This window comes from Algoriphagus iocasae (genome assembly GCF_014206875.1).
Classification (GTDB): domain Bacteria; phylum Bacteroidota; class Bacteroidia; order Cytophagales; family Cyclobacteriaceae; genus Algoriphagus; species Algoriphagus iocasae.
In genome coordinates this window covers 820,331-935,673 of the sequence record NZ_JACIJO010000003.1, presented here as the reverse complement: position 1 = coordinate 935,673, position 115,343 = coordinate 820,331, and the positions used below count along the sequence as shown (strand labels likewise).

The following is a 115,343-nucleotide window of genomic DNA, read 5'->3' as shown; positions in this document are numbered from 1 at the left end:
TCATTATTTGATTTTCTCCTGTGTTGTCTCTTTTGCAGTTTGCAATGCAGTTTTAGTTGCATTCAAGCCCTCTTGACCTGCTGATAGAAGTCTGGATTTCAAATCTCCGGCTATTCCTTGCAAATCACTCAAAAGGCTATTTAACTTTTCTTTTTGAGGCTCATATTGATCTTTATTTTTGTAAAGATAAACACCTACTGCGGCTCCGGTGATTAATCCACCTAACCATAAACTTGTATTTAATGCTTGCTTACTCATAATGCGTTTTAATAATCAATTGTTTAAAATCTATTTATTGTTTAAGAAAAAATCTATCTCTTAAATTCAATTGCATGAAATCTGAGAAAGATTCTTATATAGCGAGCCTAGACTCCTCGCCCACTGATCAATCTAAACAGAACAGCGATTACAGCCAATACTAATAGCACGTGAATCAATCCTGTAGCACTGTAGGCAAATACTCCGATTAGCCATCCGATCAGAAGAATTACTGCGATAAAATATAATAGAGAACTCATGGTGTTTGTGGTTTTGGTTTAAGTTTTATTTGTCAACTTAATTTCAATGTGCATGCCCTTATGCCAAAAAATTCAAAAAACCGTCTTAATTTGACAAAAAAGCATGTTTTGAGCATCCCCAACTACATTAAACAACCGGAAATCCATCGAATATGAGAAATAAATTCCCCAATTCTGGGAATTCCCAGTTATTTGAAAACAGCAACTCCTCAATGAATCGAATTAAGCTTTACGCCGTTATCTCATTAATCTTAATTATTGTAGGTAGCGGAATCTCCTATTGGACTTCGGAGAGGATTGGGTTTTATACCACTGCTTTGATGGAAACCCAGGATATTTTACAAAGAACCAGCGAGCTTTATGCAAGTATCCTTGAAAGAGAAACCAATATAAGAGGGTATGCATTAACAGCCGATTCAAAATTCCTTACAAATTATCAACAGTCACTTTTAGATGCTGAGTCGCTTTTAAATAAGCTGAAGGACCTCACAAAGAATAATCCTGAGCAACAGAAAAATCTCGATGAACTAGAAGAGCTTATTAATTATCGAGTGGAAACTTTTAAGATCACCATTGAATACGTGGAAGAACATGGAGATTTGGTAGGATTCGTCAATCCTTCCAGAGTTAGAAATGCCCTTAGCGGATACAGGACTATTAAAGAAGTGGTCAAAAATATCGAGTCGGAAGAAAACAGACTCTTTGTAGAAAAAAACAGATCCTTATTAAATAATATCAATGCACTGCCATTTATTGTGGGATTGATTTCCTTATTCTCTATTTCAGTAGGCTTTGTCACTTTATTGTCCATCTTTCATTACAACAAAGTCCAGAAAATTGCCTCTAATAGGATCAAAAACTATCAAGATCAACTCCGCGAGCAATTATATCAATTAGACGATTCTAATAAAGAACTGGAGCAGTTTGCTTATGTGGCGTCTCACGATTTACAAGAACCACTAAGAAAAATCACTGCTTTTTCAGATTTACTTAAAGAGCAATATTCAGAAATACTGGAAGGTGAAGGTGCATTATACCTCGATAGGATTACTGTAGCTTCTAATAGGATGAGAAGGTTGATCACAGACTTATTGGAATACAGCAGAGCAGGAAGAATTACATCGGAAGAGGAGAAAGAAGTGGATTTAAATCAGATTGCAGAGAATGTGTTAGATGATCTGGAAATTGCCGTTCATGAAAAAAAGGCAATTATTGAAATTAAGGAGCTACCAACTGTGTTAGGTAAGGAAACAGAGTACAGACAGGTATTTCAAAACCTTATTTCTAATGCCCTGAAATTTTCAAAACCAAATGAAATTCCTCAAGTTAAAGTCACTTGTAGGGAGGCTACTAAAAATGAAGTGGATAATCTTAAACAATTAGATCCAGATTTAGATTACCACAAAATTGAAGTTGAAGACAATGGAATTGGTTTTGATTCAAATTACGCCGATAAAATATTTGCTATCTTCCAAAGACTTCATGGTAAGGAAGCTTACGAAGGAACAGGAATTGGATTATCGATCACGAAAAAGATAATTGAAAAAAATGACGGAACAATCTATGCCATCAGTGAGCCAGGTCAAGGCTCTAAATTCATTATCCTATTACCAGTCATCAAAACATTAGAATAAGTTATATCTGGTAAGGAATTTGAAAGTATCTTGATTCATTATTTTCATCAATTTCTGATATTTCATAAAAGAATGACTTTTACGCCCTTAAATAATATTTATGCTTGTGAAAAAACCCATTAACATTCTTATCGCAGAAGACGATGAAGATGACAAGCTACTGATCATCAAGGCCTTTCAGAGAACTCTTCCTAAAGAAAACGTGATCTGTGTGGCTGATGGAGAAGCATTGCTCCAATACCTGAACAGGATTGCTCCTTTTGACCAAGTGGAAAGTTATCCTTTACCTGATATCATTTTATTGGATTTAAATATGCCAAGAAAAGATGGACGAACTGCCCTGGCGGAAATCAAAAGTCATGATAATTTTAAAAAGATTCCTGTCATCATCTTTACTACTTCAAATCATAAAGATGACATAGAAGTCACCTATAAAATGGGATCAAACAGTTACATCACCAAGCCAGGTTCTTTTGAGGGTCTTGTGAAAGTAGCCAAGGAAATTGAAAATTATTGGTCAAAAACGGTCATGCTACCGGTTTAATTTTTAGCAAATATGAGTTCAGAGATAATTCGAATTTTATATGTCGATGATGATCCGGATGATTTAATATTATTCTCCTCAATTCTTAAAAAGATAAAGGAGCCTATTTATAAGGTCGAACATGCTGCTTCTTACGAAGAAGCACTAGAAAAAGCACACGATCACTTTGATGTTTTTTTGGTGGATTACAAGCTTGGAAAAGAAACCGGGCTAGAGCTGATCCAAGAAATCAAAAAGAAGCAAAAACATGCTCCTGTGATTATGCTGACTGGCATGAATACAGGAACTATAGATAGAGAAGCACTTCAGATTGGAGCCTCTGATTATTTGATCAAGGGTGAATTTGATTCTAGAACACTAGACAGAACTCTCCGATATGCTATCCGGGATTCCCAGCTGATGGAATCTCTCGATAAAGCGGCAGTTAAGTTCAGATCTATTTTTGAAAGAGCGGCAGATCCATTCTTATTAATGGATGGAAGCAGTAAAATCCTTGAAGCAAATCCGATTTTTACCAAGAAATTTAAGATTGAGCCTCATTCAGAAAATTCCGGTTTAGGATACTTTTTCAGCGACTTAATAGTCGACGATATTTCCAGAATGATCTTAATGGAGGTCTTGTCCAAGAAATCTGAACTCTATGATTTTGAAGCAGAACTTAAAATCGGAGAAGAGACCTACATCAATGCCCTAATCAGCATCGTCAAGCAGGATGCAAACCTTTTTCAAGTTTTGATCAAGGATTTAACGGCGATGAAAGCGAAGGAAGAAGAGGAATTGAATTTGAAAAAATTCTCTTCGACAGGCAGAATTGCAAGGCTTTTGGCCCATGAAGTAAAAAACCCTTTGACCACCATAGTACTTTCGGCTGACCAACTTCAAATGGAATTGCCTGAGAATATTCTTCAGGAAAGCGGGGATCTGATTGAGGTTATTCAAAGAAACTGTAATAGAATCAACCAATTAGTTACTCAGCTTCTCGAAAGCACTCGATTTACCGAGTTGGATATTGCCAATCATTCTATCAATGAATTATTGGATGAAGCACTTGAACATGTAAAAGACAGAATCGAAATCAAGGGTTTTGACATCATCAAAGATTACCAGACAGAAATCTGCAATATTGATGTAGATGCTGAAAAAGTAAAAATTGCCTTAATCAATTTAATTGTTAATGCCGTGGAAGCAATGCCAGAAAACGGCGGAAAGCTTTATCTCAAAACCTATATCAAAAGCAAGCAATGCCGAATTGAAATCAAAGACAACGGTGTTGGGATTCCTAAAGAAAATCTAGAAAGGCTTTTCGAACCATTTTTCACAAGCAAGTCAAGTGGTTCTGGATTAGGTCTCACTAATACTCAAAATATTATTTTGAGTCACGGAGGCTCCATCCGGGTCAAAAGTGAAGAGAATAATGGCACTACATTTTTGATCAGCTTTAACCTTAGCTCATAAGTAATTATGCATCAGTTTCAGGGGCGGTTAGAAAATTTTGATTTTAATCATTGGAGTTTTCATGTAGCTGTCCCTGAAAGCATTTCTTCAAAGTACATTCAGGAAAACACCAGAAGGGTTCTCGTGACTATTAATTCCCATGGACCTTGGCATATGGCCTTGTTTAAAGGCAAAAATTACTGGTACATCTTGGTAAATCAGGAAATCCGAACAAAACTAAATCTCCAAAGTGACGATATTCTAAACATCACTTTGGAAAAAGATGAGAGTGAGTTTGGGCATGAGTTGCCGGAAGAATTTCAGGTATTAATGGATCAGGATGAAGAAGGAAATGCCTATTTCAGAGCATTGACTCCAGGCAAGCAAAGAAGTCTGGTTTATCTGGTCACAAAAGTCAAAAACTCTGAAAGTCGAATGAAAAAATCCCTGGCAATCATGCATCATTTAAGACTTTCGAAAGGTAAGCTTGACTTTAAACAGTTGAATGAAATGATTAAATATTATAACAACTTGTAAGAGGCTGTTAACAGAAGTAAGAAAACTTTCGTCATGGCAAAAACTATAAAATATGTCCATGAAAACTTCTTACATCTATCTTTTATTCTTTTCAATAATACTTTCATTTTCTTCCTGTCAGGACAAGGACGATCAAGAAGCCGATTTTAGTAAAATCCGAGAAATTGCCTACAATTATTTAGACGATATTTCAAAGGAGACAATCATTGGAGATTGGCGAAAAGCAACCGTAAGAAAAATGGGGAATGGAAATTACGAAGTCCTTTTCAACACCTCACAAGACGCTCTATTAGGTCCAATTTTACTCGAAATTGATGGTGAAACAAGGGAAGTAATTAAAGTCTATCCTAGAAATTAACAATTAAAAAAGAGAGCTGAAAAGCTCTCTTTTTTAATTAATTCTCCTTCACCTCAAATTTCTTCTTCCTCGCTAATTAATTCGATTCTTTTTTGGGTCTACTTGCACCAAATGTACCTCGATTGGTCTTTCCTTTTTTAGTTTTAATATCTCCTTTTCCCATATTGATTTTGGTTTAATTTGATTTATTCGAAATTAAAAAACTGCCTAAAAAATGTCAAGAGGGGCGGTAAATTAGAGAAAGCATAAATTTATCTTGTCTCTTAAAGCAGTAATTTTCATCTTTCCTCTTCATGAAAAATCTACCAGAGATAAATTGTGATTTAGGAGAAGGAATCAAATCTGAGGAAGCTATTTTCCCTTGGATAGATGCTGCAAGCATTGCCTGCGGAGGACATATTGGGGATAAAAAAACAATAAAAAATACGCTCCTTTTAGCCAAGAAATTCGGGAAGAAAGCTGGCGCTCACCCCTCCTATCCTGATCCAGAAAATTTCGGAAGAAAATCGATGAACATCTCCATTAAAAACCTGATCGAATCGATTCAAAATCAAATCGAGAATTTTAGATTGGTTGCCGATGATCTAAATATCCATATGGATCATATCAAGTTTCATGGGGCCTTGTACAATGATTCAGCAGGTAATGAAACACTGGCTGATCAGTTGACAGATTACTTAAAAGAGTCTTTTCCAAAATCCATCATTTTCTGCCCTCCCAATTCCTTTATGGAAAGTTTTTCAAATGAAAAGGATTTGAAAATCAAACTGGAAGTTTTCGCTGATAGAGCCTATAATCCAGACTTTTCTCTGGTGTCCAGGTCAATTCCAGGTTCGTTGATGAGTGATTTTGACAGCATCTCAAAGCATTTGGAAATTTTATTTTCAGAAGGTAAAATCCTGACAAGAACAGGCGAGAAACTATCAGTTAAAGCAGATACGCTTTGCTTTCATGGAGATAATCCCGGATTAAATCTCTTTCTTCCAAAAATCCGCAATAAATGGTGGGCTTAATTCCAACACATACAATCATCAGTCCGAGCATTTCTGAGCTAAAATGGGATGTGGAAATTTCTGATCGCTTACTCCAGATTCAACTTGCCGTAAAGAAGCTTTTGGAGAATCAGTTTGCTGATGAAATCATAGAAATAAGAATTGGGTTTAGAACTTTGGGGATTTTATGGCATCGAATACCCGATCCTCAGCAACTCTTGCATTTTTTGAATGAAATCAAAGATCCTCTGACAGATCCTCTTTCCCGAAAAACATGGGAAATACCGGTTTGTTACGAAAATGAATTTGCAAAAGATTTGCCTGCTTTGGCAGAGGCAAAAAAACTCAGTCCCGAAGAATTAATCAGACTCCATTCTGAGAACTCCTATCGAATTCATTTCTTCGGTTTTTTACCTGGATTCATGTATTTACATGGGCTTCCAGAGCTATTGTTTTCTCCCAGAAAAACTGTTCCTGACAGGAATATAGAAGCAGGCTCAGTAGCTATCGGTGGCTCTCAAACAGGAATCTATCCTACCAATAGTCCAGGAGGATGGCATATCATTGGACGAAGTCCACTTTCCTTTTTTGATGCTAAAAAACTCCCTCCTGTATGGGCATCTCCAGGAGATTTAATAAGTTTTTGCCCCATTTCAAAAGAGGAATTCGACAGCTTAAAGAATTCATCTTTTCAACCAACTTGGAAATGATCAAAGATCCTGCAAACCTGACTATTCTTAAAACCGGTCCAGGAACTAGCGTTCAGGACTTTGGGAGAATTGGTTTCGGTCAATTCGGCATTCCAATCTCTGGCGCTATGGATATTCGATCGATGAAATGGGTAAACCACCTTCTCAAAAACAAAGAAAATGAAGCTGTTTTGGAGATATCCCAACCAGGGTTAAAAATTCAATTCGACGCACCAACTCAGATTTGTTTAGCGGGAGCAAAATCCAATGTTTTCTTAAATGGACAATTCATTAAATCAGAAGGCTTAATCGGGATTGATTTTGGAGATATTTTAGAATTCGGCGCCATCAATTTAGGATCCAAAATTTACCTTGGAATAAAGCATGGTTTTAGAATCTTACCTGTAATGGAGAGTAAGAGCTTTTACCCGGGAATTTTAGAAAATGGAAATCTAAAAAAAGGGGATCAAATCGGGTATTTTACGAATCAAGAAAAACCAAAACCTTCGCCTGTAAAAGTGATATTTAACAGAGATTGGATGCTTTCTGATACAATTGTGGCATATGAAGGCCCTGAATGGCAATTTCTTCCAGATTCAACCAAAGCACAACTTGAAGAAACAAAGTTTACTATTTCAAATCTTCAAAATAGGATGGCAATCCAGTTGGAGGAATTGATTCCAAATTCTTTAGAAGAGATGTCAACAGCGGCAGTTTACCCTGGTTCTGTTCAGCTCACTTCAGGGGGCAAATTAATTGTGCTCATGAAAGATGCTCAAGTGACAGGAGGATATCCCCGAATTTTACAATTGCCAGAAGATTCAATTGCACACATAGCCCAAAAAAGGCCTGGCGAAACTATACTTTTTGAAATAAAAAGAGGCTTTGATTTCTCAAAGCCTCATTAAAAAATATTCCCTTTTCTTTATCTACCAGTGGTAGGATCATTCCATGATGCCTGTCTCAAGGGATGAGTTTATGAAAAGAATGGGGATTTAAAATTTAGGGTGATTTCGAAAAAAATAGCTTTCAAATTTGAGCAAAGCGAAATAGCCTGCTATCTTAACATATCACTATTTTATCCCAAAACCCATGGATACCGGCTTAGAATCAAAGATTTTGTCGCAGGGCATGAACCCTGACCTTGTTAATCAGCAAATTGGCCATTTCAAAAATGGCTTTCCTTTTTTGAAAATTGTCGCTCCCGCCACCCCAGGAAATGGGATTAATGTATTGAGTGAAAAGGAACTAAACCATTTCAAAAATACCTATCCGGAAAAAGCAGCACAGATCGAAGTTGTCAAATTTGTCCCTGCCAGTGGAGCTGCTTCCAGAATGTTTAAAGACTTATTTGCCTTTCTCGAAGGCGATGGAGATCTCAGTAAATCTCCTTTTGTTCAGAAGTTCATGAACAACATCGAAAAATTCGCTTTTTATGATGATTTGGATAATCTTCTAAAAGAACAAGGAAGTAGCATCAACCAAAAGCTTGACACCAAAGATTTTAAAGGAATATTGGCTGCTTTGCTCGATGAAAATGGCCTTGGCTACGGAAGCCTTCCTAAAGGACTTTTGAAGTTTCACTCCTATCCTGAGGAGCGAAGAACTCCAGCATACGAACATTTGATTGAAGGACTTCAATACGCTGTCGGAACAGGAAATACAGTTAAAATTCATTTCACTGTTTCTCCAGAACACGAAGAAAAATTCAAAGCCGAAATTTCCTCCATCTTGCCAAAGCTGGAAAAAGAATACGGAATCAATTTCGATATTTCTTATTCCCAACAAAAGAAGTCCACAGATACCATCGCGGTGAATATGGACAACAGTCCATTTATAGAAGAAGATGGAAGCATCTTATTCAGACCAGCCGGCCATGGTGCGTTGTTGGAAAACCTTAATGATATCTCTGCAGACTTGATCTTCATTAAAAACATTGACAATGTGGTTCCAGATCGCCTAAAAGGAGAAACCAAGGACTACAAAATGGCTATCGGAGGATTACTTCTGGAGATTCAGGATCGAGTTTTTGAAGCCTTGCTTGGTCTAAGCAAATCCATGGATGAAGAAACCGTAAAACATGCCGAACATGTATTCACTTACCATTTGGGAGCGAAACTCCCTTCAGATTTTTCAACCAAATCTACTTCCGAAAGAGGTGCTTTTTTACAAGCTAAATTAAACAGACCTATCAGAGTATGTGGGATGGTGAAAAACACCGGCGAACCAGGCGGTGGACCATTCTGGGTGGAAGAATCTGATGGCTCCCTTTCTTTACAAATTGCAGAAACAGCACAGATTGATTTGAATGATCCTGAAGCTAAAAAGCATTTTCAGAGTTCTACCCACTTTAATCCTGTGGATTTGGTTTGCGGTACCAAAGATTTTGAAGGGAATGATTTTGACCTGTTGAAATACCGGGATATGATGACCGGATTTATCACAGAAAAATCAAAAAGTGGAAAGGATTTGAAAGCACTGGAGTTGCCGGGACTTTGGAATGGTGCAATGGCAGGTTGGAACACGCTTTTTGTCGAAGTTCCATTGATTACATTCAATCCCGTAAAAACTGTGAATGATCTTTTACGAGACGAACATCAATAAAACATATTATGAAGTCAGAAGGGTGAATATTCACCCTTCTGACTTCTGATTTTAATTCTCTACTTTTTTACCAGCATATAGATCGTATTTCAGAAGTCTACAATCTATTTTCCCATTCCAAAATTCAATTCTCCGACTGGCTTTCAATCCAACTTTTTTGGCAAGCTCCATATTTCCAGTAAAAATATAACCTCTATAACCGGCACATTTCTGCTTCATATAATCACCCATTCTTTTATAGGTTTCTTCCAGTTCCAAAGACTCCCCTAATCGCTGCCCATATTCTGGATTGAAGATTACAACTCCTCTAGGCTTTTCGGGAATTTCTGTCTCAGCAAAATCACAAACCTGAAAGTCTATCATATGGTCCACTCCTGCGACGATCGCATTTTCCTTAGCGTATGCAATAGCCTGAAGGGAAATATCTGAAGCAATGATTTTCACTTCCGGAACTTCCATGATCTTATTTTCAAGCTTTCTCTTTTTTGCAAGGAAAGCTTCCTCTTGGTATCCTAAAATATATTGAAATGAATAATTATCCCGGTAAAGACCTGGATATCTTTTCGTTGCCAACATAGCTGCTTCAATCGCTAAAGTCCCTGAACCACACATCGGGTTGACAAAAGGAACCCGGGTATTCCATTCAGTTGCGAAAATTGATGCAGCTGCCAAAGCTTCTAACATTGGTGCTTTACCAGGGATTTTTCTATAACCGTGCTTCGCGATTGTTTCACCTGAAGTGTTGATATACATGGATGCCTGAGTGCCTTTCCAATAAAGCTGCAAAACCAATCCCTGGTAATCGGAACCTGAATCAGGCCTTCTCCCCGACTTCTCCCGGAAGCGATCTACGATAGCATCTTTCACCCTTACATTCACAAACATGGGATTATTGATGCTTTCATTATCTACCACTGAACTAACAGAAAAATATCCGTCCACATCCAGGAATTCTTCCCAAGCGATGGCTTTGATTTTTCTATAGATGTCATCTGAATTTTGGAGATAAAAGGATTTGATTTCAAAAAGAACCTGTGAAGCCGTTCTGAGATGCAGGTTTAAATCCATACATTCTTCCAGGCTGGCTTTTAATTCTATCCCTGTTCTGCTGACAGATTCAGGTACAAATCCTAGTTCTCGGACTTCCTTTTCCAGGTATGTGGCAAAGCGATCTTTGCAGGTAATAAATACTTTTCCTCGTTGGTCAAAATCAAGCATGTGCAAAAGTAAGAAAGTTCATCCGATTCTTCTTCCATTCAAAAAAAGAGGAATTCATTCATCTCATTTTCCCAAAAAACTCGCAATCGTTTGCGTAAATTGAAAGGAATCTAAGTTGTTCGGAAGGTTCAGAATCTAGAATTTTAAGCTATTCCAAAAAATTGAATACTATGAAAAAAATCCAAAATCTATTCTTACTGCTTGCATCAGGTGTTGTCTTATTCGGTTGTGGTGGAGAACCCAAAGTAGAAGATGATTGGAAAGATCTATTTAATGGAAAAGATCTCAGCGGCTGGAAACCAGTTGCAGGAACTGCCACATTTGAAGTGGTAGATGGAGTAATTGAAGGATCTGCAGTAGCCGGCTCACCAAATACCTTTTTAATAACAGAGGAACAATACGGTGATTTTATTTTGGAACTTGATCTGAAAGTGGAGCATGAAACCAGTAATTCAGGTGTCATGGCTAGAGGACAATTTGATCCAACAGCAAGAGACGGAAAGGGTTTGGTTTATGGCTATCAAGTAGAAGCTGATCCAAGTGATAGAGCTTGGTCTGGCGGAGTTTATGATGAAGCAAGAAGAGGATGGCTTTATCCTTTGGATTTAAACCCTGCGGCTAAGACCGCTTTCAAAATGGGAGAATTCAATCATTATAGAATCGAAGTGATCGGTGATGAAATCAAGACTTGGCTAAATGGTCAAGAAGTAGCCTACGTTGTAGATGACATGGATAAGACTGGTTTTATTGGTCTTCAGGTACATAGCATCAGAAATCCAGAAGATGAAGGAAATAAGACATACTTTAAAAATGTCAAAATCAAAACCACCAATTTAGACCCTCAACCTTTCAACAGCTCTATTTATGTGGTTAACAATAGATTGAATACATTAACTGATTACGAGAAAAACACTGGTTGGAATTTATTATTCAATGGACAGAATTCTGATGGCTGGAAAGGTGCTTACAAAGATTCATTCCCAGATTTCGGTTGGCCAGTGAATGAAGGCATTTTAACCATTGCAGCTTCTGACGGTAAGGAATCTGCAAATGCGGGTGACATAGTAACTATAGATGAGTTTTCTGCTTTTGACTTAGGATTTGAATTCAAATTGACTGAAGGTGCAAATAGTGGATTGAAATATTTTGTAACGCTTTCAGAAGGTAATAAAGGATCAGCAATCGGATTAGAATATCAGATTTTGGATGATGAAAAGCATCCGGATGCCAAAATGGGAAGAGATGGAAACAGAACCTTATCCAGTCTTTACGATTTGATTACGGCGGATAAACAACCAAGATTTATGAAACCAATTGGAGAATGGAACAAAGGCCGAGTGGTAGTGGAGCCAAATAACCATGTGACTCATTATTTAAATGGAGTTAAAGTTCTAGAATATGACCGAGGGTCTCAGGAATTTAGAGATTTGGTAGCGATCAGTAAATATAAAATTTGGCCTAACTTCGGTGAAGCGGAAAAAGGACATATTCTATTACAGGATCATGGAAATGAAGTAAGCTTCAAAAATATAAAGATTAAAACATTACAATAAGACCAGACCAAAAATGAAAAACAATAGAAGAGAATTCATCAAGAAATCTACTGCTGCAACGGTCGGTATTTCTGCATTGGGAAGCTTAGGTTTTTCTGCCAAAAGTTATGGGAATATTATCGGTGCCAATGACCGGATTAATGTTGCAATAGCAGGTTTGGGAAGAAGATTAGGAGCCTATTATGAGCCGATTAAGCTTCCAAAAACCAATGTAAATCTGATGTACCTCTGTGATGTCATGGACTCGCAGATGACAAAAGCCGCTAAAAACTTTGCGAAGCATATCGATTACCAGCCAAAACTGGAAGGCAATATCATGAACGTGCTGGAGGACAAAGAAGTTGACGCATTGATTAATGCTACACCAGATCACTGGCATGCACCTGGTACTTGGCTGGCTTCCGAGCGAGGAAAGCATGTTTATGTAGAAAAACCTTGTAGCCATAATCCACGCGAAGGCGAAATCTTAATTGCTATTCAGAAAAAATATGGAAATGTGATCCAAATGGGAAACCAGCAGCGATCAGCTCCAGAAAGTATAGAAATCATTAAAGCGATCCACGCCGGAGAAATTGGTAAAGTTTCTATGGCAAAAGCATTTTATAGTAATAATAGAGGAGCAGTTCCAAACCCTACTCCAGCGGCACCTCCAGAAGGATTAAACTGGGATCTATTTCAGGGTCCAGCTCCAAGAAGAGCCTATACTCATGACACTTGGGATTACAATTGGCATTGGTATGGTTGGGAATATGGAACTGCCGAGACCGGAAATAACGCTACGCATGAACTAGATGTGGCCAGATGGGCACTTCAAGTTGAATATCCAAAAAAAGTATCGACTGTAGGAGGAAAATTCCATTTCCCAGAAGATGGCTGGACTATGTACGACACTTTGGAGTCCACCTATGAATTTGACAATGGAACTTTCATTCAATGGGATGGAAAAAGCCGAAATAGTTACAAAACCTATGGTTCAGATAGAGGAACGATAATTTACGGATCAGAAGGATCGGTTTATGTGGACCGAGGAGGATACAAGCAATTTGATAGATCTGGAAAACTCGTTAAAGAAAACCAATCTGGAAACAACGAAGGTGGAACCCAGCTAGGTGGTGGAGGTGATATGAGTACCATTCATGTTGCTAATTTCTTTGAGGCAATTCGAGGAAAAGAAAAGCAAAACTCAACGATTGAAGAAGGTGCTGTCAGCACATTACTATGTCATCTGGCAAACATCAGTTATAGAACTGGAGAGTCATTAGTTTGTGACCCTACCAATGGGCATATTCTAAATTCTGAAAGTGCAAAAGCTCTTTGGACAAGAGAATATGAAAAAGGATGGGAACCTCCAAAGGTTTAAAAAAAGAGAATAATCAATTCTCAGAAACACCTGCTGTCGTAAAAATTCATTAGGTGTTTTTTTTTAGTTTGAAATACATTTATTTAAATCAACATTTTTTCTATCAAATAATTTCCAAAAAGACATCAAACTACTCTTTACATTAAAAAAGTGATAAAAAATCACTAGTTTTTTACCTTTTCACTATTTAGCGATAAGTGACTGATTTTTTGACCAATATAAACGCGCAATCGATTGCGTAAAAGGCTGAAAAACCTCATTGAATAACTTTTTTATTTGACTTAATTTAAGATTAATTAACGGCCTATTAAATGTTGGTTATTTACATCAATGGTTAATAGGTTATTCTAATCCCAATTTATCTAACATAAACCCCAAAGTTATGAGGCCTAAATTTTACACTAACCTATTGGTAGTGCTGCTTCTGTTCTTCAGTGCTTTTAGCACTTTTGCCCAGAATGCTCAAGTGACGGGGACCGTTTCTGATGAAACTGGATCTCCTCTCCCAGGTGTGACAATCCTGGTAAAAGGTACGACACGCGGTACAACTTCTGATCTAGATGGTAAGTATAGTATCGCTGCCGAATCCAATGAAACACTTGTCTTCTCCTTTATTGGATATACTCCTTTAGAGATGGCAGTAGGAAACCAAACCACAATTGATGTGAACTTAGATCCTGATCTTGCCGACTTGGAAGAAGTAGTGGTAGTAGGTTATGGAACTGCCAAGAAAAGTCAGTTGACAGGTGCTATTTCATCTGTAGGTTCCAAAGAAATCCAAGAACTCCCAATTACAGATGCAAGACAAGCTTTACAAGGTAGAGCTGCTGGTGTCGATGTGACCCAGCCGGGTTCTAAACCAGGTTCTGCACCACAAGTAAGAATTAGAGGTAGAAGATCCTTTAACGCTTCTAATGAACCTCTTTACGTAATTGATGGTATTCCAGTAGTCGGTGGATTGAATGATATCAACCCTCAGGATATTACATCCATGGAAGTATTAAAGGATGCATCTGCTACAGCCATTTATGGTTCTAGAGGATCTAATGGAGTTGTTTTGATCACTACTAAAAGAGGTACTAAAGGAAAAACTGTTGTATCGGTAGATTCATATTATGGTGTCAATAGAAAACTAGGAGTAATTGATGTAATGAACGGGTCTGAGTTTGCAGAATATAAAAGAGAATCAAGAAGAACTAGTGGAGAATATCCTGCCGGTCCAGCAACACCAGAAGCGGATGAGTCTCTTTTCGAACCTGTTGAATTAGAAGGTATTGCACTAGGAAGAAGTACCGATTATGTCGGAGGTCTATTAAGAAATGGTGCAATTCAGAGTCATCAAGTAGGTGTAAGCGGTGGGTCTGACAAAACCACTTTCTTTGTCTCTGCTAACTACTTCAATGATAAAGGTGTCATCATCAATCAGGATTATACACGATATACTTTTAGAGCTAATATTGATCACTCCATTAATAAGAAGATCAAATTTGGAACGTCTACCCTAGTTTCCTACAGTGAAAGAAATGGAGAAAACTTTAACCCACTTGGAGGAGCTTTAGCGGAAAATCCACTTGGAAAGCCATTTGACGAAGATGGAAACATCATTTTCCTTCCTACTTCAGATGGTTTGAGAACCAACCCATTTGCTGAGATTGTACCAGGAGCTCAAGAAGATTTGACTAAAAACTATAGAATCTTCAATAGTATTTTCGCCAATTATGAGATTATCCCTGGCTTAAATTATCGGTTGGTGTTTGGTCCAGACATCACTATTAGTAGAAACGGAAGATTTACAGGTTCTCAGACCAATGCAAGACGTGGTGGTGATCCTACAGGTAGCGTGAATGATGAATTCACTTTCAACTATACTTTAGAAAATATTTTGACTTATACGAAGTCATTCAATGAAGTACATAATTTGAATTTAACAGCACTTCAGTCTATCCAGAAAGATCGATATGAGCAGACTACGGTAAGTGTGCAGGGTATTCCAGCAGAATCTCAATTATTCCATAGACTTGGGGATGCTTCCTTGATCACCGGGGCAAATACCAATTTGGTTGAATGGGCTTTGATGTCATTCATGGGTAGAATAAACTACGATTACAAAAACAAATTCTTGCTTACTGCTACTTTGAGAGCAGATGGTAGCTCCAGATTCGGAGAAAACAACAAATTTGGTTATTTCCCTTCAGTTGCTTTGGGATGGAATATCCATTCTGAAAGCTTCATGCAAAACTCTTCAAGTATTGACCAATTGAAGTTTAGGGTTTCCTACGGATCTATTGGTAACCAAGCCATCAATCCTTACCAAACTCAGGCATTATTAGGAAGAACATCTTATGCATATGATAATACAGCAGCATATGGTTATAGACCAAGTACAATTGGTAACCCTGACTTGAGATGGGAATCTTCTACTACCTTCAACGTAGGTTTAGACTTCGCTCTTTGGAAAAGTAGAATTTTCGGTTCATTCGAATATTACATAACCAATACTTCTGATTTGTTGGCGCCTCAGCCACTTCCCAATTCAACTGGATTTGGAGGCTTCACCACCAACATCGGTGAAACTCAAAACCGTGGTATTGAATTGACACTTTCTACTCTCAATGTGGAAAAAGGCGATTTCACATGGTCAACAGATTTGATCTTTACCAGAAATAGAGAAGAAATTATTTCACTTCCAAATGGTGATGATATCTCAGCAGGAAGATTTATTGGACAGCCATTGACTATTTTCTATGACTGGAACAAGATTGGAATCTGGCAAACCTCAGAATCTGATTTAGCTACTTCATTCGGTGACAAACCAGGAGAAATTAAGGTAGAGGATATTAACAATGATGGTCGAATCAATGCTGATGACAGACAGTTCTTGGGATCAGTGGTACCAAAGTTTGCATTGGGTATGACTAATAGATTTTCCTATAAAGGTTTTGATCTTTCTTTCTTCTTGTATGGTAGATTCGGATTTATGATTCGATCCCAGTTCCATACTAGCAATAACACCCTTGCAGGAAGATACAATAACTTGGATGTAGACTATTGGACTCCAGACAATCCAACAAATGATTTCCCAAGACCTAATGTGAACCAAGAAAACGCAAAATATGCTAGCTCTATGCAATATTTCGATGGCACCTTTATCAAGGTGAGAAACATCAACTTCGGTTATAATTTCACTCCAGAAGCTGTTCAAAAGATAGGCTTCCAGAGCTTAAGACTTTATACAAGTATCCAGCAACCTTTCATTTTCTCTGAGTACAGAAAGAAATATAAAGGAATTGACCCTGAGGTATTTATGGACGGTGAGCAAGGTGTAGCTGCAGGTACTGTTAATGGCAATGTTTCTCCTGCTGTAACTTCTTTCACTTTTGGTATTAATGCAAAATTCTAATCAGCAATGAAAAAATTAGCAATAAAATTGAACTACTGGGCTAAATCAACAGCCCTTTTACTAGGCATCACAGCCATGTCTGCATGTAGTGGATTTTTGGATGAGGATGTAGTATCACAAATTGGAAACGATTATCTCAACACTCCAAAAGGGTTAAATGATGGTATCAATGCAGCATACAGTACGATGCGAGCATGGTATGGAACCGAAAGAGGTAATAACTTCACCATCTTTGGAACAGATTCTTACACCAACGGTGCTGATGGATCTTGGAAGTTTATGAATACGTATACAAACCAGTTTGATTCTCAAAATGGCCATGCACGTGAACTTTGGGATGAATTTTACAGAGGAATCAATACCTGTAATGCTGTGATCGAGAGATCTGTTAATGTCACAGGTATCTCCCCAGAATTAGTGATGCAAAGAGTTTCTGAAGCGAAATTTATCAGAGCTCACCATTACTTTATTTTAGTGCAATTATTTGGAGGTGTAGATCTTCAGTTAGAAGAGACTAAAGTACCTACCAAAGAAGTAACAAGAGCTTCAGTTGCATCTGTTTATGCGGCAATCATTCAGGATTTGGAGGAAGCAATTCCAAATCTGGAAGCAAAAGCTAAGTCAAATGATTTCGGTAGAGCAACACGACCTGCAGCAGAACATCTTTTAGGAAGAGTATACTTGACAAAAGCTACTTCAGAAGCTGGTGAAGCATCTGATTACGCAAAGGCAGAAACGCTTTTACAAAGTGTTATCGATAATTATGGATTAATTCTACTTCCTAATTTTGGAGATGTACATGGCTTCGGGAATGATCTTAACGATGAGGTCATCTTTTCAACTCAATATACAAGAGACCCTCTAACAAATGGTGGTGGAAATAATGCACACGTGTTTTTCCTAATGGAATATGATGTTCAGCCAGGCATGCAAAGAGACGTAGAAAATGGCCGACCATTTAAGAGATATAAACCAACAGATTATACTTTAAATGTGATTTTCGCCGACAGGGAAAATGATTCTCGCTACAAAAACACATTTGTTGATTTCTTCTTATCAAATAAGCCAGGCACTTATAATACTACATTTGATAAGTCAAAAGAGACTGTGACTTTTGCGGCAGGTGATACTACCATATGGCTTCCTGGTTACAATATGTCAGAAGCTGAAAGGGCAAAATATCCATATCAAGTTCTAACTCCTGAATTATATACTGAAAGATTATTTCCAGGTCTTAAGAAACACAAAGATCCAGGAAGAGCAGACAGAACGCAATTTGAAGGCGGTAGAGATTACATTGCTATGAGATTGGCAGACACTTACTTATTGCTTGCAGAAGCTCAGTTCCGTCAGGGTAAAATTGCTGAAGCTACTGAAAACATCAATGTTGTAAGAAGAAGAGCAGCGTTCCCAGGAAAAGAAACAGAAATGGAAATCTCCGAGTCAGACTTGACTTTTGAATTCATTACAGAAGAAAGAGAAAGAGAGTTGCTCGGTGAACAAAGCAGATGGTTAGACTTGAAGCGCTGGGGTATTTTAGTCGAAAGAGTGAAACTCTATAATCCTCAAGGAGCTCCTAACATTCAGGATTTCCATACATTGAGACCTATACCACAAAACCAAATAGATAGAGCGGAAGGAAATGCTAGTGCATTCCCACAAAATCCGGGGTATTAATTGTTGATAGGGTTGTTAATAATAAAGCTGTTCTGGAATCCAGAACAGCTTTTTTTATGACTTAGTAATCGTTTAAGAGATCCTCATTTAAGAAAAACCCTATTTCGAATAATTTTAGCTTTTCTACTTCTTATTCCGCCAAAGTTGATTCCCTAATAATCAGCTTAGATGGGATCGTAATCACCTCATTTGGGAGATCAGGCTGATTGGGTTTAGTCAGTTTTTTAATCAAAATTTTTGCACACTCCTCTCCTATGGTGCACGCAGGTTGAATAATGGTGGTTAGAGATGGATTCAATAATCCTGCTATTCCCATATTTGAAAAACTGATCACTTTTAACTCACTTGGGATTCTCAGTTTTAGCTTTTTAGCAGCATGGTAACTCGCCAAAGCCAATTTTTCTACTGAAGACAAAATCCCGTCAGGTCTATCAGGTCGATTCAAAAGTTCAGCCAAAATTTCAATATTCCTTTCTTCTCTTTGACAGCAAACCTTACTGAACTCAGGATTATGTTCTATTCCCGCTTCTTTCAAAGCAGCCAAAAATCCTCTATGCCTTTCTTTTGTTATTGAAATGTCCTCAGATAACATTAAAAATGCAGGACGCTTACATCCTTGTTGGATAAGGTGTCTAGTTGCCTCAAGCGTACTTTGAAAATCGTTTGTTATAAATTTTGTCGTAGGAATTTCACTACAGATTCTGTCAAAAAACAAAATTGGAAGACCTCTATCATAAAGTTTCCTAAGGTGCGAAATATCACTAGTCTGACTTGAGACTGACATGACAATTGCATCTGCCCTACCATTCAGAAGAAGATTGACAATTTTCTTCTCTTTCTCCAAATCTTCATGGGTACTGTAAACTAATAAATGATACCCATGCTCCTGAGTGATTGATTCAATACCATCCATCACCTGAGCAAAAAAATTATTAATTCTTTCAGGTATAATTACTGCAATAGTTTTGCTCTTATTTTCCCTCAAACTTCGGGCAAATGGATTGGGATGATAGTTTAGCTTTTCAGCCATACTCAGCACCCTCTTTTTCGTCTGTTCACTTATTTCATAGCTATCATTCAATGCTCTAGAAACCGTAGATGGGGCGAGATTGAGTTCAGCTGCTAGTTCTTTGAGACTAATACCAGAAACCATTTTTAAGATTTATTTTGGGTTGTTGCAAATTGGGATTGAAAATACGAAGGTTCCTTCTTATTATTTCTAAACCTCTTATATAATTTCGAAAACGTTTGCGTATTTCTTAATTTTTTTAGCCTCTTTTCGGGGTAAATTGAAACTTCTAATAAACTACAAGACGCGGACCCTCTGTTATGCAAACTTTGGAAATTAAACAGGCATTTTTGTCAAAGGATTTTCTGTTACAGAATAAATTTTCAAGTATCCTCTATCATACTTATGCTGAAAACCAGCCCATTTTAGATTATCATAATCACCTTCCTCCAGCAGAAATAAATAGCAATAAAAAATTTGAAAATATTTCTCAGATTTGGTTGGCTGGAGATCATTACAAATGGAGGGCAATGAGGACATTAGGAATCTCAGAAAAATACATAACAGGTGATGCCAGTGATCGGGATAAATTCCGCAAATGGGCAGAAACTGTCCCCTACACATTAAGAAATCCATTGTACCATTGGACTCACCTGGAGCTGAAAAGATATTTCGGAATTGATGAGTTGTTAACAGCTGATAACGCAGACCGGATTTATGATCAGACTTCGGAAATGCTTCAAGGCGATGATTTCTCCACCTGTTCCCTGTTGGAAAAAATGAATGTGGAAGTGGTGTGCTCTACAGATGACCCATGCGATACGCTGAATGATCATATCGACTTTAGTAAGAAAGGTAAATCTGTTGGAATGTATTCGGCATTTAGACCCGACAAATCATTCGCAATTGAAAACCCAGAAAGCTATTGCCAATATATCTCAAAACTAGGCAAATTGACTCTTGGGAAAGACATTGAAACTTTTGAAGAATTAATTCAGGCCTTAAAAAACCGCGTGGACTATTTCCATGACCGAGGATGCAGAATATCTGACCATGGTTTAGAGCAGCTCTATTATTTTAAAAACGACCTGTCTTATGACATGGATGGACTGATAAATTCCTTGAAATATGGAAATCACCTTTTAACTGATCAGATTCATTTCTTCAAATTTAGAGTTCTAAAAGAGCTATCGAAAATGTACCATGAAAAAGGATGGGTACAACAGTTCCACTTGGGAGCTTTAAGAAACACCAATGACAGGATGCTTCAAGTGTTAGGCCCTGATACAGGTTTTGATTCTATTGGGGATTTTGATCAAGCAAAAGCTTTATCACAATTTCTAAACGCTCTCGATTCCACCGATCAACTCACCAAGACTATTTTGTACAACCTGAATCCTCGGGACAATGAAGTGATGGCTACCATGATCGGTAATTTTAACGATGGATCTATCAAAGGTAAAATCCAATTTGGATCAGGATGGTGGTATATGGATCAAAAAGATGGAATGGAGAAACAAATCAATACGCTTTCCAATATGGGCATTCTAAGCTGTTTCATAGGAATGTTAACAGATTCCAGAAGCTTTCTTTCCTTCCCAAGACACGAGTATTTCAGAAGGATTCTTTGTAACCTATTTGGAAAGGATGTGGAGAACGGTGAATTGCCTTGGGACGAAGCTTGGTTGGGAAAAATTATTCAGGACATTTGCTATGGTAACGCTAAAAACTACTTTGACTTCAGTCCAAAAAACATAAAATTTTAAGCATGAGTACGAATTTATTTTCTCTTCAAGGGAAAAAAATAGCCTTTTCCGGTGCAACTGGAGTGTTGGGAAAAACCATGAGTTTACATCTGGCAGACCAAGGAGCTGATCTTTTAGTCATTGGTAGAACCAAGTCAAAAGTCGATGATCTGGTGGCCGAAGTGAAATCAAATGGAGGAAAAGCTTGGGGATATGAGGCAGATGTGACGGATGAAAATGCCTTAAAATCCATTTTAAACCAAATAGAAGAAGACCACGGATACCTGGATGTTTTAATCAACGCAGCAGGAGGAAATATGCCTGGCGCAGTGATCACACCAAACCAAAGTTTTTTAGACTTAGATACAGATTCCCTTAAAAAAGTGGTGGATCTCAATTACTTGGGAACTGTACTTCCTACAAAGATCTTACTTCCATTAATGCTAAAAAAGAACAAAGGAAATGTCCTAAATATTAGCTCAATGGCAGCAAGTAGACCAATGACCCGAGTGTTGGGATATGCCTCTGCTAAAGCTGCTATCGATAATTTCACTAAGTTCCTTTCCGTTGAACTATGTGCAAAACATGGAGCTGGATTTAGAGTAAATGCCATAGCTCCTGGTTTCTTTTTAACTGAGCAAAACCGAACCTTATTGACTGAACCAGATGGAAGTCTGACACAAAGAGGAATGCAGATAAAAACACACACTCCTATGGATCGATTTGGAAAACCAGAGGATCTATTGGGTGCTTTACAATGGCTCTGCAGTGATGCTTCCGAATTTGTTACCGGTACAATTGTACCGGTTGATGGCGGGTTTTCTGCATATTCAGGAGTTTAAAACTTTTAAAAAGGATAATTCATTATCTCGCTTAAGAATTAAACAGATCAAAAAACATCAATTCATAAACCTAAGATTATGGCCTATAAAATGGAACAAACCATGCGTTGGTATGGTCCAAACGACCCGGTAAGTTTGCAGGATATCCTTCAAGCAGGAGCAACAGGCATTGTCACAGCGTTGCATCATATTCCAAATGGAGAAATTTGGAGTCCAGAAGAAATAAAAATCAGAAAAGAAACCATTGAAAAAGCAGGCTTGACCTGGTCTGTAGTGGAGTCAATTCCTGTTCATGAAAAGATCAAAACACGAACCGGGAACTTTCAGGAACTGATAGAAAATTACAAGCAGAGCATTCGAAATCTTGCAGCAGCAGGAGTTCATACAGTTTGCTATAATTTTATGCCTATTCTTGACTGGACTAGAACTGATCTTTTTCATACACTTCCAAATGGAGCGAAAGCCCTGCTTTTCGAAAAGAAAGCTGTTCAGGCTTTTGATTTATTTATCCTAAAAAGAGCTGGAGCCGATTCAGAATATAGTCCAGAGGAAATCCAGGAAATCAAAGCTTATTACGATGCCCTTTCTCCGGAGAAACACCAATTGATAATTGACAACATTCTGAAAGGATTACCTGGCTCTGAGATTGGGTATACTTTGGAAGAATTTAAAGAAATGCTACTGACATATTCAGGAATAGATGCTCCCAAGTTAGCTGAGCATCTCAAGCTGTTTTTGGATGAAATCGTTCCTGTAGCAGAGGAAAACAAAGTTTATTTAGCAATCCATCCCGATGATCCTCCATTCCCTCTTTTTGGTTTACCAAGAGTGGTTTCAGTTGCTTCTGATGCAAGAAGATTGATCACAGATCAGCCAAGTCCTTACAATGGGTTGACTTTCTGTACTGGATCTTATGGAGTAAGACCCGATAATGATTTACCTGCTATGGTCGCAGAATTCGGGAATCACATCCACTTTATTCATTTGCGCAGCACGAGAAGAAAAGAAAATGGAGATTTCTTTGAAGACAATCATTTAGATGGTGATGTGCCAATGGAAGCAGTAATTGATGAAATTCTGAAAGTACAGGAAAAGAGAGGAAAATCTCTTCCTATGCGACCAGATCACGGACACCAAATGCTTGACGATCTCAATAAAAAGACCAATGCCGGATATTCTGCCATCGGCAGGTTGAAAGGTCTAGCGGAAATCCGAGGAGTGGAAGCAGCTTTACTATACTCCAAATCAAAATGACAGAAAAAGAGAAAATGCTTGCAGGAAAATGGTATCTGGCTGCTGACCCCGAGTTACTTTCAGAACGGATGAATGCTCGCAAACTCTTAAAACAATTGAATGATTCTGAGCCCGAGGATATTGATCTTCGGGTAGGAATCGTCAAAAATCTTTTAGGGAAATCTGGTAAAAATGTCTGGATTGAACCACCTTTTTTTTGCGATTATGGATACAATATCGAAGTAGGAGATGATTGTTTCATAAACTTCAACTGTGTCTTTTTAGACGTCACCCCAATCAAAATGGGAGACCGGGTTTTAATTGCTCCAAATGTGCAATTTTACGCGGCTACTCACCCCACATCCGCTAAGGAAAGAGGTGAAATGTGGGAATTTGGCAAACCTATCACCGTTGGTTCAGATGTCTGGATAGGTGGAAGTTCTGTCATATGCCCAGGAGTCACCATCGGAGATCGCTCCATAATTGCTGCCGGCTCTGTAGTGACCAAAGATGTTCCTCCCGGAGTAATTGTGGGCGGAAACCCTGCAAAATTCATTAAGGAAGTCCCGTCTGAGGATCAAAACTCTTAAAGCTGAAAGAGATTGATTTTTCTAAAACAGTTTTTTCTTTGATTTTCTCCTAAAAAATTTTCTGAACTGTTAAATGAAAAACATTTCCTTATTTTTGATGATCCAAGTTTTTATCTTTTGAATTAAATAAATGAAAAGAGTTTTAGTCAGTGGCGGAGGAGGATTCCTGGGAAGCCATCTTTGTGATAGATTGTTGAAAGAAGGAAATGAAGTATTATGCGTTGATAATTTTTTCACCGGAAATCGCAGAAACATTCATCACTTACTTGATAATAAGAACTTTGAGTTATTAAGACACGATGTCACTCATCCCCTATATGTCGAAGTTGATGAAATCTACAATCTTGCCTGTCCGGCATCTCCTATTCATTATCAATTTGACCCAGTTCAGACCACAAAAACTTCTGTAATTGGGGCGATGAATATGCTTGGATTGGCAAAAAGGCTAAAAATCAAAATCCTTCAAGCAAGTACTTCAGAGATATATGGTGATCCAGAAATTCATCCTCAACCTGAATCTTACCGAGGAAATGTCAATACGCTAGGTCCCAGAGCCTGTTATGACGAAGGAAAAAGATGTGCAGAAACATTGTTTTTTGACTATCATCGTCAACATAAAGTGGCTATCAAGGTAATGAGGATTTTCAATACCTACGGCCCAAGAATGCATCCAAATGATGGTCGAGTAGTGAGTAACTTTATCGTTCAAGCTTTAAAAAACCAGGACATTACCATTTATGGGGATGGGAAGCAAACTCGATCATTCTGCTATGTAGATGATAACATCGAAGGAATGTACAGCTTGATGAACAGCAGAGACGGTTTCACTGGCCCAGTAAACATTGGAAACCCAGGGGAATTCACCATGCTGGAACTTGCTCAATTGGTGATAGAGCTTACAAATAGTAAGAGTAAGTTAGTCTTCATGCCGTTGCCTCAGGATGATCCTTTGCAGAGAAAACCAGTCATTGATCTGGCTAAAAAGGAATTGAATTGGGAACCAAAAGTTGCTTTAAGAGAAGGTTTGGTTAAGACTATCGAATATTTCGAAGGAATAATATAAATCTTATTGATAAATGAAAAAGCCATCCAGAATAGGATGGCTTTTTTTATTTTTTCTCAAAAGTAAATCCAGCTCCATCGCAAGGAGTCGCAGAAAAATTACTTAGTTGATTCGAAAATCTCAAAACCAATTGTTCTTTATCAGGGTCTCCACAATTGTTTACGACAGATTCACCCCCTGTATATGTTAAATTGATGTATAGTCTGGCATCAGAAGAACTATATGCAGGAACATTTTCAATTTCATAGGTACCTGTCCCTTCTTTCAATTCATTTTCATCAAAAGTTCTTGTCTTCTTAAATGATCCGTCAGACATGAATTGATAGGTCTGAAATCGCTTCTCCACATTTTCAGTACTTGCCGTACCTGTCCAAGAATTATAAATCTCTACCAATTCCCATTTTCCAATAATATTTTTTTCTTCAGGCTTTTCGTTTTCGCAGGAAAAGAAAAGGAAAATGATGGAGCACAATAAAATTATTCTTTTCATCAAATAATAGGTTTTAAATCAATTACGATCTTGGGCATACAAATGCAACAAGCAAAAAAAGCCCATTATTAAATAATGAGCTTTTACATGAACTTTCAGAAGTTAACTTTTAAAATTATTCTTTACCAATAATTAGGCTTTGGATTTGACTTTTTCGATATGTGCTTCTTTGATTTTTCTTCTTAGAATTTTGCCCACATTTGATTTTGGAAGCTCATCAGTGAAATAAACTTCTTTTGGACATTTGTAATTGGTCAGAGACTCATGACAATGTGAAATCACCTTTTGTTCTGTAAGAGATTTGTCTTTTGGTACCACATAAGCAACGACTTTTTCTGTTGACTTAGGGTCTGGCATTCCTATCACACCTACTTCCAAAACTCCAGGGCAAGAGGCAATAACATCCTCAATTTCATTTGGATAAACGTTAAAGCCTGAGACCAAAATCATCTCTTTTTTACGATCGACGATTTTGAAAAAACCATCCTCATCCATGATTCCGATATCACCAGATTTAAACCATTCTCCCCTCATAACTTCTGCTGTCTCTTTTGGTCGCTTCCAATATCCCTTCATCACTTGAGGACCTTTGATACAGATTTCTCCCCGCTCTCCCACTTTCAGTTCATTTCCTTCATCATCCATCACTGTCATCTCAGTATTAGGAAGTGGAATTCCAATCGTTCCGTTTCGTTCAGTTCCGTCAATAGGATTACAGGATGCTACAGGCGAAGTTTCAGTAAGGCCATAACCTTCTGCAAGTGGGGTTCCTGTGATTTCTTTCCATTTTTCAGCTGTAGCTTTCTGAACAGCCATCCCTCCTCCTACTGCTATTTTTAGATGAGTAAAATCCAGATTTCTGAATGACTCTTGATTCAACAAACCATTAAATAGCGTATTGACACCTGTAAATACTGAGAATTTCTGCTTGGATAGCTCCTTGCAAAAGGCTGGCATATCTCTTGGATTGGTAATTAACACATTATGCGCACCGATTTTTAGCATTGCTAAACAATTGACTGTCAAAGCAAAAATGTGATACAAAGGCAAAGCTGTGATCACTACTTCTTCCCTTTCTTTCAACTTTGGTTTCATCCAAGCAGAAATCTGCTGCATGTTTGCAATAATATTCCCGTGAGTCAGTTCTGCCCCTTTTGAAACACCAGTTGTACCTCCGGTATATTGAAGAAAAGCTGTGTCGTTCAATGAAATTTTCGGTGGGACAAATTCATATTCAGCTCCCTGATCCAAAGCAGATTTCAAAGTATCAGCGCCCGGTAAATTGTAACTCGGCACCATCTTTTTTACATGCTTCACGACCAAATTGACAAGAGTACCTTTTAAGAAACCTAGCATATCGCCAAGTTCAGTAACGATAATCCGTTTTGTATGAACTTCAGATCTGATTTTCTCCAGATTATAGGCAAAATTGGCGATGATGATGATTACATCCGCTCCAGCATCATTGAACTGATGCTTCATTTCCGAAGAGGTGTAAAGTGGATTGGTATTTACCACAATCATTCCAGCACGCAATGCACCAAACATCACCACAGGATATTGCAGCGTATTGGGCATCTGAATCGCTATTCGGGAACCATGCTCTAATTTTAAAGTATGGATTAAGTAATTCGCAAAATGAGAAGAAAGTTTGTCAAGTTCTGTAAATGAAAGTGTCTTCCCCATGCATTCATATGCAGTAGCAGAGCCATATTTCTTTACACATTCTTCAAAAAGTTCTGGCACACTTTGATAAGCCTCGCAATCAACCTGCTTGTCTACCGATGCCGGATAACTTTTGAACCAGGGAAAATCCTTCATTATATCTGTATTTTGGGTAATCTATTTTTTCTGAATTTGATTAATTTCTACCGATTGGACAATGAATTTATCAGACTATTTTAAAATTTTTCTTGCTATCAACTCTTTCATAATTTCATTTGTCCCTGCGTAGATTCTTTGGACCCTCGCATCGGCATAGGCTCGAGCAACTCCATATTCCCACATATAACCATAACCGCCATGGAGTTGGACACATTCATCGGCAACTTTACATTGCAATTCTGTCATATTGTATTTTGCTGCCGATGCCATTGCAGAATCCAATTTCCCATCGTTATGAAGCTGAACGAGGTAATCACAATAAATTCTTCCTTGTTCTAATGCCGCCGTCATTTCAGCCAACTTAAATCTAGTATTCTGAAAATCTGAGATAGATTTATTAAAAGCTTTACGGGATTTCACGTATTCAATCGTCGCTCCTAACATATATTCTCCAAGAGCAACTGCTGCAAGCGCCACTACCAATCTTTCCTGTGCAAGTTCAATCATCAGATACTTGAATCCTTCCCCCTCTTTACCAAGTAAGTTTTCCTTTGTCACTTTCACATCTTCAAAAAACAACTCACAGGTATCCTGAGCATGCAAGCCGACTTTATCAAAAGGTTTTCCTCTGGAAAATCCTTCCATTTCACGGTCAACGATAATCAAACTGATCCCTTTTGCTCCTTTTGTTGGATCGGTTTTTACTGCTACAACCACCACATCACAAAGAAAACCATTTGTAATAAAGGTCTTAGAACCATTAACTAGATAGTGATCTCCTTTGTCCTCTGCTCGCGTCTGAATTCCCTGCAAGTCACTGCCGGCACCAGGCTCAGTCATGGCAACCGCTCCAATAAAATCACCGGAGACCATTTTGGGGATATATTTCTGTAAAGCTGTTTCTGTACCAAAATGAAGAATATATGGCATCACAATATCGCTATGAAGCGGATATCCGATTGCTGGACCGGAACAACCACTCAGGCCTAACTCTTCAATTAAGACTGCATTAAATCTAAAATCCTGAATATTCATGCCTCCCAATGATTCGGGAGCCTGAATGCCTAAAAATCCATTTTCACCGAATTTCTTCCAAGATTCCCTGGACACCATCTGATTCTTTTCCCATTCCTTATTGTAAGGGGTCACTTCCCTGGCTATAAATTCTCGCACGCTTTGCCTAAATAAATCGTGCTCTTCTGTGAATAAAGTTCTTGGTAATCCAAACATATGTGGGTTTATATTAAATTTCTTATTATCAAAAATAATGATTTTTAAACGGGAGCAAGTTCAAAATTATAATCACATCGTCCAGTGATGTAAAAACTCAAGTTTCTTCTGAAATTTCCAAAAATCTAAACCTAAGTTTGAATACGTTTATATTGACTGAAGTAAAAACAATTCTATTAACATGATAAATCTGGAAGTGTCAACCAGCCTTGAGGAAATCAGTAAAATTCCATTTTGGAATTACGAGGAAGAAATTCTGAAATCCGAAACCGCGGGAGATAGCAATATGAATGTCGTTTTAAGGATAACAACCAATCAACGGTCTGTCATTCTGAAACAATCAAAAACTTATGTCAATAAATATCCTCAAATCCCTGCCCCTCTGAGTCGGATCGAGGTGGAGCATGCATTTTATCAGCATGTTCAAAAGCATCCTGTATTAAAAAATTTCTCTCCAAAGGTTTTAGCATACCGTTCAGATGATCATCTTTTGATGACTGAAGATCTGGGAAAAGGCAAGGACTTTTCGGATCTATATCGAGGGGAAAGTACCATGGAATCAGCTACAATATCCAAGCTAGTTGATTATATGAACGCCCTTCATGAATTGGAAATAAAGGATTTCCCCGACAACAGAGAAATGAAGCTGCTGAACCATGAGCATATTTTTAACTTTCCATTTTCACTTGAAAACGGATTTGACCTTGATTCAGTACAAATTGGTTTGCAGGAATTAAGCCTGAAGTATAAATCCAATACTGCATTGAAAAGAAAGATTGATGAATTAGGAAGGAAATACTTATCGCAAGGAGAAACCCTCTTGCATGGAGACTTTTACCCTGGAAGCTGGTTAAAAAGTGATTCGGGAATTAAAATCATTGATCCAGAATTCGGTTTTCTTGGTGATCCTGAGTTTGATTTGGGTGTTTTGTTTGCACATCTCAATTTAAGTCTTCAACCTAGCAGCCTAAAAGCTGAATTTCTCCATAGTTATAATCAGCCTATTTCCCCGGAATTATTGGATCAATACCAAGGAGTTGAAATATTAAGAAGGTTGATCGGGATTGCTCAACTTCCCGTGAGAATGACTTTGGACCAGAAAGAGAAATTAATGGACCAGGCAGTAAATTTGATTTTAGGTTAAAATGAAAAATTCTCCTCTTCTAATTCTTTGTTTCCTGATTACCATAGCCTGCACAAACAGTCAAAAAAATGAAACCTTTGGCACTCAAGAAATCCCCATTTTAGATTCTGGATTAACTCCAGAGGAATTAGAGGATAAAATACTTGGTATGCTCGTTGGTTCCGCAATTGGAGATGCCATGGGTGCCCCTACCGAAATGTGGTCCAGAGAGGATATCAACTTACAATATGGTTTTGTTGAGACCTTGGATTCTATGGTGCGGGAAGCTTCTCCAGAAGGAATTTGGATTCGAAATCTACCTGCAGGAGGAACAACAGATGATACAAGATGGAAGAATTTAACATTCAACTACTTACTCACCCAAAACCCTCAATCTTTAGACTCAAAAGATTTTGCTCAATACATTCTCGATCAATATTCCGACTATGTCAAAGAGCTCAAATCAATTGATGGTATTGATCCGGCAGAAATTGAAAAGGCAACTTTGAAGTTGATCTGGCTTCAGGAATGGGCCAAAGTAAGTCAGCCATATTTGAAAGGAAATGTGGATGGTTATGCAGATTCCTTAAGTCGTTTTTACGGCGGAGAAATGGTCTGCGCAGGTTTGCTTTATACTCCAGCTATTGGTGCTATTTACCCCGCTAGTCCAGAAAAAGCTTATGCCGAAGCCTACAAATTATCCATTTATGATATTGGGTACGCGAGGGATTTATCTGCATTGGCAGCAGCAATGACCTCCGCAGGAATGAAGAAAAATGCCACAAAAGAGGATATTTTGGCTTCACTACGAATTGATCCAAGAGGCTATTACGAAAGCAGATTGGTAGGTCGGACAGCACAAAGAATTTTAGTCGAAGCTCTTTCAATCCATCAGAATTCCTTAGCTCTGGACAGTTCAGAAAATCGAATGCAACCGGATAGTGAAGCTTTAAAATTTGCATTTTCAGAATTAGACAAAAGGCAGCAGGACATGCCTTTTCATGCTGGAGAAATTTACGTTCAGGTTCTTACAGCTATGATTTATTCCGATTTTGACTTCCAAAACACAATTGTATTTCTGGTCAATTATGGGAGAGACAATGATACCACTGCAGCTGTGGCAGGTGGAATTTTGGGAGCTTATCATGGATTCGAAAAGCTTCCTGAAAGCTCAAGAGAAAAAGTCCTTGAAGTAACAAAATCTCAGTTAGGTATCGACCTCGAGGATCTTGCAAAAAAAATGGCTAACCACCTTTTAAAAAACAAAAAGCCCTGATCCATTCGGACCAGGGCGTCTTCTAACAGTTGGTTTAGTATTAGAAGAATAATGTTCTTGTTCTTCCTTTGACGTCAGTCACTTCCATGTAGATGTCTTCAGAAGTCATATCACGGAAAGAGAAATTCTTTTTGAAAGCTTCCGGCTGATCGATATGCTCTTCATAGATCACTTTTCCAGATTCTGAAGAATAGATTTTAACATCTACGCCAGGCTCAAGAAGTCCGATAACTGCAAGACTTACTGTATGATCGTCTAATGCTTTTCCATAAGCCATCAGTGGTAGGTCTTCTGCTGGAATAGGCTTCTCAGTGGTAGCAACGGTGTATGTAACTTCCTCTTCTTCCGTTACAATTCTCACTTGATATTCGCCAGCAGGCAAACTATTCAAATCATAAGGAACCATCAGGCTCTCTCCTTTTACATTTACTTTTCTTTGGCTCAAATTTTTTCCATCCTGATTCAAGATGGTGATTTTGGCGCTTCCTACTCCTTCTTTAAGAGTAACATTGATTTTTTTATACTTTGAATTTACTGCAGAAAGTTCTCTTAAGTCTTCGTTTGCGTCAGCTGCTAATGCGCTAAAAGATAAGGCTCCTGCCATTGCGATTGTGAATAAGGTTTTCATAACATGTTGGTTTAGTGTTGTGCTTTCCTTATTGCCAAGCACGTACCAATTCGCTCTGCCTTGCCAAAACCAAAATCTACTGCACTGATTTTATTTTACTTTTTTAACACTTTACCGAAATTAAATTTTGAAAAATTCACGAAAAATTAACAAAACCTGTTCAGTTCCAAGTCAATCTCCTGTTCGCTTGTATTGTTAGCGGACAGATTTTTGGGTTTTTTAGAAAACTGAAGGTTACAGGTATAGAGAGATGTTAAGGAAAATTAATTCCTGAAAATCTTTAAAAATATTTTTGTGCCAATCCTGCCAAAAATTAACTGTACGCTTTTGTACAGGTTTCGTCCGTTAGGAATCAACTTAGTGAACAATTTTCTAGTTGGAACTTCGAAAACGAGAATCGTTAGATGGATTAGGTATTTAAAAAAACATGATTATCCGCAATGCAGCCAGTAGTTAAAGAATAAGTTTAGAAAGTCGCGGATAATCTTCCACCGACGACAGTCCACTTTCCACAGAACTTTGAAGAATACATCAAACCCTTTTTCCTTTGGCAATGGTAAGAAAGTTGATTTACAATATGAAAAATCTAAAAATTCGGCATAGAATTCCTAAATAGATTTTATTTCAAATTGCTTCCAATGGACTTTCTTTTAAAGTTCAAGAGCTGTATTTCTTTAATGATGAAAATTGAATTTACTTACTCGGTAAAAATAAAAGAGCTGAGCTAATTGAATTGACTCTTTATATATAGGAATAAGAACACCCTATAAATAGGCTCCTCTCCTATGAAAAAACGAATGATTACTTATGACCTTCCTAATTAAAAACCTTCAAAAGTCATCTCGTCTTAAAAAATTAATAAAGGCTAGAAGATTTCTTTGAGCAATTTTAAACAGGAAGTCAAATCCTATATAGGTAAAAACAAAAAAAACCACAATCATCTGATCATGGCCTTTTTGTCAACTAAACTAAATATCGAAATCCTAGAAATGGATGATTCTTGTTCTACCGATGGCATCGGTCAATTCCAGGTAAATATCTTCTGGGTCAATACCATTAAATGAGAATGCTTTTTTGAAACCTTCTGGTTGGTCAATGAATTCTTCATGAACTACCCGGCCGCCTTTTTCAGTTTTTACCTTTACATCTACCCCAGGTTCCAGCAATCCGATTACAGTCAAATTAATTGTATTGTCGTCAAGCAATTTTCCATAAGCCATTAAAGGCATATCCGAAGCAGCAATTGGTTTTTCTTTGGTTTCTACCGTGTAGACAACCTCTTCATCCTCGGTGGATATCCTAATCTGATATTCCCCACAAGGCAAATCGTCCAGATTATAAGGAACCATAATGTCATCTCCTTTTACATGGACTTTTCTTTGGTGAAGTTTATGTCCATCTTCATTTAAAAGGACAATTTTGGCATCGCCAACTCCCTCTCTTAATAGGACATTGATTTTTTTGTAATTAGAATTTACGTCAGATAAAGCTCTTAAATCTTCGTCTGCTGAGGCCAAAGCGCTAAAAGATAAGGCGCCTGCCAATGCTAAAGTGAATAAAGTTTTCATAACAATGTTGGTTTAGTGTCGTGCTTACCAAGACACCAAGCTCATACCAAAACCAATTGAACATGCCAATTCAAACTTTTTTCAAGGATCTAATTCTTAATAAAAATTAATTATTACAAAATATTATTTTAATGTTTGGACATATAAACGAACATTATCGAACAAAATTTAAATATTTCTTGTCCGACTGTCATGGCAGCGGACAGAATAAGGGGTAATTTCCAAAAATGGAGGTTACAGTTTATTGTGTTTATTAATAAAATTTAATTTTATTTTTTTTCATAAAACATTGAAATCAAACTATATATAAAAATAAAACCTGTACGGTGCTGTACAGGTTTTGTCCGCTGAGACACATAAAATTGACTTATGTCAAATTTATTTTTTGAGTTCCAGGCTTAATTTCTTTACCCGATCTTTGATATCCATATCAGAAATATCTAGGTTTCCTGAGGTTGCTTTTAGGAAATCCATCACTGCTCCTGTATGGTCCGTTGACTTACCTTCAGCCAAAGTCACGTATCGCATCGTAGACCAAAGAACCGTCTTCAATTGTTTTTTGCTATCATCCGTCATGTAATATTCAACGACGATAGTATTGTGATTATGCCAAATAATCCGGCTCATAATTCTAACCCATTCCCCCACCATCGCAGGTTTGACGTAGCTGATATTATGGTTGTATACCACCCAAGCAGCTTTGTATTTCTTGATCAAATCCATCACTTCCAGTCCATACAATTTCGGAACTTGGTCTTCTCTGGCATTGAAGAAGTAGTCAAAATACTTGGCGTTATTTAAATGTCTCAATGGATCACAATCCTGAAACCGAATGACAACTCTGCTTTCCGTCTCAGATGGATAATGCTTTTGTGGATCGTATTCAAACATGATTTTCTAATTCGTGGCTGTTAATAATTCTGATTTTTGATTTCGCCAGTTCCTCGATTGCAAAATCACCATCCATAGGATCAATATTCACTGCTCTCGTAGCATCTACAATCAAGACTGTCTCAAAACCTAAACTTTGAGCATCCAAAGCAGTAAACTTCACACAATAGTCTAAAGCTAAACCACAGATATATACTTTTTTTATCCCATTGCTTTTCAGGAAATCTCCCAAACCAGTGTCTCCTCTTCTGGCGTTATCAAAAAAACCCGAATAAGAATCTACCTCTGGATTTGTACCTTTTTGAAATACAGCTTTCCATTTTTCTCGGTCCAGATCTTTATGAAATTCTGCTCCAAAAGTTCCCTGAACGCAGTGAACCGGCCATAAAATTTGATTTAGTCCTCCTAATCCAACGAATTCCCCGACTTTTTTTCCGGGATGATTCGCCGCGAAACTTCCATGATTCGAAGGATGGAAATCTTGCGTGGCAACGATAAACTCGAATTCTTTTTGAATCTTATTTATCACAGGTACAATCTGATCTCCTTCATTTACCGCCAAAGCTCCTCCAGGTATAAAATCATTCTGAACATCAACGATGATCAGTGCTTCGTTTCTATTTTTCATCTTTCTGATCCAGTTTTTGTGCTTTTAGAACCAATTCTGTTCTTAAATGGTGCAGATTTTCCTCTAATCCAACTGGATACAAATGTGGATTTACCATACGCTTGTGGGTTTTATCCAATGATTCCAATTGGGAAGCTGCTCTATTTCTAATGGTAGAAAGGTCTGGAGAGGTATAAACTTGTTTTCCTTCCCGGAAAATCGGCTTGAGCAAAATTTCTTCCTGATAGAAGTACGGCATAATTCTTTTTCTCCTTGTACTATCTATTGGATCAATAATGACAATCCCCTTTGGATTGATTTCCTGATCTTCCAAGTAAATCATATCTGCGACAGCCATTCCTTTAGAATAATAGCGTTTCACATTATGAAATCCCGGCACATTGATTTTTAGAGATTGTTGGGAAATTTTGATCTTGGGCACATATGTTCCATTCTCTATTCGGATAGCTGATAATTTATAAACAGCACCTAAGGCTGGCTGATCAAAGGCAGTGACCAACTTTGTTCCCACTCCCCAAACATTAATCGAAGCTTCCTGCCCCTTCAATGAGGTAATGATATGTTCGTCAAGATCATTGGAAGCAACAATTTTCGCATCCGGAAAACCAGCCTCATCCAGCATTTCCCGGGCTTTGTTACTGTAATAGGCCAAGTCACCAGAATCTATTCGGATTCCTACCATCTCTTTTCCTCTGCTTCGCAAAGCCTCCCCTACTTTTATCGCATTCTTGACTCCATTTAATGTATCATAGGTATCAACCAAGAAAATACATTGGTCTGGAAAAGCATCAGCATAAGCCTCAAAAGCCTCCAATTCAGTTTCAAAAGACATGATCCAGCTATGGGCATGAGTTCCGGAAACAGGAATACCAAATAGCTTTCCAGCCATAACATTACTAGTGGAAGTACAACCTCCGATATAGGAAGCTCTAGATGCCGCCAAGGCACCATCGATTCCTTGCGCCCTCCTCAACCCAAACTCTAATACAGGTTCTCCTTTGGCAGCAAGATTAATTCTTGCGGCTTTGGTGGCTATCAAGGTCTGGAAATTAAAGATGTTCAATAAAGGAGTTTCCAGTAATTGGCATTGAATCAAAGGCCCTTTTACCCGGATCATCGGAGCATTAGGAAAAACAACCGTTCCCTCCTCTACAGCATCGATGTCACAAGTGAATTTCATATTGGATAAATAATCCAAAAACCCTGGGTCGAACAGTCTTTCCCCATCCTTATCTTTCATTTCAGACAAGTAATGAATATCCTCTTTTCCAAATTTGAAATTCTTACAATAGTCAATTACATAATCCAGGCCTGCGGCCAAAGTAAATCCTCCCTGAAAAGGATGTTTCCTAAAAAACAAATTGAAAACGGCCTCTTGCTCTGCCTTACCGGATTTCCAATAGGCATAAGCCATGGTCAATTGATAGAAATCAGTTAAAAGTGCTAAGGAACCTTGGTATAAATCTTTGGTGATTTTCATAGAAAAAAAGCTAGGTTATAAAGGTAAATATTGAGCTTGGCTAGACCAAACCGATTTAGGCTGGGTTTTTTACCCGGTAGTTTAAAACTACTCCTAATAATAAAAGCGCCATTCCTACATAGGCCATTAATGTATAGGCTTCTCCAAAAAAGAAAAAACCAAATATCAGGGCATAGAAAACTCCTAAATAACTGAGACTGGAAATTTTGGAAACATTAGCATTTTGGTAAGCCACAGTCATAAAATACTGAGCGGTCTGGGTACAGATTCCAATCCATAAAAGAATTCCCCAATCCCAACCCTCCGGCTGAACCCAAGTGAAGAAACTGATCAGGATAGCAATTGGCAATGTGACCAAAGGAAAGTAAAATATGATTACCAATGGATGCTCAGTGTTTTTGAGCTTTCGGATTACATTATAAGCCAAACCTGAAAATAAAGCCGAAATAAAACCAATACTCGCGTATAGCAGATTGACACGGGTATCAAAACCCTGAACCAAAACCACTCCTAGAAAAGAAATTCCGAAGAAGAGAAACTGAATCGGTTTTACTTTTTCCCTTACCAAGAAGATTCCAAGAATGGTCGTCAAAATAGGTGAGAGATATTGTAGCGTCACAGCACTGGCAAGTGGGATTTTTTGCAGGGTATAAAAGAATGAAATCAATCCTACTGAACCAACAACCCCTCTCAATACCAATAATTTCTTATTATTCCCAAAAACCTTGACATTTTGCCTTTTCAGCACGCTATAACTGAACACCAAACTAAATAGAGATCTAAAAAGAATAATCTCTATAGCAGGGATATGAGGAACGTATTTAACAGATACATTCATCAAGGCAAAAAATATCCCAGCCAAGATCATAGACTGGACGCTGCTGATTTTCACAGGCGGATTATTTGGTGGTTTATGGAATCCAAATGTAAAAATCCAATGGATAGTTCAGACTATTTCAATGGAAATAAAAAAAATTGAAACTTTTGATTTTAGTTGCTAGTTAGGTTGGAGATATGGCGTTAAAAAAAGGAACAAAAGCACCGGATTTCACTCTGGCAGCTACCGGAGATAAAAAAATCACTCTTTCTAGGGATTTCGAAGGAAAAGCTTTGATAGTTTATTTTTATCCAAAAGATTTCACTAGAGTTTGTACTGCAGAGGCCTGCGAATTTCGAGACAAATTTGAAGATTTCAGAGACCTCTCCATTCCGATTTTAGGAATCAGTAAGGATGATATACCTTCTCACGAAAAATTCAAAAAAGAATACAAACTACCTTTTGATTTGCTCTCCGATCCTTCAGGAAAAGTATGTAAAGCCTATGATGCACTAGTGCCTTTAATCAAAATGCCAAAAAGGATCACTTATTTACTCAATGAGAAGCATGAAATAGAAGCCTCTTTTTCAGAAATGTTTGAGGCAAAATCTCATATTGAATCCATGCTTAAAAACATTAATAAGAAGGCTTAAAGAATCACACCATCTTTCATGGTCACCATTCGATCGGCCATTCCTGCCAGTTCTTCATTGTGCGTGACAATTACAAATGCCTGCCCCAGCTCTTTGCGAAGAGTAAAAAACAAGGTGTGAAGCGCTCTTGCATTTTGGGTATCTAAATTCCCGCTAGGTTCATCAGCAAAAATAATAGCAGGGTCATTGATAAGAGCACGTGCTACAGCAATTCTTTGCTGTTCACCTCCAGAAAGTGTGGAAGGTTTATGATCCAATCGATGACTGATTCCTAAAATCTCAGCAAGCTCCCCCGCCCTTTTTTCCAATTGTTTTGGATCAGTTCCTTTTATCAAACCCGGAATCTGAATATTTTCTGAAGCTGTAAATTCAGGAAGAAGATTATGAAACTGAAAAATAAATCCTATTTGCTCATTTCTGAATTTTGCCAGATTGACTCCATTTAGGTCTAAGAGGTTTTTGCCATTCATCGACAATTCCCCTTCATCAGGTTTATCCAAGGTTCCTAAGATGTGTAAAAGGGTACTTTTTCCCGCTCCAGAGGAGCCAACAATAGAAACTATTTCAGAAGATGAAATTTCAAGGTCAACCCCTTTTAATACATGTAGATTTCCATAGTGCTTATGGATACCACTGGCTTTCAGCATAGTAAGATTTTTTACGGATTTAAAATTAGAATAAATCTTTTCCAGATACGTATTTAATTCCCAATAAACGGCATTTTTTGAGAAGAAAGGATTATTCCGGGGTTGATTTATCGACTCAGAGGACTTAACTTCGGGCAAAAATTTTCATAGGATGAAATCTAGCATGACTGAAAAGTTATAGGGGTAATAACCCTAACCATGCGAGATTCCTACCGATAGCTATCGGGATGACAATTGAGAAAAAAATCTTACACACATGAATATTCACGAATATCAGGCTAAAGAAGTATTAAAAGGTTATGGAGTTCGCATTCAGGAAGGTATTGTAGCCGACAGTCCAGAAGCAGCTCAGGAAGCAGCAGAAAAGCTAAATGCTCAAACCGGAACTTCCTGGTATGTGATCAAAGCTCAAATTCATGCCGGTGGCCGAGGAAAAGGTAAAATCCAGCAAACTGGATCAAACGGTGTGGTTCTTGCCAAAAAACTAGAAGATGTAGCTGAAAAAGCTAAAAATATTCTGGGCGGGACTTTGGTGACGCATCAGACAGGACCGGAAGGCAAAGTAGTAAACAAAGTACTTGTTGCAGAAGATGTGTACTACCCAGGAGCATCCGAACCAAAAGAATATTATTTATCTATCCTTTTGGATAGAGCAAGTGGAAGCAATGTCATCATGGCTTCTACCGAAGGAGGAATGGACATCGAAGAGGTGGCAGAACATTCTCCAGAAAAAATCATCAAAGAATGGATCGATCCTAAAGTTGGACTTCAGGGATTCCAGATCAGAAAAGTTGCCTTCAAATTAGGTTTGACTGGTACAGCTTTCAAAGAGATGGTAAAATTCATTGCTGCTCTTTACAAAGCATACGAAGCAACTGATTCTTCTCAGTTTGAAATCAACCCTGTGTTGAAAACTTCAGATGATAAGATTTTGGCAGTAGATGCCAAAGTAAATTTGGATGATAACGCACTTTACAGACATGCTGACCTTGCTGAGTTGAGAGATTTGGCAGAAGAGGATCCATTGGAAGTAGAAGCTGGAAAATCAGGCTTGAACTATGTAAAACTTGACGGAAACGTAGGTTGTATGGTAAATGGTGCTGGTCTTGCAATGGCGACTATGGATATGATCAAGCTTTCTGGTGGTGAGCCTGCAAACTTCCTAGATGTTGGAGGAGGAGCAAATGCTACTACTGTTGAAGCTGGATTTAGAATTATCCTTCAGGATCCTAATGTAAAAGCAATCTTGATCAACGTTTTCGGTGGAATCGTAAGATGTGATAGAATTGCAAATGGTGTGGTAGAAGCATATAAATCAATTGGAGACATCAGAGTTCCAATTATCGTAAGACTACAAGGAACAAACGCAATAGAAGGTGCTAAAATCATCGATGAGTCAGGATTGAAAGTTCAATCTGCCATCACGTTGAAAGAAGCAGCGGACAAAGTTCAGGCTGTTTTAGAAGCATAAATAACTGAAAAATTTTCAGGCACTCGTAGTTCAACTGGATAGAATATCGGATTTCGGCTCCGAGGGTTGAGGGTTCGAATCCTTCCGAGTGTACAAAAGCTCAGACGAAAGTCTGGGCTTTTTGCGTTTAATATAAAATAGGATTGAAGAAGGACTTGAAATAACCTTTACTTCTCAGTATATCAAACAGTGAAAGAAAATGGTTTTTTGAAAAAAATAGGATTATTCGGAGATCTAACAGGAGATTTAAAAAAATGGCTTTATTAGGCTTTAGGGCAATAAAAAAGCAGGAGAAAATCTCCTGCCCTTTATTTGAAAACTAAACCAACTATTATTTAACTACCACAATGAATTCAAAAATAATACAATTATAATTAAATCAAAATGCCAAATAAAAATTTGTTAATTTTTATTTCTCCTCGGGGAAGTTTCCTCTCTTAAATGCAATTCCCAAAGCCAGACCTTGGCTAAATTGGATTTTATCGTCTTGATCGATGTCGTAGATACTCAAACTCGTTAAACTTACATTAATCAGGTTAGAAACTTTGGCTGTAAGGCCAATATCCAAACGATGATCAATTGTATCAAATGCCAATGTTTCATAGTTAGCAAACATTTGATAACGCATCATGAAAGTGAGATTTTCAGAGAGCTTTTTATTCCAATCTGCCAATAAGTTAAAAGCTAACCATTCTGTACGGACTGTCTTCCCTATTTCCACTCCATAGTTAGTCGGAACATTCATATATAAATCCGTGTCAGTCACAAAAGTCCAACGCGGAGCAAATGGAGAAATCCTCAAACTAAACTCATCATTTGGCTTATATTCTACACCTATTGAAGTAGTCAAATAAGCAGGGTTAAGAAATTTTGAAATCAGCACTTTTTCCGGCTCAACAAAATCATAACCCGGAGCAAATTGGGAAAGGAAATTGACTGCAAAAAAGTAATTCCACTTGTCATTTATTTCATATCCGACTTTAGAATCCAAATAAATTCTATCATTAGACTTTCTTCCTTCTTCATCTTTATTTTTTACCACTCCGTAAGTCAAATCCAGAGTATTATCCCAAGTCCATTTATCTTTGGCATAATTCGCTCTTCCAAAAAGATAAGTTCCGACCGCAATAGAATTAACACCACCACCTTGCCAGTTGCCACTGAATGAAGCTTGGTTTAAATTTAAGCCACCGCTGATTTCTTTCAGCCAATAACTGGTATCAGCAGGAACTATCGGCGTCTCATCTTGGGCAAATAAATTCCCTGCTAGAAAAAGAAGAAGGAAAAGTGTAGAGATTCTTTTCATAATTTATAAGATTTGGAATAAATAGATTTTAAATAATATAATACAAATATGGAAAATGACTTGGAAAGAGAACTGATTATTCGTGATTTTTTAGCACGACAACGTACAACATTGGCCAATCAACGCACTTTATTGTCTTTCATAAGGACTTCATTGTATTTTTTGGTTAGTGGTATCGCATTATTTGAAGTAGACAAATTAGACCATGTGCGTGAGTTGGGTTATCTGGCATTGGGATTGAGTTTCTCCATTTTAATCGTTGGCATAATCAATTATATCAAAGTCAAGAAAAAGCTAGCGAAAGGAAACTACCTCAATATGTGATTATGACTTTTGAAATAGCCCTGACTTTATCGATCATCTCCTTAGCAATAATTCTATTTTTTACCGAAAAACTGTCCATCGACACAGTTTCCATTGGAGTCATGGTTTTATTTCTTCTCACCGGAATCTTAGATGTAAAGGAAGGTCTAGCTGGTTTTTCCAATTCAGCCACTCTTACAGTTGCTGCCATGTTTGTGCTCTCAGCAGCTATTTTCAGCACAGGTATTTTAGAATCATTTAGCTATCGATTGAGCAAGCAGGCAGAGAAAAGTGAATTCAGGTTAATGCTGAGTTTGATGGTCTCTTCTGGTGTTCTTTCAGCATTCATCAGTGACACAGCTGTGGTTGCCTTATTGATGCCAGCAGTAATCCAACTTGCTAAAAAGAATCAAATTGCTCCTTCCAAATTACTGATGCCACTATCTTTTGGGGCTTTGATGGGTGGAGTTTGTACCCTACTTGGCACCAGCACAAATATCTTGGTGAGCGGAATAGCTGAAAGAGCTGGATTACCAGGTTTTGGAATTTTTGAAATGAGCCTCATGGGACTGGTATTTCTCGGAGCGGGAATAGTCTATATGCTCTTTGTGGGCAGGTTTCTTTTACCCAACAGAAAAAGTAAAGCTTTATTTGGAGAAAACATGGAGCTTGGAAATTACCTCTCTGAAATGATTATTGAGGATGATTTTTCGCAATTGGAAGAACCTGTTTCAAAGCAAAAACTATTCAATAAGCTTCCGGTAAATCCCTTACAAATCATCAGAGAAGATGGGAGAAAAGTAAGAGTGTACCAAAATACTCCCATTCAAATAGGTGATCTTATTCGATTTAGTACGGATAAAGAAACCTTAGAAAAACTCAAAACCTATCAAGGAATTCAATTAAAAGCAGAACTAGCCTGGAATGAAGAGCTTGTAATTGGCGAAGAAGAAAGGTTATACGAGGCAGTAGTTACACCTAGTTCTTTTCTAATCAAAAAAAGCATCAAGGAGCTCAATTTCAAGGAGCTTTTCAATCAAGTATTGGTTATTGGCATCCGCCACAGAAAAGGAATGCTTGATACGCTACTCACCAAAACCAGACTTGCATCAGGCGATATTTTATTACTTCGAGGTACGGAAGAAAGTATCCAATCAGTAAATGAAACGGAGGGTTTGCTTTTGATTTCAGAGACTAAAAGTAAAACGCTCAATAAAACGAAAATCATACTTACACTAATCATCATGCTTGCCGTATTGGCATTGGCTATTTTGGATGTGTTCCCAATAGTCGTCAGTGCCCTTACAGGAGCGGTTGCGATGGTGATTTTAGGGGTTATAACCACTGAACAAGCCTATAAAGCAATTGATTGGAAAGTAATATTTATGCTAGCTGGTATACTTTCCATGGGTGCAGCCCTGGAGAAAACAGGTGGCTCGGCTTTATTAGGTGAATCCATCGTAAACTTGCTAGGGAGTTATGGACCTAGAATTGTTTTGGGAGCAATTTTCGGCCTTACTTTTTTACTAACTAATGTGATGTCAAACAATGCAACGGCTGCTTTATTGGCTCCTATAGCAATCAGCATCGCATCAAGTTTGGGTGTTGATTCTCGCCCCATGCTCATGGCCGTCACTTTTGCTGCAAGTTTAAGTTTCATGACCCCAATGGGCTATCAAACCAATACCATGATTTATTCTCCTGGTAATTATCAGTTTAGAGATTTCTTAAAAGTAGGTACGCCATTAAATCTTTTATTTTGGATTATAGGCACTTTGGTCATCCCTATTATATTTCCTTTTTAAGATGATGTCTGGCAATATCCTTGCACTAATAGACTATAAAAATATCCAATGAAAATCTTCGGCTTTATATTAATCATCGGTGGCATTTTAATGCTTTTCACCAACAACTTCAGCTTTACCACAAAAGAAAATGTGGTAGATGCCGGACCGATTCAAATCAATGCTAACAAAAAAAGAGAAGTGACTTGGCCATCTTATGCAGGAGGAGTCGTAATTGCTGCAGGTGTAGTTTTAGTCGCTATTTCCAAGAAAAAATAAACACCTGATAACTTGAAACTTGCTGCAGTAGATATCGGGTCCAATGCCATTCGGATGCAAATCACGAAGGTGACGTTTTACGACGGTTCCTATAATTTTAAAAAGGTAGAATATTTAAGATTTCCCCTTCGACTTGGTTTGGATGTCTTTCATACTCAGAAAATCAGTGATTTAAATAGGCGAAAATTCATCAAGCTGATGAAAGCTTTTAAAATTCTGATTGATCTCTATGAGGTGGATGATTACATGGCTTGTGCTACCTCTGCAATGAGAGAAAGTATGAATGGAAAAGACATCGTTCAGGAAGTAAAAGAAGAAATCGGACTAAAAATCAACATCATCGATGGAAACAGGGAAGCCGAACTGATCAATAAATCTTTACTAAGGTTGATTGATGAAAGAGCATATTTACATATTGATGTAGGAGGTGGAAGTACAGAATTAAACATTTACCAAAACAAGGTAAAAACTGCATCAAAATCATTTCAAATAGGTTCTGTCAGGGCGCTGGAAGACAAAGTTCAAGAACCTGTCTGGCAGTCAATGAGGAAGTTTATAGAAAAGAATGTTTCTCCCAAAGCAAGAATAATTTCCATAGGAACCGGTGGAAACATTAGTAAGATCTTTGAACTTTCAGGTCCTAAAACAACCAGAAAATATCTGGACTCCGCTAAGATTGAGGAGACCTTACATAAACTAGAAAGCTTTTCTTTTGAAGAAAGAGTAAATAAACTCAACCTAAATGAAGATCGTGCCGATGTGATTATTCCCGCTGGGAAAATTTATCTGCGTGCCATGGAAATGGCTAATTCCCAAAAAATCCTAGTTCCTGACTTGGGATTAAAAGATGGTATGATGCAGGTACTTTTCGAAAGAAGAAAAACCCTTTGAAATAAAAAAGCCGAAGAGATCAGTAATTGATTCTTCGGCTTTTGGTTTTACCTCTGAAAGTGTCCAAAACTTAAGAGGTTATACGTTTTTCAGGATTCAACTAATTGGACCTGGCTTACTTGTTCCGGATCCAAGTTGAAAAACTCCTTATGAACATTGAATTCTTCCTCATCCCCAACTGGTGATTTTGCTACATAAGTACCATCTTCTTGCATCACGTAGGCATTGACATTGTCACGTAGATTGTATGCCAATATATTCATCAACTGCTTCTCGAGAAGCGGAGATTCTACTTTAAATAAAGATTCCAATCGCTTGTCAAAACTTCTTACCATCATATCAGCGCTACCTGCATAAGTTCTGGTGTCGCCATTATTATGGAAATGATAGATCCTCGAATGCTCTAAGAAATCCCCAACAATAGAAATGATTTCTATTTTGTCACTTAAGCCCATTCGCTGAGGTCTCAAACAACAAATTCCTCTTACAATCACTTTAATTGTGACGCCCGACTGGGAAGCACGATACAAAGCATAGATGATTTCGGAATCCTCAAGAGAGTTAACCTTGATAAAAATCCCGCTTGGAAGCCCATTTCTGGCATTATCAGCCTCATCCTCAATATATTGAATAAGCTGATTCCTCATGTCTCTTGGCGCTGTAATCAAATTCTTGTATTGAGTCGGCATGCTATGGCCGGTGATTACATTAAAGAATTCAGAAACATCATTTGCCAAAGTTTCATTGGTAGTAAGCAAGCCAATATCAGTATAAAGCCTGGCAGTGTCCTCGTTGTAATTTCCCGAACCTAGGTGAACGAACCTGGTAATTTCACTCGCATCCTTCTTCACAATCAGAAGAAGTTTGGTATGTGTTTTCAGATGAGTGATACCATAAATTACAAAGCAACCTGCTTTTTGAAGTCGTTTTGCTTCTCGTATGTTATTCTCTTCATCAAATCTGGCCTTCACTTCGAAAAGAACAGAAACGTGTTTTCCGTTTTCTGCTGCTTTCAGCAAAGCTTTGGTAATCTGACTATCCTTTGCCAAACGATAAATCGTCATTTTGATGGCCATCACATCTGGATCTTCAGCCGCTTTATTGATCAGATCTAATATCGAATCAATATTATTGTACGGATGATGCAGAAGAATATCCTTCTCTTTAAGCGTTTCAAAAATATCCGCTCTTCCAATTTCAGGATAAGACAAAGGACTCACCGGAGGATGAACCTGTGGTAATCGCTCACGGAATTTTTTATTCCCAACGATCTGCCACATCCCAGTGAAATCAATCATACTGGCTCTTTTGATAAGGAAAACAGAATCCATTTTCAGGTTCCATCTCTCCAAAAGAGAGTTGAGCATCCATTTGCTATATCCTTCTTCTATTTCAATTCGTACTACCCTACCCGTCTTTCTTTCCATCAATTTTCGCTTCACTTCTTCGAGGAAGTTAGCATCCATATCTTCGGATTCTTCAAGGGTAAAATCTCCGTTTCTTGTAATCCTGAATAAACTGATTCCTTCAATTTCAACATTTCTAAAAAGAGAAACGATGTGTTCACGAATCACTTCTTCAATAGGAATCAAAAGCAAGGAATTCTCTCTTTCGATTTCAAAAAACCTAGGAATGTTTGACGGAATCTGGACGAAACTCAATTTTTTCATATCCTTTCGCTCTCCAGGACTGGTCGTAACCACTCCAAAAACCAAAAGTTTATTCATCAAAATTGGGAAGGTACGATACCCATCATACACCATTGGTGTCAACATTGGGTAAATCGCTTTTTCGAAATAGTCCTGAACTTTCTGTTTTTCAACATCAGTCAATTTCGACAGATTGTAAAGGGAAACACCTTCTTTGTCAAGTCCTGGAAGGATCACCTTGGTAAAATGATCATGCTGATCTTTATGAAAGGCCTGACAATCACTCATCAGTTTATTTTTGAAAGGCTCTTCTCGCAAACCTGAATAATCCACGCGCTCCTTATCGTAATCAAGGTAATTATATAAAGAACCTACCCTGATCATAAAAAACTCATCCAGATTAGAAGCTGTAATTGCTAGAAATTTCAGCTTTTCAAAAATAGTCCGGTGCTCTTTTTTCGATTGATCCAGTACCCTTTCATTAAACTTCAGCCAGCTCAGGTCTCTGCTGACCAAATCACTTTTTTGGATAATAGATTCGTATTTATCTTTCAATGCCAGTTTCATAAAAGCTCATATTTGGGATGGCAATTTAAAATTCCTTTATCAATCGGTATTTCATCAATTTGTTAAAGAATTAAAAAAAGGGGCACATAGGCCCCTTTTAATATTTCAAAATAGCCTTAAGTATCAATTTTAGCGTATTTCGCATTCTTTTCGATGAACTCTCTTCTTGGTGCCACTTCATCTCCCATCAGCATGCTGAACAAATGATCTGCTTCTGCAGCCGAATCAATTGTCACTTGCTTGATCGTTCTGACACTTGGATCCATCGTGGTTGTCCAAAGCTGCTCTGGGTTCATTTCCCCAAGACCCTTGTATCGTTGAATTCCTACACTATCTTCTTTACCGTCTTTTGCCATTTCCTTGGTCAAGATCTTACGCTCTTCCTCAGTCCAGCAATATCTTTCATCTTTTCCTCTCTTCAATAAATAAAGAGGTGGCAATGCGATATAGACATATCCGTTCTCGATTAGCGTTCTCATGTATCTAAAGAACAATGTCAAAATCAAAGTTCGAATGTGAGAACCATCAATATCAGCATCCGTCATGATGATAATTTTATGATATCGAAGATTGGATAGATCTAGCTCTTTGTCATCATTGACAGTTCCGAATTTCACCCCTAAAGCGGTAAGGATGTTCTTGATTTCGTCGTTGTCATAAATTTTATGCTCATGAGCTTTTTCCACATTAAGGATTTTTCCTTTTAGTGGTAAAATAGCCTGGAAATCTCTATCTCTTCCCTGTTTGGCAGATCCACCTGCAGAGTCCCCTTCGACAAGGTACAATTCACAAACGGTTGGATCAGAATTGGCACAATCTGCTAGCTTTCCTGGCAAACCTCCGCCTCCCAAGACATTTTTACGCTGAACCATTTCACGTGCTTTTCTAGCAGCGTGACGTGCTTGAGCGGCCAAAATCACTTTACCAACAATGATTTTAGCTTCTTTTGGATGCTCTTCTAGCCATGATTGCAATGTTTCAGATACAGCTGAATCAACCGCTCCCACTACATCAGAGTTACCAAGTTTCGTTTTGGTCTGACCTTCAAATTGAGGTTCTGCAACTTTCACAGAAATTACAGCAGTCAAACCTTCACGGAAATCATCACCGGAAACTTCGATTTTCAACTTATCAAGCATACCGGATTTATCAGCATAAGACTTCAACGTTCTTGTCAAAGCTCTTCTAAATCCAGTTACGTGAGTTCCACCTTCATACGTATTGATGGTATTCACATATGAAACCACATTCTCAGTGTATGAGGTATTGTAATTCATTGCAACCTGAACAGGCACAGAATTAATTTCTCCCTCGATGTAAATAGGTTCCTCGATAATTTTCTCTCTGGTACTGTCCAAGTACTGAACAAATTCTACCAATCCTCCTTCAGAGAAAAACTCATCTGATCTTGGATTTCCATCTTCCTCGATCTCTCTTAGGTCCTTCAAGAAAATCCTGATCCCAGCATTTAGGAAAGACATTTCCCTTAGACGATTGGCAATCGTTTCGTACTTGAATTCAGTTTGGGTAAAAATGGAAGCATCAGGCTTGAAATGAATCATTGTACCTCTCTTATCCGTCTTGCCAACTTGCTTGGCTGGATATTGTGGAACACCGATTTTAAATTCCTGTTCTGTGATTACGCCATCTCTAAAAACTGTTGCTTTCAAATCTGTAGAAAGTGCATTCACGCAGGAAACACCCACACCGTGCAATCCGCCAGAAACCTTATAGGTATCCTTATCGAATTTACCACCTGCGTGGAGCACGGTCAATACTACTTCCAAAGCAGATTTTTGCTCTTTTTCGTGCCAATCAGTCGGAATACCACGACCATTATCTTCTACGGTAATGGAATTATCCTCGTTGACAGTCACATGAATCGTATCACAATGCCCTGCCAGCGCTTCATCAATGGAGTTATCTACAACTTCCCAAATCAGGTGGTGGAGTCCTTTGATACCGACATCGCCGATATACATGGCAGGCCTTTTACGGACTGCTTCCAAACCTTCCAATACTTGGATATTACCTGCACCGTAATTTGCGGGTTTATTAGCTTTTTCTTCACTCATATTTTCTGGAGAAAACCCTCAATAAGGGCCATAGAAAGGTGATTTTGTGTTCATTTAAAGAATACGCAAGATAGAAAAAAAATGTGACTTAACCCAGCTTTTTCCTTACACCAAAATGCCTCTTGCGAAGGTTTTATAGTTAGTTGTTTAGTCCCTGATTTTCAGTACTGTCCAGTGTTTATCATCACTAGAGTACATCCATTGATACAAGATACTCCTTGAGATTTTGCCCGCTCCGCAAAATCGGGATTCTCAGCCCCTGGATTAAAAATGATTCTTTTAGGCTTCAAGCTCAAAAAATAATCTTCCCACTCCTTCTGATGCCCCGCATTCATATACATGGTAATGGTATGTATTTCATCAAGATTTGGCTTTTCTCTAAGTGGTAAAATCTCTTTCCCCTGGACATCTCCTTTTTTGATTCCAATCGGTAAAAATGGAAGATTCTTTCGGTTTAAAAATAATGCAGCAGTATAGGCATACCTAGATGGATCAGCGCTGGCTCCTGCTATTAATGTCAATTTATTTTCTACTACCATACACACGATCTCTCTCAAAAGTATCCATATGACGATGCTTTTTGGTTTCGTAGATGTCCGAGAGAGTGATTAATATCCCCGTTTCTTCCACTTCTCCGAATTCGTCATTCAGAGCAGTCCCAAAAGTCATCATCGTAGGAGATAAATTCATATAGGTGTTGATCAAGGGAGGAATATTCTCTCCATAAGATCTGATTCTTGTATTCAGAACTTTGTAACCTTCTTTATAATCCAGATTTTCAAATGGATTTCCATGTGAAGGCAAATCGGTTTCATACCCTAATTTCAACTCAGGCTTTGGTTTGACAAGCCCTTGTTTATCAGGGAAATAATGATTCATAAACATCAAAAGCAAATCCCTGGCTTCCCTGTTGTAATGTGGGTACATGGTTACTTTCCCAAAAAGAAACTTCACATCCGGATTTAATAACACTACTGCCCCTAAACCATCCCAAAGATTATCCAAACTGAAAATTCCTTTTCTATTGTCTATGCTCGGTTGGTATTTTGGTTGAACAAAAGACCTTCCTAATTCAATCGTATAAGGAATATAATCCTGTATAAACTGTTCAGAAAAATCAAATAGATGCGTGGTAGAAAGATTGATTGTACCATCACCATTGATGGCGGTTTTACAATTTATTAATCGATAACCAGCCACTATTTCCTCGTCCTCTGGGCTCCAGGTGATCAGCTGGTCATAGCAATTTTCACAGGTATCATTTTCGTCTAAATCCAAAGCAAGACCAGTTCCTCCTCCTGCCGCTCTAAAAGTCAATTCACGCAAACGGCCTATCTCTCTCACTATATTGGGAGAATTATGATGATTGACTAAAAAAACCAAATTATCCCCATTATTCGCATACCGCAAAAATCGGTCTGCAGTGAGTTCGGCTTTGATCAATGCCGGATCTACTGGAGGAATAATTTCTGCTTCTTTACTCATGTTTGTCCTAATTTGTAAACAATTTCTTTTATATGCTCAGACCATTGAGCGTCTGTTTTGCTGGAACCCAATTCTTGATGCTTTATTGGCTCTCCAAGATGGATTGTCACTTTTTTACCTTGCTGCTGGTACATTTCATCAGCAAGATAAAACATTTCAATATTTGCTTGAATTCCTAGTTTCTTTCTCCAATGAGCCAAATTGTAAAAAAACTTCGAATTCTTCCCATCCACAAAGCAAGGAATTATATCTTTTTTGTACTTTTTTGACTTAGTCACAAAACTTTTTTTCCAAAGTAGGTCTTTAATCCCATCGGGAAACTTCCTGGAAACCAAACCAGCCGGAAAAACCATCACCACATAATCCTTGGCATAAACCTGGTCGATATTATCCAGATTCTTTTGAGAATTCTTTCCCAATTTATTCACAGGAACAAACATGGGCTGGAAATTTTCAAAAGACATCAACAAATCATTTACCAAAAACCGGATATCCTTCCTGATTTTGCCCACAGCATACATCAAAGCTATTCCGTCAATTCCACCAAGTGGATGATTCGAAGCGATAATCACTCCACCGGTCTTAGGTATATTTTCCCCACCGATAAGTTCCACCTCGATTTTAAAATCTTCAATAACTGCATTCACAAAATCAAGCCCATTGAGATGATGAATTTTATTCATCGTAGCATTCAGCCAATCTTCGTGGATTACTTTCCTGATATAAGATATAAGAAAGCCAGGCATCCATTTCAGGAGCTTCGGATTTTTGTCTTTTATGACTTTCCTAACATCAATAAATTTATCAGACATGGATGTTATTTACTATGCTTTTTGGGGATAAACCAAGAATTAGTTAATCTATTTCCTAGAAAAATAAGTTTAAAATTAAGAAAATAAAGGTTTATTGAAGGATGCATTTTAAACTTTAGTACTAGTCCTCTGAAAACCAAGTCAGTTATTTTTTAAACGAAAATCAACTTATTTATATGAATCTTGTAATCACAGGAGGAACTTCGGGTATTGGCTTTGAAACCGTAAAATCCTTGTATCCTTCTTTTTCGAAAATCATCCTACCAGTAAGAAATCTGGAAAAGGCTCAAAACTTGATTTCACAATTTAAAGAACCTGAGAAGTTTCATTGCATCAAAATGGATCTGAGTTCTATCAAAAGTGTGGATGAAGCTGGAAAACTCATTTCTGAAACCTATCCAAAAATTGATCTCTTAATAAACAATGCCGGCGGGATGTTTCCCGGAAACAAAATCACCGAAGAAGGTCTGGATTGGACTTTTGCCGTCAATCATTTGGGGCATTTCCATCTCACTAATTTGTTGCTACCAAACATCACCAAGGGGAAAATAATCTTTCTGAGCTCTGAAGTACATAGAATCGGGAAACTAAACCCCAAGGACATTGGACTTATAAACTCAAAAAACTCTTGGTCAAAATACGGCTCTTCTAAATTTTATAACATACTCAATTCCAATTATTTGGATTCTTTTCAAAATAGTAATGAAATAGGTTTTTACTCCTTACATCCAGGAGCTGTTAGAACTTCCTTCGGTTCTGAATCAGATATCCTTTCAAAAACAATCATTTCACTTAGCAAACTGTTTTTTATCAGTGCTAAAAAAGGAGCTGAAACCACAGTATTTCTCGCGAAAACTCCCTCAGATAAATTACAATCTGGAGCTTACTATAAAAACAAAAAGCCAATTCGGCCTATTAAAGATTCTGAGGACTTACAACTGCAAAAGCAACTTTATGATTTCAGTCTTATGAAGGTGAAAGAAATCCTTTCCTGATTATTTCCTTATTTTTGCAAGCTGAAACAAAAAGGCATGCAAGAAACGATTTTATCCCTTAGCCCATCCGATTGGGCAGATTACGAACTTTTGGATACAGGAGGATTTGAAAAGCTAGAGCGATTTGGCCAGTTTATCTTAAGTCGACCTGAGCCTCAGGCTATTTGGGACAAATCCCTTCCAGATCATGAGTGGAAAAAACAAGCCCATGCCCATTTTGCGAAAGAAAAAAACAATCCTGAAAAGGGCCAATGGGAACAGTTAAAAAAGATGCCTCACAACTGGAGCATCTCTTATGAAAATAAAGAAGGACTTTCTCTGAAACTGAACCTTGCCCAAACTTCCTTTAAACACATCGGCTTATTTCCTGAGCAGGCAGTAAACTGGGATTATCTCTATTCTAAAATCAAAAGTAGCCCAGTTGCTAACCCAAAAGTTCTAAACCTTTTTGCATACACTGGAGCTGCATCGGTCGCTGCAAGAGCCGCAGGTGCAGAAGTTACCCACCTTGACTCCGTGAAGCAGGTTGTGACTTGGTCCAGACACAATATGGAGTCTTCCGGTTTGGAAGGAATCCGATGGATCGTCGATGATGCGATGAAATTCATCAAAAGAGAAGCACGTAGAGGCAATAAATACCAAGGAATTATTTTGGATCCTCCTGCTTATGGACGAGGTCCAGACGGTGAAAAATGGGTTCTTGAGGAGCAAATCAATGAAATGCTTAAAGTCTGTGCCGAAATTCTGGATCCAGAGAATCATTTCCTTTTGCTGAACATGTACTCTTTGAGTTTCTCTTCCTTGATTGCCACCAACCTGATCAAGACAAATTTCAAAAATGTAAGAAACGCAGAACATGGAGAACTTTACCTCAATGATTCCTTTGACAAAAAACTTCCACTAGGGATTTTTTACCGTTTCTCGAGCTATTGATTACCCTTTAAAATGAATAACCGCCAACTATTTCTCCAGCATTTAGCACAAACGACAGATTTTCCATTGATGATTGAAGTGGAAAAAGCAGAAGGTATTTACCTTTTTGGTCCAAAAGGCGAAAAATACATCGATCTGATTTCTGGAATTGGCGTGAGCAATGTTGGACATAGACATCCGAAGGTCTTGGAAGCAATCCAGACACAATTGGATAAATACATGCATCTCATGGTCTATGGAGAATATGTTCAAAGCCCACAGACTGAATTGGCAAAAGCTATTTGCAACACACTGCCTTCCACTTTAGACAACGTGTATTTGGTAAATAGTGGATCGGAGGCAGTAGAAGGAGCATTGAAACTGGCAAAAAGACATACCGGAAAAAGAAACCTAATTTCATGTGTGAATGCCTATCATGGGAGTTCCCATGGCGCTTTGAGTGTAGGAGGAAATGAAATTTTTAAAAGAGCCTATCGACCTCTGCTCCCCGGAGTCAGCAATATTCGGTATGGAGTTCTTGAAGATCTAGCACTCATCGACAATGAAACAGCTGCTGTCATCATGGAGACCATTCAAGGTGAAGCTGGTATCAGAGTTGCCACAAAAGATTATTTCAAAGCACTTCGGGAAAAATGTGATGAAACTGGGACTTTGTTGATTTTGGATGAAATACAATGTGGTTTTGGGCGAACAGGAAAATTCTGGGCATTTGAGCATTTTGAGATTGTTCCAGACATGATCGTTTGTGCCAAAGGAATGGGTGGTGGCATGCCTATCGGTGCATTCATCGCCAATAAAGAAGTGATGGGAGCTTTCAAAAACAATCCACTTCTTGGTCATATTACCACATTTGGTGGTCATCCCGTTTCTGCTGCTGCTAGTATTGCTACTATAGAAATCCTACAGAAAGAGTCTTTGATCGATCAAGTTGAGAGCAAAGCAAATCTGATCAAATCACTATTGGTACATCCAAAAATCAAAGGAATCAGAAATAAAGGATTGATGATGGCTGTGGAGTTTGGCTCTTTCGATGAGCTGAAACCAATTATTGACCGAGCCATAGAATTAGGCGTCATTACAGATTGGTTTCTGTTTTGTGACGATTCTATGCGAATCGCCCCTCCCTTAACAATTACCGAGGACGAAATCCGTGAATCCTGTTCTATAATATTACAGGCAATTAAGGAAGTAAGTGGAGATTTGAAATAAGGGCTTATAAAATCCCTTTTTCTGGGTGTCTTCCGGTTACAGTTCTTCCGAAGACTTTCATTTCTTCAATCTGCTCATCCATGTTTCCATTAGGGTAAATGCATGGACCAATTCCGGCTTCTTTCTTTTTGTAATCAAGGTATCCTACTACTACCGGTACATCAGCTCCAAGAGCAATATGGTAAAATCCGGATTTCCACTTTTTAACCTGGGATCTAGTACCCTCTGGTGTCACCATGATCACTAACTCATCCCGCTCTTTGAGCATGGAAATCATCGCTTCGGTATAGGTCTGCTTTCTACCGCCAGGAATACGCTTTCTGTCAATAGCAATGGCACCCAATCCAGAAAGCAACCAACCCAGCGGTCCCACCATCACCTCTTTTTTTATGGTAAACCTAACAGGAATGTCCATTAAGAAAAATGCTGCTCTCGCATACAAAATATCCCAGTTGGAAGTATGAGGAATTGCAATCAATACTGCCTTCTTTAAGCCTTCAGGCCAATTGGCATTTAAGGACCAGCCAGAAATCCAGAAAACAAACCGAGACAACAACTTCATCATAATCTTACTTTTTCTTTTCGCTTGTTGAGAGTTCCAAAATTGCAGGATTTTCATCAATAAATTGCGATACTCGATCGTATCCTGCCTGAAATAATTCAGGGGCTTTCTTGATATCAAAGACTCCGTACTTTCCTAGACCAGGGGATTCAATGAAAAAATCACATTTAGATTTCCTGCTATAGACATTGGAATTCATGGCCATAATCACAGATCTTTCTATCAGACTCTTCATATTTCTGATATTACTTTCCTCTGGAAGTTGGTTACAGTTGACACCGATGACATAGTCACAAAAACCCTCCAATGGCTCCACAGGCAGATTATTTAATACGCCTCCGTCAATATATTGGGAATTATTGATCACAATAGGGTCAAACATTCCGGGAATACAGGAGGATGCCAAAATAGGATTGATCAACTCCCCTTCTGAAAAATAGACAACTTTTCCTTTTTTGATGTCAGTAGCTGCAACAGTCAAAGGGATTTTCAAATCATTAAAACTATTATGCTTTAAATACAACTTGAATAAATCTCCAACAGAATTCATTTTAAGAATCCCTGTCAAAGAAATCGCAGGTCGCATAAACTTAAAATAATTCGTTTCTACGATGATTTTTAAAACTTCCTCGGGTTTATATCCATCACAATACATTGCTCCGGCAATCGCTCCAGCTGAAGTTCCGCTGACTTTTGTGGGGAAAATCCCTGCATCATTTAAGCCTTTTAAAACACCCAAATGGGAAATTCCTCGGACACCTCCTCCAGACAAAGCTATGCCGATTTTAAGATTAGATTTCATTTAACTTAAAAGTTTGATCTAATCTAACTCCCTTTTCAGTCATTTTCACGGTACAGCATTCATTAACCGGATCATGCTCCAAAAACAGAATATATCCTTCCCTTGCAGCTTCTTCCAAAAACTTACTTTTTTCATCCATTGTCAACAATGGTCTGGTATCATAACCCATCACATACGGAATAGGAATATGTCCCACAGATGGCAACAAATCTGCAACAAATACAATAGTCTTGCCTTTATATTGAATTTTTGGAAGCATTTGTTTATCAGTATGACCGTCCACCGTGATAAAGTCAAACCCCTCGAAAAGCTGAGGTTTATTAAGATCCAAAAACCCAACTTGTCCCAACTCTTCCATCGGAAGAATATTTTCCTTTAAGAAAGAAGCTTTTTCTCTAGCGTTTGGAACAGTGGCCCAGTGCCAATGATCTTTATTTGTCCAGTAAGTGGCTCTACGAAATGTCATTTCATATTGACCATGTGAGCCATAACTCACGCCTCCACCACAATGATCAAAATGCAAGTGAGTCAAAAAGTTATCGGTGATATCTGTCGTATGAACACCCAATTTCATTAAGTTTCCTTTCAACGAATCCTCTCCATGCAGGTAATAATGGGAAAAGAACTTGGCATCTTGCTTATCCCCAATTCCATTATCAATCAGTACCACCCTATTTCCATCCACTACCAAAAGTGAGCGCATCGCCCATGTACAGAGATTGTTTTCATCTGCAGGATTGGTTCTAGACCAAAGCGTTTTCGGTACCACTCCAAACATGGCTCCCCCATCGAGTTTAAAAAAACCTGTATTGACTACGTATAAATCCATATTGCTTAGAAAGAAAAAGCCCGGTCCTTTTTAGAAGACCGGGATTTGAAGTTTTACTCTACAACTACGCCCATCGAGCAAAACTTATCGATGCGCTGTTCAATTCTTTTTTCTGGTTTGATTTTATCCAGCTCTTTCAAGGCTTTCAAAATCGTCTCCTTAAGTGTAAGAGACATTTGTTTCATGTCTTTATGAGCTCCGCCTAATGGCTCTGGAATAATATCGTCTACCAATCCATTACCTTTCATATCTTTTGCGGTAAGCTTCAGAGACTCGGCTGCCTGCTCTTTATAATCCCAACTTCTCCATAAAATAGTAGAACAGTTTTCTGGAGAGATTACAGAATACCATGAATTTTCAAGCATCATCACACGGTCTCCAATTGCAATGCCCAATGCACCACCGGATGCACCTTCACCAATAATTATACAGATGACTGGCACTTTTAGCATAAACATCTCTTTGAGGTTTCTTGCAATTGCCTCTCCTTGTCCTCTTTCTTCAGCTTCCAATCCTGGAAATGCACCTGGGGTGTCTATCAAAGTCACGATAGGCTTTCCGAATTTTTCAGCCATTTTCATCAGACGTAAAGCCTTTCTGTATCCTTCCGGATTTGCCATCCCGAAGTTTCTCATCTGACGCTGCTTGGTATTTCTACCTTTTTGCTGTCCGATAAACATCACAGATCTTCCATCTATATCTCCAAGGCCACCAACCATTGCTTTGTCATCAGCGACGGTTCTATCACCGTGAAGCTCGATAAAATCGCTTGTGATTTCGTAGATGTAATCCAAGGCATACGGTCTATCAGCATGTCTGGAAAGCTGAACACGTTGCCAGCGGGTCAAATTTTGAAACGTTTCCTTTTTCAAAGCCAGGATTTTTTCTTCTAATGATTGAATATCTGAAGTTAAATCTATGTTTCTACCCTGGGCTAAATCCTTCATTTCCTGAAGTTTCTGCTCTAAATCAGCTATAGGTTTCTCGAATTCTAATACCATTCTGGTGATTTTTTGGAAGGTTAAAGATAAGCAATATACCCCTGAGAAATAAAATTTTTACCGATTCACTTTCAAAGCCCTTGATTTTCAAGAACAATTAAATTCTGAACAAGTAAGTAAAAAACGTCTTTCATGAAAATTAATTTCAGGTGTTTTCCACAAATGGACTGAGAATACTTTAAAGATATGTGGCTAGTTTCTGTTTTATTTAATTGAAAAGTGGCTTTTCAATTTCTACAGGCAGGATTCTCTAGGATTTAATGAAAATTTATCTCCTTGAATCAGAAGTCAATACAATTTATTGAATCATTTTTTTTAATCTGTTTTTGTATTAATGATTCAAAAACCTACCTTTGCATCACTCAAAAACGAGGGGAAGTAAATAAGATACTTCAAATCCTTAATTTTGTTGAAACGGAGTGGTAGTTCAGCTGGTTAGAATGCCTGCCTGTCACGCAGGAGGTCGCGGGTTCGAGTCCCGTCCATTCCGCTTAAAATTGATGAATAAGTCATCAAATTGATTAAATAAAAATATTGGAGTGGTAGTTCAGCTGGTTAGAATGCCTGTCCCGATACATCGGGAAGGTCGCATCTTCGAAAGATTGCATGATAAGAGCTGAATGACATCGCTTAAAATTGATGAATAAGTCATCAAATTGATTAAATAAAAATATTGGAGTGGTAGTTCAGCTGGTTAGAATGCCTGCCTGTCACGCAGGAGGTCGCGGGTTCGAGTCCCGTCCATTCCGCTTAAAAGCTTCGAAGCAATTCGAGGCTTTTTTTGTTTCTGCCCATTGGAAATCCTTTCCGCAAATGGTGGAACAGAAGCAAACGCTTCCTATGAAATTGGAAGCTCCAACTTTGATGAAATCAGGATCAAGCTAAATCCAGATTATTATCCCAGTGGCAACTTTGTAATCAATGCACTAAACAATGGTGAAAATAAAGTCTATGTCAAATCAGCCATTTTCAACAAAAAAACCTTGGATGAATTTAATCTAAGACATGATCAAATCATCCAAGGTAGAGAACTGGTTTTGCAAATGAGCAACCAGTATTGATATAGATTTATGATTAATTCGCGAGAGATTTCTGCCAGTTCCAGGAATCTCTCATCGAATCTTCCAGTGAGTATTTTGGAAACCACCCCAGCACCTCATTGATTTTTTTTGTGTCAGCCCAAATCTTCACCACATCCCCTGCCCTTCGTGGACCTATTTCATAATTCAGTTTGAGATCATTTACTTTTTCAAAGGTTTCAATGATTTCCAAGACTGTATTTCCATTCCCTGTACCCACATTAAACACATCGTAAAACGGAGCATTTTTCTGGTCCAGATAGGACAATGCTTTTACATGCGCATCTGCCAAATCCATCACATGGATAAAATCTCGAACACAGCTACCATCTACTGTGTCATAGTCATTACCAAAGACAGTTATTTTCTCGCGTATCCCCGCTGCAGTTTGCGTCACAAAAGGAACCAGATTGTTTGGGGTGCCATTTGGTAATTCACCGATTTTGGAGCTAGGATGTGCTCCTACCGGATTAAAATACCTCAAGGAAACCACCCTGACATTTGCTTTACTTTTTACAAAGTCTACCAAAATATCCTCACAGATTTTCTTTGTGTTTCCATAAGGACTTTCAGCATCTTTTCTTGGAGTTTCCTCAGTCACAGGCAACTTATCCGGTTGTCCATAAACTGTACAAGAAGAAGAAAACACGATGTTTTTAATGCCCTTCTCTTGCATAAATTCCAGCAAAACAGTCAAGGATCCCACATTGTTCTGATAATATTTCAATGGCAAAACTGTACTTTCTCCCACTGCTTTAAAGGCTGCAAAATGAATAACTCCCTCTAGCGGATATTCAGCATGAATTTTCTCCAAAACTGATTTATCATTGCAATCACCCTCGAAACAAATCAGCTTTTGGCCAATAATCTCAGAAACCCGCTCGATCACACTTGGGTCAGAATTAGAGAAATCATCTAAAACTATTGGTCTATAACCAGCTTTTACCAGCTCCACCGCAGTATGCGATCCTATATATCCTGCTCCTCCGGTGATTAAAATGTTTTTCATGTACTTATAAATAAATTGTGGAGTTTCCTCTCAAATGCTAAAAATCAAAAGCTAGTAATTAAGAATTCCCCCATTTTAAATAATCATTGAATTAAATAACGAAATCACTTATTCCTGATTTCATATCATCAAAAATTTAAGGAGGTAAAACTATCCAAAACTGGGGAAATTGACCAACATTATTTAAAAATCACTGGACTAAAGTAAAAGTCCCCGTTTTAGAATCCCTACCTACATTGCCTTCCAAAGGATATTCATAATCGATTTTATAAGTATAGGTTCCTGTAGGTAAAGATCCACCTCTAAATTGTCCGTTCCATCCTTCCGAACCTGAATAAATCAATTGGCCCCAACGATCCCAAATAAACAATTGATAGGTAATTGAACAATTTGTAATTGGCTCATAATTACTTCGTACAGGATTAAAGCCAGTTGGCATTCTTACTTGGGGCTTGGATTCGCTGACTTTCCCAACTCCGGAAACTTCACAGCCATTTGCATCAGTAACAGAAACTGAAAATTCTCCCGATGACAAACCGGAAATTTTACTTCCAGTCAATCCATTTTCCCAAACAATCGAGTAAGGTCCTGTTCCTCCTTGAACCTTTACTTCTAAAACACCATCTGCTCCGCCTGGGCAACCTGGGTTTTCCTCAATAAATGAAAGTTCCAATGGATCGGGTCCTTTGATTTCACCCTCATAAATCAAACTACATCCTCGTGAATCAACTATGCTGTGCGAAAAAACTCCTTTTGCTACCCCAGAAACCTGAAGAAATTCTCCATCCCATTTAGAGTCCATTCCTTCCACTTCATACGGGGCAGTACCTCCTACTACTTTCACTCGATATGAGCCATCAGTTTGGTCGGAGCAACTCACATCCTCAGAAATTATCGTTCCTACAACTTCTATGGGATCTAAATCATCAAGTGAAATAGATAAAGTTTCTTCTCCACAACCAGATAAATCGACAACTGTCACCTCATAAGTACCTGATGATAATCCAAAGGCTGAATAAGATTCAAGATTAGGATCATGGGACCATTTTACTTCATACCATCCCGAACCTCCTGATGGCTCAATTTTTATAATGCCGTTAGTTTCACTTGGGCAAGCCGGTGACAGCTTATCCATAAGTTCCAGCTTAAACTCCGAAAAAATAGCCACCTCTAAGATTTCTGATGATCCTGAGCATAATGCATTGTCTTTTGAGGTTGATTCATAGAATATACTCCTCTCTGAAGCATCAAAATCCCAAACAACGGAAACCTTTTCTGTTCCTTGTCCTTGAGATATTGACCCCCCGGTAACTACCCAATTGTATTGATTTCGCTCTGAAGGAAAAGGAACTTCATAATCCAATCCCATCGATTGAATCCCACATATTCCATCAGGACCTAAAGGCAAATCAGGCTCATAATTATCTGAAATAATCACTTGAATCTCTTGGATTTCACCATCACAGCCATTTTCTGCAAGTGGAATTGCCCTGACAAAACCATTGGAAGTAGGTTGATCCCATTTGATGGTTATGGTGGAATCGGTGCTGACCAATTCGGTACCATTTTCCACTTCCCAAATTACCTTTTCAAAGTTTTTCGTTTTAGTAAAAGTATAAGTGACTTCATCCTCATTTGGACAAACAGCACTTGGTCCGATCAATTCCCCTTCAATTTTTTTGACCTCCACTTCAAAAGTGAATTCTTCTTCACTATCACAACTTCCATCTCCCGTAGATGCAATTACCAAAACCTCAAAAATCCCTTCATCTGTAAAAGTATGTGCTACTTCCTGTCCTTCTTGAAGATCGGTTTCATCCCCAAAATCCCAAGTAAAGGAGGTGAATTTTGGGACATCAGGTATTATTTTCCAAACACCTTCTTTATTATAGCAAGCTACCTTCTCTCCCTCCACCTCAAATTCATACGTCGTCTCCGTTTCAAATTGGACATTTTCCAAACTTGCTCCCATGGCATAACCATAAGATTCGATAAAGCCTGATCCATAGGCATAGCCAATAAATCCTTCGGGATTAGAAACTGAATTGACACCTCCCTGTACTTCAATCTGGGCATATTCAAAGCCGGAATTTCCCGGAACAGGCTTGAAATTCAAACCTACATTTTGTCCATTTAAAATCGTTTGATCTGCAAATCCACTAGGCACGATCAGATTGACAAAATGCCTTTCTATTTCTGTTTCTGGAGCCGAAGAGAAAACAAGGGATTTTAATCTTTGTTCGTTTGCGCTATAGGTAATCATCGCAGGATCACCAAGAGCTGTATAAGCAGTGCTTTTTGCGTTGCAGGCCTGGCTTTTTGCTAAGCCTGTGACCGCAGTTGGTTTTGAGGTTTCTATGGAAACCACTTCATCAGTACCGAATTCCAATTTCAGAAACTTCCCAGCATTCAGTGTACCGACTGAATTTCCATTAACTCTTACATCAGTTCCATTTTCATAAGCCAAAACTTTGACTATTTCCCCTGAAGATCTATCAGCCAAGGGGACATGAATGTATGATTTTCCCCATGCTTTGATCGGGTATGTCTGCTGAAACAAATGATCCCCAGTCGTACCGCAATCTCCAACGCTGGTCAGTTTATTTCCACCAAAAACAGCCACATTTTTACAGTCCCCATCTGTTCCATTCAGAACTCTCACTCTCGAACCGGTCAAATCACCTATTGCTTTCACCTGATAACTTTCCCCAGCATTCAGGGTAATGTTCATAGGGGCATTAGCCGGAACTGTGTGAACGGTCCCTGAAGAAGCAATGATTTCCAGCTGAGTATTATCTTCTACAGCTACCACAAGTAGGGTACTTTCAAAATTATTATTCCCCCCAGGATCTTGCCCAGCTCCAAAAACATCTGCATGAGCTGTCACATAATAATCTTTGCCAAGTGAATTGATTGGTAAGATCACTGTGCCGTCACCACTTCGCTGTCGATGATTAAATGCATGGACAGCTATTTCACCACTTGAATTGATGTAAATGCTTTTTTTCTCTTTTTCTCCTGAAGTACGATGGATAAATTCACCTCCAAACTCATGAACAAATTGCTCTCCTGCCTGAATAGAAAATGGGATGTTAATGTTGCCAGCCTGGATAAAACCTTCACTATCTTCATTTGCAGAGATAATGATGACTGCCACATCCGGTTGATTGTCTCTTCGGTAATTTTCCATGAAACCCACGTAAAATTCCTTTCCGATAGTACTCAATTGGGCAAAAGAATGGAAGCTCACAAAAAATAGTGTCAGCATTGCTAATAAGACTTTCCGAAACCTCAATTCTTTCATTCTTTTCAACTCATCTTATCAATGCAAATGCTCCTCGTTTTTCTAATGTGGTCATTTCCCCATCCAAAGGAAATGAATATTGAATTAAATAAGTATAGGATCCAGTAGGTGCTAATTCTCCTGAAACTGAACCATCCCAACCTGAAGGCCCTGAATAAATCAATTGCCCCCATCGGTTAAAAATCCAAAGCTCAAACTGAATCTCACAGTTTGAAACTCCCATAAACAACTCCTCTTCATTTCCTGTAACAAATCCCGTTGGCATTCTCACTTCTGGCGCTACTTCTTTTACAATTCCTACTCCCAAACTGATACAACCCTGACTATCTGTTACAGATATATTATAATTTCCTTTTGGCACTCCAATCAATTGATTTCCAACCCCCAAAGGATCCTCCCAAGAATAAATATAGGGTTCAGCGCCACCTTCCGGAAATGCGAATAACTCACCATTACTCCCACCTGGGCAAGCAGGCTTTTCTAGCCTAACTTCCACCTCCACAGCAGGTGGAGATGTTATTTCAAAACTTATAGGCAAAACGCATCCATTAGAATCCACAATTTCCCAGTCATAAACTCCCTGAGCCATGTCTTTGTAATCCAAAACCCCAGAAAATGTTTGATTCCCTTCAAAATCAAATGAGTAGGGAGCAACTCCTCCTGTAAGAATCAAATTCAAAGTACCGTCTTCTTTTCCATAGCAGCTTGTTCCTTCAGTAGAAATTGAAACTACTTCCAATTTTGCAGGCTCCTCAATTTCAATTTCTTCCATTCTAGCCACGCATCCATTTTGATCTAAAACCTCAACAGTATATAAACCGGCTTTTAAACCAGTAGCGTTCAAGGATTTCAAAGTAGGATCATGTTCCCATTTGATTTCAAAAGGCTCCACCCCACCGATAATTTCAAGTTCAATTTCTCCAGAGCTACCACCAAAGCAGGTTCCGGACTCCAATCGCTTCATTTTGATTTCAAATAACTCCGAGACCTTTACTTTCAAAGGAGGAGAATCCCCAGAGCAGGATTGATCGATTATGCTGGATACAGTATAGTTTATCTCACCTTCGACACCAGGTTGATCCCAACTCACTTCAACAGTTCCTTCTTCTGGATTGCCAATGATGGTTCCTCCAGAAATATTCCAATCGTATTTCCTACCAGGAATCACTTCAGGCACAGAATACAAATGAGTGATTTCCGGATCAAAACAAACCTGTTCTGAGCCTGTTGGGATTTCCGCTACCAACTGTAAGTTGATGGTCACATCCAGTTTGATCGAATCAGCTGGACAACCATTGGAGGTAAAAGGAACAGCAATTATTTGAGCAGATGGATTGGTTGGTCCCCAGTTCACCAAAACAGAATCACCATAATTTTCAACGATCTCTCCCCCGATTACTGAGAAATCAATTTTAGCAATCCCAGCTGTATCATTTAGCTTATAAATCAATTCCTCCACATCAGGACATACACTGGTTAAACCCAGTATTTCAAAATCACCTTCCAGTTCGACAACCTCTACTTCAAAAGTGATTTCTTCTTGCTCCTCACAAGAATTGGGACTTATCGAAGCTTTCACCAAAACCTCATAGATACCTGGCTTTTCATAAATCTGTTGAACCTCCTTCCCAATTTTCACATCAGACCCATCACCAAAATCCCATTCAAAATAGGTGTAATTCGGATTTTCTGAGTTGATCAACCAAGTTCCTTCTTGATTTAAACAGGCAACTTGATCTCCTTCCACTTCAAAATCATAAGAAGCTTCCGTCTCAAAATTCAAGTTATCCAGAGCTGCTCCCACTGCGAAACCATAGGATTCTAAAAACCCAAATCCATATACATACCCTATAAAACCTTCGGAATTTGTTAATTGATGAACTCCCTCTGGAATTATAATCCTAGCAAATGAAAAATTAGGATCACCAGGAACAGGAGAAAATCGATTACCCAAGTTTTGCCCGTCTAAAATCGTAAGGTTCTCTGTTCCCTTCTTTACCACCAAATTCAAATAATGGTTGACAATAGATGGAAGGTTTAAAGCATTAAACCGGATTTCTTTTAGCAATTGCTCACTGGGACTGTAAGAAATCATAAATGGATCTCCATTTTGAAAGTTTGCGTCTCCTGGATTATTACATTCCTGACTTTTAGAAAATACGGTAACGCTACTTGGTTTGGATGTTTCAATTTTGGCGGATTGATCCACGCCAAACTCTAAGGTCAAATACTCGCCAGCATTGATAGTACCCCTGTTTTGTCCCGCAACAGTTACCTGGGTATTATCCTCCGAAGCGAGCACTTTTACGAGTTCCCCGGATGTTCTCCCTGCAAGAGCCACATGGACAAAGGAAGTTCCCCAACTGCTAGTTGGATATGTTTGCTGAAATAAATTATCAGGAGCACCACCACAATCCCCGACTGTGGTCCATTTATTTCCTCCGAAAACAGCAATTTTCTTACAGTTATCCGAGTTTTCATCAAGCACCCGAACTCTTGTCCCGGTTAAATCTGCTTTTGCTTTTAATTGATAACTCTGCCCTCGATTTAGGGTAATAGTAAATGGAATTTGGGCAATTTGCCCACCGTAAGAATTGACAGAGGTAGTGATCTCCACTTCCGTATCATCTTCTGTTGCCACTACTAGCAGCTGGCTTTCATCATTATTATTTGCATCAAAGGAAACGGGAGTAGTTAGAAACTCATAATGAGAAGTGACATAATAATCTCTCCCTAAAGCTCCCAAAGGCAAAACAACCGTTCCATCAGCAGAACGGAAACGTTCATTAAATGCATAGACTGCAATTTTTCCGTTTGAACTTATATAAATTCCTTTGTTCTCGATCTGACCAGTATTTCTATGAAGCATATCCAGATCAGTCGAAGGAATAATATGGGTAAATTGTTGTCCTTGAGACAAAGAAAAAGGCACTGTTCTACCACGATATTCTATTACCCCAACAGCATCTTCATTGGCAGAAATCACGATGACAGCCTGATCAGGTGCGTCTGGCAAAATCCTGTTATTATCCATAAAACCCAACCAAAACTCCTTTCCCACAGTGGAGAGTTGGGCTTGAGCCTGCTGAAAGAAGCAAAGGCAACAAAAAAGAAATAAAAAACCGTGTAAAATTTTACGCATAGAATCCCAGTTGGGCTTTAATCTTTCAATATAAACATCCTGCGAAACAATCGTTTAAAATATCTCTTGGAGCGGTAGAATTCGAGTAGGAAAAGAGTCTTCCAAGCCTAGCCAACAAAATTTAATTCCTATCTTTGCGGCTCAAAAAAAGAAGCAAGACCGAATGATTTCAGTAGATAACCTTTCCCTCAAGTTTGGAAAAAGAACACTTTTTGATGAAGTAAGTGTAAAATTCACCCCGGGTAATTGCTATGGGGTAATCGGTGCCAATGGCGCTGGAAAATCTACTTTTTTGAAAATTCTCTCCGGAGATATCGATAGTACCAGTGGTTCAGTAAATATCACTCCTGGACAAAGAATGGCTGTTTTAAGCCAGGATCACTTCAAATTTGATGATGTAGAAGTTCTTAAAACTGTCCTAATGGGACATAAAAAACTCTATGCCATCATGGAGGAAAAAGATGCCATCTATATGAAGGAAGATTTTTCTGAAGAAGATGGATTAAGAGCCTCTGAATTGGAAGCTGAATTTGCTGAAATGGATGGCTGGAATGCTGAATCTGATGCTGCTTCCCTCCTTTCTGGATTGGGAATCTCAGAAGACCTGCATTATTTACCGATGAACCAGTTGGCAGGTAATCAAAAAGTAAGAGTATTATTGGCACAGGCACTATTCGGAAATCCTGACATCTTGATTCTCGATGAACCTACCAACGATTTGGATTCGGATACCATCGAGTGGTTAGAAAACTTCCTAATTGATTTCAAAAACCTAGTGATAGTTGTTTCCCACGATCGTCACTTCTTAGATACAGTTTCTACTCATATCGTAGATATTGACTTCTCTAAAATCAAGATTTACTCCGGTAACTATACATTCTGGTATGAATCTTCTCAGCTTGCTCTTAAGCAGCGTTCTGATCAGAACAAAAAAGCTGAAGATAAAAGAAAAGAACTTCAATCATTTATCGAACGATTCTCTGCAAACGTAGCGAAATCAAAACAAGCTACTTCCAGAAAGAAAATGCTTGAAAAATTGAATGTGGATGAAATTCAACCATCTTCAAGAAAGTACCCTGGTATTATTTTCAAGCCAGAAAGAGAAGCTGGAGATCAGATTTTCATGTCAGAAAACCTAGAATTGAAAGCTGATGGAGTGACTTACTTTACCGATGTCAATTTGATGGTAGACAAAGGAGACAAAATCGCTTTTATATCCAAGACAAAGCAAGCTGTCAATAAATTCTTCCAAACCATTATGGAGGAAATCCCAACGCAAAAAGGAAGCTTTAAATGGGGTGTTACCATTAACAAAGCCTACTTGCCAAATGACAACTCTGACTATTTCAAGACTGATATTTCTTTGATCGAATGGTTGAGACAGTTCTCCGGAAATCAGGAAGAAGCTTATGTAAGAACCTTCTTGGGAAGAATGCTTTTCACAGGAGAAGAATCCTTGAAAAAGTCTTCAGTACTTTCCGGTGGTGAAAAAGTTCGTTGCATGATTTCTAAAATGATGCTTCAAAATCCAAACCTTTTGGTAATGGACGAACCTACCAACCACTTGGATTTGGAATCAATTACTGCCTTCAACAATGCTGTGGTAGATTTTACAGGAACAGTTCTCATGTCTTCTTATGACCACGCATTTGTACAGTCTTCTGCAAATAGAATCGTCGAGTTTACTCCAAATGGTACGATAGACAGAAGAATGCCTTATGACGATTACTTGAATTCAGAAGAAATCAAGGCTATCAGAGAAAAAATGTATGGCAATAGTTAAGCACTAAACCTTGCTGCTAACATTCATCATCATTTACCTGGCTATTACTGTAGCCATCGGCGTTTGGTCCACGAGGCTCGTCAAGAGTTCAAATGATTTTGTTTTAGCAGGCAGATCATTGCCTTTATTTCTATCCGCATCTGCATTATTTGCAACATGGTTTGGCTCCGAAACGATTTTCGGAGCCTCTTCTGTTTATTTGGAGGATGGATTACAAGGAGTTATTGAAGATCCATTTGGAGGAGCCCTCTGTTTGGTTCTCTTTGGAATGTTTTACCTCCGTCCCATGTACCGAATGGGAGTTTTAACAATCGGTGATGTTTTCAAAAGGATTTTCGGCAAACGGATCGAGTTCTTTGCTTCCATCTTTATGATTCCTGCCTATTTCGGGTACGTAGCAGCACAACTAGTCGCTTTGAGTTTGGTGCTGGGATCAATCACAGATTTAACCTTGTTAGAAGGTATTTTGATTTCTTCAGGAATCGTGGTTTTCTATACATTCCTTGGTGGAATGTGGGCCATTTCCATTACAGACTTTATCCAAACTACCATGATTGTCATCGGTCTTCTTTGGGTGGCGATTATGGTAGCAAACGAAGCTGGCGGAATCGGAGAAATACTTTCTCAGGCTCCTGAGGAAAGTTTCCAATTCTTCCCCGATGCCGATGCCATCTCATGGATCAATTATTTTGGAGCCTGGATCATTTTGGGATTGGGAAGTATCCCAAGTCAGGATATTTACCAGCGGGTAATGTCATCCAAATCCGAAAAAGTAGCCGTCCAGTCCACCTATTTGGCTGGAGGGTTTTACTTGACCTTTGGCTTATTACCTTTATTTATTGCTTTGGGTGCCAAAGTTCTTTATCCTGAGCTGTATTTAGAAAATCAGCAAATGCTCCTTCCTACCATGATTTTGGCACATGGAGGATTGCCTATTCAGATCGTCTTTTTCGGAGCTTTGATTTCTGCTATCATGAGTACCACCAGTTCTGGGCTCTTGGCTCCGGCAGCGATTATTTCTGAGAACTTGATCAAACCTTGGTTTGGTGAAAGACTAAAAGACAAAAACCTACTTTGGATCCTTCGGGCAAATATTGTTTTCGTAGCCATTATTGCAACGTTGATTGCTACCATGGAATCGAATATTTATGATCTAGTGGCCGGAGCTTCTATTCTGATGTTAGTTTCTTTGTTCGTTCCATTAACGGCAGGATTGTATTGGAAAAAAGCCTCAGCAACGGGATCTTTGCTGGCAATGATCATTGGAATGATTTCTTACTTAATAGCAGATCAACTTGAACCTCAAATCGGATCACATATTATCGGTTTGGTTTTTAGTATTTTAGCTATGATAATCGGAAGCTATAGTTTCCCTACACGAACCTTACAAAACGATGAATTATCCTAAAATTATTCTCAAAAAAGGAAAAGAGATTTCCTTAAAACGCAGACATCACTGGGTCTTTTCCGGTGCCATTTACCAGATGCCGGAGATTCTTCAAAATGGAGATCTCGTCTCTGTTTATTCCTCTAGAGATGAATTCCTTGGCACAGGTCATTTCTCTCACGGTTCCATCATGGTTCGGATTATTTCCTTCGAAAACAGAGAGATTGACCAGGATTTTTGGAATGAAAAGATAGCTTCTGCATACCAACTGAGGGTTAGTTTGGGACTTACAGAAAACCCTAAAACCAATGTTTATCGCCTCGTTCATGGTGAAGGGGATTTACTTCCAGGTTTGATCGTTGATTTCTACAATGGCACTGCGGTAATCCAAGCTCATCATGTAGGAATGCATGCACATATGAAGGAAATTGCCAATGCTATTAAAAACACCTATGGTGAAAAGTTGGCTGGTGTGTATGATAAAAGTGCTGAGACTCTTCCAAAAAACTTAGGAATCACTTCTAATGAATGGATCATCGGCGAACCAAAAACAGATCTTGTTCAGGAATATGGAGCAACCTATAAAATCGATTGGGAAAAAGGTCAAAAGACTGGTTTTTTCATAGATCAGCGGGAAAATAGAAAACTGTTGGCATCCTATTCCGAAGGAAAAAAGGTTTTGAATACATTCTGTTATTCAGGAGGCTTTTCTGTTTTGGCTTTGAAAGAAGGTGCAAGTGAAGTTCATTCAGTAGATATTTCGCCAAAAGCTATCGAATTGACAGAGGAAAACATTTCCCTAAATCCTGATATTCAAGGAAAACACGAATCAAAAGTTGCCGATGTGGTAAAATATATCCGGGAAATCGGAGATGATTATGACATCATTGTTTTGGATCCTCCGGCATTTGCTAAAAACCTAAAATCCCGTCACAATGCAGTTCAGGCTTACAAAAGATTGAATGCGGAGGCCTTGAAGAAGATTAAGACTGGCGGGATTTTATTTACTTTTTCCTGTAGTCAAGTCGTGGACAAATCTCTTTTTGCTCACACCATCACTGCTGCTGCTTTAGAAAGTGGTAGAAAAATCAAAATACTTCATCAGGTCACCCAACCTGCAGATCATCCAGTTAATATTTTCCATACTGAAACAGAATATTTAAAGGGTCTAGTCCTTTTTGTGGAGTAATTCTGATGAATTGGACATTTCATAATTAGTTTTCAGCTATTTTCACCTATCAAATTCAACGAACATGTACACAGGCTTACAACATTTACATTCAGGACTGGCATATTTGGTCCTTTTGGCTCTTATTCTAGTTATTACCTATGCGCTGATTGGAGCACTATCCAACAGGCAATTTTCAGACAAGGATAGAAAAATCGCACTTATTGCTTTTATCCTATCCCATATTCAATTGACAGTTGGCTTGATTCTATATTTCGTAAGCCCATTAGGTTTCGAGATGCTAAAATCCGGTTCTGCAATGTCAGATTCAGCTGTGAGATTAACGGCAGTGGAACATCCATTGATCAATATCATTGCGATTGTAGTGATCACAATTGGATATAGCCGCGCAAAGAAAGGAACAGTATCCAAAGCAAGATTTAGAAGCATCTACATGATGTATGCCATTGGACTTTTGCTTTTATTATCCAGAATTCCTTGGTCTATTTGGTTGGCCTAAATCAAAATATTTGACTGAAGTCCGGCATTTCCCTGTCGGACTTTTTTTGTAGCATTTTAGATGTCTGTTAATTCTTGCAGTCTTGAAAAGAATTCAACCTGCTGTGGACAGTGGACTCTCGTCGGTGAACGAATTCCGTGACTTTTCTAAACTCAATCTTTAACTACTGGCCTCATTTCGGATAATCATGTTTTCTGATTCCTGATTTCTTATTTCGAATTTCTGAATCTTGTCCTTCTGATTTGCCACTCGAGTAGATATTTTGAGTGTATTTCACATTTTTGCAACTTTGTTTCATTTAGACTAGTTTAATCTAAAAATGGAATCTATTTTTGCTTCGTGAAATACATCAACCTCTCCACCTATACCTTAATTTTTATCCTTTTCGGAGCATTTTCAGCTTTCGGGCAAAAATGTGAGTTAGCTATTCGCGGTAAAATTTTACACCAGGAAAACAATGATCCAATCGAAGGAGCATATATCTGGGTTGTAGAAAGTGCCACAGGAGCTGTTTCCGATGCAAATGGAAACTTTATAGTCAAAGAACTCTGCCAAGGAAATTATAACCTAACGATTCAATATTTGGGGCATAAAGAAATCAGAGACACCATTTCTTTGACTTCAAATAACTTCAACAAAACCTACCGTTTAGAAGAAGAATCCTTTGAATTAGGCGGAGTTGAGATACATGGGCATAAACTGGCGGTACAAACCACAACTGCAGTAACTGCTCTTTATGGAGATGATTTATTGCAAGCAAGAGGAGAAAGCCTTGGGGAAAGTTTAAAGCGAATTTCTGGGGTGACGACTTTTTCTACTGGTAATAGTATATCCAAACCGGTTATTCATGGCATGCATAGTAACCGGATCATGATCCTAAACAATGGCATCCGTTTGGAAGGCCAACAATGGGGTGCTGAGCATGCCCCGGAAATTGATCCTTTTGTGGCAGATGAAATCACGGTAATCAAAGGCGCTGAAACAGTTCGATTTGGGCCAGAAGCCATGGGAGGTGTGATTTTAGTTAATCCTGCCCCTCTCCCGACAAAAAAAGATCCAAAAACCAATTTTTACTTTACCGGAGGCAGCAATGGCAGAATGGGAAACATTTCTATCTCCCATGCCAATGGTTCGGATAAAATCAAAGGACTCGGCTATCAAGTTCAGGCTTCGGCGAAGAGAGCTGGAAACATTCAATCACCGGATTACTACCAAGGCAATACCGGATTAAGCGAACTTAACTTTTCTGGTTCTGTGGGTTACAGCAGCCAAAAGCTAGGAATTGAAGGATACTACAGCTATTTCAACACCACATTGGGTATTTTGAGAGATTCTCACACTGGAAATCTCGATGATTTAATCAATATCATAGAAAATGGAAGACCTTTTTCAGACCCTGGTTTCACCTATGATATCATCAACCCAAAACAAGTAGTCTCTCATCATCTCGCTAAAATCAAATCTCATTATCACCTGTCTGATAAATGGAAATTGAATTTTCAATATGGATTTCAGGCCAATAATCGTCAGGAATTTGATAAAAGAAGAGGTGACCTGAATACGAAACCAAGTTTAGATCTGGAGCTTTTCACCAATACTTTAGATCTCTTTTTAGATCATAGTTTAAAGAACGAGTGGAGCGGAAGCTTTGGAATTAATGCGATTCAGCAGGCAAATAGTAACATCCCCGGAACAGGTGTAACACCTCTCATTCCGAATTATGACATGCTGAACTTGGGCTTTTATGCCATTGAAAAATATAGCAAAGGACCATTGGAAATTGAAGGTGGGCTCCGTTTTGATACCCGAACTGTTCAAACTGCCAGATTTGTCGATTCCGAATTACAGCAAGCTGATTTAAGCTATAATAACTTCTCTGCCTTTATTGGAGGTTTTTATCAGATCAGTCCCAAAGTCACATTCAACTCCAATTTGGGAACAGCCTGGAGACCGCCAAATGTCAATGAACTCTTCAGCGAGGGTTTGCACCATGGAGCAGCAGCGGTTGAAATCGGCGATGCAGATTTGAATTCCGAAAAGTCACTTAAATGGGTCAATGAATTGGAATATGATGGAGGCAGAACCCAACTTCAATTGACGGCTTATGCCAATCATATCTCAGATTATATCTATCTGAATCCTACAGGAGACACCTATGTTTCTTTAAGAGGAACATTCAATGTGTATGAATACCTGCAGGCAAATGCTTTCTTTTATGGATTTGATTTTTCAGGTAGCTATGTTTTCACAGAGCGATTGAGTGGCTATGCAAAAGGATCCATTATCAGAGCTAAAAACACAGATGCCGATAATTATTTTCCTTTTATCCCATCCGATAGAATGGATTGGGGTCTCTCCTATCAGTTTGGCTCATTGAGCAATTCAAAAACCAACAAATTTACTTTGAGCAATATGCTTGTGGCTAAACAAAAAAGAGAGCCTGACTTTGATTTGGCGCCTGCTCCAGACGGTTATGCCTTGTTTAATATTTCCTATCAAAAACAATTTGAGTTAGGAAAAAACAAATTAAATCTAGGCCTACAAGTACAGAACTTATTGAATACCTCTTATAAAGAGTACATGAATCGATTCAGGTATTTCACTGATGACATGGGCAGAAACTTCCTTATAAAACTAAATTACCAATTATAAACAATGACCAACATGAAACTATTTAAAAACTCATCTCTATTTGCTGCAGTTCTTTTTTCGGCAGTTCTTTTTTCCTGCAAAAGTGAAGACCCAGTAATAGAAAATGATGAAGAAGTGATCACGGATGTCACTTTAAAATTTACTGAACTGGATGATTCCGGAAATCCTGTTGGAGATTCTTTTGAATTTTTAGCATCTGATCCTCAAGGCGTGGAATTGGGAACTCCAACCATTGAAACTGTCACATTGGATAAAGGAAAAACCTATAGATTGGATGTGCTTTTGTATAATTCAATTGCAAATGAAGACATCACGGAAGAAGTTCAGGAAGAATCAGACGAGCATCAGTTTTTCTTTTTGGGATCAGCATTCACCTCTAATATCCTAACAATCTCATATGATGATCCAAGTGGCGAATTGATTGGTTTGCAAAACACACTCACTGTTTCTTCTTCTCCAGGGGCTACTGCAACAGAAATGAGAGTGATTTTACGTCACGATTTGGATAAAAGCTATCCAGGCGCTAACAATCCTAATTTTACAAATTTTGCTCAAGCCGGAGGCGAAACTGATCTTGATATCACTTTCCCTATCGAGATTAATTAATTCTTACAAATCAAAAAAGGCAGCCTCTCAGCTGCCTTTTTTGATTAATAAGTATCCGAACACATGGTTATTTTATCAGGATTGAAGCCTTGCGATAAATCGACATTTGAACCGACATTTCCTGCTACTAAAATCACTTGATAATCGGGCCCTTCACTTGCCAAATGAACTTTGATATGCCCATCAAAAGATTTAAAGTCTTCAAAAGTAAGTTTTGTCCCATCGGCTAACTGGGGCAAAATAGTACGACTCGTTAAGGTATTTGCATTGATAGGGTTCAACATAGCCGCCATTTCTGCATCAGGAGTATCATAGGATCCAAAATGCAAATGGGTCGGAAAAGTAACGGATTGATTTCCAGTCGCTCCATACAATTTTATTTCCAGTTCCAACTCCCCATTTGGTAATTCTCCTACTTCCAAAACACCTGAATATTCGTAATCACTTGCCTTATTCAGATCATAGCTAACCTTATTTAGGTAATCCAAAGGTTCATTGATCACATCCTTACAGGACATAAATCCAAAGGAGATCAAACAAGCAAGAATTAACTTTTTCATAGTATTCATGGTTTCAGAAACATAACGAAGAAATCAAGAGGTAGTTTTCAATTTGATTTATTTTCGCTCCTCAAACCTCAAAATAGTCAGGATCCTCTAATTAATTGATGACAGTTCCAGACAATTATTGGTTTTGCAGAAAGAAAAATTCAATTTTCAATACTCATAAATCTCAAATTCATTCATGAGCCAAGAAAACAGGCTTTCAGTAGGATTAGAATATTTCCATAAAAAAGGATGGGCTCCCTTTCCTTTTCAGCTGGAATCCTGGAACGATTTCCTTGATGGAAAATCAGGTCTTCTCAATGCTCCTACAGGATCAGGAAAGACTTTTGCCCTTTGGTTTCCTGTCATTCTGGAATACATTAAGCAAAACCCTGACACATGGAAAAAGCCAAAGAAAAATGGAATCCAACTGATTTGGGTAACTCCTCTTAGAGCTCTTTCCAAAGACATTCAACTTGCGATGCAGGAAGTCTGCGAATCTATTGGGCTTCCATGGAATGTGGCCGTAAGAAATGGAGATACGGACGCCAAAACAAGAGCTGCAATCAAGAGAAATCCCCCAGAATGTCTTATTACCACGCCAGAAACCCTTCATGTACTTATTTCGCAGAAAGAGCATGGCAAACTTTTTCAATCGTTGAAAGCGATTGTAGTGGACGAATGGCACGAATTGGTTGGTAATAAAAGAGGGGTTCAAGTTCAGTTGGCTCTGGAATACATCCAGTCGATCTGTCCTTCAACTTTCAGAAGATGGGCTGTTTCTGCGACGCTCGGAAACTTGGAAGAAGCTGCAGCAACTTTATTGGGCAAGAACCTTCCCGTTCATATCATCAAAGCCAAAATCGAGAAAGAGATTCTCTTAAACTCTGTTTTTCCGGATGAAATCGAAAAGTATCCTTGGTCTGGGCATTTGGGAATCCGAATGTTGGAAAAAGTCATTCCGATTATTGAAGCTGGACGAACCGTACTCTTATTTACAAATACTCGCTCCCAGACTGAAATCTGGTATCAAAAAATACTGGAAGCAAGACCAGATTGGGCTGGCTGGATTGCCATGCACCATGGTTCGCTGGATATGTCTGTTCGTTCATGGGTAGAAGAAGCTTTGCACGACAGTAGACTCAAGTTGGTAGTCTGTACTTCCAGTTTGGATTTGGGAGTGGATTTTAGACCTGTTGATCGAGTGATTCAAATTGGAAGCCCCAAGGGAGTCTCACGATTTATTCAGAGAGCTGGAAGAGCAGGTCATCAACCTGGACAGCCATCTGAGATATTTTTCGTCCCTACAAACGCATTGGAATTGATTGAGGCTTCGGCGCTCAGGGATGCAATAGAAAAAGGTGACATGGAATCTCAATTTCCTCCTGAACTTCCTTACGATGTGCTCATTCAGTTTCTTGTCACCTTGGCCGTTGGAGATGGTTTGGATGCAGAGAAGATTTTTGAAGTGGCGAAAAGAACCAGATCCTTTGAATCACTTTCTGATTCTGAAATGCAATGGGTTATGGATTTTATCACTAAAGGAGGCGCCTCTTTAGGAAGTTATGAGGATTTCCTCAAAGTAATCCTTGACGAAGACGGAATCTATCGAGTGAAAAGCAAACGAATTGCAATGAAACATCGACTCTCGATGGGAACGATAGTTTCTGATGTGATGCTCAAAGTGAAATTCAAAAATGGAGCTTATCTAGGTTCTGTGGAAGAATATTTCATTTCGAAAATGAAAATTGGAGATCGTTTTTTCTTTGCCGGAAGAAGCTTGGAATTACTCCAGGTGAAAGGTCTTACCGCCACAGTAAAAGTCTCAGAAAAGAAAACCAGAAATGTTGTATCCTGGATGGGCGTAAGAATGTCACTTTCCTCCAAACTTTCTGAGAAAATCAGAGAGATCCTGGAGCTATACAATCAAGAAACCTACATTTCAGAGGAAATCGTAAGGGTTTTACCAATATTGGATCTTCAAGCTAAACTATCGATCATTCCTAATAGAGATACTTTTTTGATTGAATCCCATCAAAGCAAGGAAGGTTTCCATTTATACTTTTATCCTTTTGAGGGACGAATGATCCATGAGTTAATGAGTGCTTTGATCGCCTATAGAATCAGTATCAGCTATGCGGTAACCTTCAGCATCGCGATGAATGATTATGGTTTTGAATTGCTGTCTGATACCGAAATCCCCATTGAGGAACTTTTAGAAGAAGATTTATTCACTTTGGACAATATTCATGAAGACATCAGACATTGTGTTAATGAAAGCGAAATGAGCCGAACAAAGTTTCGAGAAATTGCCACCATTGCAGGATTGGTTTTTCAGGGATATCCAGGTAAACCAACCACTTTTAGACATATTCAAGCTAATTCAAGCTTATTATTTCAGGTATTTGAATCCTATGATCCCGATAACCTTTTGCTCAAACAAGCACATGCAGAAGCTATCAACCAGCAAATGGATCAGGAGAAAATGCTCAAAGCCATGCGAAAGATCAATGCCCAGCAAATCGTTGTAAAACATCCTGTTCAGTTTACACCTTTTTCCTTCCCTATTATGGTAGACCGATTGAGCAGAACGAGTATTTCTTCTGAATCACTTGAAGACAGAATCGTAAAAATTCAATCTCAATTTGAAGTTCAGGATTAATTGGCTCTCCAGAAGAAAGGAGTAAATAGGATCAAAATGGTGAACAATTCCAGCCTTCCCAGAAGCATGATGAAGGAAAGGAAAATTTTTGCTGTTGGAGTAAAGAATGCAAAATTATCCACTGGCCCCACCTTACCGATTGCTGGCCCCACATTTCCAAGACATGTGGCAGTGGCACCAAGGGATGTTTCTAAGTCATATCCCATGATAGAAAGTGTAAATGCTCCAAATACGAATATCAAAAGGTAGAGCAATAAGAAATTCATAATATGGGTTACAATTCTACCCGTTACCCGATCGCCATTGATGATCAGAGGAACAATTGCTCTTGGGTGAACCAATCTTTTGAACTCCAAATAGGAATTCTTGAAAAATGTAAGATGCCTCACGAATTTAATCCCACCGGCAGTGGAACCTGCACAAGCACCTACAAACAGTAAGATAAAGAAGATAAAAGTTACACCTTGACCATATTGTGTATAATCATCAGATACAAATCCTGTGGTGGTAATCAAGGAAACAACCTGAAAAGCTGAATTTCTAAAAGCCAATTCAGGGTCAGAACCCATCTTGGAAAAGATTGGAAAAAACAATACTACCGAAATCGCAAAAACGATAAAGGCATATGCCTTAAACTCGTCACTGCGAAGTACTTTTCTAAACTTACCAACCAATCCAAAATAAATGACAGTGAAGTTTGTTCCTGCCAAGAACATGAAAATGATGGCAGTATATTGAATAAAGGCCGAATCATAATAGGCCATACTCGCATTTTTGGTTGAGAATCCACCGGTAGCAAGCGTAGTCAAGGCATGGTTGATCGCATCAAAAAACGTCATTCCACCAACCCAATACAAAAGAGTGGCAGCAACCGTTAGACCCACATAGACATACCAAAGTCGCTTGGCTGTTTCAGAAATCCTAGGGTGAACTTTATCGGAAGTAGGGCCAGGAGATTCTGCCACAAATAGTTCGATTCCACCTATTCCCAACAAAGGAAAAATAGCTACAGTAAGGACGATAATTCCCAAACCACCTATCCACTGAAGCATACTTCTCCAAAACAAAAGACCTTTTGGCATGGCCTCAATGTCGTTTAGAATTGAAGCTCCTGTAGTCGTAATTCCAGATGTTGTCTCAAATAATGCATCAGAAAAGGATGCTATTTCATGACTCAGAACAAAAGGCAACATCCCAAATCCTGCCATGAAAATCCAGCTCAAGGAAACGATTAAATACCCCTCTCGCTTTCTGATATTCTGATCTTGCTTAGAAAATGAAAAAAACAAAATGCCACCGATGATCAAGGTGATAACCATGGAACTCAGTATTGGCCAGGGGTCCTCTCCAAAATGGATGGAAAAACCTACACCAGGAATCATCAGTAAAGCAATGAGCACCAAGAGTGCTCCCATGATTTTAGCAATTTCTTTAAAGTGGATCATGCTTAATGAAAAAGTTTTTCTAAGGAAACCTTAGCCTCAGGCAAAGCCAAAACAATTGCTTTATCATCCATCTGAAGCATAAAATCTCCATCAGGTATAAAGACTTGCTCCCCTCTTATTACCCCAGCGACAATCGCTGAATCTGGAAAATGAAGTTCACGAAGTGGCTTTTTAATCAATCTGTTCATCTTACAAACTGAATATTGAATAAATTCCGCATCCACTCCATAGATTCCTGAAACTGCCTCCACAGTACCTTTTTTCAGATACCTGGAAATTTCATTTGCCGCAACAAGCTTTTTATTGATCAATGAATCTACTCCGATGCTGTGGGAAATATGGATATATTCTCTGGTATCCACATGGGCAATCGTTTTATAAACGCCATGATTTTTGGCAGTCAGAGAGGTAATAATATTTGTTTCAGAAGAATCTGTCAGAGCCAAAAAAGCGTCCATTTGCTCCAGACCTTCCTCAACTAGCAATTCAATATTCTTATAATCACCATTGATAACAAGAGTATTCTTCAGGTTTTCGGCAAGCCATTTGCAACGCTCCTTGTCTTTGTTTACCAAAGTCACTCTGAAGTGATCCTCTAATCTTAGGGCGGTAGTCAAAGCCATATCATCTCCACCGATGATCATTACATTCTTGATAATCACCTTTTTCTGTCCCAAAACCTCCATAATACTTTCAGTATTCTTCTTATTGGAAATAAAGAATACGTGGTCATTATTTCGGATAATTGTACTACCTCGAGGGATGATGGTTTTTTGATCTCTTAAAATCGCAATGATCCGGATATCCTCAAAAATCGGATTGGTTTTGGTATCCATGATCCGCTGATTCACCAATGGATTGTATTGATCCAAAGTGATACCAACGATATTCAATTTACCTCCACCAAAATCAAAAACTTCTGTAAAACTGGAGTTCTCGATCATATTAAAAATCTCCCTACTACAAAGCATAGTAGGAGAAATCAAATTATCAATCCCAAGATTTTTGAAATAGTTGACATTTTCTGGATCTAAGTAAGAATGGTTTCTTACCCTTGCCATCACTCTTTTCGCACCCAATTGTTTGGCTAAAACAGCTGTGACAATATTGGTTTTTTCGGAAGTTGTCACCGCCAAAACCATGTTGGCATGCTCCACATTTGCTTGCTGAAGGACTTCAAAAGAGGTGGAATCCCCTTGCACTGTCAACACATCCAGTTTAGAAGCCACGTATTCGAGGACTTCTCTGTCTGTATCTATCAGCGTAATATCCTTATTATCATAGCTTAATTGCTCGGCCAAGTGATATCCCATATCCCCTGCTCCTGCAATCACGATATTCATCCCCATAGAGGTAATTAGAGTGATTAAAACAGCTGCAAAATTAACATCTTTCTATATGGCAATCAGCGATATAGAGAATTTCTTTTGCAAATCATCCTTCAAAGTAAGGAATCTAAACTTCTAGGATAAAATTTTAGGAGATAAATTTCAGATATAAACCAAGAATTCATGCTTATTCATCAAGCAATTTGCGGCTATCCAACTCCGATAATTCCTCCACATCCTTCAATTTTCGCTGAATAACCCTCGTTCTGGCTCCCACCAACTTATCCAATTCAGAATTTGCCTCTCCAAGTTTTCTTTGAGTCTTTTCGATCAACTCTCCAAATTTCCCGAATTCTGTTTTGATCGCTCCTAAAACCTGCCAAACTTCTGAGCTACGCTTTTGGATAGCCAAAGTCCTAAATCCCATCTGAAGGCTATTTAGAATAGCAGATAATGTTGTGGGACCCGTGACCATTACTTTATATTCCTGCTGAATTTGCTGCGAAAGTCCAGGCTCGCGTAAAATCTCTGCATAGAGGCTTTCTACTGGTAAAAATAAGATAGCAAAATCTGTTGTATAGGGTACTTGAATGTACTTATTCCGAATATCTGCCGCAGCTTTCTTCACTGCTTTGATCAACTCAGTTCTGGCTTGGTCAATTTCAGCTTTATTGACAATATCATAGGCATCTACCAAACGCAAATAAGATTCCTGCGGAAATTTGGAATCGATCGGCAATAAAATCTGAGCTTCGTTCCCAGGCATTTTTACAGCAAATTCAACTCGTTCCCTTCCTGTATTTCCTATCGCTGCATTTAAAATATATTGATCCGGTGTCAGGACATTTTCCAAAATAGCCTGAAGCTGGTATTCCCCTAAAACACCTCTGCTTTTCACATTGCTCAGCACTCTCTTCAAATCACCAACACCATTCGCAAGGCTTTGCATTTCTCCCAAGCCCTTTTGTACTGCCTGCAATTGATTGCTTACCATTTCAAATGATTGACCTAACCTTGTCTCAAGGGTTTTCTGAAGTTTTTCGTCAACGGTTTCCCGGATTTTCTCCAGTCTTAACTCGGTGCTCTTCATCAAATCATCCTGCCTCCTATTCAATTCCTCAAATTTCTCTTTTTGCAAAGAATTAAAATCCTGAACATTCCTTCTAAAAACCTCCCCAAAGCTTTTTAAAGCTTCATTTTGATCACGTGAACTTGCTCTCTGGTTATCAAATACCAATCGAAATTGAGCTGTAAGATTTTCATTTGATTCTTTTCTCGCCTGCGCCAAAGAAGCATCGAGTTCTTTGCTGATTCTATTCAGTTCCTGCTGCAGAAGTTCTTTTTCTTTACCGCTATTCCTTTTACCAAAAATGAGAAACAGGATAAACACCTGAAAACCAAGAACTACAAACAATAAAATTTCAGTGGACATGGGTTAAATAATTAGGACCCTTAAGGTAGTCCTTTCGGATTTCCACCCCCAAAAAAGAAAGGTATTCTGCGACAGTTTCGGTCGGGATTTCCTCCATCGGGACATGGCCAGCCTCATCAAAAACTACTAAATGCGAACCTGGAATTGCATTTTCCATCAAATATGCCTGTTTTAAAGGAATCCAATGATCCTCTTTTCCCCACATAATCAGCGTTGGCATTTTCACCACATTGAAGTCCACCTCGTATTTCCTGGGAATTGAAAGTCTGTCTAAAGTTGCTTTTCGATTACCATCTCGAAGCATCAATTCATAATATCGGTCGATCTTATCATTTGTGATTTTATCAGGATTGAAATAGACCTCTTTCATATTCATGGCGAATAGAAATTTTGGTGTGCATTTCAGAAGAAGTTTGGAAAAAATCGGATTGGAAGTAAGTTTAAAAATCAAGCCGGTATTCTTTTTATCTTCACCTTCATCATCCAGATTCCTTGTAGAAGGGATAGGTGCTCCTGAAGCATCAATCAAATTCAGGCTCAGCACCTTATCTGGTCGGGTGGAAGCCATTTGCAATGCCACAGCTCCTCCCATTGAATTGCCAGCCACATGAAATTTGTCAAGTCCAAGGTTTTCTGCCAAAGTGAGCGCCAAATGGCTGTAATCTTGAATCGAATACCTCTGTAATTCATCTGGACCGGTCAAACCATGTCCAGGAAAATCCAGAGAAATTGTCATGAAATATGGACTGAGGAGTTCTTGCCAATCCTCCCAAGTATGAAGGGAGGAAAAACTTCCATGTAAAAGCAGAATGGGTTCTCCTTGCCCCATGATTCTCACATGCACATTTTGGCCATTGACATTAATAAAATGAGACTGCGGAGTGGCGTATTTCTGATTGACTTCTTCCTGAGAAATGTCATTTCGATACAAGAGCATCAAAAAAAACACAATTGACAAAACAAGTGTGAGAATTACTTTGCTTATTCTTTTAACCCAAATCATCCAATTCGCTATTGTATCAAAACATCCTTAAAAACTATTTCTAAAGCCTATCAGGTTTAACTCTTTTACTTCTCCTTTAGTTCTAAAGTTTAATTCCTCTCCGATAAGAATTAAAAAACTACAAAAAATCTCTTAATTCTCTATTTTGCAGAAAAACTACAACCTTGTCTTTTTCACAATTCTTTAAAAACCTAGGGCCAGGTCCCGTTATTGCGGCAGCCTTCATTGGCCCTGGAACTGTCACGGTTTGCACGCTAGCTGGAGTAAATTTTGGTTACTCACTGCTTTGGGCATTGGTAATCTCAATTATCGCAACAGTCGCCCTACAGGAAATTTCCGGAAGAATCGGGATTAGTACAGGACAAGATTTGAGCCAATTACTTCGAAACAGTAATTCTCAGCCAGTATTAAAGTACTTTTCTATGACTTTAGTGCTTTTGGCTATAGTCCTAGGAAATGCTGCCTATGAATCTGGAAATATCACTGGTGGAAATCTGGGATTGCAGATTTTCTGGGATTCTCCTGAATTGAATTTAGGCATATTTCAAGTCCAAACAGGAAATTTTCTAATTGGTACTATCGCATTATTACTGTTATTTTTTGGTAATTATAAAACCCTGGAGAGAATATTAATCGGCATGGTCATCTTGATGTCCCTAGCCTTCATAATTACGGCTTTCCTTACAAAACCGGATTGGAAAAATGTTCTTCCAGGATTTATTCCCACTTGGAACAATCAGGAATTTCTCACCATTGTATCCCTGATTGGAACAACCGTGGTTCCTTATAACCTATTCCTCTATGCCAGTCTAGCGAATAAAAGATGGAAGAAGACCGATGGGGTATCCTGGATGAGAAAAGACATTGGAATCTCGGTGATCCTCGGAGGCTTTGTTTCTATGGCGATTCTATTGGTTGGCGCATCAAACACCTCAACCGAAGTTAGCAGTGCTATTGATGTCTCAAAAGGATTAGAGCCTATTTTTGGTCCAGTCGCTAAATACTTAATGGGAATAGGTTTTTTGGCAGCAGGACTTACTTCTTCCCTCACCGCTCCACTTGCCGCTGGCTTGGTAGTTTGTGGAATTTTTGGCTGGAATCAAGATCTGAAATCCACTTCCATGAGAGCTTCGATTGGTGTTGTTTTGATGTTAGGGTTGATTTTTTCCTCTTTAGGCATCAAACCTGTTCAGCTGATTACTTTGGCACAATTGGCAAATGGCATTTTATTACCTCTGATTAGTGCATGGATTATCTGGATAGGCAGCAAAAAATCAATCATGGGGGAATTAAAAAACAGCAACTCTGCAATCGCCATTTATCTGATGATCTGGCTGATCACCTTGATTCTTGGACTGAAAAGCATCGGTGCTGTTTTCGGAATTTGGTGATTCTTTAGTTGTAATTTTATTAACATTAGAATTGCACATAATTTTTGAATAAAAAAATCTTAGGGATATCAGCCGGATGGGTGAGCCTTTCGGAATTTTCGGTTTGGGGATGCTTTGCAAGCCGTTTAAAAAATGACTTAGCTCCCGAGGTACGAGGGAGATCCAGTCATTTTTAGGCTGACAAAGTAGCACAAAATTCCGCCGAATACTCTTCTAAAATCATTTAAAATCTCTATCGGCGGAAAGAAAAGACCGAGGCTCAGGGCTTTTTGGTTACTTTTTGGCCGCCAAAAAGTGACGAGGAAATAACTGCCAAAGGTGGCTTGAAAGTTGAATCTTGAAAACAATGAAGAATCCTTACGAACAAGTTCTCAAATATATTTTGAATGTAATTAAAGATCTTTCGCATTAAAAGTATCCCCCTGACTCATATCACCGGTTTCAAATCCTTTTCGAAACCACTTCATCCTTTGTGCTGAGGTGCCATGGGTAAATGAATCAGGAACCACCCTACCAGTCGCCTGCTTCTGAAGTCGATCATCCCCAATTGCATTGGCAGCATTTAAAGCTTCTTCCAAATCTCCTCTTTCTAACCAACCACTTGATTCCTGACTATAATGCGCCCAAACCCCAGCTAGAAAATCTGCTTGAAGCTCTAGTCGAACAGAATATTGATTGTATTCCTTTTCGCTAACCTCACCTCTGAGACTATGTACCTGATCCGTAATTCCCATTATTTTCTGGATATGATGCCCCACTTCATGAGCAATTACATAAGCTTGCGCAAAGTCACCAGGAGCATTTAACTTCCTTTCCATGTCTTCAAAAAAGCTGATATCAAGGTATAACTTTTCATCCGCAGGGCAGTAAAAGGGCCCGGTTGCAGAAGAGGCATTTCCACAAGCAGAATTCACAGAATTGGTAAATAAAACCAAAGTAGGATTTCTATAATTCTCCAACTCCTGATTCCAAACATCTTCCGTATCTGCTAAAACAATGGAACAAAACTCTGCCAATCGATCTTCTTCGGCCGTAGGGGTATAATTTGTTTCTGTGGTAAATCCCTGTCCACCACCTCCCATCATTCCTCCGATCAGAGAAAGTGGATTAGTTCCAGTAACCACAGAGAAAACCACGACAATACCCACTATAATCAATCCTGTTTTGGAAAACAGAATTTTCAATAAAGGCCCAATCAAAAGCGGATTAAATCCTCCTCCTCCCATTCCTGAACCACTTTTCCCCCTTCTGTCATCTATATTGGAGCTTTGTCTTCTTCCTTGCCACTTCATATGTTATTATTTTGTTTGTTAAAGGATTAATCTCATTTGAAAGTGAGATTCCTAAATTCAAAATTGTACCAATTAGATTGACTTTATTTAATCTGATAAAAATTGAACAATTAAAAATAGCTAATTTTCAAAACGACTTTAAACCCAAAATTCAATTATTTTAAAATCTTAAGTTTCATAAACTATGTTCTTTAAACCTAAAACATTCTGGATGTCCCCAAAAGCCCTTTTTGCCGTGATTCTATTTTTGGCTGGTACCATGCCTTTATTCTCTCAAACCGGTGTTGGCACCAAACCCATCAAAGGTGCAAAATTGGTTTTGGATGGCACAGAAAAAATGCTGCATAAAAACTGGGAATATTGGGAAGGACCACGATTTTCGAGCACCATGCCTATCAAATGGCCAGCAGCTACTGATCCAATAGATGGAGGTCCTGTAATCAGCAGTAATGATCCAGCGGGTGCTGGCGGAAAATATGGCGCAGCAGATATTGTGACCAAAGAAAAATATCGTGATTTCAGAGCTCATGTTGAGTTTTTTGTGAAAGATCCAGGAGGAAACAGCGGAGTTTATCTTCAAAATAGATATGAAATTCAAATCCTAGATGGAGATAACACCAACCATGGGATGGCAGCTATAATCAATGAGCAAATCCCAACTTCTGATGCCTACAATGGAACTGGAAAATGGAATGCTTACGACATTGTTTTTAAAGCTGCTAGGTTTGAAAATGGAGTTTTGACCGAAAAAGCAAGAACTACCATTTATTTCAATGGGGTAAAAATCCACGAAGATCAACCGATTCAACAAGTTTGGGGAGGACCAAATTCAGGAATTGATGGAGGAAATGACGGTGGCAAAGGAATTACCGATACGCCTGGAGGATTGAAATTGCAAGCTGAAGGACATGATGTCTTTTATAGAAACATCTGGATCAAAAAATTGGATTTAGATGGAAAAAGCACAGATTTTTAAATCTACTTTGTTAAGTCAAGTACTAATTGTAATTGATCTATAATTTTAACTTGGAAATTGTATCTGAGAAAACTCGGCCGGATGGGTGAGCCTTTCGGTATTTTCGGTTTTGGGATGCTTTGCATTCCGTTAAAAAAATGACTTAGCTCCTGAGGTACGAGGGAGATCCAGTCATTTTTAGGGAGGCAAATGCAGGACAAAATTCCGCTGACTATAAATTTATTTAATTTTTAATCTCTTTAAGCGGAAAGAAAATACCGAGGCTCAAGGCTTTTTGTTTACTTTTTGGCCGCCAAAAAGTGACAAAGATAATACCATTAGAAAATGTACTACTAAAATTGGTGCTCCGAAGTAGAATAGAAAATTTATAAAAATAATTTATTCTTCTTTCTGACTTAAATTGGTAAAAGACTTAGTTAATATTTGATTAAATACTAAGGTTAATCAGTTAGCTGAAACGCAAAAAAGCCTCTATCAATCGATAGAGGCTTTTTTGCATTTTAATAAATCAAACCCATAATTACTATCTGCTTTCGGCAGAGCTATCTTTCAATTCTTTTTCCTCTAAAAATGGAATTGAAACTTCCAGATTTCTTATCCAGACAATCGTTCTCGGCACAATGGTGATGGCAATCATCCCAGATCCAACGATCAATAAATGACTTGGAACAGTGAAGTAAGAGCCGGAACTAAAAACTCCCAAAATCAATAAGGTACTTAAAGGTAGAGATACTGCCAGAATATTGATTCCAAGACCAAGATCAAATGTTCCTTTTTCTGAATCAATCTCTTTATTCCGTTCTAATTGGCGGATCGCCGACATGTGGGCAAAAGGCCAAAACGAGCAAGCTGAAAGAGGAAAGACAACGGCGAGCAAAACGGCGGCTTCACTAGGTAAATCTACTAGGGCTATGAATCCAGCGCTTAATACGAGGCTAAATCCTGCTCTTAATATCAAAACTGACGCGATTGATTGGATTTGCTCCCATTTGAGAACAACAGAAACTCCGATAAACAATAAGACCAATGGAGTCATAATGTCTTTTAGCATCAGCACAGACTCTCCCAAAAACCCTGGAAGACTCTCTATAGTTAGTCCAAAGGACAGTAAAACTAAAGCAACAATGATCACCATGTTTATAGGCTCCTGAAACATTGAAATAATCAATTCTTTCACTTTTTGCCCATTTGATCTAGCACCTAACCCGAGATGTTTATAATACCAACTCATGGCAAGCAAATAAGAAAAGATCAAGACATAAACTTTGTTCCCTATATCTCCCAATGCTCCCCAGGCAAGTGCATCTTCTCCTAGATATTCCATCAAAAATGGAAAGCAAGAAAGACCAGGAGCAAGAGATGGAATCATCAATAACCAAGTCCTGGATTCTGCACTATTCTTTTTAATGCCCAATAAAGGCAAGGTGAGCTTACTAGCTAAAAGCATGACTCCATTCCATGCCAAAATCAAAAGAGGAAGAAACATTAAATCCGTATCCACTTCGATTTTTAGCAAAGCCACAAAGATCATTGCAGGCAATGCCAGATCCAGAATAATGGTTTTCAGGCCTTTTTTATGATCGTCTTTTATCAGCCTGTTTTTCAACAGGAATCCAATAAGGATAAGCAATAACAACGAACATGTTTTCTGTAAGGCAAAGGACATAATCTCGCTTTCTTAGGCAGTTACTTTCTTGAAAGTTTCAACAAAAATTTCCATTTCGGTTTTTGTTCCCATACTTACTCTGCACCAATCTTTATTGTCGATATTAAATACCCGGATTCCAACGCCTGAATCATACATTGATTTAAGGAATTGCTTTCCTTCCATTTCAATTGGGAAAATCATAAAGCTGGTATAGGATGGAATGATGTCATAACCTAAAGAAGCAATGGCATTTCTTGTGAATTCACGGCATTCGGAATTGTATCCTCTGCATTCTCCCATAAACTGGGTTTCTTTCATACTTGCGATTGCACCCTTCAAAGAGGTAGAGCAAAGTCCCATTGTACTTCTTACCATGCTGGTAATGCTTTCAATTCTTTCTGGAGTTGCCACGATGTAACCGATTCTCAAACCGGCCATTCCATGAATTTTACTGAAAGTTCTGGCTACAATCACATCTTTTCCTTCTGCTACTAAGCCAACCATACTTTGAGAAGCTGCATCGTCCAAAAATTCCAGATAAGCTTCATCCACGAAAATCGGAGTCTTTTCTGAAGCTGAAATACAGAATTTCTTTAATTCCTCAGCATTGGTGATCGATCCAGTTGGATTATTTGGATTGCAGACATAAATCAATTTGGTATCTGCATCTATCGCCTTTTCCATGGCAGGAAGATCATGAGCATAATCCGCAGTCAAAGGAACTGGCTTCCATGTACCGCCCATTGCTTGAGCAGTATTGATCAAAGACATGTAAGATGGATCTGCCGCGATAATATTCCCTCCTTTTTGGAATCGCGTGATAGCCACTTTTTCCAAAAGATCAGTAGATCCTGGACCCAACATGATATGATCTGGGCTCACTCCTTCTTTCTCAGCGATCATACCAATCAACGTATTGGCATCACCATGTGCATATCTGTTACCAGTGCTTGCAGCCTCAGCGATAGCTTTGATCACTTGAGGAGCTGGGCCATATGGATTCTCGTTTGCATTCAATCTCGCTACCATTTTAGGTTCTGCGATCGGAAAATCCGGTAAATATTCTCCCAAAATGCTTTCAGGAGCATAAGAAAACGCTGCACTTGCTACTCTTTTTGGCAAGGCAATAGATGGAGCTGCAATCAACGTTCCGGCTGACAACAAACTAGTCTTCATCCAATCTCTTCTGTTCATTGATTTAAACATGGTTTCTTCGTTAGGGTATATCTTCTGTTAAGGGTATTCTATTTATTCTTCTTGCTCAAAACAGCATAGAAAGATTGATTCTGGTGAAAATCACCATTGCTTAGGTTATTGAGGCCCAGATTCAAAATTTTCTGGATGGGAGGGTCTATTATTAAAGAAAATCAAAGAAAAATTCAGAGGTTTTTAAAACACAGGGTATTTTGAAAACCCATATCCTTTAATTTTCTGTCAATTTATAGAAATTAGGTTTAAAAAGAAATCACATTTGATCATTATTATTTTAAAAATTAAATAAGTGGTTGATATAAAAGGCAGAAAGCTACAAATCATTGAAATCATGAGGAATATTGATTTAAAAAGTAACGGAATTACTTAAAACCTGCTCCTCTATTAGATCACAAAAAATCATTTCTAAAATAAATGGAGGCTATCGCAAAACGTTTTTTGTTAAATTGAACGCTTGCCTACCCCCTTGGTAGTAAGTCGAAATGTAATTTCATTAGCTATATGAAGCCTTCTATCTATCTGACTTCACTCGGGCCTCTGCCTCGGCTAACAATTGACAGACTTTAGAGAATGCTCCGATCTTTTTGGGATTTCACTAAAAAAATATTTTAAATATCCGTTTTCTTACCAGTAGCCTAAGAAAAATGCGTTTGAAGTAAATTTCAACATGCTTTGGACAGTGGACTATCGTCAGTGGACTATTATTGATTTATTGAAGCACTTCTTTTAGAGTACCGGTGTTTAAACCAACCATTTTCCATTCACTGACTTCCATATCAATACAAGCCATCATTCCTGGTCTCATATTGATATAATTCTCTCCAGAAATATGAGAAACTAACAAACTCAGAATTGGATTATGACCTACAATCAGACAGGAATCAGCATGAGAAGGACAATTTTCAAGTATTTTTAAAAGAGTCTGAAGATTTCCTTCATAGATTTCTTTTAAAAAAAACTCTGTTTCAATTTGAATATAAGATTGAAGGATTGTTGCCGTTTCCATGGTCCTTTCTGCGGAGGAACAGTACATCACATCAATTACCAAATCACGGTTTTTTAGCTCCTCGCCCAGTCTTTTGAGGTTTTCCTTCCCTTTTGCGGTTAATTGTCTTTGAAAATCTGTTCCTTCAGAAAATCCTGCTTCGCCATGTCTGAGTAAAAATAAACGCTTCATATAGATCGAATTAGACGTGATAAACTAGCTTGATATTCCTCAAAAACCCCTCCAATTGTCCACTCATATTTTTTATTTATTTGGAACAAAAAACTATGCCCTCTATTTTTAGCAATCCAAATCGGGCATAAGCGCCCAAAATAAAATCAATTTTTATGTCGAAAAACCTTGTCATTGTCGAGTCCCCAGCCAAAGCCAAAACCATTGAAGGATATCTTGGTAAGGATTATAAGGTTGTTTCCAGCTATGGGCATGTGAGAGATCTCCCTAAAGGAGATAAAGCAATCGATATTAAAAACCGCTTTGCACCAACCTATGAGGTTACAGCAGATAAAAAAGAGGTGATCAAAAACCTCAAATCACTTGTGAAGGACTCAGAAATGGTATTCCTGGCAAGTGATGATGACCGCGAGGGAGAAGCCATTTCTTGGCATTTAAAAGAAGTTCTTAAACTCAAAGATGAGCAGACCAAAAGAATTGTCTTTCGTGAAATCACCAAAAATGCGATTACTAAAGCAATCGAAAATCCTCGTGGAATTGACATTGATTTAGTCAATGCCCAGCAAGCCAGAAGAATCCTGGATAGACTGGTGGGCTTTGAGCTTTCACCTATCCTTTGGAAAAAAATCAAAACAGGACTTTCTGCCGGTAGAGTTCAGTCGGTAGCTGTTCGTTTGATTGTGGATAGAGAAAGAGAAATCGAGCATTTCAATTCCAAATCCAGCTTTAGGATTTCTGCAATCTTTGAAGTCTCAGGTAAAACTTTCAAAGCCGAACTTCCAAAGCGATTCGAAACCAAAACTGAAGCTGAGGAATTCCTGAAATCCTGTTTGAACGCAGAGTTTTCAGTAGGAAACCTGGAAAAAAAGCCTGGGAAAAAATCTCCAGCAGCACCTTTTACTACTTCCACCCTTCAGCAGGAAGCCAGTAGAAAATTATACTTCTCTGTGGCACAGACCATGTCCGTTGCCCAAAAGTTGTATGAAGCTGGTAAGATTACTTATATGCGTACTGATAGTGTCAACCTATCAGAAGATGCTATGAATTCGGCCAAAAATGCAATTCATGATGCATATGGAGATAATTACCACAAGTCCAGAAAATACGCAACCAAATCAGAAGGTGCTCAGGAGGCTCACGAAGCTATCCGACCAACAGATTTCTCTGTAAATCAGATTAGCGGAGATAGAAATGAGCAAAGGCTTTATGATTTGATCTGGAAGAGAGCAATTGCTTCTCAAATGGCAGATGCTCAACTGGAAAAGACTACCATCACAATTGACATCTCTAATTCGGATCTCAACCTAGTTGCAACTGGCGAAATCATCAAATTCGATGGATTTCTGAAAGTTTATCTGGAAGACACCGATGATGAACCGGAAGATGATGACAATGCAAACAAGTCCTTACTACCTCCATTGGAAGTTGGACAGGATTTGGCATTGCAGCAAATGACTGGAAAGGAAACATTCACCAGACCTGCACCAAGATATACTGAAGCCTCTTTGGTGAAAAAATTGGAAGAATTGGGAATAGGAAGACCTTCTACTTATGCTCCGACCATTTCCACCATCCAGAAAAGAGAATATGTAATTAAGGAATCAAGAGATGGGACGCCTAGAAATTACATTGAAATGTCGATTTCAAAAGGGGCTTTCAAAGACGAAACGAAAACCGAAATTACCGGTGCGGAAAAGCAAAAGCTATTCCCTACCAATATCGCAATGGTTGTAAACGATTTCTTGGTGGAGCACTTCCCTAATGTGATTGATTTCAGCTTTACAGCAAGGGTAGAAAAAGAATTTGATGATATCGCCTCGGGTGGTCAAGTTTGGCAGGATATGATTGATTCGTTCTATGGCAACTTCCATAAGAATGTTGAAACCACCGAGCAAGTTTCTCGTCAGGATATCAATACAAGCAGATTAATAGGCACTCATCCTACTAATGGAAAACCGGTAACTGCAAGACTTGGTAGATTTGGGCCTTTGGTACAAATAGGAGATTCTGAAGATGAAGAAAAGCAATTTGCTAGCCTGAAAAAAGGGCAATTCATCGAAAACATCACGCTAGAAGATGCACTTGAACTATTCAAATTGCCGCGTGATGTGGGAATGTTTGAGGATAAAAAAATGGTAGCTGCAATCGGAAGATTTGGACCATATATTCGTCATGACGGTGCGTTTTTCTCTTTAGGAAAAGAGCAGGATCCTTTGAGCATCAATGAAGAGGAAGCAATTCAACTGATCAAAGACAAAAGAGAAGCTGACGCCAAAAAACATATCAAGTCTTTTGATGAGAATCCTGAAATCCAGGTATTGAATGGAAGATGGGGACCTTACATCAAAATGGGTAAGAACAATTACAAAATCCCTAAAGACAAGGTGGCGGAAGATTTGACTTATGAAGAAACCATTCATATCATCGAAAATCAGCCTGAACCTAAAAAGAAAGGACGTTTTGCTAAGAAGAAAAGTTAAGACTTCAACCGTCTAAAAACTTATTTATGATTCTATTATTAAGGCCAAAATCAATTTTATTTCCTTTGATTTTGGCTTTTTTTATTTTCTCTCCACCAAAGCAATCTTTCGCCCAAAACACTTTAAAGGGAAGAGTTTTGGAATATGGAACTGAAGTACCTGTCCCATATGCAAGTATTTTTCTAACCAATACCACTTTGGGGATAACAGCAGATGAAAATGGGAGTTTTAGCCTATCTGTCCCAGACGGAAGTTATAATGTCCTCGTCCGAATGCTTGGATACGAATCAGTCACATTTGCAATTAATACCAATCAACTTCCTGCCAAAGGTTTTCAGATTCAACTTGTAGCTTCCGATCAGGAATTAGAGGAAATCGATGTGGAAGAAGAACGAGATCCGGTTTGGTATAGAAATCTTGAAACTTTTAAAACCTACTTTTTTGGAACCACAAAAAATGGCCGTTCAGTCATTTTAAAAAATGAAAAAGACCTAATCCTGGATCGGGAATCCAATTCGGATATCCTTCAGGTAAGTGCCAAAGAAGCGTTACAACTTGAGAACCCAAATCTTGGATATTCTGTGGAATTCTTATTGGTTCAGTTCCAATATAATTTCAAGGAAGGCACCATTTTATATAAGGGATATCCCCTATTCATCCCTTATGAAGATGTAGGAACTGCCAAAGCAAAAAAGATAGAAAAGAACAGAGAATCAGCCTACAATGGCAGTTTGCAGCACTTTATCCATAGTGTTTATGTAGGAAACAGCAAAGACGAAGGCTATATTATCAGAAGGATGAAGAGGATTCCAAATCCGGAAAAACCCACCAAACCACAAATGGAGGAGGCAAAACAGATTTTTAAATCCAGTAAATCCTTTGAATTAAGAGATAGCATACAGATTAACGTTTTATCCAAGTCCACTCTCCCTGATTCAGTAGTGATTTTAGATCAAAATGAAATTGATCCTGAAGTATTATTGGAGAGGAATACTGAAAATGGACGGGTTTTTCTAAAATCCGATGACCAACTTCATATTTCTTATACCAAGGAACCTATGGAGAGAGAATATCCTGGCTCTCCTGCAGGTTCATATAAAAACTCTAACCAGATCTCTAAAATCAAGGTGGTGAAAGAAGGGGTAGAAATATTCTTTTCAGGCAGTTTTGAAGATCCTTTGGGTATTTTGGTGGAAGATTATATGGCTTGGGAAAGAGTTGGTGATCTAATGCCCTATGATTATCTGCCAGTTATTGGAAAATAGTCTTTCAACTTTTTGAATTCCAAAAAAGGTTTGGAATTTTACTTTCATATGAAATTTGCATCATGCCTAAAAAGAAATTAGTCGTCTTATCCGGAGCTGGAATTTCGCAGGAAAGCGGAATCAAAACTTTCAGGGACAGCAATGGGCTTTGGGAAAATCATGACATCATGGAAGTGGCCTCTCCTGAAGGCTGGAGGAGGAATAGGTCTTTGGTACAGGACTTTTATAATCAAAGACGCAAACAAGCTCAGGAATGCGAACCCAATGAGGCCCATAAAATCCTGGCAAGATTAGAAAATCAACTGGAGGTCATCATCATCACGCAGAATGTAGATGATCTTCATGAGCGTGCGGGTTCAAGTCAAGTGATTCATCTACATGGAGAATTAAGCAAATCCCAAAGCAGCAAAAATCCCAACTTGGTCTACCCGATTGATGGTTGGGAGATCAAAGAAGGCGATCTCTGTGAATTGGGCAGTCAATTAAGACCGCATATTGTTTGGTTTGGAGAGCAAGTTCCTAAAATGGAAGAGGCAATTGCTGAAGCTGCAAAAGCAGATTTCTTTTTGGTAATTGGAACTTCCATGCAAGTTTATCCAGCAGCCAGTATTGTGGATTTTGTACCGAAAAAGGCTAAAAAATTTTTAATTGACGTAAGTATTCCAAAGTTCAATTTATCAAAAGACATGATTTGCATAGAAAAAAAGGCAAGTGATGGATTGAAGCTTTTAGAAAATGTTATTTTAGAAGAATATTAGCGGTTGCGTTTATAAACCACCCCACTTAGAACAAGAATTTTTACCATGGCATCGAAAAAGTCAAATTGGCCAATTTTTAAATATGAAGATTGTAAGGATACAATCTCACTCCTACATCTTTGGACTCAGATCGTAGGGAAAGTCAGGCTTAAAAAGTCTCCTTGGCAAAATCATTCCTGGCATGTTTCACTATATGTAGATCATCAAGGACTGACCACAGGAAATATTCCCTACGAAAATGGAGTATTTGAAATCATGTTTGATTTTATTCACCATGAACTTAAAATAAAAACTAGCTCTGGAACCCGGGATCGATTTCCTCTGGGTGGTCAAACAGTTGCCAGCTTTTATGAAATGCTGATGGAGAAGCTGAAATTCTTGGGAATAGATGTGAAAATCCATGGCAAACCAAATGAAATTGCAGGAGCCATTCCTTTTGCTAAAAACAGCAAGCGAATTCCATATCAGGCAAACCAGGCCCAAAACTTCTGGAAGACTTTGGTACAGATCCAGAATGTGTTTCTGAAGTTCAAAGGGAAATTCACAGGAAAACAAAGCCCAATTCACTTTTTTTGGGGATCCTTTGATTTAGCTTATACCAGATTCTCAGGCAGAAAAGCGCCGGAATTTCAAGGAGAACTTCCAAACATGCCCCTTGCTGTCATGCAAGAAGCATATTCTCATGAAGTATGCAGTTTTGGATTTTGGCCAGGAAGCGAAGCATTCCCTACTCCAGTATTTTATTCCTATTGCTATCCTAATCATCCGGATTTTCAAAACCAAAAGATTTCTCCCGATTCGGCCTATTGGAATAAAGACATGGGCGAGTTTATGCTGAATTATGAGGATGTTCAAAAATCCTCCAATCCTTCAGAAACTTTAATGGCTTTCCTTCAGAGTAGTTATGATGCCGGCAGCCACGTTTCCAATTGGGACAGAGAAAGTCTGGATTGTGATTTCACTCATTTTGAAAAATAATTCAAAATAGGATCAGATTATATGAATTGAAATGGGGCATTAATTTGGAAGAATAAAAATAAACTATGATCAAGCTGGAACTGAAATGAATAAAAAGTTCAAAATTCTAATAGCAGTTCTAGCCACTTGGTTTATCCTTTTTTTAATCCTCGATTGGTGGAGAAGCTTCCCAAAGCTTAAAATCTCCTCCCTAAAAAAAACAGAAACTGTCCAGGATAAAATCGATTCCATTCTCCTAAAATCAATCATAGAGTACACCCTGCCTGGATTGGCTTTGGGAGTCGTAAAAGATGGTAAAATCGTCTATCAAAAAAGTTTCGGTTTCCAGAGTCTAAATCCGGCAGATTCATTTTCCATTGATAGTAAATTCCCCAGCGCCTCTATTTCCAAACTTTTCACAAGTCTTGCGGCAGCCCACTACTGGTCTTCAAAGGGTATTGTTCCTCAGGATTTACTGAACATGGTAAAAATTACCGCCGATCCCGAATCTGAATTGGAACAATTGAAGATCTCTGACTTTCTCTTACACCAGACTGGATTGAAAGATCCAGGAATTATCAAGCGTATTTTTTCCTTCAAAAAAGAAGAGAAACTAAAGGAATTTGGTGAAGACTTATGGCGATCCAACTACCAAAAACCCGACTCTTTGTCAAAAGAATATTCTGACCTGAATTTTGATGTATTAGGTTACTTAATTCAGGAAAATTCAGGACTTCCTTTTGAGGAATATTTAAAAGAGAATGTACTTCTGCCTGCTGGAATGCAGCAGTCTTTTTTTGCCACCCAATGGCCTGATGATTCCAATTCAATGACAGGATATCAGGAAACATTCGTTTGGAAAAGAATAGAACCCAGACGCTTATCTTTTAGAATTGTCCCTTCCCCATCCTCCGGCCTTATCAGCTCAGTCAGAGATTTCAATTTATTTTTAATACATCTTTCCAGAGGTAAAATGGGAATTTTCCAAACCGAGTTGGAATGGCTAAGTAGGATGGATACTTCAGTTCCTTTAGGCTTTCAGGAAATCTCAATGAATGAACAAACCTGGATTGGGCATTTTGGAGGTCAAGCAGGCTACAGTTCACTATTAATTTTTTCTCCCGAAACCAAAACCGGCCTTATTCTTCTCGTCAATGCCAGAGATAAGAAGGATTTTAGAAAGAACATCAGTTCTCAGGTTTTACAAGTTTTATCCCCAAAAAATTAAAAACATGAAAAAGTCATTTCCACACCCACTGATAATTTTGTTGATTTTCATCATTATCTCTGGGGTTTCCACCTATTTTATTCAGTCTGGTGAATACAATCGAGAACTGAATGAGGAAACTGGTCGTGAAGTGGTAATAGCGGGAAGTTTCCATGAAGTTGAAGATAAAAATGCGAGTATCAACGAAGTTCTACTGTCCATTCCTGAAGGAATTGTCATGGGAGGAGAGATATTGGCATTAATTCTATTGATTGGGGGAGCTTTTTACGTTATTGAAAAAACAGGAGCTCTTCAGGTAGGAATTGAAGCTTTGATCTATACATTTCGAAAGCAACAAACCCTCTTACTTTTTATACTCGGATATACTTTTGCGCTTTGTGGCGCAACCATGGCAATGCAGGAAGAAATCATCGCCATGGTTCCGATTTTGGTATTACTATCCAAAAAACTACACTACGATATCCGCGCAATGATCGCGCTCAGCCTTGGGGCTTGCATTGTTGGGGCTTCAGTCTCACCTATTAATCCTTTTGGTGCGTTAATCGCTTTAAAAATCTCAGAATTGGACTTAAGCAATGGCTTTTGGTTTCGGATGGGAATAGCTCTTGTGATCATCAATGTCTGGATCTTTTACCATGTGCGACAAGGAAAATTAAAAACAGATCAAACACTTCATTTGGATTTTAAACCTGTGGAAATCACCATCCGAAATAAAGTAATCTTATTACTGATGTCCTTGGCCATCATTTCTATGGGCTGGGGAATATTGCAATATGATTGGTCTTATAATCAAATGTCGGCTCTGTTTTTCGTGGTAGGAATGACCTGCGGAATCATAGGAAAATTAGGAATTAACGGAACAGCAAAGGCATATACTGAAGGCTTTGGGGAAATGATTTTTGCTGGAGTAATTGTAGGGCTTGCCAGGAGTATTTTTATCATATTGGAAAATTCTTCAGTCATTGATCCTATCATCCAAAGTATGTTTGAGCCATTAAATACTCTACCTGGAGGTTTGGCAGCTGTAGGCATGCTCTTTACTCAGTCAATCATACATATTCCTGTTCCCAGTACTTCCGGACACGCAGTGCTTACCATGCCTCTTGCAGCCCCTTTAGCAGACCTTTTGGGTTTGTCCAGGTTTATTGCTGTGATGACTTATCAGTTTGGAGCAGGTTATATGGATATCCTGACTCCAACCAATGGTGGAATGATGGCAGTATTGGCGGCAGCCAGTGTCAACTATAAAAACTGGGTTTCTTATATCTGGAAAAGCATGCTTTTGATCATGCTTTTAGCATTGATTTCTGTTATTTTAGGCATTCTTTATTATTCTTAAACTCTCATTACCCAAAAACAAAACCTATGCATATCAACGATCACAATCCATTATTGCCCTATCATGCTGAATCCGAGAGGTATGATCGAATGAAATTTAGAAAATGCGGGAATAGCGGATTGAAATTACCAGAAATCAGTTTGGGTCTTTGGCATAACTTCGGACATAACTCCGATTTTACCTTGGGTCGCAAGATCCTAAGAAGAGCCTTTGATTTAGGAATTACCCATTTCGATTTGGCTAATAATTATGGACCTCCATATGGTGCCGCTGAAGAGAATTTTGGAAGAATCTTTGAAAAGGATTTCAAATCCTATCGTGATGAATTATTGATCTCTTCAAAAGCTGGTTGGGACATGTGGCCGGGACCTTATGGAAATTATGGTTCAAAAAAATATCTGGTAGCAAGCCTTGACCAAAGTCTAAAAAGAATGGGCTTGGAATATGTGGACATCTTTTATCATCATAGACCAGATCCTGAAACTCCTTTGGAAGAAACAATGGGAGCTCTGGATCAAATTGTGAGACAAGGAAAAGCTCTATATGTAGGAATTTCTCAATACAGCGCGGAAGACACCATCAAAGCTTATGACATTCTGAAAAGCATGGGAACTCCCCTATTGATTCATCAACCGCGATATAGCATGCTGGATCGATGGGTAGAAAATGGTCTTTTGGATGCTATCGGCGAAAAAGGTGTGGGAAGCATTGCATTTTCTCCGTTGGAGCAAGGAATGCTGACGGACAAATACCTAAAAGGAATTCCAGAAGACTCCCGAGCAGCAAAAGATGGTCGCTATTTAAAAGCAGAGCAGATTTCAGGAGAAAAAATCGAAATGATCAAAAAGCTGAATGATATCGCCAAAACCAGAAACCAAACTCTTGCTCAAATGGCAATTGCTTGGCTTTTGAAAGATCCAAGAATCACTTCAGTATTGGTGGGTGTTTCCAAACCAGAACAATTGGATGATAATGTTGCTGCAATCGCGAATACCGAATTTGGTAAAGCTGAAGTAGAACAAATAAAATCTATTATTGGAGCTTCATGAAAATGATTTCCAGCAGAAGTGCCCTGATTTTGATAGTAATAGCTCAATTTCTGGGCACTTCTCTTTGGTTTGCTGGAAATGCAGCTGCTCCTGAGATCAGCTCTATATTAGGCGGAAATAGCCTAATAGCCTCTATTACCTCTGCTGTTCAATTAGGATTTATCATCGGCACTTTCATTTATGCCTTATTTTCTATTCCGGATCGATTTGCACCCGGTGAAGTATTTTTCTTCAGTGCTCTTTTAGCAGCTGCTGCGAATATCCTGGTAGTAGTTTTACCCTTTGAACTTCCATTTATTTTAACCTGCCGATTTTTGGTGGGATTCTTCCTGGCAGGCATTTACCCCGTGGGAATGAAAATCGCTGCTGATTATTTCGAAAAAGGATTAGGAGCAGCATTAGGATATTTAGTTGGGGCTCTAGTTCTCGGCACTGCTTTCCCTCATTTACTCAAAGGTATGGGCTTAGACATTTCATGGAAACTTATCTTCTTGATCACTTCAGGTTTGGCAATTATTGGTGGATCAGTGGTAGGATTTTTCGTGCCTGATGGACCATTCAGAAAAGCAAACCCAAAATTTGACATCAGTCTTCTACCTCGGTTAAGTAAAATAAATGCTTTAAAAAGTGCTGCATCTGGATACTTTGGCCATATGTGGGAACTGTATACATTTTGGGCTTTTGTGCCCATGATTATTTTATTTCTTTCAGAAGGAAGTTTTACTCAATCTACAATTTCATTGATCTCCTTCTCAGTCATAGCGATAGGTGGAGTTTCATGTGCTGTTGGAGGATTTATCTCACAAAAAAAAGGAAGTAGTAAAGTGGCTTTGGTAGCATTAGTTGGATCAGGACTTTGTTGCATCTTATTACTTTTTGCTCAGGTTCTACCAGCTGCCTTATGGATCCTCTTTTTACTTTGTTGGGGAATTTTGGTCACTGCAGATTCACCCCAGTTTTCAACTTTGGTTTCACAATCAGTTCCTTCAGAATTTAAGGGAACGGCTATGACACTTGTAAATAGTATGGGTTTTGGAATCAGCATCATCAGCATTCAATTTGGCCAGTTTCTATTACAGTATTTGACCATTGACAAGGTAATGGCCTTATTGGTTATTGGACCGATGATAGGAATTTATCTTTTCAGATTTTTTGCAAAAAAAAAGAGGCCTCAAACTGAAGCCTCTTAGCGAAATGTCAAACCGGACTATCTCACTACATTTTCTAGAGTGGCTAAATACACCCATTTCTGATCTCTTGAATTTAAACCTTCATTGACAGCTTTTTGTTGCTCTGCAGTTTGATTTAAATCTTCATATGCCTGAGCATTAAAGAACTGCATATAATCTTTAAACATGTTCATTGTCAAATGAGTGGATTTTGCTTCAGAGCCTAAAGGCAAAGCAGTTCTCAGGAAGCTCCAATGTCCCATCATTCCCTGCTCAATTCGATTTTGGTGAATAGGTCTGAAAACTTCCATTTCGGCATTTTCATACTGATCAAATTTACCTTCATAGGCCTTCATCAAATCAAAAGATGCCAGAACGCCAGGCTTCATCTGAAAATTATCATCGGTAGAGACAATTTCCTTCATATACAATCTCATGGGTGTGTCTTTGATCGCCAGGGCATTCGCAAACATGTTTGCCACTTGGGCATCACTTAAATGAGGATAAGCAATTTTGGTGTAATCCATCAAAGTTGACTCATCCATCCCGTTCATCATTTTGACAGGATCATCATAATAAGTGATCATGATATATTGAAAAGCAGTTTGATCTGCTCCGGATTGCAAAGACCAAAAATCCCAGCCTTTGATTTTCTTATCGTTCAAAGCCTGACGATAAACCTTCTCCATTAAATCCTTAAATTCGATGTAATCAAAGATTTGATCATTTTCAACTTTGATAAAATCGAATACCATATATTCGGATTGCTGGGCCTTAATACTACTTGCCATCAGCAAGCCAAAAATCAGGAATATTAAAATCTTTTTCATGTTATTTTGGGTTAAGGGTAAAGTGTGCTTTCCTTTAATTTAAAAAATAATTTTGTTGATTTCCTTATATAAGAGAGAATATTTTATTTTCTTGGTTTTTTTCGATAAAAATCTAATTTTAATAAAGTGACAGAGAAAATGTAATATTTTTAAAGGAAAGTTGATTATTTAAGATTTTAACAAATAAACCAGAAATAAAATGACAGGATTATCAAGAAGATCTTGGCTAAAAAGAGCCACTCTTGGCAGTAGTATAGCACTGCTTGGAAGCACAGGATTCAGTAATTCCCTTTCTGCGGAGGAATTAAAAAAGTATAATCCCCGTCCTTTGGATGGCCCGATTCGCTTAGGTTCAAATGAAAATCCATATGGCCCTTCTGAGCTAGTCAGAAAAGCAATGAGGGATAACTTTGATCTGGGATGTCGCTATCCATGGAGCTACAATTCCGATTTGGTTAAGATGATTGCTGCCAAAGAAGGCGTTCCGGTGGATCATATTGTAATGGTGGCCGGATCCACAGAAGGTTTGAAAATTACCGGTCTGACTTTTGGTCAAGGTGGTGAGTTGATCTCATGCGCTCCTACTTTCTTGGCAATGATGGATTATGCAGAACTTTGGGGTACCTCCATTAACTGGGTTCCATTAACCAAAGACCATGATTTTGATCTGGAAGAAATTGAAAAAAGGGTTTCTCCAAAGACCAAGCTGGTATTTCTATGTAACCCAAACAACCCAACAGGAAAACTTCTTCCCGCTGCTCAAGTAAGAGACTTTTGTGATTCGCTCAGCAAAAAAGCAATCGTATTTTCCGATGAGGCATACTACGATTATATCACCGAACCCAATTATCCTTCTATGGTGGAATTAGTCAAAGAGGGTAAGAATGTTATCGTTTCCAAGACTTTTTCAAAAGTCTATGGTCTGGCAGGTATCCGTTTGGGATACTTAATTGCCAAGCCGGAACTCGCAGCTAAACTTACTGAAAGAGTGGTTGCCAACACCAATATCATGGCAATAGAAGCCGGGAAAGCTGCATTGCAGGATCAGGATTTTTACAACTTCTCAGTCAACAAAGCCAAAGAAGCTAAATCCATGATCATCTCCACTCTGGATGAATTGAAACTTCCTTACCTGGAGTCTCATACGAATTTTGTTTTCTTCCATACAGGAAAGGATATTGTGGAACTAAATAAGCAAATGGCCAACAAAGGTTTCATTATCGGAAGGCCATTTCCTCCATTAAATGATTGGTGTAGAATTTCTACAGGAACCATTGAGGAAGTGCAATTATACAATCAAGCTATCAAGGAAGTATTAGGATAAATGATTCAAAAAGTTCTCATTTTAGAAAATGAAAAAGTCTTGCTTCGTCCCATTTCGGAGCAAGACTTTTCCAGTCTAAAACCACTCTGTAATGATCCAGACATGTGGACTTGGTTTACTTTTGACCTAAGTACGGAGGAAGGGTTTTCAGACTGGGTCATTCCAGCTTTGGCACATCAGAGAATACAATTTACAGTAGTTGATAAAACTTCTGGCAAAGTAGCTGGATCCACGGCATTTGGAAGTTTTTCTCCAAGAGATCAGCGATTAGAAATTGGTTGGACTTGGCTTGGGAAGGAATTTCAAGGCACTGGTATCAATCAGGAAATGAAATATTTAATGCTTGAACATTGCTTCGAAAGTTTAAAGCTTATGCGTGTGGAGATTAAAACAGATGTGTTAAATCTCCCAGCGAGAAAAGCACTTTTGAAATTGGGAGCAGTTGAGGAAGGGGTTTTAAGAAGCCATACTCTGATGGTAAAAGGGAGAAGAAGAGACACTATTTATTACAGTGTTTTACCTGAGGAATGGGAGAAAATTAAAGAGAAAAAATCAGGAAACTGATTTTAAAACCTGGATTTGATCAGCTGATAAATGAGGTAAAAACTGCCTTAAAATGTAATAGGTTTCGGGAATGGAAGGAACTGACTTCATGTTTTCAAGCATAAAATCCAGATCCGAATCTTGTTCAAAATATCCAAATTTATTGAGTATTCCTCTTTCAAAAACACAAGCCGTTATTTCCTTTTCTTGCCTTCCTGGAAGTGTCAATAGGATTTCCTGTTGGCTTTCCTTAACTCTATTGACGAAGAGAGATGCATTATCATTGTATTCTTTTGGGCTCAAAGAAGAAGAACAAGTTCCTTGGCAACTTAACAACTCCCCTTCCACACAGGGAGCTTTTCTCAAGCCACACAATCTGGGGCAAAGATCAAAATTTTTGATACCCTCCTTCAAAAAAGCAGTCGCTTCTTCGGAAGAAAAGAAGGATTCCAAAGGCTTTAAATGCTTAGTGACTTTTGCAATTTGAAATCTAGAATATCCTGAATTATCCTCGTAATGAAACAATCCCCACATTGCTTTTGGTAACTTCAATGCAGAATTATAAATCGGCCATAATCTTTTGATTTCCAAAGCTTCCAAAAGCAAAGCCATCATTTCAGAACCAGTGATTTCCCATTTCAAATCCACCACTTCTGTTTTCAATTTTTGCTTCAGTCCAGGGAGTAAATTTCCCGAAAAATGATTTTTAAAGCGCTCTTTGATGTTAATTGCTTTGCCAACGTAAATGACTTTGCCTCGTTCGTTGAGCATGTAATAAACACCACATTTTTCGGGGATCTTTCGAAACTTAAGGAGTGAAAAATTGGGTGGTAAGAAGGCCTCACCACTATTCTTTTTCAAAGATGAATAGATTATCTCAGGCTTATCTTTGATCATTTGATCAAATAAAATCGCTGTGGCTCTAGCATCTCCCATCGCCCGGTGTCTGGCTAGGATTGGGATATTTCTAGTTTCGCAAATCCTGCCTAAACTGTAAGAACTTAATCCAGGAATGATTTTACGAGCCAATCTAACTGTACAAAGCTTGTCCGCTTTAAAGTTCCTTCCGGATCTTTTAAAACATTCTTTGACAAAGCCATAATCAAAATTAACTGAGTGAGCGACAAAGATCCTACCATCTAAAAGCTCCCAAAGTCGATCTGATAGTTCATCAAAAGTAGGCGCTCCTTCCACCATGGAGTTATCAATCCCCGTCAGTCCGGTAATGTAAGTGGGAATATGTTGCTCGGGATCAATTAAAGACTCAAACTCTTCAACCACCTTTTCCCCATCATGAATTAGAATCGCAATTTCAGTAATGCCACAATTATATGCTGCACCTCCTGTGGTTTCAATATCTACGATTGCGTATTCCATGAAGCAAATTAAGCATTTGATTCCCTCTTAAAAGGGAATTGTCAGGAATTGACTGGAATGGATAAGTAACTATTACTTATGAACATAAGCGGCGATCAACTTCTCTGCACATCTTTCACCATCCATAGCTGCGGAAACGATGCCTCCAGCATATCCTGCACCTTCCCCGCAAGGATATAGCCTTTTTAAGGCTACATGTTCAAAACTTTCCCTATCTCTGGGAATTCTTACAGGAGAAGAAGTTCTACTTTCTACACCGATTAATTGGGAATCATTAGTGAAATAGCCTTTCATTTTTCCTCCAAAGGCTTTGAATGCAATTGCAAGTCTTTGAGAAATAAAATCCGGCAACACTTCTCGCATTTCTACTGAGACTAAACCGGGTTGATAGGATGTATCTAAAAGCGAACTGCTTACTCTTTTATTGACAAAATCGACCATTCGTTGAGCTGGGGCAACCTGAGTTTCACCACCCATTTTCCAGGCTTTTTTTTCTATATCTGCCTGAAAATGCATTGCTGCTAATGGACCAAATTTTTGATAATTCGGCAAATCCTCCAATTCCACAGAGACAACGATTCCTGAATTGGCATATTTACTGTCCCTCCTGCTCGGACTCATCCCATTTACTACCAATTCGCCGGGAGAAGTAGCTGCAGGCACAATGTACCCTCCAGGACACATGCAAAAGCTAAAAACACCCCTTTGCTTTCCTTGATACTGGGTTTGCGTCACCAAAGAATAAGCAGATGCAGGAAGGTATTCTCCTCGATCTACTGCACAGTGATATTGAATTCGATCGATCAGATTTTGAGAATGCTCAATCCTTACTCCAAATGCAAATGGCTTTGCCTCGATTAACACCTTCTTTTCGTGCAACAAATGGAAAATATCTCTAGCGGAATGTCCAGTTGCCAAAATCACTCCCAATCCCTTGATCTTCTCTCCATCTTGGGTGACTACGCCTTTGATTTCATCCCCCTCAATTGTTAAATCATCCACCCTGCAATCAAAATGGATTTCACCACCTGCTTCAAGTATTGAGTTCCTCAAATCGGCCACTAATTTCGGAAGCTTATTTGTCCCAATATGAGGATGAGCATCTACCAAAATCTCTTCTGTTGCACCATGGGCAACAAGAATTTCCATGATTCTTCGAATATCTCCCCTTTTCTTTGACCGAGTGTAAAGCTTCCCATCAGAATAGGTTCCTGCTCCCCCCTCTCCAAAACAATAATTCGAATCAGGATTGACTATATGATCTTTGGTAATGGCCGCTAAATCTCTCCTCCTAGCCCTTACATCCTTCCCTCTTTCCAAAATAATGGGCTTTACGCCTAATTCTATTGCCCTTAAAGCAGCAAAAAGACCAGCAGGCCCAGCCCCAACAATAATGATGGGATCTGCATTTGTCACATTTTGATAGTGATCAATATGCTCGATCAGAGGAGTTGGCTTTTCTTTTACAAAAAGCTCTGCTTGAATATTAACTTTTACTTGTCGGCCTCTGGCATCAATAGACCGTTTTAGTTGCCTTGCAATTACATCTTTGGAATCCAATGGTAAACCTGCTTTTTTTAGCAAGGTCTCTTGAAAAATAACTGGATTATAAGCCTCTTCAGGGCTGAGTTGGAGTTGAAATTCTTTCTTCATAGTAAGGTGTTTATCCTTAAATATTCTACAAAGATAGGAAGGAATTTGGAAGATTGGGTTTGCCAGTTGGCTGTGAGCAAGAAAGTCTAAAGTCTGAAGTGAGAAAGCTGAAAGGATTTAAGATGTATGATATTAGATATATGATTTAGGATGTCTGTACTTTGTACTTCCCTAAATAGCGTTGACCGTTTGGTTCAACATTCATTAATTATTTCCATCGGGCAATTATGAGCCAGAGGTTCTTCTCTTGGGTAAACTTCTTGGGGGATCGATATCCCTAAGAAGTTTTTTCTTCCTTCGGTATAAATATTCACCGTCGGTCTTTCTTGGGTCGGTAAATCTATTAGTTTTTTGTAAAACCCCATTGGAGTAGATTTCATTTTAAAAGCTCGGTGAGGTCTTTTTTCATTGTAATGGTTGACCGCTTTTGCCACTTTTATTTTTAGGTCTTTATAATCCCGAACTACCCACCCTTTCAGGTATTCGTTTTTGATGATTCCATTGATACGTTCTGCATATGGGTTTTCCCAGGCCACCAATCCCATACTGATGTGGATCTTTTGACCAGTCAACAGCTGCGTATAGGTATGGCTTCCATACTGAGATCCTCGATCTGAATGGTGGATCGTACTCCATGGTTCACTGTCCATGATCTGAAATGCCATCTCCAATGCCCTGATATTCGCCTCTGTACGCAGGTGATCGCTTACTGCATATCCGACAATCAATCTGGTATAGACATCAATGATAAACACCAGATAATAATGCTCGCCATGAAGGTGGAAGTAAGTGATATCGCTCTGGATCACCTGAAAAGGCCTCCTGACACACATTCCTTCAATGATATTAGGATAGTATATCCCACTGCTGAAAGTAGTTCTGTGGTAATTCCTCACACGCTTGACCCCATAGCCCAGTTCCAGAAAAAGCTCACAGAACTTATCCCTTCCCATTAAACTCGGTCTTAGCGCATAATACATCTTTTCAACCCCACACCCTGGATGTTCTTCTTTGAGCTGGTCGGCTAAAACAATCAGTTCAGCCAACTCCCGGTCGAAGGAGTCCTGTCGCTTTTTAGCTTGCTGTACCGACTGCTTGCTTACACCAACTGTCCGATAGAGTTCATTGAGGGAATAGCCAATCATTTCCCTGTTGGCTTGGAACCACCAGAGGGTGGGGTGTTGGAGTTTTTTTTGATGTCGATCGAATAGGTCTCTTTGGCCACATCAATCATCTTCTCCAGATAATCGATCATGATCTGCTTCTGTCCAACGGTCCGTTCCAGAGCCTTGACCTTCTCTTCCAATTCTTTTACCCGGTTGCTTTGACTGTCTTTCATCTCCACGATTCTAATATTTTTCTCGTTGTAAGTGGAGTATTTATAAATCCACTTGTAAATAAGTGCATTGCAAACCCCATAGAGGCGCTGCATTTGAAGAACGGACATGCCCCCTCTTTCATATTCCTCAACTAATTTACGCTTGAAATCTTCAGAATACTTCCGATAAGCATTGATCCTTTTTCCGGTTTTTAACATTTTTAAAGTAGCTTTAAAACGGTCAACCTATATCAGAGAATGACAGTCTGTACTTCGGATGTTTGAAGAGACAGAAGGCGAAGGTCAAAAGTTTAAAGTGGAAAGTTTAAAGTTTAAAGAGGAAGCAAGAGGTTGGAGGTTGGATCTAATTAAAAATTTAGAATTAGAAATTAAAAATACTCCAGTGAGATCAAATATTTCAATAGCCAAGGTTTTCAACACTAGGTCTAATGATATAATCGTCTACCAGCGCTGGCCCGGGATCGTAATTCGAAGACGAAAGTATTACGCCAGCAAGATGTGGATGAACGCTGGGCAGTCCAGCTTCTTAAGAAAAAAGAAAAGGGAATGGAAATCAGAAGTCTGAAATCAGAAGTCTAAAAGAAATAGTAGTTTAAAGTTTAAAGAGGAAGCAAGAGGTTGGAGGTTATTTCAATTTAGAATTAGAGATTAAAAAATAAAAAGACCCTGTAGGGGTCAAAGTTTGGTAGAAGGGTATGAAAGCCTGAGGTAAGATGGCTGAAATGCCCGGTAAAGAAATAATATTATTTCCAAAGCGCTGGCCCGGGATCATCATTCAAAGACGAAAATCAAACGCCAGCAAGATGTGGATGAACGCTGGGCAGTCCAGCTTCTTAAGAAAAAAGAAAAGGGAATGGAAATCAGAAGTCTGAAATCAGAAGTCTAAAAGAAATAGTAGTTTAAAGTTTAAAGAGGAAGCAAGAGGTTGGAGGTTATTTCAATTTAGAATTAGAGATTAAAAAATAAAAAGACCCTGTAGGGGTCAAAGTTTGGTAGAAGGGTATGAAAGCCTGAGGTAAGATGGCTGAAATGCCCGATAAAGAAATAATATTATTTCCAAAGCGCTGGCCCGGGATCGTAATTCGAAGACGAAAGTATTACGCCAGCAAGATGTGGATAAACGCTGCATAGTTCAGCTTCTGGAGAAGCAGGATAATGAGACAGAAGTGAGTAGTTGGAAACGGATCCATTCCCCCTTCGGAATCGTTACTGATGGGAAGAAAATCGAATTCAAAGGGGGTTAGGGGGATTTTTTTACTAATCAAATTTAAAGATCTCAATGATCAATAAGCAGAAGGTAGTGGACAGTTGACTAACGACTCCTTTTTCAAAAAAATCAATTCAATCGATCCAGGACTTCGAATCTGGAGGAATTGGAAATAAATTCTGGCACAATCACTTTCAAATGACTCACCAATTCATTTTCTGAATTCTTTCCGATCAAGTCATTAAATAACTCGATTTGACCATCTATTTTATGATAGGAAGACGGAGCCACTTGAGCAATCTTAATCTTAGGATGGTGAGTGATTTTTACGGTTTCAAAATCATTCAATAATTCCTCGTACAGTTTCTCCCCTTCTCTCAATCCAGAAAAAACTATTTTTATATCCTGATCCACTTTCTTTCCAGAAAGTTGGATCATCTTTTTAGCTAGATCCAAAATCTTCACAGGTTGCCCCATGTCAAAGACATAAATTTCTCCACCTTCACCCATAACTCCTGCTTCCAAAACGAGTTGACAAGCCTCAGGAATAGTCATAAAGTATCTGGTAATATCAGGATGTGTCACCGTAATTGGACCACCATGCAAAATCTGCTTTTTGAATAAAGGAATTACCGAACCATTGGAGCCCAATACATTTCCAAAACGAGTGGTGATAAACTTGGTATGATACTTCTTATGGTTGGTTTCCAAATATTCATTAAGTGCCTGAACATACATTTCTGCAGTTCGTTTGCTGGCCCCCATTACATTGGTTGGGTTAACAGCTTTGTCTGTAGATACGAAAACAAACTTATCTACCTGAGATAAAACTGAAAGATCTGCTAGAACTTTTGTGCCGATTACATTGGCATGAACAGCTTCTTCCGGATAGTTCTCCATCATCGGAACATGCTTGTATGCAGCAGTATGGAACACGACTTGAGGCTTCAAAGATCTGAAAACCTCTTTCATCTTTTTCTTATTCCTAACATCACCAAGAATAATCTTAATCGGACAATTAGGCCATTTTTCTCTAAACTCTTGCTCTACATCATAGAGTGCTGACTCAGCAATATCCAAGAGGATCAAAAGTTTAGGCTCATAATGGGAAATTTGTCTGCAGAGTTCAGACCCAATGGAACCGGCAGCCCCTGTGACTAAAACTACTTTATTGATCAAATCCTCCTGTATCCTAGGATTTTCAAGACGGATTTGCTCCCTACTTAATAAATCTTCAATCTTAATTTCACGAATGGCTCCGGCAGTCAGACCTCCATTGATCCATTGATCAACTGGAGGTACGATTGAAACAGATACTTTCAATCGCAAACACTCATCTATGATTTCATTCTTCCTACTTACAGAAAGATCTCTCACAGCAATGATTAGCTCAGTGATAGAATGATTTTTAACCAATCTTTCTAACTCATTTATTCCTCTAAAAATTCTTTTCCCATCGATATTCTTCCCCTCCTTTTTAGGATCGTCATCCAGAAAAGCCACTGTATTGAATAAACTTGCACTATCTCTTTTAATCGCTTCCTGAGCAATAATCCCCGCTTCACCAGCTCCGAAAATTACTCCGTTTTTCATTTCCCTCTCTGTGATGCCATTTTTCAAATAGACAAATAGTTCTTTTACCAATAGTCTGTAGAATATCAACATAAACATGGCTGATAAACTAGCAATAATCAATACTGATGTTGGTAATAGAAATCTATCATTGAGGAAATTCCCATGAAAAAAATTCAGGAATAGAAATAATACAAAATTAATAATGACCGTTTTGAAAATATTGGAACCATCCCTAAAACCGGTATGTCTGACAATTCCTTCATAGCTTCTGGTATTCTGCATCACGAGAAGACCTCCCACCATAAAAGTAAAGGAACCTGCAAATGCGTCATTTTGCTCAATTAGAGCCAATTCAAAGTTGAAGCGTACCAAATATCCAAAAAGGGCACATTGTAATAAAATAAAAGAGTCAAGCGTAGCTATTATCCATCTGGGAAGGATTTTTAACTTGGTCAAAAAATTCATAGTAGAAATTCAGTCAAATTATAATTATTTGAATTCAAACTTACTTTAGCTAGGGAGCAAATATATGATAAATAATCTAGATAATTATTTTTTAAACAAACATGCGAATGTTATTTTCAAATAATTCCAATTTCATTTTGTGTTATTACCATAATTAAAAAGTCTATTGTTGATTTTCCCATGAGTAAAATCCAATTCACAACTGAAAAAAACTTATAAAAATATAATAAAATTTTAGACTTTTTTAATGAAGCGATGTTGTCAATTTGGATATTAGATATCTGAAATCGAATGTTTTTACTTAAAAATCAAATACTTTTTAGGTTCAAAGAATAATACATCCTACTATTCACATAGATCAACTACCAACTGCGACTGAACACTGCCTACTGCCTACTGCGACTGAACACAGCAAACTAAAACTGCAAAAAACCCCTTCAGGAAATACTTCGATTGGATAAATTTCTCACAGTTGAACCCGTGAATTTACCCGAACTTACATGACCTTGTTGAGTGATACCTTTACCTGCTAAAACATTAAAAAATGTGCTAAATAAGATTTTCACATCCAATAGAAAACTGCAATTGCTAACGTACCAAACATCGTATTTAAACTTCTGCTCCCAGGAAATGGCATTTCGCCCATTTACCTGAGCCCAACCAGTCACACCTGGCCTCATTTCATGCCTCCTATTTTGTTCCTCGGAATAAAGCATCATATATTCTCTTAAGAGAGGTCTTGGTCCCACCATACTCATATCGCCTTTCAGGACATTTATAAGTTGAGGAATCTCATCCAAAGATGAATTTCTAATCCATTTACCTAAAATTGTAATTCTCTTTTCATCCGGAAGCAATAAGCCACGTTCATCCAAAATATCATCCATGGTTTTGAACTTCAGGATATAGAAAATTTTCCCATTCTTCCCTGGTCTTGCTTGAGCAAAAAAGGGAGAGGATCGGTAATAAATACCAAGAATTAATGTTAAAAGTATAAATACAGGTGAAAGAACTAATAACATCAAACTGGACATCAACATATCCAAAGGTCTTTTAAAGCGCTCTTGGTAAATCACTTTTAGAAACTTTTTAGAATATCTTTTTCAATCAAGCTGGCAATTTCCTCCTGTTGATCAAAACTCAAATTAGAAGAACTAGGTAAACAAAGACCTTTTAAAAACATACTTTCAGCCACATTTCCCCCATAAAAAGGCAATTCTTTAAATACAGGTTGCAAATGGAGTGGTTTCCATAAAAATCTGGTTTCAATACCTTTTTTCAGTAGGGTAAGCCTTAACTTATCATTTGAGAAGCCAGTCACCTTTTCATCAATCAATATTGCAGTCAACCAATAGTTGGAATAGCTTTCATTACTTTCATCCTGAAAAGAAATACCAGGAAAATTTGAAAACATTTCCCTATAAATTTGATTGATTTTTCTTCTTCTTCTAACAAACTCATCCAACTTTTCTAATTGGGCTAGGCCAATAGCGGCTGTTAGGTTATTCATCTTGTAATTGTATCCTATTTCCAGATGCTGGTAATAAGGCAGGTCTTCTCTAGCCTGAGTAGATAAATGTGCTGCTTTTTGTACAATCGATGTTTCATTAGAAATCAAGGCCCCTCCTCCTCCTGAAGTAATAATTTTATTCCCATTGAAAGAGAAAATTCCAATTTTCCCAAAAGTTCCGCAGGAGTTCCCTTCATATTTACTTCCAACCGCTTCTGCAGCATCCTCTAAAACAGGGATTTGGTACTTTAGTGCCACTTCCATGATTTCTTTGATCTTTGCTGGCATCCCAAAGAGATGTACAAGTACAATGGCTTTAGGCTTTTTGCCGGAAGCAATTCTTGTTAAGATAACATCCTCTAATAATTCAGGAGAAATATTCCAGGTATCAGTTTCACTATCTACAAAGATGGGTTTGGCTCCTAGATAAACAATGGGATTAGCGGAAGCACAAAAAGTAAATGATTGGCAGATCACCTCATCCCCAGGCCCTATACCTAAAAGAACCATCGCCAAATGCAAAGCAGATGTTCCGGAGTTTAGCGCAACAGCCTGATGAGATTTAATTTTCCTTGCTAATTTTTTCTCGAATTTATCAATAAATGAACCGTAAGTAGCCAAATTCCCTGAGGCCAGTACCTCGCCAGTATAATGGTTTTCATTACCCTCAAATACTGGAAAGGAAAGTGGAATTCGGTAAGCCATTCAGTTAAGGAAGAAATTCAATTCTAAACATACCACTAAAATCACAAAAACCAAACCAATTTTTCAAGAGAAAATCTATATTAAAAAGCTTTTCGCATAGATAAAATTGCACTTCAAATATTCTCAAATCAATTCATATTGATTGGGTTGTCCTTAAAATTGCTTTTATATAAATGAATTTTCTTTTTCTTCCTAGTTTCTAACACTCTATTTTCCAATAATCTAGGTGAAAGATCGACTTTTTTCTTTATGTATTTAACCGTCACATGATCTAATCTTAAACCAAGGAAAATTGCAAACATTGAAATGATTGGAAGAACTAAATTGTCCGAAAAGTCACGATAGAAATCAGCAAAAAAATCACAGTTAATTGCAAAAAGCCTAAAAGAAAGGAAACTTGATCATGCCTGAGTCCCATCCTCATCAAAAAATAATGCACACGGGATTTATTTAGATGTTAAAGAGATTTTCAAAAAATAAGCAAAAAAGATTAATTACTACCCCAACTAAAAGCCATGGCTTTATTTTTGTTTTATTTTTTAGCCAAATCAAAACGAAAGGATGAGTTTAAGCAAAAACCTTTTGTTTTTATTTGATGTAGAACCAAAAATGGTGAAATTTGAAACGATTAAATTAAATTTTTAATTGATAGTTTAACAGCTACCTCGACATTTATGTCCAATCAAGTAAAAGAAAACATTTCTGAAGAAAACATTTCTGAAGTTAGTCTTACTCTCAATTTACCTAAAAACAAGAGTAAGTTCATCGAGGTGGTTGATCTCCCAACTATTAATGGATCTAATTTGATAGGAAAGAGAATATTTGATCTTATTGGGGCTATTAGTTTTTTTATTCTTTGGGGATGGTGGTTTTTTCCATTAATAGCAATCTTAATCAAATTGGATTCAAAAGGTCCAGTATTTTTTAAACAAAAGAGAAATGGTCTTAATAATTCCACTTTTTATTGTTATAAATTCAGATCAATGGTCATCAACAAAGAGGCGGATTTTAAAAAAGCTTCAGAAGATGATCCAAGAATTACCAAAGTGGGCAAATTTATTAGAAAGACTTGTATTGACGAACTTCCACAATTTTTCAACGTCCTTTATGGAAATATGTCATTAGTAGGCCCTAGACCATTGATACCAGCTCAGAATAAGCAAAATTCTACTTTTATTGAAGGTTATAATTATAGGCATTTAGTAAAACCAGGGCTGACAGGGCTTGCTCAGGCAAAAGGTTATAGAGGTGACACTGAAATACCAAATTCTACATATTTTAGATTTAAGCTGGACTTGTATTATATAAAGAATAGATCAGGACTTTTTGATCTCAAGATTTTATGGATGACTTTTAAATCAATCCTATTCTGAAATAAATATTAAGTAAAAGAGTTTATTATTTAACTCCATCTTGTAGGGATTAGTTAGCAATTTATATATCGATAATTGATAATTAATTAGGTATTAAAATCCATTTACTATGAGAATTATTGATTGAGTCGAAACCTTTTTTGTAGGAAACAGAAGACCAGAATTCATTTTGGTTTATTAATGCGAAATATTGCTTTGGCGGTTTAATAAAAAGGAACTTTCTTAGAGAATATTTATCTCGCAATTCACTTTTCATTTGATAATTGAAATTAATTGAGAAAACGAATTTACTTAAAAGTTCCGATGTAAGGTCTTATCGGGAAACTTGATAAAGAATCTACTCAGTTTCAATTTGCCTATAATAGATTGTTAGAAATAAAGCAAGATGAAATCATTTTACAAGCTAATTCAAGTCCAAAAGTTTGATGAAAATTTAAATTTTTAAATTGTAATGTATTGAAGCAAATATTCTATTTGAGCTGTCCATCAAAAAACCAAAATGTATTTAATACTCTATAGTAACCATTCAATTCTATAAGTTAGTCTTAAACTAAAAAAAACCTGCTAGATTTAGTTTTAGCAGGTTTTCTTATGGATTTTTTTAAGTAGAATTTTAGTTCAAATTTACTTCTTCTTTGAATTCAGTTTTATCAATTTTGACTTTTGTCTTTCCTTTGTTACCCAATTCTTTAATCTCAAGAATTCTAGGGGCTAATTCAACTTTTTTCTTCACATACTTTACAGTGATTTGATCCAGTCTAAGTCCTAGAACAATCACAATAAATGAAATAATAGGCATTACAATATGGTCGGAGAAATCTTTCATCCCAAATGCTAATAGAATAATCCCCAGTTGAATGAAACCTAAAATAAAAGCCACTTTATCATGACTAAGTCCCATTCGCATTAAAAAATGATGCACATGAGACTTATCAGGGCTCATTGGTCTTTTTCCTTGTGCTAACCTTTTAGTGAATACTCTTCCCATATCATATAAGGGAAAAATCATCAAAGCCACTGAAACAGAAAATGTAGGTTCAACTTTTAAAAATGTTCCAACAGGCAAAGCTTCATTAATTTCCATAAAAGCTATAATTAAAGTAGCCAAAGTAAATCCCAAAGACAAAGATCCAGTATCCCCCATAAAGATTTTAGCGGGATGCCAGTTAAAAACCATAAATGAGAGAACACCACCCAAAAACACAAAACTTAATAAAGCATAACTTTC

96 protein-coding genes and 3 tRNA genes (1 of these 99 cut by a window edge) are annotated in these 115,343 nt (G+C 38.3%); 53 read left to right on the top strand and 46 right to left on the bottom strand.

Going from position 1 to position 115,343, the window contains the following annotated elements; all coding sequences use genetic code 11:
* Positions 1–3: 3 nt before the first annotated feature.
* Positions 4–258, bottom strand: coding sequence for a hypothetical protein (locus tag FHS59_RS18155; protein ID WP_184496783.1), 255 nt, complete (start codon positions 256–258; stop codon positions 4–6).
* A 107-nt stretch (positions 259–365) separates the two neighbouring features.
* Positions 366–518, bottom strand: coding sequence for a lmo0937 family membrane protein (locus FHS59_RS18150; protein WP_184496782.1), 153 nt, complete (start codon positions 516–518; stop codon positions 366–368).
* Positions 519–670: 152 nt separating this feature from the next.
* On the opposite strand from FHS59_RS18150, the gene FHS59_RS18145 reads away from it, so the two are divergent.
* The 5 genes from FHS59_RS18145 to FHS59_RS18125 all read left to right on the top strand — a co-directional run bounded on the left by FHS59_RS18145 (position 671) and on the right by FHS59_RS18125 (position 5,025).
* Positions 671–2,152, top strand: coding sequence for a sensor histidine kinase (locus tag FHS59_RS18145; protein ID WP_184496781.1), 1,482 nt, complete (start codon positions 671–673; stop codon positions 2,150–2,152).
* A 100-nt stretch (positions 2,153–2,252) separates the two neighbouring features.
* Positions 2,253–2,696 (top strand): response regulator, encoded by a 444-nt coding sequence (locus FHS59_RS18140; RefSeq protein ID WP_184496780.1) that lies wholly within the window; start codon positions 2,253–2,255, stop codon positions 2,694–2,696.
* Positions 2,697–2,708: 12 nt separating this feature from the next.
* Positions 2,709–4,151, top strand: a complete 1,443-nt coding sequence (locus tag FHS59_RS18135) for a hybrid sensor histidine kinase/response regulator (RefSeq protein ID WP_184496779.1) — start codon at positions 2,709–2,711, stop codon at positions 4,149–4,151.
* 6 nt (positions 4,152–4,157) lie between these two features.
* Positions 4,158–4,667: a YdeI/OmpD-associated family protein gene (locus FHS59_RS18130; RefSeq protein WP_184496778.1), complete on the top strand. Its 510-nt coding sequence runs from the start codon at positions 4,158–4,160 to the stop codon at positions 4,665–4,667.
* 58 nt (positions 4,668–4,725) lie between these two features.
* Positions 4,726–5,025: a hypothetical protein gene (locus FHS59_RS18125; protein ID WP_184496777.1), complete on the top strand. Its 300-nt coding sequence runs from the start codon at positions 4,726–4,728 to the stop codon at positions 5,023–5,025.
* A 76-nt stretch (positions 5,026–5,101) separates the two neighbouring features.
* Here the strand turns inward: FHS59_RS18125 and FHS59_RS18120 are convergent, their stop codons facing one another.
* The gene (locus FHS59_RS18120; protein WP_184497560.1) at positions 5,102–5,188 is read right to left on the bottom strand and encodes a 30S ribosomal protein THX; all 87 of its coding nucleotides are present in this window, start codon (positions 5,186–5,188) and stop codon (positions 5,102–5,104) included.
* A gap of 130 nt (positions 5,189–5,318) precedes the next feature.
* Between FHS59_RS18120 and FHS59_RS18115 the strand changes: the two genes are divergently transcribed.
* The 4 genes from FHS59_RS18115 to FHS59_RS18100 all read left to right on the top strand — a co-directional run bounded on the left by FHS59_RS18115 (position 5,319) and on the right by FHS59_RS18100 (position 9,310).
* Positions 5,319–6,038 carry a LamB/YcsF family protein gene (locus FHS59_RS18115; protein ID WP_184496776.1) on the top strand — a complete coding sequence of 240 codons (720 nt, stop codon included), beginning with the start codon at positions 5,319–5,321 and terminating at the stop codon, positions 6,036–6,038.
* Complete coding sequence (pxpB, locus tag FHS59_RS18110; protein ID WP_184496775.1) at positions 6,026–6,727, top strand: 5-oxoprolinase subunit PxpB; 702 nt, start codon at positions 6,026–6,028, stop codon at positions 6,725–6,727. The genes FHS59_RS18115 and pxpB overlap by 13 nt, the downstream gene beginning before the upstream one ends.
* Positions 6,724–7,614 (top strand): 5-oxoprolinase subunit C family protein, encoded by an 891-nt coding sequence (locus FHS59_RS18105; protein WP_184496774.1) that lies wholly within the window; start codon positions 6,724–6,726, stop codon positions 7,612–7,614. Before pxpB ends, FHS59_RS18105 begins: the two co-directional genes overlap by 4 nt.
* Before the next feature lie 184 nt (positions 7,615–7,798).
* A complete protein-coding gene (locus tag FHS59_RS18100) occupies positions 7,799–9,310 on the top strand; it encodes a DUF4301 family protein (protein ID WP_184496773.1) in 1,512 nt (503 codons plus the stop codon).
* 51 nt (positions 9,311–9,361) lie between these two features.
* Here the strand turns inward: FHS59_RS18100 and FHS59_RS18095 are convergent, their stop codons facing one another.
* Positions 9,362–10,528 (bottom strand): THUMP domain-containing class I SAM-dependent RNA methyltransferase, encoded by a 1,167-nt coding sequence (locus FHS59_RS18095; protein WP_184496772.1) that lies wholly within the window; start codon positions 10,526–10,528, stop codon positions 9,362–9,364.
* 170 nt (positions 10,529–10,698) lie between these two features.
* On the opposite strand from FHS59_RS18095, the gene FHS59_RS18090 reads away from it, so the two are divergent.
* From FHS59_RS18090 to FHS59_RS18075, 4 genes are all read left to right on the top strand, one after another.
* Positions 10,699–12,081, top strand: a complete 1,383-nt coding sequence (locus FHS59_RS18090; protein WP_184496771.1) for a 3-keto-disaccharide hydrolase — start codon at positions 10,699–10,701, stop codon at positions 12,079–12,081.
* Between the two features lie 13 nt (positions 12,082–12,094).
* The gene (locus FHS59_RS18085; RefSeq protein WP_184496770.1) at positions 12,095–13,441 is read left to right on the top strand and encodes a Gfo/Idh/MocA family protein; all 1,347 of its coding nucleotides are present in this window, start codon (positions 12,095–12,097) and stop codon (positions 13,439–13,441) included.
* A 382-nt stretch (positions 13,442–13,823) separates the two neighbouring features.
* Complete coding sequence (locus tag FHS59_RS18080) at positions 13,824–16,841, top strand: SusC/RagA family TonB-linked outer membrane protein (RefSeq protein WP_184496769.1); 3,018 nt, start codon at positions 13,824–13,826, stop codon at positions 16,839–16,841.
* Positions 16,842–16,847: 6 nt separating this feature from the next.
* The gene (locus tag FHS59_RS18075) at positions 16,848–18,518 is read left to right on the top strand and encodes a RagB/SusD family nutrient uptake outer membrane protein (protein WP_184496768.1); all 1,671 of its coding nucleotides are present in this window, start codon (positions 16,848–16,850) and stop codon (positions 18,516–18,518) included.
* Between the two features lie 130 nt (positions 18,519–18,648).
* On the opposite strand, the gene FHS59_RS18070 is transcribed toward FHS59_RS18075, so the two are convergent.
* Positions 18,649–19,671, bottom strand: coding sequence for a LacI family DNA-binding transcriptional regulator (locus FHS59_RS18070; protein ID WP_184496767.1), 1,023 nt, complete (start codon positions 19,669–19,671; stop codon positions 18,649–18,651).
* Between the two features lie 176 nt (positions 19,672–19,847).
* Here FHS59_RS18070 and uxaC point away from each other — a divergent pair, with 176 nt between their 5' ends.
* From uxaC to FHS59_RS18045, 5 genes are all read left to right on the top strand, one after another.
* Entirely contained in the window at positions 19,848–21,293 is a 1,446-nt protein-coding gene (uxaC, locus tag FHS59_RS18065) for a glucuronate isomerase (RefSeq protein WP_184496766.1), read from the top strand.
* 2 nt (positions 21,294–21,295) lie between these two features.
* The gene (locus tag FHS59_RS18060; protein ID WP_184496765.1) at positions 21,296–22,114 is read left to right on the top strand and encodes an SDR family oxidoreductase; all 819 of its coding nucleotides are present in this window, start codon (positions 21,296–21,298) and stop codon (positions 22,112–22,114) included.
* A 78-nt stretch (positions 22,115–22,192) separates the two neighbouring features.
* Positions 22,193–23,368, top strand: a complete 1,176-nt coding sequence (gene uxuA / locus FHS59_RS18055; RefSeq protein ID WP_184496764.1) for a mannonate dehydratase — start codon at positions 22,193–22,195, stop codon at positions 23,366–23,368.
* The gene (locus FHS59_RS18050) at positions 23,365–23,937 is read left to right on the top strand and encodes a sugar O-acetyltransferase (RefSeq protein WP_184496763.1); all 573 of its coding nucleotides are present in this window, start codon (positions 23,365–23,367) and stop codon (positions 23,935–23,937) included. The genes uxuA and FHS59_RS18050 overlap by 4 nt, the downstream gene beginning before the upstream one ends.
* A 130-nt stretch (positions 23,938–24,067) precedes the next feature.
* Entirely contained in the window at positions 24,068–25,000 is a 933-nt protein-coding gene (locus FHS59_RS18045) for a UDP-glucuronic acid decarboxylase family protein (protein ID WP_184496762.1), read from the top strand.
* A gap of 46 nt (positions 25,001–25,046) precedes the next feature.
* Here the strand turns inward: FHS59_RS18045 and FHS59_RS18040 are convergent, their stop codons facing one another.
* The 3 genes from FHS59_RS18040 to FHS59_RS18030 all read right to left on the bottom strand — a co-directional run bounded on the left by FHS59_RS18040 (position 25,047) and on the right by FHS59_RS18030 (position 28,544).
* Entirely contained in the window at positions 25,047–25,490 is a 444-nt protein-coding gene (locus FHS59_RS18040; protein ID WP_184496761.1) for a hypothetical protein, read from the bottom strand.
* Positions 25,491–25,622: 132 nt separating this feature from the next.
* Positions 25,623–27,311: an AMP-binding protein gene (locus FHS59_RS18035; protein ID WP_184496760.1), complete on the bottom strand. Its 1,689-nt coding sequence runs from the start codon at positions 27,309–27,311 to the stop codon at positions 25,623–25,625.
* Positions 27,312–27,386: 75 nt separating this feature from the next.
* Positions 27,387–28,544 carry an acyl-CoA dehydrogenase family protein gene (locus FHS59_RS18030; RefSeq protein WP_184496759.1) on the bottom strand — a complete coding sequence of 386 codons (1,158 nt, stop codon included), beginning with the start codon at positions 28,542–28,544 and terminating at the stop codon, positions 27,387–27,389.
* Between the two features lie 181 nt (positions 28,545–28,725).
* On the opposite strand from FHS59_RS18030, the gene FHS59_RS18025 reads away from it, so the two are divergent.
* Entirely contained in the window at positions 28,726–29,688 is a 963-nt protein-coding gene (locus FHS59_RS18025; protein WP_184496758.1) for a phosphotransferase, read from the top strand.
* Position 29,689: 1 nt separating this feature from the next.
* A complete protein-coding gene (locus FHS59_RS18020) occupies positions 29,690–30,943 on the top strand; it encodes an ADP-ribosylglycohydrolase family protein (RefSeq protein ID WP_246388511.1) in 1,254 nt (417 codons plus the stop codon).
* 40 nt (positions 30,944–30,983) lie between these two features.
* Here FHS59_RS18020 and FHS59_RS18015 read toward each other — a convergent pair whose 3' ends face one another.
* From FHS59_RS18015 to FHS59_RS17990, 6 genes are all read right to left on the bottom strand, one after another.
* Positions 30,984–31,571 carry a T9SS type A sorting domain-containing protein gene (locus FHS59_RS18015; protein ID WP_184496757.1) on the bottom strand — a complete coding sequence of 196 codons (588 nt, stop codon included), beginning with the start codon at positions 31,569–31,571 and terminating at the stop codon, positions 30,984–30,986.
* 983 nt (positions 31,572–32,554) lie between these two features.
* Complete coding sequence (locus FHS59_RS18010) at positions 32,555–33,139, bottom strand: hypothetical protein (protein WP_184496756.1); 585 nt, start codon at positions 33,137–33,139, stop codon at positions 32,555–32,557.
* A gap of 378 nt (positions 33,140–33,517) precedes the next feature.
* Entirely contained in the window at positions 33,518–34,030 is a 513-nt protein-coding gene (locus FHS59_RS18005) for an acyl-CoA thioesterase (RefSeq protein ID WP_184496755.1), read from the bottom strand.
* On the bottom strand, positions 34,023–34,658 hold the full coding sequence (gene pncA, locus FHS59_RS18000; protein WP_184496754.1) for a bifunctional nicotinamidase/pyrazinamidase: 636 nt from the start codon (positions 34,656–34,658) through the stop codon (positions 34,023–34,025). Before pncA ends, FHS59_RS18005 begins: the two co-directional genes overlap by 8 nt.
* Positions 34,648–36,138, bottom strand: coding sequence for a nicotinate phosphoribosyltransferase (locus tag FHS59_RS17995; RefSeq protein ID WP_184496753.1), 1,491 nt, complete (start codon positions 36,136–36,138; stop codon positions 34,648–34,650). The genes pncA and FHS59_RS17995 overlap by 11 nt, the downstream gene beginning before the upstream one ends.
* A gap of 55 nt (positions 36,139–36,193) precedes the next feature.
* A complete protein-coding gene (locus FHS59_RS17990; protein ID WP_184497556.1) occupies positions 36,194–37,006 on the bottom strand; it encodes a DMT family transporter in 813 nt (270 codons plus the stop codon).
* Positions 37,007–37,152: 146 nt separating this feature from the next.
* On the opposite strand from FHS59_RS17990, the gene FHS59_RS17985 reads away from it, so the two are divergent.
* Positions 37,153–37,608 carry a peroxiredoxin gene (locus tag FHS59_RS17985; protein WP_184496752.1) on the top strand — a complete coding sequence of 152 codons (456 nt, stop codon included), beginning with the start codon at positions 37,153–37,155 and terminating at the stop codon, positions 37,606–37,608.
* Here the strand turns inward: FHS59_RS17985 and FHS59_RS17980 are convergent.
* A complete protein-coding gene (locus FHS59_RS17980) occupies positions 37,605–38,255 on the bottom strand; it encodes an ABC transporter ATP-binding protein (RefSeq protein WP_184496751.1) in 651 nt (216 codons plus the stop codon). The two genes, FHS59_RS17985 and FHS59_RS17980, sit on opposite strands and share 4 nt — an antisense overlap.
* 256 nt (positions 38,256–38,511) lie before the next feature.
* Here FHS59_RS17980 and sucC point away from each other — a divergent pair, with 256 nt between their 5' ends.
* Both sucC and FHS59_RS17970 read left to right on the top strand, forming a co-directional pair.
* Positions 38,512–39,726 (top strand): ADP-forming succinate--CoA ligase subunit beta, encoded by a 1,215-nt coding sequence (sucC, locus tag FHS59_RS17975; RefSeq protein ID WP_184496750.1) that lies wholly within the window; start codon positions 38,512–38,514, stop codon positions 39,724–39,726.
* A 19-nt stretch (positions 39,727–39,745) separates the two neighbouring features.
* Positions 39,746–39,819, top strand: a tRNA-Arg gene (locus FHS59_RS17970).
* 316 nt (positions 39,820–40,135) lie between these two features.
* Here FHS59_RS17970 and FHS59_RS17965 read toward each other — a convergent pair.
* The gene (locus FHS59_RS17965; RefSeq protein ID WP_184496749.1) at positions 40,136–41,032 is read right to left on the bottom strand and encodes a DUF3078 domain-containing protein; all 897 of its coding nucleotides are present in this window, start codon (positions 41,030–41,032) and stop codon (positions 40,136–40,138) included.
* Between the two features lie 48 nt (positions 41,033–41,080).
* On the opposite strand from FHS59_RS17965, the gene FHS59_RS17960 reads away from it, so the two are divergent.
* Genes FHS59_RS17960 through FHS59_RS17945 form a run of 4 tightly spaced genes read left to right on the top strand, consistent with a single transcriptional unit; the run spans position 41,081 to position 44,289 of the window.
* The gene (locus FHS59_RS17960; protein ID WP_184496748.1) at positions 41,081–41,356 is read left to right on the top strand and encodes a DUF202 domain-containing protein; all 276 of its coding nucleotides are present in this window, start codon (positions 41,081–41,083) and stop codon (positions 41,354–41,356) included.
* A 2-nt stretch (positions 41,357–41,358) separates the two neighbouring features.
* Positions 41,359–43,140 (top strand): SLC13 family permease, encoded by a 1,782-nt coding sequence (locus FHS59_RS17955; RefSeq protein ID WP_184496747.1) that lies wholly within the window; start codon positions 41,359–41,361, stop codon positions 43,138–43,140.
* A 48-nt stretch (positions 43,141–43,188) separates the two neighbouring features.
* Positions 43,189–43,398: a hypothetical protein gene (locus FHS59_RS17950; RefSeq protein WP_184496746.1), complete on the top strand. Its 210-nt coding sequence runs from the start codon at positions 43,189–43,191 to the stop codon at positions 43,396–43,398.
* A gap of 12 nt (positions 43,399–43,410) precedes the next feature.
* The gene (locus FHS59_RS17945; protein WP_184496745.1) at positions 43,411–44,289 is read left to right on the top strand and encodes a Ppx/GppA phosphatase family protein; all 879 of its coding nucleotides are present in this window, start codon (positions 43,411–43,413) and stop codon (positions 44,287–44,289) included.
* 89 nt (positions 44,290–44,378) lie between these two features.
* On the opposite strand, the gene ppk1 is transcribed toward FHS59_RS17945, so the two are convergent.
* The 5 genes from ppk1 to FHS59_RS17920 form a co-directional block, all read right to left on the bottom strand.
* The gene (ppk1, locus tag FHS59_RS17940) at positions 44,379–46,505 is read right to left on the bottom strand and encodes a polyphosphate kinase 1 (RefSeq protein ID WP_184496744.1); all 2,127 of its coding nucleotides are present in this window, start codon (positions 46,503–46,505) and stop codon (positions 44,379–44,381) included.
* Between the two features lie 116 nt (positions 46,506–46,621).
* Positions 46,622–48,580 carry a DNA topoisomerase (ATP-hydrolyzing) subunit B gene (gene gyrB, locus FHS59_RS17935; protein WP_184496743.1) on the bottom strand — a complete coding sequence of 653 codons (1,959 nt, stop codon included), beginning with the start codon at positions 48,578–48,580 and terminating at the stop codon, positions 46,622–46,624.
* 161 nt (positions 48,581–48,741) lie between these two features.
* The gene (locus FHS59_RS17930) at positions 48,742–49,119 is read right to left on the bottom strand and encodes a CoA-binding protein (protein WP_184496742.1); all 378 of its coding nucleotides are present in this window, start codon (positions 49,117–49,119) and stop codon (positions 48,742–48,744) included.
* Positions 49,103–50,065 (bottom strand): GNAT family N-acetyltransferase, encoded by a 963-nt coding sequence (locus FHS59_RS17925; RefSeq protein WP_184496741.1) that lies wholly within the window; start codon positions 50,063–50,065, stop codon positions 49,103–49,105. The genes FHS59_RS17930 and FHS59_RS17925 overlap by 17 nt, the downstream gene beginning before the upstream one ends.
* The gene (locus FHS59_RS17920) at positions 50,062–50,877 is read right to left on the bottom strand and encodes a 1-acyl-sn-glycerol-3-phosphate acyltransferase (protein WP_184496740.1); all 816 of its coding nucleotides are present in this window, start codon (positions 50,875–50,877) and stop codon (positions 50,062–50,064) included. Before FHS59_RS17920 ends, FHS59_RS17925 begins: the two co-directional genes overlap by 4 nt.
* Positions 50,878–51,053: 176 nt before the next feature.
* Between FHS59_RS17920 and FHS59_RS17915 the strand changes: the two genes are divergently transcribed.
* From FHS59_RS17915 to FHS59_RS17905, 3 genes are read left to right on the top strand one after another with little or no spacing between them, the layout of a single operon-like run.
* Positions 51,054–51,872 carry an SDR family NAD(P)-dependent oxidoreductase gene (locus FHS59_RS17915; RefSeq protein WP_184496739.1) on the top strand — a complete coding sequence of 273 codons (819 nt, stop codon included), beginning with the start codon at positions 51,054–51,056 and terminating at the stop codon, positions 51,870–51,872.
* A 36-nt stretch (positions 51,873–51,908) separates the two neighbouring features.
* The gene (locus FHS59_RS17910; protein ID WP_184496738.1) at positions 51,909–52,805 is read left to right on the top strand and encodes a class I SAM-dependent methyltransferase; all 897 of its coding nucleotides are present in this window, start codon (positions 51,909–51,911) and stop codon (positions 52,803–52,805) included.
* 12 nt (positions 52,806–52,817) lie between these two features.
* Complete coding sequence (locus FHS59_RS17905) at positions 52,818–54,014, top strand: aspartate aminotransferase family protein (RefSeq protein ID WP_184496737.1); 1,197 nt, start codon at positions 52,818–52,820, stop codon at positions 54,012–54,014.
* 4 nt (positions 54,015–54,018) lie between these two features.
* On the opposite strand, the gene FHS59_RS17900 is transcribed toward FHS59_RS17905, so the two are convergent.
* From FHS59_RS17900 to FHS59_RS17885, 4 genes are read right to left on the bottom strand one after another with little or no spacing between them, the layout of a single operon-like run.
* The gene (locus FHS59_RS17900; protein ID WP_184496736.1) at positions 54,019–54,579 is read right to left on the bottom strand and encodes a 1-acyl-sn-glycerol-3-phosphate acyltransferase; all 561 of its coding nucleotides are present in this window, start codon (positions 54,577–54,579) and stop codon (positions 54,019–54,021) included.
* A gap of 4 nt (positions 54,580–54,583) precedes the next feature.
* Positions 54,584–55,378, bottom strand: a complete 795-nt coding sequence (locus FHS59_RS17895) for a patatin-like phospholipase family protein (RefSeq protein WP_184496735.1) — start codon at positions 55,376–55,378, stop codon at positions 54,584–54,586.
* Positions 55,368–56,207, bottom strand: a complete 840-nt coding sequence (locus FHS59_RS17890) for an MBL fold metallo-hydrolase (protein WP_184496734.1) — start codon at positions 56,205–56,207, stop codon at positions 55,368–55,370. Before FHS59_RS17890 ends, FHS59_RS17895 begins: the two co-directional genes overlap by 11 nt.
* Before the next feature lie 53 nt (positions 56,208–56,260).
* A complete protein-coding gene (locus tag FHS59_RS17885; RefSeq protein WP_184496733.1) occupies positions 56,261–57,208 on the bottom strand; it encodes an acetyl-CoA carboxylase carboxyltransferase subunit alpha in 948 nt (315 codons plus the stop codon).
* Positions 57,209–57,624: 416 nt separating this feature from the next.
* Between FHS59_RS17885 and FHS59_RS17880 the strand changes: the two genes are divergently transcribed.
* The 3 genes from FHS59_RS17880 to FHS59_RS17870 all read left to right on the top strand — a co-directional run bounded on the left by FHS59_RS17880 (position 57,625) and on the right by FHS59_RS17870 (position 58,269).
* Positions 57,625–57,698, top strand: a tRNA-Asp gene (locus tag FHS59_RS17880).
* A 185-nt stretch (positions 57,699–57,883) separates the two neighbouring features.
* Positions 57,884–57,957, top strand: a tRNA-Asp gene (locus FHS59_RS17875).
* Between the two features lie 45 nt (positions 57,958–58,002).
* Positions 58,003–58,269, top strand: coding sequence for a glycoside hydrolase domain-containing protein (locus FHS59_RS17870; protein WP_246388510.1), 267 nt, complete (start codon positions 58,003–58,005; stop codon positions 58,267–58,269).
* A gap of 13 nt (positions 58,270–58,282) precedes the next feature.
* Here FHS59_RS17870 and galE read toward each other — a convergent pair whose 3' ends face one another.
* From galE to FHS59_RS17855, 3 genes are all read right to left on the bottom strand, one after another.
* The gene (gene galE / locus FHS59_RS17865) at positions 58,283–59,296 is read right to left on the bottom strand and encodes a UDP-glucose 4-epimerase GalE (RefSeq protein ID WP_184496732.1); all 1,014 of its coding nucleotides are present in this window, start codon (positions 59,294–59,296) and stop codon (positions 58,283–58,285) included.
* Positions 59,297–59,486: 190 nt separating this feature from the next.
* Positions 59,487–62,564 (bottom strand): PKD domain-containing protein, encoded by a 3,078-nt coding sequence (locus FHS59_RS17860; protein WP_184496731.1) that lies wholly within the window; start codon positions 62,562–62,564, stop codon positions 59,487–59,489.
* Between the two features lie 46 nt (positions 62,565–62,610).
* Positions 62,611–65,742, bottom strand: a complete 3,132-nt coding sequence (locus FHS59_RS17855) for a PKD domain-containing protein (RefSeq protein WP_184496730.1) — start codon at positions 65,740–65,742, stop codon at positions 62,611–62,613.
* A gap of 163 nt (positions 65,743–65,905) precedes the next feature.
* On the opposite strand from FHS59_RS17855, the gene FHS59_RS17850 reads away from it, so the two are divergent.
* The 6 genes from FHS59_RS17850 (at position 65,906) to FHS59_RS17825 (ending at position 73,858) form a co-directional block, all read left to right on the top strand.
* Positions 65,906–67,525, top strand: a complete 1,620-nt coding sequence (locus FHS59_RS17850) for an ABC-F family ATP-binding cassette domain-containing protein (protein WP_184496729.1) — start codon at positions 65,906–65,908, stop codon at positions 67,523–67,525.
* 10 nt (positions 67,526–67,535) lie between these two features.
* The gene (locus tag FHS59_RS17845; protein ID WP_184496728.1) at positions 67,536–68,933 is read left to right on the top strand and encodes a sodium:solute symporter family protein; all 1,398 of its coding nucleotides are present in this window, start codon (positions 67,536–67,538) and stop codon (positions 68,931–68,933) included.
* Positions 68,920–70,101, top strand: a complete 1,182-nt coding sequence (locus tag FHS59_RS17840; RefSeq protein WP_184496727.1) for a class I SAM-dependent rRNA methyltransferase — start codon at positions 68,920–68,922, stop codon at positions 70,099–70,101. Before FHS59_RS17845 ends, FHS59_RS17840 begins: the two co-directional genes overlap by 14 nt.
* 64 nt (positions 70,102–70,165) lie before the next feature.
* Complete coding sequence (locus FHS59_RS17835) at positions 70,166–70,600, top strand: hypothetical protein (RefSeq protein WP_184496726.1); 435 nt, start codon at positions 70,166–70,168, stop codon at positions 70,598–70,600.
* 339 nt (positions 70,601–70,939) lie between these two features.
* Complete coding sequence (locus FHS59_RS17830) at positions 70,940–73,252, top strand: TonB-dependent receptor (protein WP_184496725.1); 2,313 nt, start codon at positions 70,940–70,942, stop codon at positions 73,250–73,252.
* 12 nt (positions 73,253–73,264) lie between these two features.
* A complete protein-coding gene (locus FHS59_RS17825; RefSeq protein ID WP_184496724.1) occupies positions 73,265–73,858 on the top strand; it encodes a hypothetical protein in 594 nt (197 codons plus the stop codon).
* A 44-nt stretch (positions 73,859–73,902) separates the two neighbouring features.
* Here FHS59_RS17825 and FHS59_RS17820 read toward each other — a convergent pair whose 3' ends face one another.
* Complete coding sequence (locus FHS59_RS17820) at positions 73,903–74,418, bottom strand: hypothetical protein (RefSeq protein ID WP_184496723.1); 516 nt, start codon at positions 74,416–74,418, stop codon at positions 73,903–73,905.
* Positions 74,419–74,602: 184 nt separating this feature from the next.
* Between FHS59_RS17820 and FHS59_RS17815 the strand changes: the two genes are divergently transcribed.
* Positions 74,603–77,065: a ligase-associated DNA damage response DEXH box helicase gene (locus FHS59_RS17815; RefSeq protein WP_184496722.1), complete on the top strand. Its 2,463-nt coding sequence runs from the start codon at positions 74,603–74,605 to the stop codon at positions 77,063–77,065.
* Here FHS59_RS17815 and FHS59_RS17810 read toward each other — a convergent pair.
* From FHS59_RS17810 to FHS59_RS17795, 4 genes are all read right to left on the bottom strand, one after another.
* Positions 77,062–78,510 carry a TrkH family potassium uptake protein gene (locus FHS59_RS17810; protein WP_184496721.1) on the bottom strand — a complete coding sequence of 483 codons (1,449 nt, stop codon included), beginning with the start codon at positions 78,508–78,510 and terminating at the stop codon, positions 77,062–77,064. The two genes, FHS59_RS17815 and FHS59_RS17810, sit on opposite strands and share 4 nt — an antisense overlap.
* 2 nt (positions 78,511–78,512) lie before the next feature.
* Positions 78,513–79,859 carry a Trk system potassium transporter TrkA gene (gene trkA / locus FHS59_RS17805; RefSeq protein ID WP_184496720.1) on the bottom strand — a complete coding sequence of 449 codons (1,347 nt, stop codon included), beginning with the start codon at positions 79,857–79,859 and terminating at the stop codon, positions 78,513–78,515.
* 166 nt (positions 79,860–80,025) lie between these two features.
* The gene (locus FHS59_RS17800; protein ID WP_184496719.1) at positions 80,026–81,270 is read right to left on the bottom strand and encodes a DNA recombination protein RmuC; all 1,245 of its coding nucleotides are present in this window, start codon (positions 81,268–81,270) and stop codon (positions 80,026–80,028) included.
* The gene (locus FHS59_RS17795) at positions 81,260–82,273 is read right to left on the bottom strand and encodes an alpha/beta fold hydrolase (RefSeq protein WP_184496718.1); all 1,014 of its coding nucleotides are present in this window, start codon (positions 82,271–82,273) and stop codon (positions 81,260–81,262) included. Before FHS59_RS17795 ends, FHS59_RS17800 begins: the two co-directional genes overlap by 11 nt.
* 164 nt (positions 82,274–82,437) lie before the next feature.
* Here FHS59_RS17795 and FHS59_RS17790 point away from each other — a divergent pair, with 164 nt between their 5' ends.
* Positions 82,438–83,664: an Nramp family divalent metal transporter gene (locus FHS59_RS17790; protein WP_184496717.1), complete on the top strand. Its 1,227-nt coding sequence runs from the start codon at positions 82,438–82,440 to the stop codon at positions 83,662–83,664.
* A gap of 392 nt (positions 83,665–84,056) precedes the next feature.
* Here FHS59_RS17790 and ypfJ read toward each other — a convergent pair whose 3' ends face one another.
* Complete coding sequence (gene ypfJ / locus FHS59_RS17785) at positions 84,057–84,956, bottom strand: KPN_02809 family neutral zinc metallopeptidase (protein ID WP_184496716.1); 900 nt, start codon at positions 84,954–84,956, stop codon at positions 84,057–84,059.
* A gap of 211 nt (positions 84,957–85,167) precedes the next feature.
* Between ypfJ and FHS59_RS17780 the strand changes: the two genes are divergently transcribed.
* Entirely contained in the window at positions 85,168–85,932 is a 765-nt protein-coding gene (locus FHS59_RS17780; RefSeq protein ID WP_184496715.1) for a 3-keto-disaccharide hydrolase, read from the top strand.
* 523 nt (positions 85,933–86,455) lie between these two features.
* Here the strand turns inward: FHS59_RS17780 and FHS59_RS17775 are convergent.
* From FHS59_RS17775 to FHS59_RS17765, 3 genes are all read right to left on the bottom strand, one after another.
* Positions 86,456–87,568: an AEC family transporter gene (locus FHS59_RS17775; protein WP_246388509.1), complete on the bottom strand. Its 1,113-nt coding sequence runs from the start codon at positions 87,566–87,568 to the stop codon at positions 86,456–86,458.
* Between the two features lie 42 nt (positions 87,569–87,610).
* Positions 87,611–88,786: a pyridoxal phosphate-dependent aminotransferase gene (locus FHS59_RS17770; protein ID WP_184496713.1), complete on the bottom strand. Its 1,176-nt coding sequence runs from the start codon at positions 88,784–88,786 to the stop codon at positions 87,611–87,613.
* Positions 88,787–89,501: 715 nt separating this feature from the next.
* Complete coding sequence (locus FHS59_RS17765) at positions 89,502–89,969, bottom strand: SixA phosphatase family protein (protein WP_184496712.1); 468 nt, start codon at positions 89,967–89,969, stop codon at positions 89,502–89,504.
* Positions 89,970–90,124: 155 nt separating this feature from the next.
* Here FHS59_RS17765 and topA point away from each other — a divergent pair, with 155 nt between their 5' ends.
* The 8 genes from topA to FHS59_RS17725 all read left to right on the top strand — a co-directional run bounded on the left by topA (position 90,125) and on the right by FHS59_RS17725 (position 100,235).
* A complete protein-coding gene (topA, locus tag FHS59_RS17760; protein ID WP_184496711.1) occupies positions 90,125–92,449 on the top strand; it encodes a type I DNA topoisomerase in 2,325 nt (774 codons plus the stop codon).
* Between the two features lie 26 nt (positions 92,450–92,475).
* Positions 92,476–93,714, top strand: a complete 1,239-nt coding sequence (locus tag FHS59_RS17755; RefSeq protein ID WP_184496710.1) for a carboxypeptidase-like regulatory domain-containing protein — start codon at positions 92,476–92,478, stop codon at positions 93,712–93,714.
* A gap of 62 nt (positions 93,715–93,776) precedes the next feature.
* Positions 93,777–94,472, top strand: a complete 696-nt coding sequence (locus FHS59_RS17750) for an SIR2 family NAD-dependent protein deacylase (RefSeq protein ID WP_184496709.1) — start codon at positions 93,777–93,779, stop codon at positions 94,470–94,472.
* A 45-nt stretch (positions 94,473–94,517) separates the two neighbouring features.
* Positions 94,518–95,450: a DUF5996 family protein gene (locus FHS59_RS17745; protein ID WP_184496708.1), complete on the top strand. Its 933-nt coding sequence runs from the start codon at positions 94,518–94,520 to the stop codon at positions 95,448–95,450.
* Positions 95,451–95,535: 85 nt separating this feature from the next.
* On the top strand, positions 95,536–96,657 hold the full coding sequence (locus FHS59_RS17740) for a serine hydrolase domain-containing protein (protein WP_184496707.1): 1,122 nt from the start codon (positions 95,536–95,538) through the stop codon (positions 96,655–96,657).
* Positions 96,658–96,661: 4 nt separating this feature from the next.
* The gene (locus FHS59_RS17735) at positions 96,662–97,996 is read left to right on the top strand and encodes a YfcC family protein (protein ID WP_184496706.1); all 1,335 of its coding nucleotides are present in this window, start codon (positions 96,662–96,664) and stop codon (positions 97,994–97,996) included.
* A 26-nt stretch (positions 97,997–98,022) separates the two neighbouring features.
* Positions 98,023–99,045 (top strand): L-glyceraldehyde 3-phosphate reductase, encoded by a 1,023-nt coding sequence (gene mgrA / locus FHS59_RS17730; RefSeq protein WP_184496705.1) that lies wholly within the window; start codon positions 98,023–98,025, stop codon positions 99,043–99,045.
* A complete protein-coding gene (locus tag FHS59_RS17725; protein ID WP_184496704.1) occupies positions 99,042–100,235 on the top strand; it encodes an MFS transporter in 1,194 nt (397 codons plus the stop codon). Before mgrA ends, FHS59_RS17725 begins: the two co-directional genes overlap by 4 nt.
* A gap of 17 nt (positions 100,236–100,252) precedes the next feature.
* Here the strand turns inward: FHS59_RS17725 and FHS59_RS17720 are convergent, their stop codons facing one another.
* The gene (locus FHS59_RS17720; RefSeq protein ID WP_184496703.1) at positions 100,253–101,044 is read right to left on the bottom strand and encodes a hypothetical protein; all 792 of its coding nucleotides are present in this window, start codon (positions 101,042–101,044) and stop codon (positions 100,253–100,255) included.
* Between the two features lie 199 nt (positions 101,045–101,243).
* Between FHS59_RS17720 and FHS59_RS17715 the strand changes: the two genes are divergently transcribed.
* Both FHS59_RS17715 and FHS59_RS17710 read left to right on the top strand, forming a co-directional pair.
* Positions 101,244–102,368 carry a pyridoxal phosphate-dependent aminotransferase gene (locus tag FHS59_RS17715; protein ID WP_184496702.1) on the top strand — a complete coding sequence of 375 codons (1,125 nt, stop codon included), beginning with the start codon at positions 101,244–101,246 and terminating at the stop codon, positions 102,366–102,368.
* Entirely contained in the window at positions 102,369–102,932 is a 564-nt protein-coding gene (locus FHS59_RS17710) for a GNAT family N-acetyltransferase (RefSeq protein ID WP_184496701.1), read from the top strand.
* On the opposite strand, the gene FHS59_RS17705 is transcribed toward FHS59_RS17710, so the two are convergent.
* The 7 genes from FHS59_RS17705 to FHS59_RS17670 form a co-directional block, all read right to left on the bottom strand.
* The gene (locus tag FHS59_RS17705) at positions 102,921–104,288 is read right to left on the bottom strand and encodes an exonuclease domain-containing protein (RefSeq protein WP_184496700.1); all 1,368 of its coding nucleotides are present in this window, start codon (positions 104,286–104,288) and stop codon (positions 102,921–102,923) included. The genes FHS59_RS17710 and FHS59_RS17705 overlap by 12 nt on opposite strands.
* A gap of 72 nt (positions 104,289–104,360) precedes the next feature.
* Positions 104,361–105,941 (bottom strand): NAD(P)/FAD-dependent oxidoreductase, encoded by a 1,581-nt coding sequence (locus FHS59_RS17700; RefSeq protein ID WP_184496699.1) that lies wholly within the window; start codon positions 105,939–105,941, stop codon positions 104,361–104,363.
* 194 nt (positions 105,942–106,135) lie between these two features.
* A complete protein-coding gene (locus FHS59_RS17695) occupies positions 106,136–107,086 on the bottom strand; it encodes an IS3 family transposase (protein ID WP_184496698.1) in 951 nt (316 codons plus the stop codon).
* Positions 107,083–107,478, bottom strand: a complete 396-nt coding sequence (locus FHS59_RS17690) for a transposase (RefSeq protein WP_184496697.1) — start codon at positions 107,476–107,478, stop codon at positions 107,083–107,085. The genes FHS59_RS17695 and FHS59_RS17690 overlap by 4 nt, the downstream gene beginning before the upstream one ends.
* Positions 107,479–108,616: 1,138 nt before the next feature.
* Positions 108,617–110,527 (bottom strand): polysaccharide biosynthesis protein, encoded by a 1,911-nt coding sequence (locus tag FHS59_RS17680; protein ID WP_184496695.1) that lies wholly within the window; start codon positions 110,525–110,527, stop codon positions 108,617–108,619.
* Positions 110,528–110,964: 437 nt separating this feature from the next.
* A complete protein-coding gene (locus FHS59_RS17675; protein WP_317168219.1) occupies positions 110,965–111,600 on the bottom strand; it encodes a sugar transferase in 636 nt (211 codons plus the stop codon).
* A 5-nt stretch (positions 111,601–111,605) separates the two neighbouring features.
* On the bottom strand, positions 111,606–112,742 hold the full coding sequence (locus FHS59_RS17670; RefSeq protein WP_184496694.1) for an aminotransferase class I/II-fold pyridoxal phosphate-dependent enzyme: 1,137 nt from the start codon (positions 112,740–112,742) through the stop codon (positions 111,606–111,608).
* A 674-nt stretch (positions 112,743–113,416) separates the two neighbouring features.
* Between FHS59_RS17670 and FHS59_RS17665 the strand changes: the two genes are divergently transcribed.
* Positions 113,417–114,115 carry a sugar transferase gene (locus tag FHS59_RS17665; RefSeq protein ID WP_184496693.1) on the top strand — a complete coding sequence of 233 codons (699 nt, stop codon included), beginning with the start codon at positions 113,417–113,419 and terminating at the stop codon, positions 114,113–114,115.
* A 613-nt stretch (positions 114,116–114,728) separates the two neighbouring features.
* Here the strand turns inward: FHS59_RS17665 and FHS59_RS17660 are convergent.
* Positions 114,729–115,343, bottom strand: partial view of a glycosyltransferase family 4 protein gene (locus tag FHS59_RS17660; protein WP_184496692.1) — the 3' portion only. Its footprint extends 540 nt past the window's final position; the window shows 615 of its 1,155 coding nt (coding positions 541–1,155); its start codon lies off the right edge, out of view — the gene reads right to left on this strand; it ends in the stop codon at positions 114,729–114,731.

Coding starts and splice junctions, on each gene's coding strand:
- FHS59_RS18155 (WP_184496783.1), bottom strand. CDS start 258: ATGAGTAAGCAAGCATTAAATACAAGTTTATGGTTAGGTGGATTAATC.
- FHS59_RS18150 (WP_184496782.1), bottom strand. CDS start 518: ATGAGTTCTCTATTATATTTTATCGCAGTAATTCTTCTGATCGGATGG.
- FHS59_RS18145 (WP_184496781.1), top strand. CDS start 671: ATGAGAAATAAATTCCCCAATTCTGGGAATTCCCAGTTATTTGAAAAC.
- FHS59_RS18140 (WP_184496780.1), top strand. CDS start 2,253: ATGCTTGTGAAAAAACCCATTAACATTCTTATCGCAGAAGACGATGAA.
- FHS59_RS18135 (WP_184496779.1), top strand. CDS start 2,709: ATGAGTTCAGAGATAATTCGAATTTTATATGTCGATGATGATCCGGAT.
- FHS59_RS18130 (WP_184496778.1), top strand. CDS start 4,158: ATGCATCAGTTTCAGGGGCGGTTAGAAAATTTTGATTTTAATCATTGG.
- FHS59_RS18125 (WP_184496777.1), top strand. CDS start 4,726: ATGAAAACTTCTTACATCTATCTTTTATTCTTTTCAATAATACTTTCA.
- FHS59_RS18120 (WP_184497560.1), bottom strand. CDS start 5,188: ATGGGAAAAGGAGATATTAAAACTAAAAAAGGAAAGACCAATCGAGGT.
- FHS59_RS18115 (WP_184496776.1), top strand. CDS start 5,319: ATGAAAAATCTACCAGAGATAAATTGTGATTTAGGAGAAGGAATCAAA.
- pxpB (WP_184496775.1), top strand. CDS start 6,026: ATGGTGGGCTTAATTCCAACACATACAATCATCAGTCCGAGCATTTCT.
- FHS59_RS18105 (WP_184496774.1), top strand. CDS start 6,724: ATGATCAAAGATCCTGCAAACCTGACTATTCTTAAAACCGGTCCAGGA.
- FHS59_RS18100 (WP_184496773.1), top strand. CDS start 7,799: ATGGATACCGGCTTAGAATCAAAGATTTTGTCGCAGGGCATGAACCCT.
- FHS59_RS18095 (WP_184496772.1), bottom strand. CDS start 10,528: ATGCTTGATTTTGACCAACGAGGAAAAGTATTTATTACCTGCAAAGAT.
- FHS59_RS18090 (WP_184496771.1), top strand. CDS start 10,699: ATGAAAAAAATCCAAAATCTATTCTTACTGCTTGCATCAGGTGTTGTC.
- FHS59_RS18085 (WP_184496770.1), top strand. CDS start 12,095: ATGAAAAACAATAGAAGAGAATTCATCAAGAAATCTACTGCTGCAACG.
- FHS59_RS18080 (WP_184496769.1), top strand. CDS start 13,824: ATGAGGCCTAAATTTTACACTAACCTATTGGTAGTGCTGCTTCTGTTC.
- FHS59_RS18075 (WP_184496768.1), top strand. CDS start 16,848: ATGAAAAAATTAGCAATAAAATTGAACTACTGGGCTAAATCAACAGCC.
- FHS59_RS18070 (WP_184496767.1), bottom strand. CDS start 19,671: ATGGTTTCTGGTATTAGTCTCAAAGAACTAGCAGCTGAACTCAATCTC.
- uxaC (WP_184496766.1), top strand. CDS start 19,848: ATGCAAACTTTGGAAATTAAACAGGCATTTTTGTCAAAGGATTTTCTG.
- FHS59_RS18060 (WP_184496765.1), top strand. CDS start 21,296: ATGAGTACGAATTTATTTTCTCTTCAAGGGAAAAAAATAGCCTTTTCC.
- uxuA (WP_184496764.1), top strand. CDS start 22,193: ATGGCCTATAAAATGGAACAAACCATGCGTTGGTATGGTCCAAACGAC.
- FHS59_RS18050 (WP_184496763.1), top strand. CDS start 23,365: ATGACAGAAAAAGAGAAAATGCTTGCAGGAAAATGGTATCTGGCTGCT.
- FHS59_RS18045 (WP_184496762.1), top strand. CDS start 24,068: ATGAAAAGAGTTTTAGTCAGTGGCGGAGGAGGATTCCTGGGAAGCCAT.
- FHS59_RS18040 (WP_184496761.1), bottom strand. CDS start 25,490: ATGAAAAGAATAATTTTATTGTGCTCCATCATTTTCCTTTTCTTTTCC.
- FHS59_RS18035 (WP_184496760.1), bottom strand. CDS start 27,311: ATGAAGGATTTTCCCTGGTTCAAAAGTTATCCGGCATCGGTAGACAAG.
- FHS59_RS18030 (WP_184496759.1), bottom strand. CDS start 28,544: ATGTTTGGATTACCAAGAACTTTATTCACAGAAGAGCACGATTTATTT.
- FHS59_RS18025 (WP_184496758.1), top strand. CDS start 28,726: ATGATAAATCTGGAAGTGTCAACCAGCCTTGAGGAAATCAGTAAAATT.
- FHS59_RS18020 (WP_246388511.1), top strand. CDS start 29,690: ATGAAAAATTCTCCTCTTCTAATTCTTTGTTTCCTGATTACCATAGCC.
- FHS59_RS18015 (WP_184496757.1), bottom strand. CDS start 31,571: ATGAAAACCTTATTCACAATCGCAATGGCAGGAGCCTTATCTTTTAGC.
- FHS59_RS18010 (WP_184496756.1), bottom strand. CDS start 33,139: ATGAAAACTTTATTCACTTTAGCATTGGCAGGCGCCTTATCTTTTAGC.
- FHS59_RS18005 (WP_184496755.1), bottom strand. CDS start 34,030: ATGTTTGAATACGATCCACAAAAGCATTATCCATCTGAGACGGAAAGC.
- pncA (WP_184496754.1), bottom strand. CDS start 34,658: ATGAAAAATAGAAACGAAGCACTGATCATCGTTGATGTTCAGAATGAT.
- FHS59_RS17995 (WP_184496753.1), bottom strand. CDS start 36,138: ATGAAAATCACCAAAGATTTATACCAAGGTTCCTTAGCACTTTTAACT.
- FHS59_RS17990 (WP_184497556.1), bottom strand. CDS start 37,006: ATGATCTTGGCTGGGATATTTTTTGCCTTGATGAATGTATCTGTTAAA.
- FHS59_RS17985 (WP_184496752.1), top strand. CDS start 37,153: ATGGCGTTAAAAAAAGGAACAAAAGCACCGGATTTCACTCTGGCAGCT.
- FHS59_RS17980 (WP_184496751.1), bottom strand. CDS start 38,255: ATGCTGAAAGCCAGTGGTATCCATAAGCACTATGGAAATCTACATGTA.
- sucC (WP_184496750.1), top strand. CDS start 38,512: ATGAATATTCACGAATATCAGGCTAAAGAAGTATTAAAAGGTTATGGA.
- FHS59_RS17965 (WP_184496749.1), bottom strand. CDS start 41,032: ATGAAAAGAATCTCTACACTTTTCCTTCTTCTTTTTCTAGCAGGGAAT.
- FHS59_RS17960 (WP_184496748.1), top strand. CDS start 41,081: ATGGAAAATGACTTGGAAAGAGAACTGATTATTCGTGATTTTTTAGCA.
- FHS59_RS17955 (WP_184496747.1), top strand. CDS start 41,359: ATGACTTTTGAAATAGCCCTGACTTTATCGATCATCTCCTTAGCAATA.
- FHS59_RS17950 (WP_184496746.1), top strand. CDS start 43,189: ATGAAAATCTTCGGCTTTATATTAATCATCGGTGGCATTTTAATGCTT.
- ppk1 (WP_184496744.1), bottom strand. CDS start 46,505: ATGAAACTGGCATTGAAAGATAAATACGAATCTATTATCCAAAAAAGT.
- gyrB (WP_184496743.1), bottom strand. CDS start 48,580: ATGAGTGAAGAAAAAGCTAATAAACCCGCAAATTACGGTGCAGGTAAT.
- FHS59_RS17930 (WP_184496742.1), bottom strand. CDS start 49,119: ATGGTAGTAGAAAATAAATTGACATTAATAGCAGGAGCCAGCGCTGAT.
- FHS59_RS17925 (WP_184496741.1), bottom strand. CDS start 50,065: ATGAGTAAAGAAGCAGAAATTATTCCTCCAGTAGATCCGGCATTGATC.
- FHS59_RS17920 (WP_184496740.1), bottom strand. CDS start 50,877: ATGTCTGATAAATTTATTGATGTTAGGAAAGTCATAAAAGACAAAAAT.
- FHS59_RS17915 (WP_184496739.1), top strand. CDS start 51,054: ATGAATCTTGTAATCACAGGAGGAACTTCGGGTATTGGCTTTGAAACC.
- FHS59_RS17910 (WP_184496738.1), top strand. CDS start 51,909: ATGCAAGAAACGATTTTATCCCTTAGCCCATCCGATTGGGCAGATTAC.
- FHS59_RS17905 (WP_184496737.1), top strand. CDS start 52,818: ATGAATAACCGCCAACTATTTCTCCAGCATTTAGCACAAACGACAGAT.
- FHS59_RS17900 (WP_184496736.1), bottom strand. CDS start 54,579: ATGATGAAGTTGTTGTCTCGGTTTGTTTTCTGGATTTCTGGCTGGTCC.
- FHS59_RS17895 (WP_184496735.1), bottom strand. CDS start 55,378: ATGAAATCTAATCTTAAAATCGGCATAGCTTTGTCTGGAGGAGGTGTC.
- FHS59_RS17890 (WP_184496734.1), bottom strand. CDS start 56,207: ATGGATTTATACGTAGTCAATACAGGTTTTTTTAAACTCGATGGGGGA.
- FHS59_RS17885 (WP_184496733.1), bottom strand. CDS start 57,208: ATGGTATTAGAATTCGAGAAACCTATAGCTGATTTAGAGCAGAAACTT.
- galE (WP_184496732.1), bottom strand. CDS start 59,296: ATGAAAAACATTTTAATCACCGGAGGAGCAGGATATATAGGATCGCAT.
- FHS59_RS17860 (WP_184496731.1), bottom strand. CDS start 62,564: ATGCTGACACTATTTTTTGTGAGCTTCCATTCTTTTGCCCAATTGAGT.
- FHS59_RS17855 (WP_184496730.1), bottom strand. CDS start 65,742: ATGCGTAAAATTTTACACGGTTTTTTATTTCTTTTTTGTTGCCTTTGC.
- FHS59_RS17850 (WP_184496729.1), top strand. CDS start 65,906: ATGATTTCAGTAGATAACCTTTCCCTCAAGTTTGGAAAAAGAACACTT.
- FHS59_RS17840 (WP_184496727.1), top strand. CDS start 68,920: ATGAATTATCCTAAAATTATTCTCAAAAAAGGAAAAGAGATTTCCTTA.
- FHS59_RS17835 (WP_184496726.1), top strand. CDS start 70,166: ATGTACACAGGCTTACAACATTTACATTCAGGACTGGCATATTTGGTC.
- FHS59_RS17825 (WP_184496724.1), top strand. CDS start 73,265: ATGAAACTATTTAAAAACTCATCTCTATTTGCTGCAGTTCTTTTTTCG.
- FHS59_RS17820 (WP_184496723.1), bottom strand. CDS start 74,418: ATGAAAAAGTTAATTCTTGCTTGTTTGATCTCCTTTGGATTTATGTCC.
- FHS59_RS17815 (WP_184496722.1), top strand. CDS start 74,603: ATGAGCCAAGAAAACAGGCTTTCAGTAGGATTAGAATATTTCCATAAA.
- FHS59_RS17810 (WP_184496721.1), bottom strand. CDS start 78,510: ATGATCCACTTTAAAGAAATTGCTAAAATCATGGGAGCACTCTTGGTG.
- trkA (WP_184496720.1), bottom strand. CDS start 79,859: ATGGGGATGAATATCGTGATTGCAGGAGCAGGGGATATGGGATATCAC.
- FHS59_RS17800 (WP_184496719.1), bottom strand. CDS start 81,270: ATGTCCACTGAAATTTTATTGTTTGTAGTTCTTGGTTTTCAGGTGTTT.
- FHS59_RS17795 (WP_184496718.1), bottom strand. CDS start 82,273: ATGATTTGGGTTAAAAGAATAAGCAAAGTAATTCTCACACTTGTTTTG.
- ypfJ (WP_184496716.1), bottom strand. CDS start 84,956: ATGAAGTGGCAAGGAAGAAGACAAAGCTCCAATATAGATGACAGAAGG.
- FHS59_RS17780 (WP_184496715.1), top strand. CDS start 85,168: ATGTCCCCAAAAGCCCTTTTTGCCGTGATTCTATTTTTGGCTGGTACC.
- FHS59_RS17770 (WP_184496713.1), bottom strand. CDS start 88,786: ATGTTTAAATCAATGAACAGAAGAGATTGGATGAAGACTAGTTTGTTG.
- FHS59_RS17765 (WP_184496712.1), bottom strand. CDS start 89,969: ATGAAGCGTTTATTTTTACTCAGACATGGCGAAGCAGGATTTTCTGAA.
- topA (WP_184496711.1), top strand. CDS start 90,125: ATGTCGAAAAACCTTGTCATTGTCGAGTCCCCAGCCAAAGCCAAAACC.
- FHS59_RS17755 (WP_184496710.1), top strand. CDS start 92,476: ATGATTCTATTATTAAGGCCAAAATCAATTTTATTTCCTTTGATTTTG.
- FHS59_RS17750 (WP_184496709.1), top strand. CDS start 93,777: ATGCCTAAAAAGAAATTAGTCGTCTTATCCGGAGCTGGAATTTCGCAG.
- FHS59_RS17745 (WP_184496708.1), top strand. CDS start 94,518: ATGGCATCGAAAAAGTCAAATTGGCCAATTTTTAAATATGAAGATTGT.
- FHS59_RS17740 (WP_184496707.1), top strand. CDS start 95,536: ATGAATAAAAAGTTCAAAATTCTAATAGCAGTTCTAGCCACTTGGTTT.
- FHS59_RS17735 (WP_184496706.1), top strand. CDS start 96,662: ATGAAAAAGTCATTTCCACACCCACTGATAATTTTGTTGATTTTCATC.
- mgrA (WP_184496705.1), top strand. CDS start 98,023: ATGCATATCAACGATCACAATCCATTATTGCCCTATCATGCTGAATCC.
- FHS59_RS17725 (WP_184496704.1), top strand. CDS start 99,042: ATGAAAATGATTTCCAGCAGAAGTGCCCTGATTTTGATAGTAATAGCT.
- FHS59_RS17720 (WP_184496703.1), bottom strand. CDS start 101,044: ATGAAAAAGATTTTAATATTCCTGATTTTTGGCTTGCTGATGGCAAGT.
- FHS59_RS17715 (WP_184496702.1), top strand. CDS start 101,244: ATGACAGGATTATCAAGAAGATCTTGGCTAAAAAGAGCCACTCTTGGC.
- FHS59_RS17710 (WP_184496701.1), top strand. CDS start 102,369: ATGATTCAAAAAGTTCTCATTTTAGAAAATGAAAAAGTCTTGCTTCGT.
- FHS59_RS17705 (WP_184496700.1), bottom strand. CDS start 104,288: ATGGAATACGCAATCGTAGATATTGAAACCACAGGAGGTGCAGCATAT.
- FHS59_RS17700 (WP_184496699.1), bottom strand. CDS start 105,941: ATGAAGAAAGAATTTCAACTCCAACTCAGCCCTGAAGAGGCTTATAAT.
- FHS59_RS17695 (WP_184496698.1), bottom strand. CDS start 107,086: ATGATTGGCTATTCCCTCAATGAACTCTATCGGACAGTTGGTGTAAGC.
- FHS59_RS17690 (WP_184496697.1), bottom strand. CDS start 107,478: ATGTTAAAAACCGGAAAAAGGATCAATGCTTATCGGAAGTATTCTGAA.
- FHS59_RS17680 (WP_184496695.1), bottom strand. CDS start 110,527: ATGAATTTTTTGACCAAGTTAAAAATCCTTCCCAGATGGATAATAGCT.
- FHS59_RS17670 (WP_184496694.1), bottom strand. CDS start 112,742: ATGGCTTACCGAATTCCACTTTCCTTTCCAGTATTTGAGGGTAATGAA.
- FHS59_RS17665 (WP_184496693.1), top strand. CDS start 113,417: ATGTCCAATCAAGTAAAAGAAAACATTTCTGAAGAAAACATTTCTGAA.